The organism is Mariniflexile sp. HMF6888 (assembly GCF_044335535.1).
In the GTDB taxonomy this organism is placed as follows: domain Bacteria; phylum Bacteroidota; class Bacteroidia; order Flavobacteriales; family Flavobacteriaceae; genus Mariniflexile.
Genome location: NZ_JBIQVZ010000009.1, coordinates 1 through 115,343, shown reverse-complemented (window position 1 = coordinate 115,343; position 115,343 = coordinate 1). Strand labels below are relative to the sequence as shown.

93 protein-coding genes, 1 other RNA gene and 1 pseudogene (1 of these 95 running past the window's edge) are annotated in these 115,343 nt (G+C 33.0%); 38 read left to right on the top strand and 57 right to left on the bottom strand.

Translation table 11 applies throughout. The features are described from left to right. Positions 1-688, top strand: partial view of a class I SAM-dependent methyltransferase gene (locus ACGLWY_RS16225; RefSeq protein WP_396620718.1) — the 3' portion only. Its footprint begins 14 nt before the window's first position; only the last 688 of its 702 coding nucleotides appear in the window; the start codon falls outside the window, past its left edge; its stop codon occupies positions 686-688. 229 nt (positions 689-917) lie between these two features. On the opposite strand, the gene ACGLWY_RS16220 is transcribed toward ACGLWY_RS16225, so the two are convergent. The 4 genes from ACGLWY_RS16220 to ACGLWY_RS16205 all read right to left on the bottom strand — a co-directional run bounded on the left by ACGLWY_RS16220 (position 918) and on the right by ACGLWY_RS16205 (position 7,388). Further along, positions 918-1,499, bottom strand: coding sequence for a DUF1287 domain-containing protein (locus tag ACGLWY_RS16220; RefSeq protein WP_396620717.1), 582 nt, complete (start codon positions 1,497-1,499; stop codon positions 918-920). 57 nt (positions 1,500-1,556) lie between these two features. Next, positions 1,557-2,372: a hypothetical protein gene (locus ACGLWY_RS16215; protein ID WP_396620716.1), complete on the bottom strand. Its 816-nt coding sequence runs from the start codon at positions 2,370-2,372 to the stop codon at positions 1,557-1,559. Between the two features lie 86 nt (positions 2,373-2,458). After that, positions 2,459-4,186: a TonB-dependent receptor gene (locus ACGLWY_RS16210; RefSeq protein ID WP_396620715.1), complete on the bottom strand. Its 1,728-nt coding sequence runs from the start codon at positions 4,184-4,186 to the stop codon at positions 2,459-2,461. Positions 4,187-4,361: 175 nt separating this feature from the next. Beyond that, the gene (locus ACGLWY_RS16205) at positions 4,362-7,388 is read right to left on the bottom strand and encodes a tetratricopeptide repeat protein (RefSeq protein WP_396620714.1); all 3,027 of its coding nucleotides are present in this window, start codon (positions 7,386-7,388) and stop codon (positions 4,362-4,364) included. A gap of 386 nt (positions 7,389-7,774) precedes the next feature. Here ACGLWY_RS16205 and ACGLWY_RS16200 point away from each other — a divergent pair, with 386 nt between their 5' ends. Next, positions 7,775-8,458 (top strand): cell division ATP-binding protein FtsE, encoded by a 684-nt coding sequence (locus ACGLWY_RS16200; RefSeq protein WP_396620713.1) that lies wholly within the window; start codon positions 7,775-7,777, stop codon positions 8,456-8,458. A 4-nt stretch (positions 8,459-8,462) separates the two neighbouring features. Here the strand turns inward: ACGLWY_RS16200 and ACGLWY_RS16195 are convergent, their stop codons facing one another. Continuing rightward, the gene (locus ACGLWY_RS16195) at positions 8,463-9,554 is read right to left on the bottom strand and encodes a glycosyltransferase (protein WP_396620712.1); all 1,092 of its coding nucleotides are present in this window, start codon (positions 9,552-9,554) and stop codon (positions 8,463-8,465) included. Positions 9,555-9,947: 393 nt separating this feature from the next. Then, on the bottom strand, positions 9,948-11,039 hold the full coding sequence (locus ACGLWY_RS16190; RefSeq protein ID WP_396620711.1) for a glycosyltransferase: 1,092 nt from the start codon (positions 11,037-11,039) through the stop codon (positions 9,948-9,950). Positions 11,040-11,347: 308 nt separating this feature from the next. Between ACGLWY_RS16190 and ACGLWY_RS16185 the strand changes: the two genes are divergently transcribed. Then, positions 11,348-12,295 (top strand): glycosyltransferase family 2 protein, encoded by a 948-nt coding sequence (locus ACGLWY_RS16185; RefSeq protein ID WP_396620710.1) that lies wholly within the window; start codon positions 11,348-11,350, stop codon positions 12,293-12,295. On the opposite strand, the gene ACGLWY_RS16180 is transcribed toward ACGLWY_RS16185, so the two are convergent. The 9 genes from ACGLWY_RS16180 to typA all read right to left on the bottom strand — a co-directional run bounded on the left by ACGLWY_RS16180 (position 12,287) and on the right by typA (position 21,355). Continuing rightward, entirely contained in the window at positions 12,287-12,685 is a 399-nt protein-coding gene (locus ACGLWY_RS16180; protein WP_396620709.1) for a sugar 3,4-ketoisomerase, read from the bottom strand. The genes ACGLWY_RS16185 and ACGLWY_RS16180 overlap by 9 nt on opposite strands. Positions 12,686-12,706: 21 nt before the next feature. Then, positions 12,707-14,152, bottom strand: coding sequence for an oligosaccharide flippase family protein (locus ACGLWY_RS16175; RefSeq protein ID WP_396620708.1), 1,446 nt, complete (start codon positions 14,150-14,152; stop codon positions 12,707-12,709). Next, complete coding sequence (locus tag ACGLWY_RS16170) at positions 14,153-15,151, bottom strand: glycosyltransferase family 2 protein (RefSeq protein ID WP_396620707.1); 999 nt, start codon at positions 15,149-15,151, stop codon at positions 14,153-14,155. Beyond that, the gene (locus tag ACGLWY_RS16165) at positions 15,152-15,721 is read right to left on the bottom strand and encodes an acyltransferase (RefSeq protein ID WP_396620706.1); all 570 of its coding nucleotides are present in this window, start codon (positions 15,719-15,721) and stop codon (positions 15,152-15,154) included. Continuing rightward, complete coding sequence (locus ACGLWY_RS16160; RefSeq protein WP_396620705.1) at positions 15,718-16,821, bottom strand: DegT/DnrJ/EryC1/StrS family aminotransferase; 1,104 nt, start codon at positions 16,819-16,821, stop codon at positions 15,718-15,720. The genes ACGLWY_RS16165 and ACGLWY_RS16160 overlap by 4 nt, the downstream gene beginning before the upstream one ends. Beyond that, a complete protein-coding gene (locus ACGLWY_RS16155; RefSeq protein WP_396620704.1) occupies positions 16,818-17,807 on the bottom strand; it encodes a GNAT family N-acetyltransferase in 990 nt (329 codons plus the stop codon). Before ACGLWY_RS16155 ends, ACGLWY_RS16160 begins: the two co-directional genes overlap by 4 nt. 55 nt (positions 17,808-17,862) lie before the next feature. Beyond that, on the bottom strand, positions 17,863-19,164 hold the full coding sequence (locus ACGLWY_RS16150; protein ID WP_396620703.1) for an O-antigen translocase: 1,302 nt from the start codon (positions 19,162-19,164) through the stop codon (positions 17,863-17,865). A gap of 147 nt (positions 19,165-19,311) precedes the next feature. Next, positions 19,312-19,554 carry a uroporphyrinogen decarboxylase gene (locus ACGLWY_RS16145; protein WP_396620702.1) on the bottom strand — a complete coding sequence of 81 codons (243 nt, stop codon included), beginning with the start codon at positions 19,552-19,554 and terminating at the stop codon, positions 19,312-19,314. Position 19,555: 1 nt separating this feature from the next. After that, the gene (typA, locus tag ACGLWY_RS16140; RefSeq protein WP_396620701.1) at positions 19,556-21,355 is read right to left on the bottom strand and encodes a translational GTPase TypA; all 1,800 of its coding nucleotides are present in this window, start codon (positions 21,353-21,355) and stop codon (positions 19,556-19,558) included. A gap of 831 nt (positions 21,356-22,186) precedes the next feature. On the opposite strand from typA, the gene kdsA reads away from it, so the two are divergent. Next, the gene (gene kdsA / locus ACGLWY_RS16135; protein WP_396620700.1) at positions 22,187-23,005 is read left to right on the top strand and encodes a 3-deoxy-8-phosphooctulonate synthase; all 819 of its coding nucleotides are present in this window, start codon (positions 22,187-22,189) and stop codon (positions 23,003-23,005) included. Positions 23,006-23,158: 153 nt separating this feature from the next. On the opposite strand, the gene ACGLWY_RS16130 is transcribed toward kdsA, so the two are convergent. After that, entirely contained in the window at positions 23,159-23,536 is a 378-nt protein-coding gene (locus ACGLWY_RS16130; RefSeq protein WP_396620699.1) for a DUF1801 domain-containing protein, read from the bottom strand. 95 nt (positions 23,537-23,631) lie between these two features. Between ACGLWY_RS16130 and ACGLWY_RS16125 the strand changes: the two genes are divergently transcribed. From ACGLWY_RS16125 to ACGLWY_RS16100, 6 genes are all read left to right on the top strand, one after another. Further along, positions 23,632-24,240 (top strand): hypothetical protein, encoded by a 609-nt coding sequence (locus ACGLWY_RS16125; RefSeq protein ID WP_396620698.1) that lies wholly within the window; start codon positions 23,632-23,634, stop codon positions 24,238-24,240. 61 nt (positions 24,241-24,301) lie between these two features. Next, a complete protein-coding gene (locus ACGLWY_RS16120; RefSeq protein ID WP_396620697.1) occupies positions 24,302-24,595 on the top strand; it encodes a winged helix-turn-helix domain-containing protein in 294 nt (97 codons plus the stop codon). 78 nt (positions 24,596-24,673) lie between these two features. Then, positions 24,674-25,177 (top strand): Coq4 family protein, encoded by a 504-nt coding sequence (locus ACGLWY_RS16115; protein WP_396620696.1) that lies wholly within the window; start codon positions 24,674-24,676, stop codon positions 25,175-25,177. Next, a complete protein-coding gene (locus ACGLWY_RS16110) occupies positions 25,174-25,803 on the top strand; it encodes a vancomycin high temperature exclusion protein (protein ID WP_396620695.1) in 630 nt (209 codons plus the stop codon). The genes ACGLWY_RS16115 and ACGLWY_RS16110 overlap by 4 nt, the downstream gene beginning before the upstream one ends. Continuing rightward, positions 25,800-26,183 (top strand): DUF2809 domain-containing protein, encoded by a 384-nt coding sequence (locus ACGLWY_RS16105; RefSeq protein ID WP_396620694.1) that lies wholly within the window; start codon positions 25,800-25,802, stop codon positions 26,181-26,183. Before ACGLWY_RS16110 ends, ACGLWY_RS16105 begins: the two co-directional genes overlap by 4 nt. Further along, a complete protein-coding gene (locus tag ACGLWY_RS16100) occupies positions 26,171-26,839 on the top strand; it encodes a DUF1361 domain-containing protein (protein WP_396620693.1) in 669 nt (222 codons plus the stop codon). Before ACGLWY_RS16105 ends, ACGLWY_RS16100 begins: the two co-directional genes overlap by 13 nt. 284 nt (positions 26,840-27,123) lie before the next feature. On the opposite strand, the gene ACGLWY_RS16095 is transcribed toward ACGLWY_RS16100, so the two are convergent. The 3 genes from ACGLWY_RS16095 to ACGLWY_RS16085 form a co-directional block, all read right to left on the bottom strand. Next, positions 27,124-27,873, bottom strand: a complete 750-nt coding sequence (locus ACGLWY_RS16095) for a slipin family protein (protein ID WP_396620692.1) — start codon at positions 27,871-27,873, stop codon at positions 27,124-27,126. Positions 27,874-28,084: 211 nt separating this feature from the next. After that, positions 28,085-28,864: an SDR family NAD(P)-dependent oxidoreductase gene (locus tag ACGLWY_RS16090; RefSeq protein WP_396620691.1), complete on the bottom strand. Its 780-nt coding sequence runs from the start codon at positions 28,862-28,864 to the stop codon at positions 28,085-28,087. Positions 28,865-28,901: 37 nt separating this feature from the next. Continuing rightward, on the bottom strand, positions 28,902-30,107 hold the full coding sequence (locus ACGLWY_RS16085; RefSeq protein WP_396620744.1) for an NAD(P)-dependent oxidoreductase: 1,206 nt from the start codon (positions 30,105-30,107) through the stop codon (positions 28,902-28,904). Positions 30,108-30,400: 293 nt separating this feature from the next. Between ACGLWY_RS16085 and ssrA the strand changes: the two genes are divergently transcribed. Next, positions 30,401-30,795: a transfer-messenger RNA gene (ssrA, locus tag ACGLWY_RS16080) on the top strand. A 615-nt stretch (positions 30,796-31,410) separates the two neighbouring features. Here ssrA and ACGLWY_RS16075 read toward each other — a convergent pair. The 24 genes from ACGLWY_RS16075 to ACGLWY_RS15960 all read right to left on the bottom strand — a co-directional run bounded on the left by ACGLWY_RS16075 (position 31,411) and on the right by ACGLWY_RS15960 (position 80,643). Next, positions 31,411-35,454 (bottom strand): FG-GAP-like repeat-containing protein, encoded by a 4,044-nt coding sequence (locus tag ACGLWY_RS16075; protein ID WP_396620690.1) that lies wholly within the window; start codon positions 35,452-35,454, stop codon positions 31,411-31,413. Positions 35,455-35,534: 80 nt separating this feature from the next. Beyond that, complete coding sequence (locus ACGLWY_RS16070) at positions 35,535-36,788, bottom strand: cellulase family glycosylhydrolase (protein WP_396620689.1); 1,254 nt, start codon at positions 36,786-36,788, stop codon at positions 35,535-35,537. Positions 36,789-36,881: 93 nt separating this feature from the next. Then, positions 36,882-39,035, bottom strand: coding sequence for an endo-1,4-beta-xylanase (locus ACGLWY_RS16065; protein ID WP_396620688.1), 2,154 nt, complete (start codon positions 39,033-39,035; stop codon positions 36,882-36,884). 28 nt (positions 39,036-39,063) lie between these two features. Then, a complete protein-coding gene (locus ACGLWY_RS16060) occupies positions 39,064-40,095 on the bottom strand; it encodes a DUF5627 domain-containing protein (protein WP_396620687.1) in 1,032 nt (343 codons plus the stop codon). A 46-nt stretch (positions 40,096-40,141) separates the two neighbouring features. Continuing rightward, the gene (locus ACGLWY_RS16055) at positions 40,142-41,878 is read right to left on the bottom strand and encodes a RagB/SusD family nutrient uptake outer membrane protein (protein WP_396620686.1); all 1,737 of its coding nucleotides are present in this window, start codon (positions 41,876-41,878) and stop codon (positions 40,142-40,144) included. 30 nt (positions 41,879-41,908) lie between these two features. After that, on the bottom strand, positions 41,909-44,938 hold the full coding sequence (locus ACGLWY_RS16050) for a SusC/RagA family TonB-linked outer membrane protein (RefSeq protein ID WP_396620685.1): 3,030 nt from the start codon (positions 44,936-44,938) through the stop codon (positions 41,909-41,911). Between the two features lie 43 nt (positions 44,939-44,981). Then, complete coding sequence (locus tag ACGLWY_RS16045) at positions 44,982-46,871, bottom strand: RagB/SusD family nutrient uptake outer membrane protein (protein ID WP_396620684.1); 1,890 nt, start codon at positions 46,869-46,871, stop codon at positions 44,982-44,984. A gap of 12 nt (positions 46,872-46,883) precedes the next feature. Further along, positions 46,884-50,090, bottom strand: coding sequence for a SusC/RagA family TonB-linked outer membrane protein (locus tag ACGLWY_RS16040; protein WP_396620683.1), 3,207 nt, complete (start codon positions 50,088-50,090; stop codon positions 46,884-46,886). A gap of 1,354 nt (positions 50,091-51,444) precedes the next feature. Further along, a complete protein-coding gene (locus ACGLWY_RS16035; protein ID WP_396620682.1) occupies positions 51,445-55,566 on the bottom strand; it encodes a two-component regulator propeller domain-containing protein in 4,122 nt (1,373 codons plus the stop codon). A gap of 169 nt (positions 55,567-55,735) precedes the next feature. Then, positions 55,736-56,857: an endo-1,4-beta-xylanase gene (locus ACGLWY_RS16030; protein ID WP_396620681.1), complete on the bottom strand. Its 1,122-nt coding sequence runs from the start codon at positions 56,855-56,857 to the stop codon at positions 55,736-55,738. A 74-nt stretch (positions 56,858-56,931) separates the two neighbouring features. Next, on the bottom strand, positions 56,932-58,851 hold the full coding sequence (locus ACGLWY_RS16025) for an alpha/beta hydrolase-fold protein (RefSeq protein WP_396620680.1): 1,920 nt from the start codon (positions 58,849-58,851) through the stop codon (positions 56,932-56,934). A 10-nt stretch (positions 58,852-58,861) separates the two neighbouring features. Next, positions 58,862-59,278 carry a hypothetical protein gene (locus ACGLWY_RS16020; protein WP_396620679.1) on the bottom strand — a complete coding sequence of 139 codons (417 nt, stop codon included), beginning with the start codon at positions 59,276-59,278 and terminating at the stop codon, positions 58,862-58,864. A 58-nt stretch (positions 59,279-59,336) separates the two neighbouring features. Then, the gene (locus ACGLWY_RS16015) at positions 59,337-60,191 is read right to left on the bottom strand and encodes a sialate O-acetylesterase (protein ID WP_396620678.1); all 855 of its coding nucleotides are present in this window, start codon (positions 60,189-60,191) and stop codon (positions 59,337-59,339) included. A 42-nt stretch (positions 60,192-60,233) separates the two neighbouring features. Further along, entirely contained in the window at positions 60,234-61,787 is a 1,554-nt protein-coding gene (locus ACGLWY_RS16010) for a carboxylesterase/lipase family protein (protein ID WP_396620677.1), read from the bottom strand. 22 nt (positions 61,788-61,809) lie between these two features. Beyond that, complete coding sequence (locus ACGLWY_RS16005; protein WP_396620676.1) at positions 61,810-63,549, bottom strand: glycoside hydrolase family 43 protein; 1,740 nt, start codon at positions 63,547-63,549, stop codon at positions 61,810-61,812. Between the two features lie 31 nt (positions 63,550-63,580). Further along, on the bottom strand, positions 63,581-64,909 hold the full coding sequence (locus ACGLWY_RS16000) for a family 43 glycosylhydrolase (RefSeq protein WP_396620675.1): 1,329 nt from the start codon (positions 64,907-64,909) through the stop codon (positions 63,581-63,583). 64 nt (positions 64,910-64,973) lie between these two features. Then, entirely contained in the window at positions 64,974-67,577 is a 2,604-nt protein-coding gene (locus ACGLWY_RS15995; RefSeq protein WP_396620674.1) for a TIM-barrel domain-containing protein, read from the bottom strand. A gap of 103 nt (positions 67,578-67,680) precedes the next feature. Next, positions 67,681-69,036 (bottom strand): glycoside hydrolase family 43 protein, encoded by a 1,356-nt coding sequence (locus ACGLWY_RS15990; RefSeq protein ID WP_396620673.1) that lies wholly within the window; start codon positions 69,034-69,036, stop codon positions 67,681-67,683. A gap of 5 nt (positions 69,037-69,041) precedes the next feature. Further along, positions 69,042-70,976, bottom strand: coding sequence for a glycoside hydrolase family 97 catalytic domain-containing protein (locus tag ACGLWY_RS15985; protein ID WP_396620672.1), 1,935 nt, complete (start codon positions 70,974-70,976; stop codon positions 69,042-69,044). Positions 70,977-70,981: 5 nt separating this feature from the next. Next, entirely contained in the window at positions 70,982-73,609 is a 2,628-nt protein-coding gene (gene xyl3A, locus ACGLWY_RS15980) for a xylan 1,4-beta-xylosidase (protein ID WP_396620671.1), read from the bottom strand. Between the two features lie 26 nt (positions 73,610-73,635). Further along, positions 73,636-75,198 (bottom strand): glycoside hydrolase 43 family protein, encoded by a 1,563-nt coding sequence (locus ACGLWY_RS15975; protein WP_396620670.1) that lies wholly within the window; start codon positions 75,196-75,198, stop codon positions 73,636-73,638. Positions 75,199-75,214: 16 nt separating this feature from the next. After that, on the bottom strand, positions 75,215-77,527 hold the full coding sequence (locus tag ACGLWY_RS15970; protein ID WP_396620669.1) for a beta-L-arabinofuranosidase domain-containing protein: 2,313 nt from the start codon (positions 77,525-77,527) through the stop codon (positions 75,215-75,217). Between the two features lie 31 nt (positions 77,528-77,558). After that, positions 77,559-80,228: a glycosyl hydrolase family 95 catalytic domain-containing protein gene (locus ACGLWY_RS15965; RefSeq protein ID WP_396620668.1), complete on the bottom strand. Its 2,670-nt coding sequence runs from the start codon at positions 80,226-80,228 to the stop codon at positions 77,559-77,561. Positions 80,229-80,343: 115 nt separating this feature from the next. After that, positions 80,344-80,643, bottom strand: a complete 300-nt coding sequence (locus tag ACGLWY_RS15960; RefSeq protein WP_396620667.1) for a hypothetical protein — start codon at positions 80,641-80,643, stop codon at positions 80,344-80,346. Between the two features lie 184 nt (positions 80,644-80,827). On the opposite strand from ACGLWY_RS15960, the gene ACGLWY_RS15955 reads away from it, so the two are divergent. From ACGLWY_RS15955 to ACGLWY_RS15910, 10 genes are all read left to right on the top strand, one after another. Continuing rightward, positions 80,828-80,950 (top strand): hypothetical protein, encoded by a 123-nt coding sequence (locus ACGLWY_RS15955; protein ID WP_396620666.1) that lies wholly within the window; start codon positions 80,828-80,830, stop codon positions 80,948-80,950. A 542-nt stretch (positions 80,951-81,492) separates the two neighbouring features. Beyond that, complete coding sequence (locus tag ACGLWY_RS15950) at positions 81,493-82,335, top strand: helix-turn-helix domain-containing protein (RefSeq protein ID WP_396620665.1); 843 nt, start codon at positions 81,493-81,495, stop codon at positions 82,333-82,335. A 110-nt stretch (positions 82,336-82,445) separates the two neighbouring features. Beyond that, positions 82,446-82,931, top strand: a complete 486-nt coding sequence (locus ACGLWY_RS15945; protein WP_396620664.1) for a hypothetical protein — start codon at positions 82,446-82,448, stop codon at positions 82,929-82,931. Continuing rightward, a complete protein-coding gene (locus ACGLWY_RS15940) occupies positions 82,928-83,464 on the top strand; it encodes a peroxiredoxin-like family protein (protein ID WP_396620663.1) in 537 nt (178 codons plus the stop codon). Before ACGLWY_RS15945 ends, ACGLWY_RS15940 begins: the two co-directional genes overlap by 4 nt. Before the next feature lie 243 nt (positions 83,465-83,707). Further along, positions 83,708-84,031 carry an ArsR/SmtB family transcription factor gene (locus tag ACGLWY_RS15935; protein ID WP_396620662.1) on the top strand — a complete coding sequence of 108 codons (324 nt, stop codon included), beginning with the start codon at positions 83,708-83,710 and terminating at the stop codon, positions 84,029-84,031. Between the two features lie 16 nt (positions 84,032-84,047). Beyond that, on the top strand, positions 84,048-84,488 hold the full coding sequence (locus ACGLWY_RS15930; RefSeq protein ID WP_396620661.1) for an SRPBCC family protein: 441 nt from the start codon (positions 84,048-84,050) through the stop codon (positions 84,486-84,488). Continuing rightward, entirely contained in the window at positions 84,485-84,991 is a 507-nt protein-coding gene (locus tag ACGLWY_RS15925; RefSeq protein ID WP_396620660.1) for an SRPBCC domain-containing protein, read from the top strand. The genes ACGLWY_RS15930 and ACGLWY_RS15925 overlap by 4 nt, the downstream gene beginning before the upstream one ends. A gap of 304 nt (positions 84,992-85,295) precedes the next feature. Continuing rightward, positions 85,296-85,685, top strand: a complete 390-nt coding sequence (locus tag ACGLWY_RS15920; protein ID WP_396620659.1) for a DoxX family protein — start codon at positions 85,296-85,298, stop codon at positions 85,683-85,685. 83 nt (positions 85,686-85,768) lie between these two features. Beyond that, complete coding sequence (locus tag ACGLWY_RS15915; protein WP_396620658.1) at positions 85,769-86,218, top strand: SRPBCC domain-containing protein; 450 nt, start codon at positions 85,769-85,771, stop codon at positions 86,216-86,218. Between the two features lie 111 nt (positions 86,219-86,329). Then, on the top strand, positions 86,330-86,584 hold the full coding sequence (locus ACGLWY_RS15910; protein ID WP_396620657.1) for a hypothetical protein: 255 nt from the start codon (positions 86,330-86,332) through the stop codon (positions 86,582-86,584). A 257-nt stretch (positions 86,585-86,841) separates the two neighbouring features. Here ACGLWY_RS15910 and ACGLWY_RS15905 read toward each other — a convergent pair whose 3' ends face one another. Further along, the gene (locus ACGLWY_RS15905; protein ID WP_396620743.1) at positions 86,842-87,798 is read right to left on the bottom strand and encodes a helix-turn-helix transcriptional regulator; all 957 of its coding nucleotides are present in this window, start codon (positions 87,796-87,798) and stop codon (positions 86,842-86,844) included. A gap of 484 nt (positions 87,799-88,282) precedes the next feature. On the opposite strand from ACGLWY_RS15905, the gene ACGLWY_RS15900 reads away from it, so the two are divergent. From ACGLWY_RS15900 to ACGLWY_RS15890, 3 genes are all read left to right on the top strand, one after another. Next, a complete protein-coding gene (locus tag ACGLWY_RS15900; RefSeq protein ID WP_396620656.1) occupies positions 88,283-88,780 on the top strand; it encodes a DinB family protein in 498 nt (165 codons plus the stop codon). Positions 88,781-88,808: 28 nt separating this feature from the next. Further along, on the top strand, positions 88,809-89,027 hold the full coding sequence (locus ACGLWY_RS15895; protein ID WP_396620655.1) for a hypothetical protein: 219 nt from the start codon (positions 88,809-88,811) through the stop codon (positions 89,025-89,027). Positions 89,028-89,268: 241 nt separating this feature from the next. Further along, complete coding sequence (locus tag ACGLWY_RS15890; protein ID WP_396620654.1) at positions 89,269-89,583, top strand: hypothetical protein; 315 nt, start codon at positions 89,269-89,271, stop codon at positions 89,581-89,583. Positions 89,584-89,672: 89 nt separating this feature from the next. Here the strand turns inward: ACGLWY_RS15890 and ACGLWY_RS15885 are convergent, their stop codons facing one another. The 4 genes from ACGLWY_RS15885 to ACGLWY_RS15870 all read right to left on the bottom strand — a co-directional run bounded on the left by ACGLWY_RS15885 (position 89,673) and on the right by ACGLWY_RS15870 (position 91,733). Beyond that, a complete protein-coding gene (locus ACGLWY_RS15885) occupies positions 89,673-89,942 on the bottom strand; it encodes a hypothetical protein (RefSeq protein ID WP_396620653.1) in 270 nt (89 codons plus the stop codon). Positions 89,943-90,127: 185 nt separating this feature from the next. Next, positions 90,128-90,445 carry a rhodanese-like domain-containing protein gene (locus tag ACGLWY_RS15880; protein WP_396620652.1) on the bottom strand — a complete coding sequence of 106 codons (318 nt, stop codon included), beginning with the start codon at positions 90,443-90,445 and terminating at the stop codon, positions 90,128-90,130. A 124-nt stretch (positions 90,446-90,569) separates the two neighbouring features. Then, the gene (locus tag ACGLWY_RS15875) at positions 90,570-91,190 is read right to left on the bottom strand and encodes a thioredoxin family protein (protein WP_396620651.1); all 621 of its coding nucleotides are present in this window, start codon (positions 91,188-91,190) and stop codon (positions 90,570-90,572) included. Between the two features lie 6 nt (positions 91,191-91,196). After that, positions 91,197-91,733 (bottom strand): TlpA family protein disulfide reductase, encoded by a 537-nt coding sequence (locus ACGLWY_RS15870; protein ID WP_396620650.1) that lies wholly within the window; start codon positions 91,731-91,733, stop codon positions 91,197-91,199. A 416-nt stretch (positions 91,734-92,149) separates the two neighbouring features. Between ACGLWY_RS15870 and ACGLWY_RS15865 the strand changes: the two genes are divergently transcribed. From ACGLWY_RS15865 to ACGLWY_RS15825, 9 genes and pseudogenes are all read left to right on the top strand, one after another. After that, a complete protein-coding gene (locus tag ACGLWY_RS15865) occupies positions 92,150-93,553 on the top strand; it encodes an anthranilate synthase component I family protein (RefSeq protein WP_396620649.1) in 1,404 nt (467 codons plus the stop codon). A gap of 123 nt (positions 93,554-93,676) precedes the next feature. Beyond that, positions 93,677-94,267, top strand: coding sequence for an anthranilate synthase component II (locus tag ACGLWY_RS15860; RefSeq protein WP_396620648.1), 591 nt, complete (start codon positions 93,677-93,679; stop codon positions 94,265-94,267). Positions 94,268-94,410: 143 nt separating this feature from the next. Beyond that, the gene (gene trpD, locus ACGLWY_RS15855; protein WP_396620647.1) at positions 94,411-95,403 is read left to right on the top strand and encodes an anthranilate phosphoribosyltransferase; all 993 of its coding nucleotides are present in this window, start codon (positions 94,411-94,413) and stop codon (positions 95,401-95,403) included. Further along, on the top strand, positions 95,400-96,185 hold the full coding sequence (gene trpC, locus ACGLWY_RS15850) for an indole-3-glycerol phosphate synthase TrpC (protein ID WP_396620646.1): 786 nt from the start codon (positions 95,400-95,402) through the stop codon (positions 96,183-96,185). The genes trpD and trpC overlap by 4 nt, the downstream gene beginning before the upstream one ends. Next, entirely contained in the window at positions 96,182-96,868 is a 687-nt protein-coding gene (locus ACGLWY_RS15845) for a phosphoribosylanthranilate isomerase (protein ID WP_396620645.1), read from the top strand. The genes trpC and ACGLWY_RS15845 overlap by 4 nt, the downstream gene beginning before the upstream one ends. Before the next feature lie 90 nt (positions 96,869-96,958). Then, the gene (gene trpB / locus ACGLWY_RS15840) at positions 96,959-98,140 is read left to right on the top strand and encodes a tryptophan synthase subunit beta (RefSeq protein ID WP_396620644.1); all 1,182 of its coding nucleotides are present in this window, start codon (positions 96,959-96,961) and stop codon (positions 98,138-98,140) included. Positions 98,141-98,388: 248 nt separating this feature from the next. Next, positions 98,389-98,765: pseudogene (locus ACGLWY_RS15835) on the top strand (GxxExxY protein). A 247-nt stretch (positions 98,766-99,012) separates the two neighbouring features. Then, the gene (trpA, locus tag ACGLWY_RS15830) at positions 99,013-99,777 is read left to right on the top strand and encodes a tryptophan synthase subunit alpha (protein ID WP_396620643.1); all 765 of its coding nucleotides are present in this window, start codon (positions 99,013-99,015) and stop codon (positions 99,775-99,777) included. Further along, the gene (locus tag ACGLWY_RS15825; RefSeq protein ID WP_396620642.1) at positions 99,777-100,229 is read left to right on the top strand and encodes a tRNA (cytidine(34)-2'-O)-methyltransferase; all 453 of its coding nucleotides are present in this window, start codon (positions 99,777-99,779) and stop codon (positions 100,227-100,229) included. The genes trpA and ACGLWY_RS15825 overlap by 1 nt, the downstream gene beginning before the upstream one ends. A 163-nt stretch (positions 100,230-100,392) precedes the next feature. Here the strand turns inward: ACGLWY_RS15825 and ACGLWY_RS15820 are convergent, their stop codons facing one another. The 3 genes from ACGLWY_RS15820 to ACGLWY_RS15810 are packed head-to-tail and all read right to left on the bottom strand — an operon-like array spanning position 100,393 to position 102,135. Further along, entirely contained in the window at positions 100,393-100,635 is a 243-nt protein-coding gene (locus tag ACGLWY_RS15820; protein ID WP_396620641.1) for a VF530 family DNA-binding protein, read from the bottom strand. Next, positions 100,616-100,840: a DUF6500 family protein gene (locus tag ACGLWY_RS15815; RefSeq protein WP_396620640.1), complete on the bottom strand. Its 225-nt coding sequence runs from the start codon at positions 100,838-100,840 to the stop codon at positions 100,616-100,618. The genes ACGLWY_RS15820 and ACGLWY_RS15815 overlap by 20 nt, the downstream gene beginning before the upstream one ends. 5 nt (positions 100,841-100,845) lie before the next feature. Continuing rightward, the gene (locus tag ACGLWY_RS15810) at positions 100,846-102,135 is read right to left on the bottom strand and encodes a DEAD/DEAH box helicase (protein WP_396620639.1); all 1,290 of its coding nucleotides are present in this window, start codon (positions 102,133-102,135) and stop codon (positions 100,846-100,848) included. Between the two features lie 239 nt (positions 102,136-102,374). Between ACGLWY_RS15810 and ACGLWY_RS15805 the strand changes: the two genes are divergently transcribed. The 5 genes from ACGLWY_RS15805 to ACGLWY_RS15785 all read left to right on the top strand — a co-directional run bounded on the left by ACGLWY_RS15805 (position 102,375) and on the right by ACGLWY_RS15785 (position 108,300). Next, a complete protein-coding gene (locus ACGLWY_RS15805; protein WP_396620638.1) occupies positions 102,375-103,547 on the top strand; it encodes an LETM1-related biofilm-associated protein in 1,173 nt (390 codons plus the stop codon). Positions 103,548-103,782: 235 nt separating this feature from the next. Next, positions 103,783-104,781, top strand: coding sequence for a UDP-3-O-(3-hydroxymyristoyl)glucosamine N-acyltransferase (gene lpxD, locus ACGLWY_RS15800; protein WP_396620637.1), 999 nt, complete (start codon positions 103,783-103,785; stop codon positions 104,779-104,781). Between the two features lie 170 nt (positions 104,782-104,951). Beyond that, positions 104,952-106,475 (top strand): GNAT family N-acetyltransferase, encoded by a 1,524-nt coding sequence (locus tag ACGLWY_RS15795; protein WP_396620636.1) that lies wholly within the window; start codon positions 104,952-104,954, stop codon positions 106,473-106,475. A 27-nt stretch (positions 106,476-106,502) separates the two neighbouring features. Beyond that, entirely contained in the window at positions 106,503-107,432 is a 930-nt protein-coding gene (locus tag ACGLWY_RS15790) for a hypothetical protein (protein WP_396620635.1), read from the top strand. A 49-nt stretch (positions 107,433-107,481) separates the two neighbouring features. Beyond that, positions 107,482-108,300 carry a PhzF family phenazine biosynthesis protein gene (locus ACGLWY_RS15785; RefSeq protein ID WP_396620634.1) on the top strand — a complete coding sequence of 273 codons (819 nt, stop codon included), beginning with the start codon at positions 107,482-107,484 and terminating at the stop codon, positions 108,298-108,300. 129 nt (positions 108,301-108,429) lie between these two features. On the opposite strand, the gene ACGLWY_RS15780 is transcribed toward ACGLWY_RS15785, so the two are convergent. The 6 genes from ACGLWY_RS15780 to ACGLWY_RS15755 form a co-directional block, all read right to left on the bottom strand. Next, complete coding sequence (locus tag ACGLWY_RS15780; protein WP_396620633.1) at positions 108,430-109,185, bottom strand: LytR/AlgR family response regulator transcription factor; 756 nt, start codon at positions 109,183-109,185, stop codon at positions 108,430-108,432. Between the two features lie 249 nt (positions 109,186-109,434). Next, positions 109,435-109,743, bottom strand: coding sequence for a 2TM domain-containing protein (locus ACGLWY_RS15775; RefSeq protein WP_396620632.1), 309 nt, complete (start codon positions 109,741-109,743; stop codon positions 109,435-109,437). Further along, positions 109,743-111,080, bottom strand: coding sequence for a 2TM domain-containing protein (locus ACGLWY_RS15770; RefSeq protein WP_396620631.1), 1,338 nt, complete (start codon positions 111,078-111,080; stop codon positions 109,743-109,745). The genes ACGLWY_RS15775 and ACGLWY_RS15770 overlap by 1 nt, the downstream gene beginning before the upstream one ends. A gap of 23 nt (positions 111,081-111,103) precedes the next feature. Beyond that, positions 111,104-111,727 (bottom strand): hypothetical protein, encoded by a 624-nt coding sequence (locus tag ACGLWY_RS15765; protein ID WP_396620630.1) that lies wholly within the window; start codon positions 111,725-111,727, stop codon positions 111,104-111,106. Positions 111,728-111,913: 186 nt separating this feature from the next. Beyond that, positions 111,914-112,654, bottom strand: coding sequence for an energy transducer TonB (locus tag ACGLWY_RS15760; RefSeq protein ID WP_396620629.1), 741 nt, complete (start codon positions 112,652-112,654; stop codon positions 111,914-111,916). A gap of 219 nt (positions 112,655-112,873) precedes the next feature. Next, positions 112,874-115,027 carry a TonB-dependent receptor domain-containing protein gene (locus ACGLWY_RS15755; RefSeq protein WP_396620628.1) on the bottom strand — a complete coding sequence of 718 codons (2,154 nt, stop codon included), beginning with the start codon at positions 115,025-115,027 and terminating at the stop codon, positions 112,874-112,876. Positions 115,028-115,343 lie beyond the last annotated feature (316 nt).

Sequence of the window (115,343 nt, the reverse complement as noted above, 5' to 3'; positions counted from 1 at the left end):
CGGAAAAGCCTTGCTAGATTATCAAAACGGACGTTATACCGAAGACATCATCACGTCTACCAACATATCGGAGGAAGATGACTTACCCCTTCCCTATTTGTTTAGGGAATTTAAGGAGATGCCCAAACTGGAGCAAAAAGCATTGGCATTAGCAAAAGGCCACATTTTGGATGTGGGTTGTGGTGCGGGAAGCCATAGTTTGTATTTACAGGAAAAAGGGCTTCAAGTAAAGGCGATTGACATATCAAAAGGCGCTATTGAAGTTGCAAAACAGCGTGGGGTTTTACATGCTGAAGTAAAGAATATTTTAGATGAATCTGAAAAGTTTGATACCATATTACTTTTAATGAATGGTACAGGGATTTTTCAGGAATTGGTAGGCGTTTCAAAATACTTAACGCATTTAAAAAGCTTGTTAAATCCAAACGGACAGATTTTAATTGATTCATCCGACATCAAATACATGTACGAAGACGAAGATGGTGGTTTTTGGATGGATATGAATGCTAATTACTACGGCGAACTCGATTATTTTTTGAGTTATAAAGGCAAACAAGAAGCCCCCATGAAATGGCTGTATTTAGATTTTGAAAAACTGCAATTGGCCTGTGAAACTGTTGGGTTGACATGTGAGTTGATTCTAGAAGGGGAGCATTTTGATTATTTGGCTCGCTTAATTCCTGCGTAGGCAGGAATCTCATGTCATTAAGTTAAGCATGTTTATTCTAAATTGTCACATGGAGCCTTTTGGCCGAACTAAAGTCGAAATAGGTAACGAAAAAAGGACTTGACAGAGGTTTCGACTGCGCTCAACCTGACACACTTCTCTTAAACTTAATAACATTAGGCAGGAATCTCATGAATTAAAACATGAATTTCAAATTAAAAGATTCCTGCTTTCGCAGGAATAAAAAAAATTAATTTTTGAACCTATAATGACCAATAATTTTAAAATCGAACAAACAATCTTCTAAAACTTGTCCTGCACCAATATTATGGACAATCAAATAGCGCTTTCCATCATTTGATTTCTTATTCACGACGATTCCAATATGCGTTATGGCGCCACTTAAATTCCAACAAACCACATCTCCTGGAATATAGTCTTTAGCATTATTGGTTATTGGTTTACTAGCTCCTTGACGTTCAAAATAAGTCATTAAATTTGGAACCCGTCTATGGTCAATATTCTTGTCTGGCGTTTTTAACCCCCATATTTTTGGATACCATTTAAAATTGGCTTTCATGTCTTCATGGACTTCCTTCTGCAAATCCACACCCATTCTTCTATAGGCCCTTATTATGACATCTGTACAAACCCCTTTATTTGCAGGAACATCACCATTGGGGTATGGTATTGAGAAATAACTAGGATCGTAAGTCACTTTTTGCTTGGTTAATTCTAAAGCAGCTTGTGAAAGATTTAATTTTTGAATGGCTTTCTGCGAAACACAAAAATTAAAACAAAAGAATACAATAATTAAGAATAGTCTTCTCATTTAAATATGAATTTCAGTGGAAAATATTTCTGCTTTCGCAGGAATTATAAAAAAATATCACTTAATCCTTTCTATAATATACTTTCTCATTAACTTTTTATAATATTTTCTAAGTTCATCTTTAACATCTTCCTCTTTAATATCTTCTGAAATATTAATAGAATTCAAATACACTTCAGTTTTATTTTTTTTAAATGAAATTAGAGAGAACTTTAAATCTCGTACTGTATCTTTTTTATCTATAATTATTTCGTCTATTTTATAAAAGCCTATTTCTTTTAAATGATTATCTCCATAAGGATTGTTTTTAAAACTTGTATCGATATAAGCTTTAATATTGTTCTGCTCCAATTTCTTTAAAACCTCTTGTTGACTCATTTTTAAATTAACTTTATTTCTAAAAAATCGAAGATTACCATCTGTATATGTAAATCTATGCCAATATGGTGGTGAAGTCGCCATAAATACAACTATTGAAGGTAGTAATATAATTATGGGGCTTATAGAGATTTTGTCAAAATGAAGTTTATTGAGAATCAGTACTTTTTTTAAAGAATAATATGAAATGGGGAGTATTGATAATGCTATATAATCAGAATAATCAACTACTCTAGTTATTTCTATAAAAGAAATCGAATTATAGAAATCGATAAACGACTGTGATAAAGGCGACTTCCAAAATATAAAAAAGACTCCTGTGAAAATCACATTCCATTTAATCATTTTAGGAAATAAAAAAGTCAAGAAAAAAGGAAAAATCATCAACCCCACAAAATCAGAAAGCTTTCCTGTAATCCAATTTGAAAATTCCCATTTAAAGAAATGATCATTGACAAATAACAAAATTATTCCAATAATAAAAATGTAATTCAAAAGATAATATTTTCTTTTATTGAATTCCATAATCCATCAAAATAAGAAATCGCATTATTCTATAAGATCCCCACCTTCGTGAGGATTTAGAAATCAAATTTATAAGTAGCACCCGCTAAAAACTGAGCGCTTTGTACCGGAAAGTTTTGCCATTTATGATACCCTTCATTCGCCATATTATTCGCTTTTGCAAATATGGAAAGTTGGTCGTTTACATGGTACCCTACATGGGCATTGGCATCAAAATAACTATCTAATGGTATGGTCAATGGTGAGGCAGCCGTCGCCCCATCATTTAAAAATAATTGGTCTTTACGCTCGCCTACATAAAACAAATTAGCCCCAGCAAACCATTTTTCGCTTATTTGATAATCTAAAAACAAAGAGCCTTTAAAATCCGGTAAGTTCCATGCTTCGGCTTCATCATCGGTTGTATAACTAAATGTTTCTGCTTTTAAAGCCAATTTAAAGTTTCTGTTCACATCTACATTTATTTCTCCTGCAACTCCTAAAGTTTTCACATTGTCGTAAACAATACCGAATGAGTTGCCATACGAATAATCTTGGGTAGTTAAGGTGATTTCATTATTTCTAAATAAAGCCTTACTTCTATCGGCTAAATAATGTCCGCTAATGTTATAACTAACATTGCTGGTTACTTTTCCTTTTAAACCTACATATGCATTATACAGTTGGTCGGTTGGGGTGATAAACAACGTTGGCGATACAAACGGATTTTCGTTTGCAAAACCATAATACGAGTTTTGAATTAAATCACCTTGAATACCTCCGTAAGCAATCAGTACATCGTTTACCAATCTATACGTTCCCGTTACATTGGGATATAAATAAATTTTACTGTCATTTGCTTCATTGTCTCTCATGTAAAACAACGACACTCCTAAATTCAAGGTTAAATCGTCTTGCTTTAATTCGTATGTTGACGAAACACCTACTTGAATATTTCCGTAATTCAATTCATCAACGGTATTATAACCTCTATCAAAACTTCCGCCTAAATAATCAATCACCACATCGGTAGCTAGTTCAAAATCGTTGATAGGCACATCTACTTTTGTTTTAAATGTAAACCTGTTTTCTGCTGAACCTTGGTTATCACCAAAACGTCTGAACAGGAAACTTGCGGAATTGATATAGGTATCTTCAAAAGACACATCACCACCTAAATGGGCATTGAAAAAAGAATGGTCAACTTGAATATTATTGGTTTGCGACACAGCCAGTTGCGACTCTGGAACGCCATACCAATTATATCTTTGGTAGCCTACCCCACCTTCGACATTCCATGCCAAATCCCGTAAGCGTGATGCGTAGTTCACATTTGCTTTTGAATTTAAAAAATCATCATCATAAGACAACCCTTCGATGCCTCCTCCAGAAGAATGGTGGCTTACATAACCTCCCACGCTTTCGGTACGGCTGATGGCATGGTTTAAATACACTTCACCTAAAATGGTGGTGTAGGTACCAACGCCCAATGTCGCATAGTTATCATATAACTTGATAGGTTTTGCTTTATCTACAGTCGCCGCTTTACCCTTTGCTGGTGTAAACGTAGATGCTACCGGGAATGAAAATATATTGTATTTAATTTCCTTTTTTGCTTGGGTCGTTTCGTCATTTAACGATGGCACTTCCTTTACCTTAAAAGCATCCGATATGGTTGGTGTATATGGTTTTACAACATCAATAACCCCAGTATTAATTGTATCGGTGGTTTTCTTTTGTGAAAACACAAGAGTTACACTAAGTGTAAAAACGACTAATATGATTTTTTTTATGTGCTTACGCATACTTTTTTATTTACGATTTTTGATTAACGATTGACGATTTTTGATTTACGATTTTTGATTGACGATTCCCGTTTCACGTTTCACATCTCACGATTAACGATTAACGATTTTTGATTGACGATTGACGATTCCCGTTTCCCGTTTCACTATTCACATTTCACGACTCACCAACACCCTAATTACCTCCCGCTTGAATGGACGAGTTGGTCTTTGCTTCTTCTGCTTTAATTTTACTTAACTCTGCTTTTGCTTCCGTAACCACGTCATTAAACTCCGTGAAATTTTGAATCACACTTTCTAAAATATAAGTGGCTTGAAAGGCATCTTCTAAAGCATAAAAATTCTTTGCCATAAGCACCAATCCTTTGGCACTATAATATTTATAACCCGAAAAATCTTTTGCTAATTTTTGAACCGCTGTATTTGAAGCTTCATAATTGGCTTCTTTGTTTTTAAAGTATGCGTTATAGTACAACGCTTCGGCTGCTGTTTCGCCTGTTGCAACCGTTTCTACTTTTGCATAGGCTACTTTTGCTTTGGTTTCATTGCCTGTTTTTATGGCAGAACGGGCTATGATAACATTCGCATCGGCTTTAATTTTGTTATCAATTGTTGAATTAGCCAACACTTTTTCAGCATAAGCAACTGCTGTGTCGTAATTTTCCAATTGATAATTTGCTTTCATTAAGTTTGATTGTGCAAATACCACATTCTGTGGAAAGTTGGCTTCATCTTCCAAACGCTCCAATAACGGCATGGCTTTGTTCCAGCTTTTGCTTTCTAAATAAAATTGCGATAATCGAGACAATGCTTCTTCTGTAAACTCGCTTCTTGACGTATCAACCACATATCTATAATGAGGTGCTGCATTGTCCATCAATCCTTTTTTATAATACATTTGAGCGATGTAAAAATGCGCCTGTAATGCATGTAAACCGTTAGGGAATTGGTTTATATAACCGTTAAATTGCGTAATGGCTCTATCGGTGTTGTTTTCTAAATACTGCTTTTCGGCAGCTTCGTAAGTGGCGTTGTCTAAATCGGCATCGGTTACCTCCACATATTTTAAGGTTTTTACCCAACTGGCGTATTCATTAACACGGCCTAAATCAATATAAATTAATCGTGCTGTTGCTACCGCTTGTACCGCTTCCGGTGTTTCTGGGTAATCGCTTGCTACTTGTTTGAATTTACTTAATGCTTGATCGTTTTTACTACCATTATAGTATACCAAACCTTGACGCAATAAGGCTTTTGGCACAAACGAACTCATTTTGTATTCTGAATTCAGACGGTTGTAAACCTGTATCGCCTTATCGGTATCACCAGCTTTTACGTAGGTATTACCAAGTTCGTACATGGCATCATCGCGCAGTTTTGATTTTGGATATTCTGTAATAAACTGCTCTAATTCTTTTATTTTTTTAGACTCTTGCCCCACATAACCTACACTTATGGCTTTTTGAAAAAAGGCATAATCGGCATCGTTAGCACTTAATTTAATAGCATTTTCATAAGCATTGATGGCATTTTTATAGTCGCTTGACACAAAATAGGCATCGCCTAAACGAAGATACGCATCATTCAACCTGACATTATCTGTTCCTTTATTTGATGCTATAAATTGGTTGAAATACTGGGCGGTTTGTGAGTAGTTTTTCAGCTTAAAATAGGTGTAAGCTAAATTATAATCTATGTTTTTATATTCTGGTGTTGCTGTCGCAGTCGATTGTTGCTGAAATTGTTTAAAGCTGATTAAAGCTGTATCATAGTTGGCTAAATTATAATCGGTTTCTGCTTTCCAAAAAGTTGCTCTTGCTGTAAAACTAGCATCACGTGGTTCTTTTAAAGATGCTTCAAAAAGATGTTTGGCTTCTAAATAATTGCCTTCATTATACAATTCCAAACCTCTGTAAAATGCTACTTTTTGATACGCTACTTTATTCTCGAAGCTCTTTTTTCCTTCCAATAATTTAAGGGCTTCTTTGTAGTTTTTAGAGGTGATATACGAATCAATCAACAAGGTTTCAATTTCTTCTTTATAAGTTGTTTTAGGATATTTGTCTAAATAACCTGCTAAAACTTGTGGTGCCGATTGATATGGATTCCCTATGTCATAACTGATTTTTGCGTAGTTTAACCAAGCATCTTCCTGGATCTTTAAATCGAAATCCATTTCGGAAGCATTTTTAAATGCATTTAAGGCTTCCTGCTTTTTGTTTAATTTGATATAGCTTTCACCTAAATGGTAATAGGCGTTTTGGGCAATGGAATTGGTGCCTCCTATTATTTTATTGAATTCCGAAATGGCTTTTTCGTAATCGCCTTGTTTATAATGGGCATATCCTAATTGATAAAAATCGGTGTTACTCCATTTTCCGTTTTTGCCTTTGTAAGCTTCCAAATACGGAATGGCTTCGGCATATTGTTTTAAGTTAAAATAGCTTTCGCCAATAATTTTTGACAGTTCCGATACCTCATTTTTATCGCTACTCTTCAATTTATCTTTTGCCAGTTGAATGGCTTTTTCAAAATTCCCTAATTTAAAATTTAGGTCTGCTTGATAATATGATAACTTCTCTTTATACTGTTCTTGGTCGCTTACTTGTTCAAAATACTTATTGGCATTCTCGTAATCATCACCTTCATAAGCCATAAAACCAATGTAATATTTAGCTTGCGACCCGTATTCTTTAGAGTTTTCAACGCGTGTTAAATACTGCTTTGCTTCTTTATATTGTTTACTTGAAAATGCTGAATAGCCATTGTTGAAATAAAACTTTTCTTTTTCATTTCTTCCCAGTGCGTTTTCATCAACTTTATCATACCACTTTCTGGCATAGGCAAATTTTCCGTTGGTAAAATAATAATCGGCTACATCAACATAGGCGGTATTGCGCTTGGTACTTGTTGGGTAGTCCTTTACAAAATCCTCTACCAATTGATCTGCATTTTGCTGATTTAAACGTACGGCACAGTTGGCGATATAATAGGCACAATCGGACAACAAAACCGTTTCTTTAGTGTCCTTTTTCACACTTCCAAATAAGGATTGTGCTGCAAGATATTGTTGGTTATTATAAAGTGACAAAGCTTTTTGATACTCTACCAAATTGCTTGTATAAGTGGCAGATTGTTGCGCCCATATTTGAAAACTAAAACTTATGGCAACCAAAAGGGAAACACTGTTTTTTATAGTCATTAACGATTCGTTTTTTAATTTAAACCCAAAGATAATTCAATACAAATCTTATAACGCAACAATCGTGCTATAATTATAAACCGACTTATTAAAAGTTGAAAAAAATGAAAGGAGGAAGGCCAATGACCGAAGACCGAAGAAGGAGACATTGCAGTTTTCAGTTAGCAGTAATCAGTTTGCAGTGTTCAGTGTTCAGTCAGTGTAGTTGCAGTGGAATTTAATCCAAACACAGATGCTGAAGTAACAGATTTCTTTTTGAGCCATAACAACTCAGCAACTCTGCATCTTTAAATCTCTGTAACTTTGAAACTTTGAAACTTTTTACTTTTAACTTTCAACTTTCAACTTTTATATAATACTTTTACATCACAAAATATACTTTACATATGTCAAATCCTATTCTACAATTAAAAAATGTATCTATATATCAAGGTGATAGCTTGGTGCTTTCTAAGGTGAATGTTGAAATTAACAAAGGTGAATTCGTATATTTAATTGGAAAAACGGGTACCGGAAAAAGTAGTTTTATGAAAACACTTTACGGTGATTTACCTTTAACCGAAGGCGAAGGACATATTGTGGATTTTGATTTAAAAACGTTGAAAGAAAATGATATTCCTTACTTAAGACGTAAATTGGGCGTTGTTTTTCAAGATTTCAAATTACTATCGGACAGCACTATAAACGAAAATTTACTATTTGTTTTAAGAGCAACCGGTTGGAAGGACAAAAACGAAATGAATAAACGCGTAGAAGAAGTTTTAAGTAAAGTAGACATGAAAACCAAAGGCTTTAAATATCCGCACGAGCTTTCGGGTGGCGAGCAACAACGTGTCGCTATCGCCAGAGCCTTACTTAATAACCCCGAACTTATCCTTGCCGATGAACCTACCGGAAACCTAGACCCACAAACCAGCATAGAAGTTATGGAGGTTTTACAGGAAATCAATAAAAATGGCAATACTATTTTAATGGCGACCCACGATTATGCTTTGCTTTTAAAATATCCTAGTAAAACGCTCAAGTGTGAAGAAAGTCAGGTTTTTGAAGTGGTGCAGAGAAAGGGGTAAACGCTTAGTCACTTTCAATTAAGGATTGCCATTGTTTCCCAATGTTATCCATCGATAAATATTCTACCGATTTTTTACTGTTATTTTTACAATGTTTATATAACGATTGATTTTCTACAAACAGGTTAATTGCATCTGTTAATTTTTCTTTGTCTTGAGGCGTTACCAATAATCCATTTTCTCTGTTTTTAATTATCTCGTTTGGTCCTGTTGGACAATCATAAGAAATTACAGGAGTTCCGCATGCTAAAGCTTCTAAAACCACCAACGGAAATCCTTCAAACTTACTTGACAAAACAAAAAACAATGCCTGATTCATGTACTTATACGGGTTTTCCTGAAACCCAACAAAGTGTATTTTATCACAATGCAAAAGACCATTTTTAACATCATTAAGCGTTGATTCGTACTTACCTTTTCCTAAAATTAATAAATGGATATTTTTTTCTGGAAGAACAGAATTAGAATAGGCTTCCATTAAATGATCGAACTGTTTAATGTTATCATCCATTCTGCCAACTCCAATAATAAATTCAAAATCGTAAATTTCATCAGAGTTAATTTGGCTATCTATAAAATTAAAGTCTATTGGGTTTAAAATTACCTGAGTATTATTTAAACCTATTTTATTGGCCTTTTGCATAATGCCTTGTGATACACAAACATTTTTTTTTGAACTATTGTAAATACCCCTAAATAAGCACCATGGTTTTGGTATGTATTTAGACATTAAAGGTAAATGAAATGTATAAATCATTTTCTCGAATTTGGGAACAACAAGATATGAAAAAACATATTCGACTAGAAATCTTCGTCTTGACCTAAAGTCTATAATAAAATCGAAATCATGCTCTCTTAAATATTTTCTTAGTTTTATAAAGCCAATAAACTGTTGAAATACATTGAAAGATGAAGACTTTGATATGTTGAGGCTATAAAATTCACCTCCAACATTAAAATCTTTAATTGGATACGCTGCTATAAAGTGAACTTCAAAGTTTAGTTTTTCAAGCATTAAGGAAAGTAGCGTTGAAGCTTTTTCTGCACCTCCGTTTCCTGCTGAAGGCGTAATAATAGCAATTTTCTTGGATTTCATTATTCAAATATCACAAAAAGTATAGAAATATATAAAGTAATTTTGTTTTTAAACCAATTAAAATTAATCCGCTAATTCTAAGAGACTGTTTAAGTTTTATCCTTTGTCTCTTTTATGTGCCTTTTTCCACCATACTTCAGCTATTTTTCGGTCCATATATGGCCCAATGTCATTGAGTTAAGGGAAGGTGTCAGGTTGAGCGCAGTCGAAACCCTTTTCAATCCCTTTTCTGTTAAGCATTTCGACTTTAGTTTATCTTGAGCGAAGACGAAAGGCTCAATGTGACAATTTAGAATAATCATGCTTAACTTAATGACATTGAACTATGGCTATGAATCTCAAAACACTTTCGCCTGACAAAAAAATACCCTATAAACATTCATGAAACAAAGTTTAAACAGTCTCTAAAACACGAATCCAATCTTTGGCTATTATTTTTGTATCATATTTTTCAACACTTTTTAATGTATTATTTTTACAAAAATCGTATAGTTCTGGATTTGTTATAAATTTATTTATGGCTTTAGTGAGTGCTACAAAATTTTGGTCTTCTACTAACAATCCATTAAATTCATTTACAATGACTTCCCTAGGGCCCGTTCTACAATCAAACGATATAACCGGTGTGGCACAGGCCAAAGACTCTAATATCACATACGGAAATCCTTCAATTTTACTGCATAAAACCAAAAACTTGGCTTTACTCATATATTTATAAGGGTTTTCTTGAAATGACAAAAAATGTACATCATTGCTTAATCCTCTTTCCTGAACGCTGGTTTTAATACTATTTGTTAAATCACCATTTCCCATAACAAACAATTTAATATTGTTTTGCTTTAAATTAGTTTCAGAATAGATATCTATTAACCTATCTATTTGCTTAATGCCATCGTTCATTCTTCCAACTACCAAAACAAATTTACCTTTCTCGATAATAGCCTCACTTTTTAGCTTCATTATTTTATTTATATCTATGGCATTATAAATTAACGTTGTGTTATTTAACGATAACTTTTCTTTTAAAAGTTGCTGGATTTCATTGGAAACCACAACAATTTTTAATGCTCTTGAATATGTTTTTTTAAATAGAAAATATGGTTTAGGAATGTATATAGATAGCTTTGGCAGATGTATTGTGAAAATTTTGCTTTTTATATTTTTATATATGAACGTAAGTATTAACAATTCTCTTATAAAAAAATTTCTTGTTCTAAAGTCTATGACATAATCGTAATGGTTATTTTTTACATGATTCCTAAAGTTTATAAAAAAGTCGATTCTTGTTTTAAAGTTTTTTTTTAAACCTTGTTTGTTAAGAACAATACACGATCCATTAAAATCATAACTCACCTTATTGTCTAAAATAATAATAGAAACATCAAAATCATAGTTTTTAAGCATTAAAGACAAAACTGCGGCAGCACGCTCTGCGCCTCCTTCACTTAAACTTTTTGCTACTATCAGTATCTTCTTTTTATTCATATTAACATTCAATTGCTATATAAACATATGGTCGCCACAATAATTTTTATCAAAAATAAACGTTTATTTTTTTATCTTCTTTCTATTTATATTAAATTCCAATTTATGAACTCATTTAAAGTTTTTCAATTTGCTAAAAAACTGCTGATTTCAGCTCCGTTTTTGCCTTTTCTTCCTTCCGTAGCGCTGCTATGCAACTCAAAAAAGCCTTCAACAGAACTAAAATCCCCTAATTTTCGCTTAATTTCAAAAACTTTAAATGAGTTCTATTAAAAAAACAGACAGATCTTAACGCTCAAATTTTATTTATGATAGAATTATCGGTTCACCTCATTACTTATAACAACGAAAAACATATTAAAGAAACTTTAGAATCTATATTAAGACAGAAAGTAGATTTTAAATTTGAGATTGTTATTGGAGATGACTGTTCCAGTGACAATACATTAAACATTATTTACGCTTATAAAGAACAATATCCCGACCTATTTAATATATTAAAGAACAACACCCAATTAGGAATTTTAAAAAATTTTAAAGCAACCCTCGATAGATGCCAGGGAAAATACGTTTTTGATATTGCTGGAGACGATCTATTAAAAGGCACGAATGCTTTACAAACAATGGTTGATACTTTAAAAACAGATGACAGCCTCGGATTTGTTGATTCTGGTTTTGATTTGCTTTTTGAAGGAAAAAACAAAACTGAACCTTTCAACAACAAACACTTAATTAACGTCCCTAAGAATGATTATAAAAACAACCTGTTATTAGGGAAAGTAACCCCTATTGGAATATGCTTTAACAAAAACCATTTATATAAATATGTTGACTTTGACACCTATATCAGCATGGGAATAACTATTGAAGATTATCCTATTTTGGTAGATTTGGCTATGAGCACTAATTTTGAAATTATTGAAAAATCGTTACATGTTTACCGTGTTCATGAGTCTTCAATTTCACATCAAAAAAATTTTGAAAAACAAACATTTTTATTGAACCAAATGAAAATGTTATTTGAGTATTTTGAAAAAAAATACAATTACCACGAAGCACTATCAAGCATTTTTTACAATAATCATTATAAACAACTTTTGTATTACGCTGCCTATTTTGAAAAAAAAGAAACAGGAAAATTGGCTTTTAACAATGTTGAAACAAAAAACTTAAAAGATTACATTTACTATTTAGCAAGCCAAAATAACTTTTTCAAAAAACAAGCTCTATTGCTAAAGCATAAATTTTTAAAATGATTTAAATTCCTCAAAATCGCGTATATAATCTTCTTCCTTATAAACATCGGATGCTACAACTAAGCAAATGGCTCCTGATGAAAAATCTTCAAGTTCTCTCCATATCATACTAGATATAAGCAATCCTTGATTAGGTTTATTTAAGGTAATTTTTGTTTTGTTTCCAGTTATATCTTCCAATAAAACATTAAAACTACCGCTGACTGCAATTAAAAATTCTTGCTGCTCTTTATGCGCATGACCACCTCTGTACGTACCACTTGGCACATCGTATAAATAATACACACGTTTAAAGGCAAATGGCAGGATGCCTTTTTCTAACACCGATAAATTACCGCGAGCGTCTTTAATCTTTGGTATTTCTATAATTTTTATGCTATTTTTGTACAAATTTAGAACCTTTAGTAAAACTTAAAATTGAAGCTTATTTTTTAACCGAAATAAAGAATTAATTACGCTTGTCAAAGTAATCATTAAAATATAAATATTAAAATTTTCAAACTCATTTGTTAATGCTATTGTAACTGCTACAATAGCCAAGAGCATTGCAAATCCCATTGTTTTTAAAGTTGCCCTTCTGAATTTAAAATTATAATACTTTCGAACCACATAATAATTATAGAATCCTGAAACAACAAACATCAAAACCATTGCGAGGCCTAAGCCAACTAAATTGAAATAATAGAAAAAAAATACTGAAGCCACTAGGTTAACTCCATCACCCAAAACGTTCTGTTTAAAAAAAAGCAATTTATTACCTTTAACTAAAGGTATAAATCCAATGGGCCAAACTATTGCTTTAAAAATAATTGCGACCAATCCGATTTTTAAAATATTAAGCACGCTTAAAAATTCTGCCGAATACAGTAAAGTTACCAAAAAAGGAGCTATCAAGTACAAAATCAAAACTGCTGGAACCACCAGTAATAAGGCAAGTTCTGTTTGATCGTTAACTAGATTGTTAAAGTTCTCTATGTCATTTTCATAATTACACAATCTTGGGTAATAATCGTTTGACATAGCTGCAAAAACCAACCCTAAATAGCCAACCAGTATTGTGTTACTCACTTGATACACCCCCAAAATTTCATAGGAATAATATTCTTTTAAATACCATTTAATAATATAAAAACAAAGCTGTCCAAAAATAGCACAAACAGATAGCAATAACCCCAATTTTGCTATGGGCAATCCTTCGTCATAGACTAATTTTAATGTCATGTGATACGGTACTGTTTTTATATGTTTAGTAAAATAAAGGCTTAATAAAAAAGCTCCGAAACTCGAAATTATCATTACAGGAATAATGGCATTAATTCCATAAAGATAATATCCAACAACTGTTATTAAAGACGATATAATAGTCGAACAAATGTTATATTTAACAATTAAATTTATACTTTTTTTTGCTTGTAATACAGCTATTCTAATACTTGATAATGACGTGAATAAAAAATGCGTAGCAAGTAAAACAACCCATATATACGCTATATTATTTCCAAAAACTGTTTGATGAATTTGTCTTGAAAAAACTATAGCTACTGTCAAACCTAAAACACCCGTTGCAATTGCCCATTTATAAACAATTTTTATGAGTCGTTTAGATTTTAACCCATCTAATTGTTGGTCTGCAATAGCTATTTCACGCACACTACTGTCAGCTATGCCAAAATTTGTAAATCCTTGAATTACACCAATTACATTTTCCAGCAATCCAATAATTCCAATTCCAACTGGACCTAAAAAAAGCGCTGCTATTTTATTACTGAATAGTCTCATTAAAATTTTAATCAATTGGGCAATACCAAACAGCCCAGTGTTCTTAAATATTATTTTATGAAAACTATTTTGTCTCATTTATATATTGCAACCTATTTTTTGGTACTCTTCCTTAAATTTATCAACCCAATTTTGCCATTCGTTAATGTAACGATTGGTTTTGTTATATAGCTTTAAGATTTTTATTAGTTCATTTTTATCTAAATCAAGTTCAAGGTTATCACAAAACAATAAGTCGTTTTTTAACCAATGCTCATTAATTGTAAAATTGAAATTGAAAATTGAAAATTCTGAATATTTATATTTTAAAAACGCAGACGACATAAAGCCCGTTTTTAACACCTCTGTTTCTATCCTTCCAAAATTGGGTTTGTTTTCATTTCGATATTTTATGGCATTAGTTAATTGTTGCTTTTCATTTACCAAAGTTTTTGAGTTTTTCCAAATACTTAAATAATAATCCTTTTTAAAAATTGCTCCTGCCACAGAATAAATGGTATAATAACGCACCTCTTTGTTGCTTGAATACAAATTTAAAACTCCCAATAATTTTCGCCATAATCTATTATGCTTTGCATAAATGTATTTAAAAACCGTTGGGTTATTAAATTGAATAACTGGTTTATACAAAATAACATCACTCAAGGTTTTAACCGTGACATCTCCAATTACGTTCTTGTTTCCCACCCAAAATAATTTCAACAAAGCAATATTTTCTTTTTTACATATGGTAAGCAAATTTGCCACATCTATAGCTTTTGTAAACCACATATCATCTTCTAAAACAATAAAATAGTCTGATATATTTACAGCGCTTTTGTACCAAAGATTAGATGGAATAGTGTTAGGTAATTGATAATTTTGAGTTTCTATTAATTTTGATTTCAACTCATAATCATCGGATTTTAAGATAATTATTTTAGGATACTTAGATTGTATTCTATCCAAATAAATTTTAGGTGTGCCATCGTCTAATACGTAAATACTACCACTAAAGTTCTTTAAATGTACCGATATGCTGTAAAGGCAACGGTTTAAATAATATACTCTGTTAAACGATTTTATGAGTATATCCATTTATAATGTTTTAATTACTCTAGCAGGATTTCCTGCTACAACACTATTTTCCGCAACCGATTTCACAACAATACTCCCATTACCAATTACAACATTATTTCCTAGAGTTACGCCTTTTAAAATAGATACGTTATTTCCTATAAATACATTCTTACCAATTTTAACGGGTTTTGATGGTGGGTTTTTATCATTACGTTTGTACGGTTCTAAATGATGAAAGTCGCTGTCAAGAACAGAAAAATTGATTCCAATGGTACAATTATCTTGTATTTCAATACTAGTTAAGGCTACTATATTAAAATTATTATTTATTACTACATTATTACCTATTTGAATTTTAGAGGATTTTAATCTGGCTTCTAGATAACCATAGTGAGTGTAATAGTTTGCAGATTGCTCATAACCAAATTGGACATTATACCCTAAAATAATTTCCCCCTTACCTTTAAATAAAACTGGAGAAATCAATTTTGGAGAAGAACCCATTGGTTTTAAATCTGAAAGCCATTTATACTTAAATATTCTTGTTTTAATAAAAAGATAATATTTTATTTTTCTTAATAAAATCATTTATAACTGTTTAAAACCTTAATAACCATATTGACTTCTCTTTCTAAAATAACCGGATTTATAGGTATACTTAAAACTTCTGCATGTATCTTTTCTGTAATTGGAAAATAATAACCCTTAAACTCATTATACGCCAACTGTTTATATATTGGAATTGGGTAATGAATTAATGTTTCTATACCATTTTCAAATAAATACTTTTTAAGTTCGTCTCTTTTTTTACTTCTAATAACAAAAAGGTGAAAAACATGTTGTTGAAAACCTTCATATTTAGGCAAAACTATGTCCGAATTATTTATTTTTTTTAAATATAATTTTGCAATTTCTCTACGTACATCATTATCTGTGTCTAAATATTTTAATTTAATTCTTAAAAAAGCCGCTTGCAATTCATCTAATCTACAATTATAACCTTTAATATCATTCTCGTATGATGATTTTCTGCCATAATTTCTCAACTTATTAATAATATTAGCCAAAGCTTCATTATTGGTCGTAACTGCCCCAGCATCTCCCAGGGCTCCTAAATTTTTAGTTGGGTAAAAACTAAAGGCTGCCGCATGGGAAACATTTCCTGCTTTTCTTCCATCTTCATTAATAGCCCCATGAGCTTGGGCTGCATCTTCAATTAACAGTAAGTTGTGCGCTTTGCAAATTGCTTCCAATGCTTCAACATTATATAACCGTCCATATAAATGGACACCTAAAACAGCTTTTGTTTTAGAGGTAATTGCTTTTAAAACTCCCTTTGTATCTATATTAAAAGTTTCTATGTCTGGTTCAACTAAAACTGGTTTTAAACCTGCATTGCTTATTGCCAACACCGTTGCAATATAAGTATTGGCAGGAACAATGACTTCATCATCAATACCAAGAATACCTAATGTTTTATAGGCCTCAAATATTAAATGAAGTGCATCTAGTCCAGAACTTACTCCAATACAGAATTTGGTACCGCAATAATTAGCAAATTCTGTTTCAAAACAGCCAACTTGTTCTCCTAATATATAACTACCCGAATCTAAAAAATGATTAAACTCGTTTTTTAATTCTTCTCTAAAGCGATCATTTAACGCTTTTAAGTCTAAAAACTTAATCATATAAACACATTATTAAGTAATTGGTAATTATTTATAGGCACTCTATAAAAATTCTGGGTTAACATCCTAGCCCCAAAACCTTCTTTCCAAAACTGTAAACCTTCGTTTATGTGCAACCCATTATTTTCATTAGAAGTGCCAAAATCAAAATATTTTTTATCCTTAAACACCTCTGTAATTAGGTGGTAGTGTAAAAAATCTAGGCTTCCTAATGTATTCTTATCTGCATTACCAGATATGTACTGAGAGTGAACTACAAACCTTGATTCGAAAATGGTTGTACCCGCAACAATCTCATCTTGATTATAAACATTAAACTGCCTAATGTTATTTGGAAAATGTTTTTTTAATAAGGTTATTTCTTGTAAGGTATGCACAGGATTTGCTTTGTGTCTGTTTTGTAAATTTTTAACTAGAATATTATTCCAAAACAACTCAAAACCAGCTTCTTCCTTAACAATCAAGTTATGCTTTACGCCTCTTTTATAACCTTCTAACCTATTATTGGAAATTTTTAATTTGTTGTTCAAATCAATAACCGATAATGTGTCTTTTCTAATTAATTCCGCCTTAAGAATAAACATTAAGAACTCTATTTCTTCAGTAAACACCTTTGAATAAATAGATGGGATTTGTTTTAGAACAAGCGTTTCAAATCCATATCCCTTTAAATACTTAAGCAGCTGTGCAAATACAGCTATAACAGTATCAAACTTAACCATTTTTGGAAGGATCAATCCGCCATAAGTCAACCCTTGGTGGGAGTGTATTTCTTGTTCCAATTTATTTGCAGGCAAAACGGCCAATAGCTTATCCTCTTTGAAAACCAATAAAGAAAAATCTTCAAATCGGTCTTTATGATACTCCATAAAATCTCTATGAAAAAGAAATGTTCCGTTTTTTGAGTTCTCTATAAAACCATTCCACTCATTATAATAAGCACTAGTATATTTTACTATTTTAAAAGAAGTATGTTTTTCAGTCATAATTAATACCCAACAAACATTAATAACTCTAAATATACAGAATACTTAAACTATTTTAACTCTTCTCCACATCCACCCCAAAAAGCGAGCTACCAAATATGAGCAAAATAATGCCATAGTACATAATATAACTCACAAAATGAGCCATGACAGCACCTTGTACATTATCGTATAAGTCTATAAAATAAACACTGGTAGTATATAATATAATTACCAAAAAAGCTTCGGTTAAAATATAGTGCCAAAACATTTTCTTTGCTAAAAGCTGATAGGCTATTACCATAGATAGTACTTTAATAAAATCGCCTAATAATTGCCATAAAAACAAGTCTTCAACAGGTTTAAAATCCTCTGAAAAAATAAGCATTACTATATATGGTTTTAAAAAATATATAACAACCAATCCGATAGCTAAAACAGGTATAACCGTTTTATAAAAGCTAAATACTTCCTTTCTAAATTCCTTAATGTCATCAATTTCAGAAAATCTTGGTAAGATATACAACGCCATTAACGAGCTAACAAGCATTAAATAATATTTAGAGATTCTTGTCATGGCTTCCCAAAAACCAGCATCTTTATAACCTACATTTTCTATGATATAAGAACGAATTGCAATGGCAACCAAAGGCATTATAATGGCCGAAAAAAGAGCCATTAAGGAATACGCACTCATTTTCCTTAAGAAACTAAAACTAATACTATTAACTTTAATTAAAGGAACCAAACTACGCCTATTGGTAATACCTACCAATGTTATTAAAAATATTAACGACTCTGCAATGACTACTGATATTAATGCCCCATTAATCCTATTTTGATAGATTAAAAGTAATGCTACCGAAACACTTAATATTTGCCCAATAATATTAATAACGATAAGTATCTTATACTTTGAAAAGCCATTCATTATTGAAAATGAAAACATATTTAAAGCATAAAACGGCAGTACCATTGCAAAAACCTTAATTACAAAAGCGTAATCGTTGTAGTCAGGAAATATGATGTTATTTATAAACTGTGCATTAAAATAACAGAAAAATGACACTAAAATGGTGGACGTAAACCCCACATAAAATATGGTAGAAATCGTTTTACTTAGCTCTACAACATCATCCTTAAAATCTGAAATATACTTTACCGCACCATTATAAAAACCAAGAATGGCAATAGTTTGAAAAGAACTTACAAAATTACGCAGGTTTCCTATTAACGCTAATCCGGTTGGTCCAATAAAAATAGCAATAGCCTTTGAAGTTAATATACCTGCAATTATTCTGGTTACTACTGAAGCTGCCTGTAATGAAGTAACTTTAATTAGAACATTTTTATTTATATAATCGATTATTTTTTTCAATTATCCTAGGTTTTCTGTTTTCAACCAATTAATGCTTTGAAAAATAGCTAAATAATTTATTTTTTATGTTTTTTTTAAGAAACCAAATATACAAAATCATTTTACGTATCAATACAATTTAAATTTTAAAACGTAAGAATTTGTCTATTAAAAATGAAATCGTTGTTTTTTAAACAAGTAATAGGCATTTATGAAGAAAATAGCTGCATTTGTAATGATAATAGGTATTGATAATGGTTCTAACAAAACACCATAAAACACAAATAGTAAACATCCAAAGGAGTTTACTATTCGTAACTTATTAACCGATTTCATTAAGAATGAAATTAAGACGGTTGCCATGGCGGCATACCCTATCCATTCTGTATATGAAATTCCTAAGAATTCCATATTATATTGATTTATTTCGCTTTCTATCTACTTCTGTTAAATAAATTTTACGCAAACGTAAATGGTTGGGTGTTACCTCAACATATTCATCTTTTTGGATATACTCCAATGCTTCTTCTAACGAGAACTTAATGGCTGGAATAATTCTAGCTTTATCATCAGCACCCGAAGAACGTACGTTACTTAACTTTTTAGTTTTTGTTACGTTAACGGTCATATCGTCACCACGAGAGTTTTCGCCAATAACCTGTCCTTCATAAATATCTTCACCTGGATCCACAAAAAACTTACCTCTATCTTGAAGTTTGTCAATTGAATAAGGAATCGCTTGCCCCTTTTCCATAGACACCAAAGAACCGTTTTGGCGTTCAGGAATACCTCCTTTTAATGGTTGGTACTCTTTAAAACGGTGTGCCATAATAGCTTCGCCTGCAGTTGCCGTAAGCAATTGGTTTCTTAAACCTATAATACCTCTAGATGGAATCATAAATTGGCAAACCATACGGTCACCTTTTGCTTCCATACTTAACATTTCACCTTTACGCAATGTAACCATTTCAATGGCTTTACCAGAAACACTTTCAGGTAAATCAATCGTCATTTCTTCAACTGGCTCACATTTTACACCATCAATTTCTTTAATAATAACTTGTGGCTGACCAATTTGAAGCTCATAACCTTCACGGCGCATGGTTTCAATTAAAACCGATAAGTGTAATACACCACGGCCAAATACCAAAAATTTATCGGCACTATCTGTTTCGTTAACACGTAGTGCTAGGTTTTTTTCAAGCTCTTTAGTTAAACGGTCTTTAATGTGGCGTGAGGTTACAAACTTGCCGTCTTTACCAAAGAAAGGCGAATCGTTAATAGTAAACAACATACTCATGGTAGGTTCGTCAATCGCTATCGTTTTTAAGCCTTGTGGATTTTCAAAATCGGCAACAGTATCACCAATTTCAAAACCTTCTAAACCAACAAGAGCACAAATATCCCCTGTTTGAACTTCATCTACTTTTTTACGTCCTAAACCTTCAAAAATATGAACTTCTTTAATTTTTGTTTTAACAATGCTTCCGTTTCTTTTTACTAAAGAAATGTTTTGTCCTGTTTTTAATCCGCCACGAGTTAATCTACCAATAGCAATTCGACCTGTAAACGATGAGAAGTCTAAAGAAGTAATTAACATTTGTGTGGTACCTGCTTCAATTTTTGGCGCAGGAATATGCTCAATAACCATATCTAATAACGGCTCAATATTAGACGTTTGATTTCTCCAATCGTCACTCATCCAGTTATTCTTAGCCGAACCGTAAACTGTTGGGAAGTCTAGCTGCCATTCTTCAGCACCTAATTCAAACATTAAATCAAACACCTTTTCATGTACCTCTTCTGGTGTACAGTTTTCCTTATCGACTTTATTAATTACCACACAAGGTTTCAATCCTAAATCGATCGCTTTTTGTAACACAAAACGTGTCTGTGGCATAGGCCCTTCAAAAGCATCAACCAATAATAGCACACCATCTGCCATATTAAGTACACGTTCTACTTCGCCACCAAAATCGGCGTGACCAGGGGTATCAATAATATTAATTTTAGTGTCTTTGTATATTACCGAAACGTTTTTAGAAGTAATTGTAATACCTCGTTCGCGTTCTAAATCGTTATTATCAAGAATTAAATCACCTGTATTTTCGTTTTCACGGAATAATTGACAGTGATACATAATTTTATCAACCAACGTCGTTTTACCGTGGTCAACGTGCGCAATAATTGCAATGTTTTTAATATTAGCCATAATAGTGCCTTATTTTAAGCGTGCAAAGGTAATTATAATTAATGGATAAATTATACAATATTTTTATTTTGGGCATTACCCTTTGTGTTCAGAAACTTTTTTGATAAAAACAAATGTAAGGGTCTGTGAATAAATAAAGTGTACAAAATTGACGAAGGTATTTTGTTCTTTTTCAAAGCGTAAATGATGCAAATAGCCTTAGCTACTTAAAGCATTTACAACGATGAAAAAGGGATAAAGAACAAGTTAAAATGTATAGGTTGTTTATTCACAGACCCTCAGTTACTAAGACACAAAGGGTCGCGCTATCCATTATAGCTTTTTTGCGCATAAGCGCGCACAAAAAAGGCTGTCATTTCTATCGCTAATGCACTTATCAACTTTGGGCATTCCCTTCAATTTAAAAAAGTCATTATTTATATGGTTCATTAATCTTATCTTTACAGCATTAAAATATAAAACATGAAACGAGCATAGTCAAAATTAGGAATTAAGGATTAAGAATTAAGAATCAATGTCATTAAGTTAAGCGTGTTTACTCTAAATTGTCACATTGAGCATTATCGAAAATGAAAATATATTTTTATTTGAAGATAGAAGCGCAGCTTGCGAAATGCTTAACAAAAAAGAGCTTGATAAGGGTTTCGACTTCGCTCAACCTGACTCACTTCTCCTTAACTTAATGACATTGGATCAAGAATTAAGGATTAAGAATTAAGAGACAAGTTATGAACCCTGAACCCAGAACCCAGTCCATCAAACCAACAACCATCAACAAACCTTGAACCTTGAACCTTGAACCCAGAACCCAGAACCTTAAAAAACAAACACATGAATCTTCAAGATATTCCAAAAATAAAACACACCAATTCAAACAACTTTTTCTTGCTTTGTGGCCCTTGTGCCATAGAAGGCGAAGACATGGCATTACGAATTGCCGAAAAAGTAATGGAAATTACCAATATATTAGAAATTCCATATGTATTTAAAGGCAGTTTTAAAAAAGCCAATCGCAGCAGAGTAGATAGTTTTACAGGTATTGGTGACGAGAAAGCATTAACTATTTTAAGAAAAGTTTCCGAGACTTTTGATGTTCCAACAGTAACCGACATTCATGAAATTTCGGATGCCGAATTGGCTGCTCAATATGTAGATGTACTACAAATTCCTGCTTTTTTAGTACGCCAAACCGATTTACTTATTGCTGCTGCCAAAACAGGCAAAGTAATAAACCTTAAAAAAGGGCAATTTATGAGTCCGGAAGCCATGAAACACGCTGTACAGAAAGTGTACGATTCTGGAAATAAAAAAGCTTGGATAACCGACCGAGGCACCATGTTTGGTTACCAAGACATGATTGTAGATTTCCGTGGTATACCAACCATGCGCCAATATGCACCAACGGTTTTAGACGTTACACATTCGTTACAACAACCCAACCAAACCGTGGGCGTTACTGGTGGCAGACCAGATATGATTGAAACTATTGCCCGTGCTGGCATTGTAAATAATGTGGATGGTTTGTTTATTGAAACCCATTTCGACCCCGCAAATGCGAAAAGTGATGGTGCCAATATGCTACATTTAGATAATTTAGAAAAACTACTTACCAATTTAGTGGCTATTAGAAAAACCATAAACGCACTGTAGTTACTGGAAAAACTTAATGAAATCTGCTTTTTTAAATCCATGTTAGGGGTTACTATAAACACTTATTTTTACAAAGTTAGATTTAAAAGGTGGTTATATGAACATGCCAGATATTAGAATAACTAGCAATACTGTTGAAAGCCTTTTTAATATTTAGATAAACCAAGCCTTTTTACTTTTACTAAGTAAATTTGAAGCCTCGTGAAGCAATGCAACAAAATTGGCATGGTCTAAATCTTCTAACGTTTTTAGTTGGATAGAGCGCACTTGTTTGCGTTTATTATCATTTTTTAGAACAGGAAATTGTTTTTCTAACAAAATGCCTTGCACAAAAGCCACATCAACATAATTGGTTCCTTTTAAAATATTTAAATAAATCATGGGCTTTTTGTGGCAATTATAAAATGGAATTCTGTAACTGTAACGCTCCTCTGCTTCTGGCAATGTATTCAAAATAATGCTTCGCACATAAAGCATAATGGATTGATAAGGCTCTTTCTGATTTAAAAAATAGGTGTCTACTGGCTTCACTTTTAATTAATTTGTATTCTTTTTCAAACTTAACAAAATTTTACGATGCTATATTCAAAATTATTTATTTACTTTGTAATTCAAAGTACTTTAATATGGATTCTAAAGATTATTTAAAAGACATTAGCGAGATTAAGCATTTAATGAACAAATCGTCTCGCTTTATTTCATTAAGTGGCCTATCGGGAATAATGGCTGGTGTTTATGCTCTTATTGGAGCCGCCGTTGCCTATTATTTAGTGATGAATTTCAGCTATGGAACTTTAATGCTTGATGGGCAAATATTTAGATGGGTACTGTTGGATTTAGTTTTGGTTGCTTTGCTAAGCATTGTAACAGGTATTATCTTAACCACCAAAAAGGCTAAGAAAAACGGTTCTAAAGTTTGGGATGCTACTTCACGACGCTTGGTTATTAACTTTTTAATTCCGTTGGTTGTTGGTGGTTTGTACATTCTAATTATCTTAAATCAACAAAAATATGGACAAGTAGGTGCTTTAATGCTTATTTTTTATGGATTGGCCTTAATAAATGCTTCTAAATATAGCATTGGAGATATCCGCTATTTAGGTTTAACTGAAATCATCTTAGGATTAATTGCTGCCCTACTCCCTGGTTATGGTTTTTGGCTTTGGGTTTTGGGCTTTGGCATTATGCATATTGCTTATGGAACCTGGATGCATTTTAAGTATGATTCAAATTAGTAAACAGCAGCAGTTTTCAGTTTTATAAACGAATAAACGTGTCTACAAACAAACTTAACAATTGAGCATAATAAACAACATAAATAAAGTATTCGATCACAGAATTAGATTAGGCATCATGTCTATTTTAATGGTGAACGAATATGCCGATTTTAATATGCTTAAAGAACTTTTAGAAGTAACCGATGGTAATTTAGCTAGTCATACAAAAGCTTTGGAAGCTGCTGAATATATAAAAGTTGAAAAACAATTTATTGGCAGAAAACCAAACACGCGTTATAGCACAACCAAATTGGGCGAACTTGAATTTAAAAAACATATTGACGCACTCGAAAAATTAATTAACAAACAATAACTTTCCTGCCTTCACAGGAATAACAAAAAAACTTAAATTTTTTTAATCTTTTACTTTGAAATACAAAGTACTTTATATATGAAATTAAGAAAAAAAATTATAGAATGGCTATTTAATAAATCTCAGGAAATTTATACGAGTATGTTTAAGAAACATCAGCCTTGGGGTATTTACAGAGAAGAATTACTAACTTATCCAGATGACTCTTTTGGAAAGCATCTCGGTTTATTTTTAGATAAAAATAATTTTGAACTCATTTCAAAAGTAGAACGCCATGATGCCTATCATACTTTAACAGGATATGGGACTAAAGTTGAGGATGAAATTGCTTTACAGTGTTTATGCTTTGGTAACGGAAAAAGAAGTCTTTACTTATATGGAGCGGTTATACTGGGCATTATTATTTTACCAGATTATTTTAAGTTTTATTATAATTCATATTGCATCGGAAAAAATGCAAATGCCTTTCATCATTACGATTATAAAAAGCTTTTAAATGTTTCTATTTATACATTTAGAGAATCTATATTTTCAAACGATCAAATGAGTCTTCTAAATATTCAAACTAAAACCTTAAAATGAAATACATAAAAAAGATTATTTTTCTAATCCTATTTGTATTTATTGTCATTTTCGCTTTAAATTTTTGGTTGTCTTTTCAAACCAAAAATTCAATTTATAATGACGTGCTCCAAATCCCTAAAAATAAAGTCGGTCTGGTTTTGGGGACAAGTAAATATCTGTCTGATGGTCGTATAAATTTATACTATCAATATAGAGTTGAAGCTGCTGTTTCATTATATAATGCAAACAAAATAGATTTCATTTTAGTTAGTGGTGACAATGGCAAAAACGACTATGATGAACCAACAGATTTTAAAAACGACTTCATCAAACATGGAATACCTGAAGAAAAAATATTTCTAGACTATGCAGGTTTTAGAACATTAGATTCGGTTGTGAGGGCAAAAGAAATTTTTAATCTTACAGAATTTACCATTATTTCTCAAAAATTTCATAATGAGCGAGCAATTTATTTGGCCAAGCATTTTAATATAAAAGCCATTGGTTTCAATACTCAAGATATAAAAGGCAAATATGGTTTAAAAACTAACTTACGTGAATATCTCGCAAGAACAAAAGCTTGTTTAGACATTCTCTTTAACGTAGAACCAAAATTTCTTGGCGAAAAAATTGAAATAAGATGACATTAAAACTTAACAAAACCTATCTCACAGTAACCATAACGCTTCTTATAGTTGAAGTGTTGATTGCTACCTTTTTAAAAAGCGGCTTTATTCGTCACACCTTTGGCGATTATTTGGTAGTCATTTTAATGTACTGCTTTTTTAAAAGCTTTATTAAAGGCAAGCATTTTTATATTGCTATGGGTGTTTTAGCCTTCTCTTTTGCTATAGAGTTTTCACAACTGGTTAACATTCTTAAACCGCTCAGCCTACAAAACAGCCATTCAGCCAAACTCATACTAGGTAGCACCTTTCAGTTTTCAGATCTGGTGGCATATACCTTAGGAATCGTTACTGTTTTAATTGTTGAACTAAAACCAATCAAGTTATGTATACCATAAAACAATTCATATTCAACCAATTTAAGCTTTATTCAGTATTAGTCATATCATTAATATTTAGTGTGTTTTTGCTAATGATTAGAATAAAATTAAACCACTCATTCTTTTACTTGTTTTTAATATGGAATTTGTTTCTAGCCATCATTCCATTTGTTATTACAAGTTATTTAATCCTTCAACCAAACATTAAAAAAATGAAGCTCATACTTTGGTTTGGCATATGGTTATTATTTTTACCAAATGCATCATATATTATTACGGATTTAATGCATTTAAGATTTAACCCCGATTCTTATTTGTGGTTGGATATCCTGGTAGTAACATCATTTGCTTGCAATGGCTTATTATTATTTTATTTATCGGTGCTAGATATGAAAAACATTCTAAAAGCATACATAAAGAAACCTGTTAACGATATTCTATTCATTATACTTCTATTTCTATCAAGTTTTGGAGTCTATCTAGGCAGATTTTTACGTTATAATTCTTGGGAAATTCTAAGCAATCCTAAATATTTAATTTTAGATGTTTTTAATATAGTGTTACAGCCTATAATATATAGAGAAGCTTGGTTGTTTACTTTTTTATTTGGAATATTCTTGAATATTGGATTTTGGATGTTCAAACAACTCTATAAACCATCCTTTAGTACATAACAAAAATGAAGCGTCACATGGAGCTTGTTGAAGTCCAATACCTAACCTCTCTGCATATAGCTTCGACAGGTTCCTATGAGAAACTGTGTCCACAAAACCAATTCAAACCATACGTTGTAAGACTGAGCATCGTCGAAGTCCTTCTCCATCTCTTTTTTATTTATACAGCTCCGGCAAGTTCATACATATATCTGATTATATTTGGATTACTGTCATGTACTAAAACGTACCGTAAAAACCGTTGCTGGCCTAATATGTGTTTTCTTTAAATTTAAACGAGTTCATTAACTACTAGTTTCTTTTTTATGTTGTCTAGGCAATACTTCTTCCGGGAACGGGAACACTATGGTTGAGTTCTTTTCTGCTGCAATGTTAGATAACGTTTGATATAACCTTAATTTAATCGCTGATGGCGATTGATCTATCAGTTTACCAGCTTCCAGTAACTTGCCCGCTGCTTGCTCTTCCGCCAATGCCAAAATAATACGTGCACGTCTGGAACGTTCTGCTTCTGCTTGATTGGCCATCATACGTTTCATGTTTTCAGGCAATTGGATGTCTTTTATCTTGACATCAATAATATCAATGCCCCATTGCTTGGTTTCAACCTCAACAATTTTCTTGATGTTTTTGCCCATTTCTTCCCGTTTGGATAGAATGGTATCCAGTTCAACCTTACCACAAACATCACGCAAAGCTGCCTGTGATAATTGTGTAATGGCAAATTTGTACTCTTCAACTTCCAAGACCGCCATTTCAGGGTCAACAACCTTAAAAAACACCACACCATCAATACTACATGGCACGTTATCTTCGGTCATAACTTCCTGGGAAACCACATTAATTGTGATAACCCGAATATCCACTATCTGTATGGTCTCAACTATGGGAATAATCCATCTAAATCCAGGTTGTAAGGTTTTAATATATTTACCAAACCTAAATTTTAAAGCGCGTTTGTATTCAAAAATAATGCGTATACCCGATAATAGGAGTACCACAAGAACAACCGTAAACATTAAAGGAGGATTCATAATACATCTCTTTTTAGTTAATACTCAGTTAATTATCTTATAAGATAATTCTTTTTTAACAACTATAAAAAGAAATTCATCAAATAAATCAAGAAAATATATGCTTTAATTTAATCCCTTTAGAAATTATTACATTGGGGTCATTTAGTCTTTATTCTATTTTCTTTTAGTGAAGCTTAGAATCTTTAATCGGACACTAATGAAATTATTATTAGTCCCTGTTTTTTTCCTGCAAGTTCCTAACTATCCTTGTAGCCATGCTTCTAGAAACAAAGCGATGTATGGTTGAAAGAAATTTATTTAAGATACCTGGAATAGCAACCGTTTTTCCTTTTTGCATGGCGTTATAACCATAAAGCGCTACTTCCGATGCACATGCCATATTAAAACTAATCTTATTTTCTGAAGTATTTTTTGAAACTACTTTTTGAAACGATGTTTTAGTTGGTCCTGGACATAATGCTGTAACGGTTACACCCGTGCCTTTTAACTCGTTGGCAATAGCTTCAGAAAATGATAACAAATACGACTTAGAAGCGTAATAAATAGACATAAGTGGTCCCGGTTGAAAAGCCGCCAACGAAGACATATTAAGTATTTTTCCCGAACCACGTTTTAACATGCCCTCTAACACGAGCTTGGTTAAATGCGTTGTGGTTAAAATATGCACATGTAACATATCCAACTCGCGTTCCCACTCGGTATTGGCAAAAGTTCCAAACAAGCCAAACCCAGCATTATTGACCAAAACATCTACTGGTACATGATTGATTTCTTCCATTATTTCGGTAGCAACGTTAGGTTTGCTTAAATCTTTTAATAGTGTAGACACATTGCACGAAAACATGTTCTCTATGTCAGTTTTTGCAATTTGTAAGTTAGTATTATCTATATCTATTAAAATTAAGTTATAGCCATCATTGGCCAATAGCAAAGCCAATTCATAGCCCAACCCTGAAGCAGCTCCAGTTATTAATGCCGTTTTTGTCATAAATTCAAGTTCAATTAGGGGAATTTAGCATGCAAAGCTATTGCTTTTCATTTACATAATCTTGCAAATATTTAAAACGCTCGGTTAACCTGCCATTTTCAGTTATTTTAGCTCGCTGTAAAACACCATCGACATCATTATTAAAGAAAGCAGGGATAACATGCTGTAAAAATTGCTCCCCAAACCCTTCGCTGGCATCTTTAGGAAGCTCGCAAGGTAAATTATCTACCGACATAACAGCTATAGCATTTTCTGATTTAAAATCGGTTTCGGTTTCGGTTTGTGGGTCATAGCCATAAATAGGATCTAAAATGGTTGAGGCTCTTAAAGTAGTAGCAATAGGCCCATTAACATCACAACTAATATCGGCAACTACTTTAATATTAAAATGAGGAGATTTAACATCTTGTTTTGTATAAAAATGGGGCGCGTCATTTCCATAAAAATGCCCTGCAATATAATAATCAGTTACCTTGGCAAAACGCATAAAGTTAGACTCGTAATCTTGTGGATTATTAAAAAAATCAAACACATCTATTACTTTTCCGTCTTTACGTTTGTTATAATCCAGCACGTCAATTTTACAATATACAGCCTCACTAAACGAGTTATTCAAATAATCATGTACCGAAACTTTTTTAATGCGCATGGCATCCAACATGTGTTGTGCACCGTTTGATACTTTTCCACTTCCTGTTAATAGTATTTTAATGGCGGGTAGTTTTATTTTGTTTAATTCGGTGATTAAAGCTTCTTGATTAGGCAATGTTCCTGCTTTTGGTAAATTCCAAGAATCGAATTTTAATCCCCAAGCACGAAACCCATTATAAACACCAACAATACCTGCATAATAACCAAACCCTATTAAGCGAAATCCTTGGTTATTTACAATGGTTTCATAATCATAAAGTTCTATGTTTTTTTCTAAAATAGCCTGTAACAGTTTTCTATTGTAAGGCTGTTTTTTTATAGTATGGGAAAAGAAAAAATATTTTTTATTTGGAATAAGCGCTTCTATAGGCACTTCTTTTACACCTATCATCACATCACAATCGGACACATCATTTGTCACTTCAAATCCTGCTTTTTTATATGCCTCATCTGAAAAAAACCTAATATCAGACAATTCTACTTTAAAAGTAGCTTCAGGAAATTGAGTTTCGGCTTCGGCTAATTTTGCTGGTGAAAATACCACGCGACGATCTGGTGGGTTTTTACGCTCTTTGATGATAGCGAATTTTATATTCATTTGTTGATTGTTTACTGACAACTTGTGCTTTGGTATAAATTTTGCTCTAAAATAGTTGGATTTGCAAGGGTATACAAACTTTTTTGATAACTTTGCAGTCCGCGTTAAGGATTACTCATACATTCCTATTTAAACAAATAGGAATTTGTGAATACCTTTGGCATTTGAAGCGACATCCTTTTGCTTTTGCAAAAGATGTAGCGGGGAGCCTAGATCTTTTGGATAACGCCATAATTAAGAATATTATTTTTTCAATTTATAAGATTCCTGCCTTCGCAGGAATTAATGGGGTCGACTGGTTTTGACAGCGAGATTAATTGAATGGTAAGCACGTCGTGTAATGACTTTGAAACACGTAAAAGGCTAGGTCAAACTTTAAACGGCGAGAATAACTACGCTTTAGCTGCTTAATCTGAATTTTAGTAAGATTAGCCTAGGTACACAAGGTGTACAAGCTTTATGTCTCCGGAAAGCCTTGGTTAACGGCGTTCCTTTTTGAGGCATCGTAAATGTTAACATAGATTGGGTAGTGCTTTGATGCCCAGTTGAAACTAAAGAAGCTAAGTTACATGTAGGTTGTCTTTAACCAGCTTGTAATCGAAAACCCAAGAAAAGAATAAACGTGTAGAAAGCCTTTTGGTTACTTGTTTGGACGAGAGTTCGATTCTCTCCGACTCCACAGAAAGACAAACAAAGCTACTGAAAGACAGTGGCTTTGTTTTTTATAAACTTTTTAAAAGTTCAACTCTCCAAGATACCGATTCGAACACCTTAAGGGTTGTCGTTAAAAAGATGTTGGATGTGCAAACAAAATACATCTCAACTTTTTGTTTGTACAAACATTAGATAGAATTAAATTACAATGATTAATCTACACACAACATTTGTAATAAAAATCAACACAATCACATAGTTTATACAATTTAAAAATAACATAATTTACAATATATTTGTACAACGGCGATTATCACCGCAAATAGCTAATCTTATAAATTATGGCTGTAAATATAATACGAAGTATACACGAAAAATAAACGCAGTTCATCCAAAGGAAAATCTATTACGCTATATTTATGTGTTTCAAGAATTGTATCGTCTCCATCACTATAGGTGATACTGGCTCACATTTTTTCGCTTCTTGCTCTTTTTTAGATAATCTTTTAAAATCTATCGTAATAAAGTAACTTTTAGTCATCAAACTTTTAACTATTACCGAAGTATCAGTAATCAACCAAAAACATTCCGTCACGCCACACTTGCTAAATATTTTAAGCTATTAAGGTACCTGAGTGATAAGTTAATTATGACCAACCGCAATTTTAATGGATTGATTATTCAATCTTAGAATATAAATCCCATTCGATATATGTTTAACTAATTTGATTTTTGAAATTTTAGTAGCTTCATTAAATTCCAATTCAATACTCAAAAATCTTCCATTTATATCAAATAAAGAAATATTATCATTTTTAGAGGTATTAGTTATAAAAATCTCGTTAGAATTGTTAGAAACTGGATTAGGATATGCTACAGCTTTATTTAAATTATAATCATTAAATTTCTTATTACCATCAAAATATTTAGCACCATAAAAAAAAGCTTTTTTTCCTATTTCTTCACCTATTAACCTTCCCTGAATATCATCTATTGGAGGATGTATACCTCCCCAAATTCTTGATAGGCTACATTGATCTGAAGCATCTCTATATGTTGCCCATTGTAGTTTTACATCTACAGAAGGCCCTTTTTCAAATACTAAAAAATCATCTTTTTTAGCCAAAAACTCACCCATCCCACCAGGAAAATATTCACTCCCTGTTATCAATGTCATTACCTCAGCGGCGGCCCTAGAAAAAGTTGAATGTCCTGAAACAAATCCAGCAAATGGAGGTGTTACAAAAGTTGGCCGTTGATAAGGCCACCAATCTTGAGACAAAATCCAACCTACTCCTGCTGTATCTGTTTTTGGATCATTAACATAGCTATGTCCTTTCCATGATTTTATCTTTATTTTTCCTAAGTTTTCATTATTCTCTCCAACTAATGGGTCATCTAATTCTATTACTTCTACAAACCCTTCTTCTAAAGGAATTCCTAACTCATTATAATTTTGTCTTAACGTTTCAGTGCTCTGTCCCTTTTCAGCCATATACCTTATAGCTGTTATTGGTCTAACATAATCATACCATCCTTTTATACTCCATGCTGATATGGCTGAATCGTGCATTGCTCCACCAAGGATAAAATATGATTTGACATCCCATTCGAGGTTATCTAAAACATCGCCTTCTCCATTTAGCTTCTTTTCCAATAATTCATGATCACTAACATAATTTAATATTGTAAACCAATGACCTGGTGGCGTTTCTGAATCTGGACCATCTGCCCAAAACTCGGCTAAAACCCTAGTATAATCCCCTCGTGGCACTACTTGCTCTTGATATAAATCTTTTGTGTATGGATTTATTAAACGCCCAGTTCCAATATCACCTCCGTCAATTTCATCATAAAAATTTTTATAATCATCATAATTACGAGGGAATAGAGAACTAGAAATGTTACCTATAGATTTAGGTGAGATATCCCATAAAACACCATCTGCAGGATCTAAATGTGAAGACCACTTAGCTACAAGTGAAAAGCTCCATTTATATTGATCAAAATAAATACTAGGAGGTGGTATCGGGTCATAATATACATGATAGTTATGCCCTGAACGGGAATATGTTTTTTTATCTGATTCTTCTAATGAAAATGGATAAACATTACCCCACTCTGGCCCTAAAAAACCTGGGGTCACACCCTCTATTAAATTACCACTTTGATCTATAAATGTATTAAAACTTAATGGCTGCCATCTATCGGGATTTATATTAAGTAAACTTTCTGGTTGTGACAATTTTAATGGTTCATTTACTGGCTCGTAATACGTGTTTTTATATTGATTAGCTTCGTTAGAACCATCTTGTAAACCATAGCCAATAATTTGATTTGCTATATAATTGCCTAATGCTTTGGGATCGCCATTAGCATAATCTATGCCATCTATTGAAATATCATATCCCAATTCATCCATAAGTGAATCTAGAATAGATTGAGATAAAATTTGATTTGGAGATTGCCTGAAACGCTCACTAAGAAGTCTATATGCGGCATAACTTATAGTTTGATTTCTTGCCGCTTCTATACTTTCGGTTGTAGTAAACCCATTAAATTTACTTGAAAACCCATTAATATCATTACCTATTAAATATGTAGATGCGTTATCATCATAAATAGCCCAAGCATCGTACATAGCAATACTAGTATGAAATAAATTTCTAGAATGAACCGTTGGTCTTGCATAGTCTTTTCTTATTAATTCCAATAAAGCTTCATTCCATAACCGAGCAACTGAATGTTTTTCAATATCAACATCATTATCTAACAATGCAACAGATAATTCTACCAATCCACTATTACACAAATCGCTAGACTCTACTAAACTAATTTTACCCGTGCTGCCAGTGCCCCATTCTACATCTATCGAATTTATAGTTTTCTGTTCTATAATGGTACCTCCTTCTACTTTCCATACAAGGGAATTCCCTTCTTTTATTGGATAACTATATACTTCAACACTATTCTTATGAGCCTTTAAAGCGCCTATAATGTTATTTGCCTCTAAATAAATACATGTTTCGGTACTAACTACTGCAAATGGATTGTAATTGCAGGAATTAGGGTCTGTACAACCATATTGTTTTATACTAGGAGGGGTTTCATCAATAGAATAACCTTCATTCTCTTTTAGTTTTATAGTAGTATCAGATGGTAAATCTTTATAATTTTCAATAATTCCAGAAGGCCAAATAATTTCTATTTCTAAAACATTGGTATCTGAACTTAATCCAAAATGTAATGGTAATAAACTTTGTGATAAAAACCCTTTTCCTGAATTATATCTAAGAAAAGTGCCTTTTGTTGTTTTAACAGACACTTTAGCCCCTATAGCATCTCTATTTGATATGGTTCCTTCTAGTTTTACTTTTAACCAATGTAAATCCTCACTTGGCTTAACAAAATCTAAAAGTTGATTTTCATAAAAAAAAGACCCTGTATTATTATTGGTTACATAAATATCTAAATCCCCATCATTATCGTAATCGAAAGCGACTTGACTAACACTAATAACATTTGCCAATAAATTCGTTTTTACCGAACTGTTAACAAACTTATTATCTCCATCTGCAAACAAATTTTCAAAATATATGTTTTCTGTAGAAAAGGGACCTCCAAACTGGTATCCATTTAAAACAAATAAATCCTCATCAGTATCTAAATCGAAATCTGAAAAATTAACGCCCCATGCCCAGCCTGTATTATTAACATTTAATTCGGTTGATCGATTAGTAAAAGTATTATTTTTATTATTCTCTAAAAGGGCATTTTCTGTTATTGCCGTAATATAAAAATCAAAGAAACCATCATTATTATAGTCTCCAATGGCAATTCCCATATCATCTTTAGAATGGTCTAAACCATAGGCATTTGCTTGCTCTACAAATCCATTTCCATTATTATTAATAAATAAATCGTTGGGTTCTGTGCCATAATCATTTGCTACATATAAATCCATCCAACCATCATTATTGAAATCAAAAGGCATACTTTGATACGAAGATTTTCTTACAACACCTTCGAATATATCACTCACGTTTGTAAACGTGGAATCACCATTATTTCTATATAGTTGATTTCCTTTACAAGAAGATCCAGAATTAGATATATTCCAATCGGATATATAAATATCTAGGAAGCCATCATTATTATAGTCAAACCAAGTGGCATCTGTATTAACACAGCCATTATTTTTTTCAAAACCTGCAATATCAGTTTTTTCCACAAAAGTTCCATTGGACTCATTATGAAATAATTGGATTTTATTTGAGTGTGTAAAAAATAAATCTGGATAACCATCATTGTCATAATCACCCCAAAAAGCACCAAATTTAAAACCTGCTAATGCAACAGATGATATTGCGCTCTCTCCAATTGGAAATAAATTAACTAACCCTGAAAATTCTGTTACATCAGTGAATGTTCCATCGTTATTATTTTTAAACAATCGACTGTAACTTGTCTCATCATCTTTTGAATCTTGACTTTTTGCTACAACAAATAAATCTAAATCCCCATCATTATCATAATCCGCCACAGATACCCCATTATTTTTACTTACAGATTCAAGCCCAGCAAAACTCTCTATACGTTTAAATGTTTGAGCTTTTAATTTTTGAAAAGACAAAAATGAGAATAACCCAGCAATAATGAACTTTAGTAATATGTTTTTGGTTTTCATTATTTTAACAGTTAATCATTTGAGGAAACTTAAATAAGATAATATTGCTAGTTTAAAAGAACTTGCTTCTATAGAAAATATTAGTTTTCACAAATTATAAAATCCTTAGCGTATTCTTTAAACCATTTATGCACAGGGAAAGCACATGCATCAGGATCACTACCATAAGCTATTCCTCCATCTAATGCCCCTTCATCTATTAAATTCTCAGGAGCTAATAAATTCCATGATACATTGCCAGATTCATCTACTAGCGCTTTAAAATTGGCTCCAAAACCCCAGCCGCCTGCAACACCAGTAATTCCCCCTTTGCCCCAAACACCATATTGTTCTGGTCCCCAATCAATTTCAGTAATTGCAATAGGAGCTATATTGGCAACTGGTTTTATATTTTCATTCCAATTTAATCTAAAAGTTTCAGGATTATTATTGTCTTGTCCCCAATACCCTGGATAGATATGAACGGCATATCCTATATTTTCTCCTTCAATAGGATTGTTAGGATATCCTTTATAATGCGATTGGTATCCTGAACCTGGTATCCATATTATATTACTCGCTCCATTATTTCTAATTATATTTACAATAGGCTGAAAAAATAGTTTTAAAGCATCAAAATGTGGTTGAGTATTACTACCAAAATCTCCATTTGTACTTTTTATTGTTATAGGTTCATTAGCTAATTCAAACATGACGTTATCTGCATTTTTTAAACCTGAATGAGTTGATAAATAATCCCAAATAGAAACCAAATAATCATAATAACCATCTCCTACTTCCAAATCTCTAGGACATACACCTGGTGGTCTAAGAACCACATACATACCACGAGATTTGGCATGTGCAATTAAAGGTATGATTACATTATCTATAGCTAATTTAAAACGTTCAAAATTAAACTGGGAAATATCATGTTCTCCATCTGTTGAGGCACCAACATTATTGGTCCAATACGGGTCTATATGTAGTCTTACATAATTTAAATACCATCCTTCATCCGTATTGGTCAATTTATCCATAACCCCCTTATTATAATCCAAGCATCCATTGATATCATAATTATTCCATCTCCAATCCCCTACTGCTCCGCCATTAAACCAAGGGCTAGGTGTTATAGCTACTCCATGTAACAATACATTATTCCCACAGGGATCATTCAGAAATCTTCCATTAACATGCAATTCTGGTGTTGCTATAGGACGATCGATTATTTCATTTTCTTCTATTTCTTCTTGTTCTTGTTTTTCTGGCTGTGTAATCTTAACCACTTCATTGTCATTTTTTGAGCAACTTAATACAACACATAATAATAAAAATAAGTACAATTTATTCATAACAAAAAATTTCTTTAAACAAAATATGCCATACATTTAAATAACATACAGCATATCTCAAACATTAACTAAACTAAAATTTAACTCTTATTATTATAACCCACTCAAACCTTCTGCAAAACTAGCATAAGCAGGCTTTCTTAAATAATCTATAGTCCACAACCCTTGCTTTTCACCAGGCAACCAATTTGTATTTTCTGGACTATCCGTTACACCCCAAACGGTAATACCGTAACGCTGATTTACTGGTATGTATTTTTCATACATATCAACCACATATTTATACATATCAGCCTGTTGTTGTAAAATTTCTTCTGATGGATCATCAACTAAAACCCGAACATCTAACTCAGATACTTTAATTAATTTACCTGTCTCTGCTAATAACTGGAACATTGTAGCTATGTTTTCTTTGTTAGAGTTGATACTTATGTGCATTTGACTTCCTATCCCGTCAACAGTCTGTCCTTGAGATTCTATATACTCTACATATTGAATAAGTCCTTTACATTTATCGAGATTATATTCCAAATTATAATCATTAATAAATAATTTATCATCAGCATTACCATATTCTCTAGCTAACCTAAAGGCTTCTACTCCATAATCTTTTCCTAAATAATCTTGCCAGTAGAATTCGTCTGACGATAATGTTTTCCCTTCTCCTGTTTTTAACTCATATGGATTTCCGTCGTCCATTGGCTCATTTACAACATCCCAAGCTTTAACATATGTTGAACAATTTGATACCATTTGTGAAATCCAACTCTCTAAAGCTTCAGCTATTATTGTTTTCTTAACCTCTGGTAATTTTTCTACAAATATTGGTTCGCTGGTTGAGCCTCCTGCTTTTCTTAAAACCACATTATCTATATAAACGGTACCTACTGTATCACCATAGCTTATAACCAAATGATTTCGTCCAGCTACTGATGGAGTTACAGCTAGTTCTACCTTACTCCATTCATTTGATAAATAAACGGTTCCAAAACCATCTGCTCCATCTTGCCATGATGTACTTTGCATTTCTGGCCTAATATTACCGTTAGCATCGGTAGATTTTACATAAAAACTTAAAATATATTCTTCTCCTGCTTCCAATTCAGAAATTGCTAAACTTGATTGAACAATCCAAAAACCATCAACCGATGATGGGTTAGTTACTGCCAATGCATAACCCGTTCCTCCAAATCCTTCTCCATCACTGGTAATTTCTCTGGTTGAATTATTACCCCAGCCTCCCCAGCCATCTATATGACCTTCTTCAAAATCTCCATTTGCTATTAAATTACTAACAGCAACTTCTCCTTCTGTATCATAAATATGGAAATTATTTACATCTACATAATAATTAACATCAGATTGATAACCTAACTGTAAGTGAGCTTTAAAAGCGTTGGATTGAAAATCACTTATTTGGAATCTAACTTCTTTCCAAGAAATATCTGTTTGAAAAGTTTCACTTTCCATACCACTTCCTGTCCAATCTAAAATTGGCTCATTATCTAATAAACCTTCAAAGGACATACGTCCTTCACCTGGTTTATCTGATTTTATATAAAAAACGACTTCATAAGTATGTCCTTCAACTACCTGTATATCGGGTGTTACTAACTCTAAATCATTTGGATTAGTTGAACCAACATTAGAGACTAATTTAATAGCCTGGGTGTTAGCAGATAAGCCCATTCCATCTTCAATAGAAATTCCTGCCCCGTTATTAGCTATACCCCAACCTTGAAAATCTCCATTATTTAAACCTGTTAAGTCTAAAGAATTTGCTACTGAAGGAGGTGTAACAACTAATGGTCCTATAATTCTATTAAGGTATCCAGCATTTTGATTAGCATGCCAACACAATGTGTGTCCATAAACCGATATATTAGCTTCATTTGAAGCCATTAAAAAATCATTTACATTTTCAAGGTCTAAAGTACCATCAGATTTTACAATGGCTCCATGCTTCATTCCGTATCCTAATGTTATTTCATCAAAATTTCTATTGACCAATCTGTAAATTACATTTCTACTAACATAATCTGATAATGAAATTCCTGCTCCTAATTTAAAACCAGGATTAGATTCCTTATCTACATAAGTTTTCAAATCAGAATAATCATCAATAACTTCTTGTAAAGCTATGCTTTCTGGCTTTTCTACTTCAAATCCTGGTCTATCTCTATCTGCACAAGAAACAAACATTGTAAAAATTGAAGCACAAGCCCATATTTTATATAGTTTCATCATTTTGTCTTTATTAAGTTTAGTCTAAAAATTATTGAATTACAGGAGAAAATGTCTCTGCGGTAACCCCTCTATTTCTCAACACCAAAGTATCTTTAGTAATGACTCGCATTTCCTCCATGTTAATTTCATAATCTAAGTATAATGCATCTCTATCTTTACTACCCCAGCTATTTTTTTCTCCATTTTTAATAAATTTCCCATTTCCTATAGCTGTAAAATCATTAGAATCAGAAGACACTGTGCAGTTTCCATCATTATCAAAACTTAAAATTAAATCGCAATTAATATTATTACCATTTTCATCTTTGAAAACAACTTGCATTCCAGATTTACTTAAAGATTGTGTATTTACATTAAAAACCTCATCATATTCAACATATTCTTCATGTCTGGTAATAACATCATCTAATAAAGTATTTCCATTATTCCCAGTAATGACATCTTGGCCTCTTCTCAAATAAATTCCATGCCACGTATTTACATATTTCACAGCATAAAAGATAAAATCCTTAGGTTGAATACTCCAATCACTACTTATTCCTCTTCTTGGATTTGCCACCAATGCTTCTCCAGATAAAATAGTATCTGCATTAATTACATTTTCCATACGTATAGGAATTACATAATTTCTTTTTGTTGCTAATGGATCTTCAAAAAAAGCATCGGTAAATTGTACCTCTACTCCTCCCATAATTTCTCCTTTAGATATAATCATTTTATCTGAGGCTAAATTATAATAAGAACTTGGTAATGGCACCATTGGCTCCTTACCAGCTTCAAAAAGCAAATCTGATACTAAGGAATTATCTACAGAAAAATCTATAGTTATATCCTTATTATTTTCATAAACACCACCTAGAGTTGCTAATATTTTTGACTTATGTTCATTATCTAATGATGTATCAAAAACATCTTCTCCTAGTGTTAAGGTTCTAACAGGATATTGATAAGCGAAATAAACTGATTGATATTCATAATCATCAAACTCCCAATCTTGATTCTCACAAGATGTTAGAGATACAAGTGTGATTATAAACATTATAAATACTGTATTTTTCATATTTTTATTTTTATTTATTGCTATTCTAATTAAAGTCTTTAACAAATTACCATCCTTTGTTTTGCTCTAAGGCATCAAATTTTAAAATTTCACTGTATGGAATAGGTCCGTAATTCATATAACCATCAAAAAGCCTACTTTCTACATTAATTGTGTTGTAATTACCTTCTTCTATTTTTACACCCTTAGCTGTTTCATTTAAATCATCCTTCCATCGTCTTAAATCCCAAAAACGGAATCCTTCAAAACACAATTCTAAGCGACGTTCATTTTTAATTAATTCTCGCATTAAAGCTTTATCATTCTTAACAGATTCTAAATACATGTCAGGTTGTGCAATACCAGCTCTTTTACGTATTACTGATACAACATCGTACGATGAAAAACCTATATTAGCAGTTCCTAGTGGTCCCCAAGCTTCGTTTGCTGCTTCTGCATAAATAAGATATAATTCTGTATACCTCATTCTTGGTTTATAATGCCTTTGTGAGGTTGTTGAAGTAGGATTTAAATTCACATCCTGTCTTAGAAGTTTCTTTAAATAATATCCTGTACGTGTTGAGGTTTCTACCTTATTCAATGCATCGTTTGTTGTTCCATCGTTATTAGTATTAATTACAGTACTATTAACCCCTGCAACATCTCCATTAACTAAAATATAGGTTTTTAAACGCGGATCTCTATTAGCATAAGGATTCGAAGAATCGTAATTACTTGCTGGATTCGATATTGGGTAGCCGTTAGCCATAGGAAAAGCATCAACCAAATTCTGCGTTGGATTTATACGACCTCTTCCATATAATGTAGGAGGAAAATTATCTGCCTCTAAATTATTACTATCTCCAATATCTGTACGCCAAATAATTTCGGCCGGATTAACTCCTGTTCCTAAATTATTCATTTCATCAACATTAGTATACCAAGTATGTCCATTATTGGCTAAACCAGTAACTCCTCCATTAAGATTTAACAATGTTCCTGAATAGCTAGCAGCATCTTCCCAAGTTGTAGAATTAGCATTACTATAAGCTGGACTAGCTGCTAGTAAAGCTGCTTGTGCCCTAACTACCATAGCGATTCTTGCTGTCATTCTTTGTCTAGCATAGAATCCAAAAACTCTATTATAATCATCTAAATTATCATAGCCTGCTGGTATTGAAGACGCATCTTCAAAATCAAGTGGCAGTAAATTTTCTGCCATAGAAACATCACTGTATAACTGCTGCATACATTGTTCAAATGTATTTCGTGGTATATTAAAATTTGAATTAGCATCTTCTGGTTCTAGTAAAATTGGAACACCTAATAAGCTTCCACTATCTACCACTCCAGAATGTGCTTGCAACATGTAATATGTAAAAAGTGCTCTTAGCCCATAAGCTTCGCCTTTTAGCCTTTGTCTAAATAATTCACTAACATCTTCATCTTTAGCCCATCTAACTTTATCTGCTTCTGATAGAAAAATATTTAAATATTGAATGGCTGCTTTTGCATTTCTCCATTGATCTAAAGGATTTAAATTAGAAGTCCACTGTCCTGTTGCTATTTTTAAATACCCATTATTATCATCGTTTGTTACGGCATCATCTGTAGCTACATCATTAAACGACCATCCGTTATTAGGAAGTCTTGTGTAACCATTAAGAAGAATTCCTTGAGCAAATTCAGCTTCCTCATACATTTCTTCTAACCCTCTATTATTTTCTATAGCTGGCTCAAAAAGATCATCACAGCTAGTAAAAATAATTATAGCCGATAAAAAAATTAATAGTTTTTTGTTCATATCATTTAATTTATACTTAATGATTTTATTTTAAAATAAAGCTTTAATACCTAAGTTATAAAACCTTGTTTGTGGAGATCCTCCAACATTCATTTCCATAATATCTCTATAACGTGAAATTGTTAATAAATTAGCTCCACTTATATATAATCCAACTTTACTCACAAATGAATTTTGGAACATCTTTTTTGGAAAATCGTATGAAATTTGAACTTTTGAAAGATCTATTCTATCTGAACTATACATCCAAAAATCTGATGATCGATAATTATTATCACTATTAAAAGTTGTCAGTCTAGGATAAGAAGCTATGTCTTTTGTTTCCTCAGTCCAACTATTACGTACCTCAATAGAATATTTATCATCTCCATCAATCCAGAAATATGAATTATTTTTCATTGAATACGCTCCTAATTGTCCTGTTGCCAAAGCAAAGAAGGTTAAGTTTTTCCACTTAGCTGTTAAGTTAACACCAAAAGTAAATGGAGCTCCACTCCAACCGGCTTTACCTAAAAACACTTCGTCTTGAGTATTAACTAGGCCGTCTCCATTTTGATCCTTATATTTAATATCACCTGGTTTTACTTGTCCAAAAGTATGGGTTGGAGAGTCTGCTATGTCTGCCTCATCAACAAAAAAGCCTTGGTTTTGTAATCCCCAAATTCCATCTAAAGGTTTGCCTTCTCTGTATTGATACTCATCTTCATACATCTCTGCTCTTTTTGATGCTTTTGTATCATAATACATTCCTGTTAATCCTAATGCAAAATCAACCTCTCCAAACTTTTTATTAAACCTTAAATCGAAGTCAAAACCTATTCTTTTGTCGTCATTATAATTCACATTGGGTATAAATGATGAATTTGGCCATCCTGTTGTAAAGTAATTTGGATATAAAATAGAAGCTTGAATTACATTCCCGCTAAGTTTACTTGTAAAAAACGAACTATTTAAAGTTATTAACTTATCGAAAAAAGACGCTTCTATACCAAAATTCAATTCTTCTTTTTTAACAAAAGTCAAATCTAAATTTTCACCTCTTCTAGAATCTGTAGTACGGTTAAGCGCCCCATCTCTCCAACTGTACCAAGCTCCATCTGTTTGAGTATATATACTTTCATACAAATAGTAATCGTTAATATCTAGGTCTGAGTGTAAAATACCGGCAGAAAAGGTAAGTTTTAAATTATCTACCGCTTTACTGTTTTTCATGAAATTCTCTTCACTTGGCCTCCATCCAAAAGCTACTGATGGTGAAGTTGCATTGCGTTCTCCTTTAGCAAATTTTGCAGAATGTACAATAGCCTCCTTAAAATCTGCATAAAATTTATCGGCATAATTATATCCAAACTGTAAACCTAGATTAGCATTACTAACTCTATGATATACTTCTGAATATGATTGTTGATATCCATTAGCTAAAAGAGTGGCATTAATTTTATTTTTTTCATCAAACTTTTTAGCATAATCAAATTGTCCAGAAAAACTAATAGTTTGATTATATGCACTATTGCTTATATTCTGCACACCTGATTTAGAATCCTCTCCATATTTAGTTAACCCTGTAATTTGGTCAAATCCAGCATAAGTATTCCATTGAGCTTCGTAAACGGCATAGTTATTATTGTAAGACTGATTATATGAAGTCTCATAATCTACTCCAAACATACTTTTAAAACTTAACCCTTCTAACACCCCTGAAAGGTTTGCATTAATTCCAGTATTAAATTGAAATTGACGGTTAGTATATGTATTATAGCCCCCAGCATAAATAGCCGCAAATGGATTTGTTTGATCTAATTGTGTTCCTCCTAATAAGTATTTACCATTTATAATATAATTACTGTTGTTAATCAAGGTTTGTGATGCTATATCACCTTCTTCAATTAAATCTAAAGGGATTAATGGAGTGAACCTGTAAGGTCTCAAAGTAGAAGCATTACTCCAATAGTTTGTATTTACCCCTCTTCCATTATAATAAATAGCATTAGCTCCTATATTTGCCGATAAAACATCCTTAATAATATCAAAATCAATATTACCTCTTACATTAAATCGTTCTGTTTTATTATTAGTAGCTTCTCCAAAATCTAATAAATCGCCTGAAGTTGAAAAATTCACGGTTGTATAATACCTAGCTACATCACTACCTCCAGTAATTTCCATATTAGCATCATATCTAGAATAAAAATCACTTACATAATCTTTTGAATAATAATCTACATCGGCATATCTATATGGACTTTCCCCAGATGCATAATTATATATAGTTTCATAAGAATATAAATCTTCTAAACCATCATTTTGTCTAGCTTGATTGTAGAAATTCATATATTCTGCCGACCCTAAATATTTAGGAAAACGTTTAGGAGTTAATATTCCTGCATCAACTCTTACTTTTATTTCTTGCTTTTTATTTTCCCCTTTTTTAGTAGTAATATAAATTACACCTTTTGCTGCACGACTTCCGTATAATGTAACTGCCGAAACACCTTTAAGAAAAGTTACTTGGTCTATTTCGGTAGGTAAAACGGTATTAGCATTACGCGGTACTCCATCAACTAATACTAAAGCTCCGCCAGAGCCCCAAATATTCCCATTATATCCTCCCACAAAGGCTTGCAAGCCTTCTAAACTATAAGTGGTATAATTTTTTTCCATTATTTCTTGAAGGTTTACAAATGAAACACCTCCAATTAAATCATTTTCTTTTACCTTTTGAAAAGCTACTTGAACCTGACTTTGAACATCAACAGAATTTAAATTTATTTGATTTAATTCTGAACTAACTTTAACTACTTTTTGTTGGTAGCCAATAGCACTTACTACTAAATCAGTATTTTTTGGTGCTGTTATAAAGAACTTACCATCTGAATCGGTTGTTGTAGAAATGTTTCTATCATTTTCAATAACAAGCAATGCTTCTTGAAGAGGTTTCCCCATAGCTCCTATTACGACACCTTCAATATCTATCAAATTATTTTCTTGTGCAGTTAACAGTAACGGACAGAAAGTAATAAGTACAAAACATAGAACTATTTTTAGTTGTATATATTTCATTATTTTCTATTTTGTATTATATTATTTAACATTATCAAATTGACTACCAACCAGGATTCTGAGGAAATTCTAGGTACATATTAACATCTACATTTTTTAAAGGCAACCAATAGTGCTTATCGCTAAAATTTCGTTCTAGAATAATTTCTTCTTGAATGTTTGCTACTCTATTTAATGTTGGATCTTCAGTATTAAATTCCCCAACACGATCAAACTCAATAGATTTTTTAAGAGTATATGGGCTCTTTGTTAATAGTAACCAACGACGTAAATCATTAAAGCGATGACGCTCAAATGCTAATTCAACAGCTCGTTCTCTTCTTAACTCGTCCATAAATACATCTATAGACCCCAGAAACTTATTAGCAACATGACCTACTCCGGCTCTATCTCTTACTACATTTATGGCATCTACAGCTGTTCTACTATAACTTATTGCCTTACCCGTAGGTGAATTACTAGCTTGTGCAGCAGCTTCCGCATACATTATATATACATCTGCTAAACGCATCCATGGAAGGTGTATATTTAGGTTTGCCCCCCAATCGTAACCTAAATCATACTTATTAGCTGTAATTGGAATAAACTTATATAGTAAATATCCTGTTCTGCTTCCTGTACTAATATTTCGATAACTACCTCCTGTATAAAGATTAGCATAACGATCTTGAGAGACCGTGCTTGGCATAGAGCCTTGAACGCATTTCACACCATCATAAACGATATCATTATAAAATCTTGGATCTCTACCTTTCCAAGGATAAGCTGGGTCATAGCCAGATTCTGGGTCTGCCATAGTTATATCCTTAATAGGCAATCCATTTTCCATCCCATAATAATCTACATAGTTGGCTGTTGGTAAAAATTTCACATCGCCATCTGCTATTACAGGTGCAGGTTGAAATTGTTTACTGGTTCCCCAATTTGAACCATTAGCTCCCCAATATGGACCTCTAAAAATAGCTTCTGTTCCTCCTGGCATTTGCCAGTTTGAACCTGTAGTAAAGAAATTGTTGCTATATTCTGAAAAAGGCAACAATGCATATTGAGATTCTGGGCTTTCTGCTATGGTTAATAATTCTCCAAAAGCTTCTGCCGATTTTTTACAATAATTAGAATTATAGCTTTCGCTTCCAGTAGATTCCTTATTCATTAAAGGACTACCTGCCCATAAATAATTTTTACCTAAGTAACCTAAGGCCATTATTTTATTAATACGTAACGCATTCTTACCCAATGTTCTCTTTCCTGCTGTTGTTTTATCCCAGTTTATAGGTAATAAATCTGCTGCTAGTCTTAAATCTTGACCTATTTTATCGGCACATTCATGATAACTAAGTCTAGGTAATCTCAAAGGCTCATCACTAGGTAACACAGTATCTATGTATGGTAATCCACCAAAATACTGTATAAACTGAAAATGAAACCAAGCTCTAAAGAATAGTAGTTGACCTTTTATTAAGTCTCTCTCCTCCTGTGTAGCTTCAGTTAAGTTATCAAGATTCTCAAGTCCGATGTTTGCTTTACGAATACCATACCATCCGTTTTTCCATAAATCTTTACTGAAGCGATCGTTAGAGGTATTTGCATTTGAAGCATTCATCCATCCAGCTCCCCAACCATCGTGTTCGTCTTGCCAGCCCCAGAAATCTCCATTATCTATCTTAACACCAAAATGGAAATCACGTGCTGTAGATTGTATCTCATCTTCTCCCCAGTTCCAAGAATTTGTCCAATATCGATTAGTAAAATCAGGGATACATTGATATAACTCTTCTGTAAATCCTTGAAAATTTGTAAAGTTTTTAAAAGCTTCATCAGCTGAAATATTAGTGTCTGGATCTTTATCAAGGTAATCTTCACATGATGTTGAAGTAATAAACAGACATACAACCAGACTGTACTTTAATATAGTTTTGATATATATTTTCATAATAATAAGCATTTAAAATGTTATGTTAACACCTAAGTTAAATCGACGAGCTGTTGGATATGCCCCTTGGGAGGCCCAACCTGTACCTGCAAAGTTAGCTTCCCTGTCATCTGGCATATCTGTCCATAAAAACAGGTTGTTACCGTTTAAATAAAATTTAAGATCATTAACTCCCAATGATTTAACCCAACTTGAACTAGATTTAAAAGTATAGGCTATTTCTGCATTTTTCAATCTAACATAAGATCCATCATAGAAAAAACGATCTGCACTGGTGTAAGATCCATTGGGTGTAGACAACCATCTAGGAACAGGAACTGCTCCATTTATATTGTTTTTGGACCAATAACTATCTACTTCGTAAACCACGTGATTTTGAGAAGACAAACTATTAAGAACAACCTGACGAGATACATTATTTACACCATAAAACTGAACAAACGCACTAAAACCTTTCCAGTTAAATCCTATAGTAGTGTTAAATGTGTTTTGAGGTCTACCCGAATAGCCATAAGGAATATTATCATAGGTGTCTAAAATTCCGTCACCATTAAAATCTAAAACAGTATAATTACCTGGAAGTTTTTGATTATCGTTTGTATTGTGCATTGTAGTCGCATACAATTCATCCCAAGTATTATAATATCCATTAGATACATATGTATAAGCCTGACCTATTTGTTTACCTTCTTGCTTTTGATAATCTGGCAATAATCCTGGATCATCAGCAAAAAGAACTTTATTTTTAGCATGGGTTATATTAAAATTAGACCAAAGATTTAATCCATTAGCAAACGTATGGTTTAATTTTATTTCAAACTCAAATCCTTGATTTCTAACTCTACCAAGATTAGCCACTGGCGCCTGAGTACCATAATAACTTGGAATAGCTCTTCTATCTCCTGATATCAAAATATCACTACGATCCTCTTTAAAATAATCGAAAGTACCAGTTATAAATCTTTTAAATAATTCAAAATCTACACCTACATTTGTCTTTTTTACTTTTTCCCAATGAACCTCTGGATTTCCAACAGCAGTTTCTCTATACCAAGAATATGGACTTGATTCAGCAGTTTCTCCTGTGGTTCCCATAGTTGAATTACCTCCATAGCCCCATTGTGTTAAATATAAAAATCTACCAAATATATTATCATCTCCAATTTCTCCATACGAACCACGTAGTTTAAGCATATCAATAAATGAAAGGGATTCCATAAACTTTTCTTTTGACATTACCCAACCTAAACCTCCTGAAGAGAAAAACGCAAAACGATTATCTGCACTAAATTTTTCAGAACCATTATATGCACCATTATATTCCAACAAATATTTATCAGCATAGCCATAAGTTGTTCTAAAAACCCAATCTTCTCTATAATTAGGAATTTGACTTCCTGTTGCAAATTCATTGCGATTTACATTTCCCATAGCTGTAATGTTATGTTTATCTATCTTTAGATTATAATCTAATTGTAATTGATAAAATAACCTTCTGTACGAAGCCCAATCTTGAACATTACCTCCTGTTGTAGACCATTTAACACCTTCTTGAAAATCAAATCTATTGTTTGAATCGAAAGCTTGCTTATAAGTGGGTAATCCTGTCACGGGATCTATCCATTTCTGTTGAATATCATTATATAAATCATTTACACCTCTGTCTCCTTCAGAAAACGTATTATCTAAAGCTAGAACCCCTTTAAAGTTAAGTCCGTCCACCAACATTTCTAAACTTTGATCTAGAGTAAAATCTGTAGTAAGTTTAGTAGTTGTTCTATACTGAATACCACTAATAGCTAAATTTCTAACTGAATTTGAAGCTTTTCCTTCATTTGGAGCATAGTACCCCCAAGCACCATCAGAATACCTTGGTAAAAAAACATCTGCTGCCGTTGAATAAGCAGCGTCCCACATCGTATATTCCGAACCACTTGCACCCCATGGATTTTTTCTAACACCATGAGATCCCGATAAATTAACTCTTAATTTAGTTGTAGGCGTTATAACAAAATCTAGGTTAGACCTTACATTTAATCTATTAAAACCGTAACCTGGATCATAGCCTCTGCCATTATCATAATCTTTGAACAAATCCCCTTCGCGAAGAAAGTCAACAGCTGCAAAATATTTTACAGCTTCAGTTCCTCCGCTTACATTTAGACTAGCATTATAAGACATGGTATAATCTTTAAACAAAATATCTGCCCAATCTACATTAGGATACCTTTCAGCTTCTTCTAAGTTTGCTGGATTTCTATATTTATTTATAATGTCAAAAGGAAGGTAATCATTCCAACTTTCTGGACTTAGAGATAATTCATTTTCAATTGCATCATTCTTAACTAACAATGCGTCAAATGCATCATATTTCCCGGGTAATTTTGAAGGAACTTTTATAGTACTATTTACTCTTGCTCTAATAGTTGCTCTACCTATCTTTCCGCGTTTTGTAGTAATCAATATTACGCCATTAGCTCCCCTTACACCATATACAGACGTTGCTGAAGCATCTTTTAAAACCGTTACAGATTCAACCTCGCTAATAGCGACACTATTCATAGATCTTTCTACTCCATCCACTAAAATTAATGGAGAAGATCCATTCCAAGTGCTTTGTCCACGAATAAAAATTTGAGGATCTTCTTCTCCCGGCATACCAGTACTGGCAGTTGTAATAACCCCAGGCGTATTTCCTGTTAATGCAGCTCCTATACTAGAAACTCCTCCGGCTTGCTCTAATGTTTCTCCTTTAACCTGAGCAATAGCAGCTACTACACTAACTTTTTTCTGTTTTCCATACCCAACAACTACAACTTCATCAAGTGAAGTTTCATCTGGGCTCATAACAACATTAATTTCTGTTAGACCCGCTACACTTCTCTCTATTGTTTTATATCCTATATAACTAAAGATTAAAACAGCATCTGAACTGGGTAATTGTATTGAATATTCTCCATCAAAATCAGTTACAGTACCAATTTTCGGATATCCCTTAACTAATATATTTACTCCAGGAAGTAACATATTATCATCTAGAGAAGTAATCGTTCCTTTTACTATTATTTGTTGATTTGGTTGTTTATTGGTGGTAGACAAATTGGGTGAAAATCCAGTCGTTTCACTTCCAAACGCAATTCCCGAAAACAAAAGTTGAAACAAAACTCCCAATACCACAAACTTGTATTTTCGTGGAATTTTAAATAATTGTATTTTCATATTATTATTTTGATATTTTTATTTATTACAAGCTTTAGAACTCAAGTATGATTCAAAGACTTTTATAGAATACTTTGTCATACTTTATAGCTTTGATTATAAAATCTTATATACAGTTTTACCAGATTATTTAAGATTAAGAGCATCTTAACATTTAATCCATTTTCTTATACAATTTGAAATAACATTGGTATATAAATTCTTGCTTAAATACAACCCTGTGATTCAAATAGGATAAAAATAAAATTCATATCACCCGGATTGGTGAAAAACATCTTTAGAAAATAGTTTTTTTCTCATAAGCTTTTGGTTTAGTTGGTTTCGTACTTTACGTATAGTACTTGGTTATTATTTAGTTTTAATTTTAAATGCTATTATGATTTATAAATATTTAAACAACCGGTTGCTTAATTAAATCATAATACAGCAAATATGAAGACATCTTGTTATTAAAACTTTAAATAATTGATCATTTTCTTTAAACTTTTGGACATTCAAGGCAATTAAACAATATATTACATTGTTTATAGGACTTAATTAATTACAATCAACCCTGTTGATGGATTTATCGATAGAGTATCAATTTTTTGTAGTATTATGTATTAATTACATACTACAAAATTGAATATCGAATAAGAAAAAATCTTATTTTTGATATTTAAGTCTGTTTTTAATTGCAAAGTTTTATATGTTGTGATATAAAAACCTTGAATTAATGAATAAAAAAATCTCAGATTAAATTTTAACCTGAGATTTTAAAACTTGCACAGTTTATAAGATACTGACAACTAACAATTCCTCTATTATTAGTTCAAAAATTGTGACTATGAAATTTATCAAAAATTATTATAAACAAACTCGATGTAATGAAATCTGATATCCAGGTATTTAAATAGTTGATAAATAAAAACGATATCGTTACAAAATCCTTGATTCAGGTTGATAAACATCCCTATACTTTTTAATTGTTTAACCGTGTAATCGTTGAATCGTGTATCACAAACTTCATCGATACATCAAGCTCTAAACTTTTAACTTAACTCTGAACTCTGAACTTTGTCCTTCTAACATCTAACTTCGTTAAAATTTATACTCAGGTTATAAAGAATTGAATTTATATCATCATTTTCTCTGTAAAAAGCAATATATAATAGAAATTTAAAGTATTCTTAACTTCTTTTATCATTTATATTGTAAAACTACAATCCATAAAAAATGCAATCTTGGGAATAAAGACTAGATTAGATTTAACCTCCGAAAGCTTTATTATAGCAGACATAAAAAGGTTGATAAGCAGATTGTGAGTATATCAAAATTCTTGTAGTTAAAGTTTGTTTACAAAGAAAAATGAGTATTATATTTTTTTTGATAAATATTCAGATGGTGCTTTTCCATATATATCTTTAAAACAGGTGGTAAAATAGGAAGCGGAATTAAAACCTGTTAAAAAAGCAACTTCTGCAAGTGTATATTTTTGCGTATCCATTAATTTTAATGATTGTTTAACTCTAACCATCTTAATGAAATTCACAACTGTTTTACCTGTAAGTGCTTTTATTTTCCGATAGACCTGCACACGACTCAAGTTAAAACTATCTGCAATTGAATTTACTGAAAGTTGAGAGTTTTGCATATTATCTATAATATAATCTATTGTCTTTTGTAGAAACGCTTGATCTATTTTATTTTGTGCTACTTTGTTTGGTAGTAAATGTACATCTTGGCTAAACTGCGTATACAGTTTTTGACGTGACTCAATAATTTGATTCACCTGTGCCTTTAAAAAACGAATACTAAAAGGCTTAGTTATATATACATCTGCTCCTTTCTCTATTCCTTTAATTTTGTCTTCTACTGTCGTTCTTGCTGTTAGAAGAATAAAAGGAATATGGCTAGTTTTAAGGTTTGTTTTTATTTCATGGCAAAACTCTGTTCCTGTTTTAATTGGCATTAATATATCACTAATAATTAGGTCTGGAATCATATTCATTGCTACTTCTAACCCTTCTTGCCCATCTTTAGCTTCTAAAATATTAAACTGCTGACAAAATTCTAACACCATGTATTTTCTCAATTCATCATTATCTTCTACTATGAGTATTACTTGTTTATCACTAGCATCCCCTTCCTCCCAATCATCATCAATTTTAATTTCTTTATTATTTAACACTGGTAAATCTATAAACCCAGGTGTTTCAAAAATATTATCTTCTGAATATACTTGCCGATCGATAGGTATTAAAATTGTAAATATGGTTTCATCGTTAGGTTTGCTTTCTACTTTAATGCTTCCTTTATGTAATTCAACAAGTCCTTTTGTTAGTGAAAGTCCAATACCTGTTCCTGGATTAGTTATCATCAATGCTGATTTTGCTTGATAAAATTTATCAAAAATAAAAGGTAATTCTTTTTTAGAAATTCCTAGACCATTGTCTATAATGATAAGTTCTAAATAGCGTACTATATCTCGTTTATCTTCATATTCAAGTGATTTAGTATTTATCATGACATTAATCTTACCATTATCGGTAGTAAACTTAAAGGCATTAGAGAGAATGTTAACTACTATTTTTTCAAGTTTATCACAATCAAACCATCCATTAAGTGGGTCGATCATGGCATGAACCTTAAAGTGAATACTTTTTTTTAAAGCTAAGTCATTAAAAATATTGGCAATTCCTGTAATAAATGTTACCAATTCCCCATGTCTTATTTGCAACTTTAATTTGCCGCCCTCTAATTTATTAAAGTCCATAAGTTCATCAACTAAACGCATCATTTTATTAGAACTTACTTGAATAGTATCTATTCTTTCTTTCACATTTTCTGGTAAATCATCCATTGCGCTTAAATTTTCTAAAGGCATTGAAATAAGGCTTAATGGTGTACGGAATTCATGAGAAATATTAGTAAAAAACTGAGTTTTTGACTTATTTAGTTTATGCTCGCGTTCGCGTGACAATCGTTCCATTAACAACTGATTTTTTATTTTAATACGCTCTAAACGTATTCTAATTAGAAAAAAAACGAACGTAGATAAAAGTATAATGTATATAAGAATTGCCCACCATGTCTTCCATAGTAATGGCAGGATAGTAATCTCTAATAGTTTTGGTGCGTCATCCCATACTTCTCCTCGATAAAACACTTTAACTAAAAACTTATAATTTCCTGGATCAATATTTGTGTACGTTGCACTATTTTTGGAACCAATGCAATTCCAATTTTCATCAAATCCTTCCAGCATATAACAATATTCGTAACCAGACGATTGCTCATAATTAACTCCTACAAAATCGATCGTAAAAGATCTCTGATTATACTTTAGTTTTATATTAGAGGTAAGACTAATATGTTTTTTTAATGGGGAATTAGGTTTATCTATACCTACTGATTGATTGTTAATTTTTAAATCTGTTAAATATATTAACGGTTTTATAAAGTTGTTTTGTATGCTATCGGGGTAGAATGCATTAAATCCTTTATTACTACCAAAAAATAATTTTCCTGTACTACTGATTAGACTTGAATTATTTGAGAAATTATTTGAGACTAACCCATCAGATGTATTGTAATTTGTTATTGTATTGGTATGACTATTAAACTTATATAACCCAGTGTTTCCACTAGTCCATATATTACCAATGGAGTCCAATAATATTGTTCTAATAGTGTTATTTGTTAGGCCTTTAATTTTTTTAAAGGTCACAAAACCTTGATTATTTTTCTGTTTTATACTTAAACCATTATCTGCTGTTCCAATCCATAAATTATTGTTTCTATCTTCATAAATACTTTGTATGCTATTACTATTAAGCTTACCTTTTTCTGTATCTCGAATATAAAATTGAAACTTAAACACCCCTTCTTCATTACTTTCAATTTCATATAAACCATACAAAGTTCCTACCCATAATTTACCATTAAAATCCTCTATAATAGAACTAATATAGGATGTTTTTAAAATACTATTAATTTGATCTTCCTCATAAAGAAGTGAAAAATCTCTCTGATTTTGTTCTAAATAGAAAAGGCCACTACCACTAGTCCCGGACCATATCGTTCCACTTTTATCTTCATACAAAGAGGACACTTTGTTATCGCCAAAACCATTGGACTCCAATGGGTAATTTTTAAAAGTATTTGTATCAAACTCTATTTTAATTACACCGTCTCCTTCTGTACCTACCCAAAGATTACCGTAACGATCAAATATTAGTGCTGTAATGTATTTTGTAGATAATCGATTATTGATATCATCACACCTCTTTAGATTGTTTGTTTTGTAGTCTAATTTAATAAGTCCAATACCATCACAAGCGATCCATATGTTTTTACTTTGATCTTCTGCAAACGCTCTTATTTCCTTTCCTTTCAGTTCACTTTGTTTATAATCTCCCCAATTATAAGAATCAAATTTTCCAATATTATTATCTACTAAGTATACTCCTTTGTTAAACGTTCCAATCCAAATTAATCCAGTATCATCAATATAGATTGATCTAATAGAAGATGTTGGTAGGTTTTTAGGATTCTGATCTACTTTGCTAAAATAAGTAAACTTATTTTTTTTTGTATCTATATAATTTACCCCTGAATTTATTCCTCCTACCCACAAATTATCTTTATCATCATTACATAACGTATAAATATTACTACACTCTTTTCTGTTAAGGGAATCTCTAAAAATAATTCGCTCTATAGTATACTGTTTATCAAATGATATTTTAATCAGTTCATTTTTTAACGTTGAAAACCATATATTTCCAGCCTTATCTTTAATCAATTGGGAAACTTCTTCAATAGGCAAATTTCCCTTTTCAAATGTTAATGTAGCTGGAGTTAAATTATCTGTGTTAAAAACTTGTACTCCTCCTTTTGTTCCACACCACATTAAACCATCTGCATATAAGAAGCTAACAATATAATCGGTTGTATTTAAACTACTGTGCGTATCTATACCACTTATATAATCATATTCATATGTAGTTGTGTTATAGATATTTATACCACCTCCATGTGTACCAACCCAAAGATTATCTTCTTTATCAAATGCCAACGCTGTAACAAAAACATTATTGAGAATGCCTTTATTACCTGGAATATCCTTTATATTTATAAAATTATCTTTTTCTCTATTGTAATAACAAAGCCCTTCTGCAGTACCTATCCATAACTTTTGTTGTGAGTCTTCAATAATTACATTTATAACATTACTAATGATACTATTTTTGTCTTCTGGGTTATAGACATAGTGGTATGAATTAACACCATCGTAGCGTATTAAGCCATCCTCTGTTCCAAACCACATATATCCTTTATTATCTTTAAAAAAACATTTAGTTGATGTATTTGATAATACTTCAGGCTCTACCGGTACAAATGTCGTGTATTGATATTGTGCATATGATTCAAAAAACACAGATACCATCACTAGTATTAATATACACAGCTTTCTTTCTAAAATTGAAATCATAAAGTTAATTTTTTAACTTGTCATAATTATATTCTATTACAAACTCGAAGTTTCTATATTATCGAAACAGTAAATCAATATTTACTTATTGGTTTAAGTTATATATCGAAGAATAATAAATAGTTACCCTCTTTTATCTTATAGATAATTATAGTAAGATACTACTTTTTTAATTGTTTTTTGGTAATTCCAAAAGACTATAAAATGCTTTTTTAGGTTTTAACTCTCTATCAAAAAGTAACGGATAATTTGTTCTTCCTTTTATTGGAAAATTATTAAGCCATGTTTGCTTATCACTTATACCCCAAAATGTAACTCGACTAATTTTGTCTTGATGCTTTAAAAACAACTTAAAAATATCATTATAACGATCCGCTAGTTTTGTTTGAATAGAATCTGGTAATGTTTTTGGATACGGATTCATTAATTTATTATTTTCAAATCTTTGACTAATTTCAGCTCCTACGAGACCCCAAGGGTTTGGCAAAACACTAATATCTAATTCTGTAATAGCTATTTTTACGCCCAAAGCTGCGTAATCTAAAATACTTTGTTCAATAACTTCAATTGAAGGTGTATCAATATGCCAATGTCCCTGCATTCCTACACCATCAATTTTAACTCCCTGCTCTTTAATATGTTTAATCATAGAAATCGCACCTTGTCTTTTCTTTAAATCTGTCATATTATAATCGTTATAATATAAATCTAAATTTGGGTCAGCTTCAGATGCCCATTTAAAAGCTAATGTTAAATACTCTTTTCCCATAGTATTTAAAAACACAGATTTTCTTAGAGTTCCATCTTCATTCAAAGCTTCATTAACTACATCCCATGAATGAATTCTACCTTTATATTTCTCTATAATAGTTTTTATGTGACTCTCCATAGCAACAGCCATTTCTAAACTATCTTTTTTTAATTTAAACCATGGTGCTAATTGACTATGCCAAATTAAAGTATGTCCATGAATAAACATATTGTTCTTTTCTCCAAATGCAACATATTTGTCTGACAAATCAAAATTAAAAGTATCCTCTTTAGGATGTAAAAACATTGACTTCATGATGTTTTCTGCCGTAATACTATTAAATTCTTTTGATATTAAAGACGATTCTAACGAATTATTATCTTCAATTTGTCTTTGATTAATAGCTGTTCCAATATAAAATTTATCTTTATAAGATTTTTTTAAAGAAAGCTCTTTTGTATTAATTGAATTATAATTTTTACAACTTATTAATACTGCTAATGACATTACTATTAGTAATGATTGTTTTATAATTTTCATTCTTGTATTTATTAATTTATATTAAAATCTTACCTAGTAAATAAAGCTATTCTCTATTTAATAAAAAGACATTCTTATTTAAATAAAAGCTGTGCGAATTCAAACAAATCATGTCTCCATACAGGCCAAGCATGACCTCCGGGATATTCACTATATTTATAATGAATATCCATATCATCAAATTTTTTCATCATAATTTCACAATTATCATGGGCAATATCTTCATTACCACCCATAGAAATCCAAAATTCCTTTAAGTTTGAATTGATATCAGACACATTGTTTTCCATAAATTCATATTGAGGATCGGATAATTCGGTATTATTTGCCCACCAACCTGAACTAAATACACCCAAATAAGCAAACATATTGGTGTTTTTAATTCCAGCATAAAGCGTTTGTAAACCTCCCATAGAAAGACCTGCTAACGCTCTGTTTTTAGCATCTGTTTTTACTTTATAATTGCTTTCAATAAATGGAATGGCACCTCTTTTTAGTTCATTTTCAAAGGCTTTTAAAGAGTTCTCTCCAAATCCCGCCATGCCGCTGCCAACATTTCCATCTAACATAGCAATTACCATAGGCACAGCTTTTCCTTTAGCAATTAAATTGTCTAAAATAATATTGGTTTTGCCTTGTGTTGCCCATCCTCGTTGATCTTCGCCACCACCATGTAATAAATATAAAACAGGATACTTTTCAGTAAAATTATCATATCCTGGTGGGGTGTAAACGTACATTTCTCTCCAAGAATTCGTTCCTCTTGAAAAATATTTTTTAATGCGAATGTCTCCGCTAGGAACATTTTTAAGAGCATAAAAGTCGCCATCTTTATGAGGTATTTCAATACCGCTAGCCATACGGCTCATACCGTAAAAAGTTTCGCTAGCTGGGTCCGCTACCGCAACGCCATCAATAACTAAAGAATAGTAATTGAAACCAGGGTTAACAACATCGGTAGTTACATTCCAGAAACCTTCAATATCTTTAACCATATCATACCTTTTACCTAAATCTATCTGAACTTTTTGGGCATCTGGTGCTTTTACTTTAAAAACGACTCTATTATCAGGTAAAACTTGAGGATATTCAGCATTACGGATATTGGTTTCTGGTTTAGTTCCTAAAACGGTGTATTTAGTAAATGAAGTTTGATCTACTGGTTTGAATAAAAATTGGGAAAACATATAAAGTCCATTTTTCCAAACTTTAAAATCGTGTACTCCAGGCTCTATATAATAAATGTGAGGTACATTGTTTTGGAATAAATAATCATGAGTTCTCTTACTGAATGATATAAGACCATCGCTATCTCCACAAGAAATCCATAATACTTTCAGTTTTTTCTTAGTCTCTTCTGGATTTGGTACCAATTCTTGAGGTTGCTTGGTGTTTGGTGCAGATGAAAATCCTCCCACATAAGAAAACATATCTAAATTACCCAAGCCAAAATTTAATGATTGACCACCACCCATTGATAAACCTGCAATGGCACGATGTTCTCTATCGGTAAGAACTGGATATTTTTTCTCAATAAAAGGAATCAAATCATCTAACAAGTCTCTTTCAAAAGTGGCAAATGCTTTTACTTTATCAGGTGCCATGATGTTGCCTTTATTACTATCCTCTTTCATAGCCCTGCCGTTTGGCATCACCACAATCATAGGTTCTATTTTCCCCTCAGCATATAAATTATCTAATATAATTTGTGGTGTTCCTCCTTTTAGCCATTCATTTTCATCACCACCAATACCATGTAAAAGGTATAAAACAGGATATTTTTTGTTTTTGGTGTATCCTGGAGGAGTATAAACTAATGCATTTCTAGTTGTTCCTACAGTTGTAGATTTATATTTAATGTAACTTAGTTTGCCTTTAGGAATACTAGGATTTACGACATCAAATCCTTTTGGCGCTTCTTTTTCAATACTTTGTGCCAATAGCGAGGTGCTAACAACAATCAAGATAATAACTGATAAGATAATTTTTTTCATTTTTATTAATTTATTTAAATAATCGACTCGTAAATTCTTTAAGATCTCGTCTCCAAGTTAACCACTCGTGAACTGTTTGTGGAGAATCATAATACACATAATTAATGCCTTGTTTGGCTAATGGTTTTGCGTTGTTAATACCTTCACCTTGATAAACCACCACATTATAGCTTCCTTCAGGAATAATAATAACAGCCGCTCCTGAAGCTTTATCAGCATTTGGTTTAAAATATTCAAGTGTAGGAACGGTTATATTCCTGTACATACCCTCACCAGATTCTTTAATATTTGATGTTTTTGAGTTAGGAATTTCAGAAGTATATAAATTGATAATTTCCTGAGATCTAATAGGTGCAGATATCAGTAAAAATGTAAATACAAAGCCAACTGTTTTTTTTCTACTTAAAATGTTAGATAATTTTTGCATGGTGAGTCTTAATATCGTTAAGTTGGTTTTGAGTTGGTAGTTTTTAAGTATCTTACTTTTAGTCTGATTTAATGTTATGATAACCCAATAAAGACAACATTTTTATGGCATATCTTTTACCAAGCATTCTATAGCCTTCAGCATTAAAATGCAAGTTATCTGAACCATCAGGACATCCTTTTGAAGAAATAACATAAGAATTTGGAATTGTTTTAGGTAGATTCGCAATAATTTTGTTCATACTGGCACAAACACCACCTTGATCTTCATTAACAACTTCACCAGCTAATAAAGGAATATCATTTGGATTGAGATTTAAATCTTTCATTAAATTGTCATAAACTATTTTTACTTTTTTAGTCCAAAGTGTATCGTTGGTGTTTGATTCTCCTTGATGTAAAAGAATGCCTTTTATAATACCTTCTTTTTGGGCTAACTTTGCCATTTCTACAAGTCGTCCATAGGGATTACCATCGTATTCCTTCACCATGTTTTTCATCCAATCAGGAACATTAGTCAGGTATTCTTTATATTTATCTTTATCGAATAGTTCAATTTTGCAACCACCAACAGCTACATTGATAACTCCTACTTTAACATTTTCTGGAAGGTTTTGCACCATAATTCTTCCAAAATAGTCGGTTGGAGTTAGTCCTGTTTCGCAACGGCATAGTGGAGGAACTGCAGTGTACCATCTTCCTTTTTCACGATCTAGATTTGGACAATCAACGGCTTCTAAAACCATAAAACGGTCGTTTACATTCACAGTGTCTTGTGGTTGAATACGAGCATTACCTTCCATGTTTGATTGTCCGAAACTTAAATAAATATGGAAGTTTGAATCTTGGGAATATGTTGTCTTTGCAGCTAAGATTATAATTGTAAATACTGCTAGGTTAATAATTCTTTTCACAATGAATAATATTTAATTTAATAGTGTATTAATAATTGGTTATTATTTTGCCCAAGATTCTCCTTCTAGGGTGCGTCTCCATGCGAAATATGAATCTAAAACCTCAAGTGATTTTGCACTTGGAACAGGACCAGTATAAGCTGTTTTGTTGAAATACATTACCTCAGGATTTGAATTGCTAAATACTGGCCAATTTGGAACATCTTTACCATTTGGATCTCCATATTTGGCGAAATTTGTCCAATAAGTACTCATCAAGTCTGAAATTTCTAAATCTGTTTTGGTGATTTGAGGATTCGAAGCATCTAAATTCTTAAAAACATAAGATACTTCTTGGCCGTGCGGTGAACCAAAACCATATCTTGGTGAATCTTCTGGATAGTCTGGATGTTGGTCAAAATAATAATAAAAAACTTTTGATTTTCCTGCTTTAGCCTGAAGTTTAGCCCAAGCCCACGTTTGCCAACCAAAGGCTGCATCTCGAGATAAATCACGAGCCGTTTTTGGTACCGAAGTAGAGTCAACCGGATATACTTTTAAAAGACTATCTGCATAAGGACCAAAGCGCATTTCAACATTACTAATAAATTCTTTTGGGTCTTGTGTTCTAGTAAAGCTAGCTCCTTCATCTGAATTATAACCTACAAGAATAGGTGTGTCATTATAAATTCCCGCTTCGTATAATTTATATTGATCGTCAAGGATAACGTGTCCATCAATAATAGGCCAGCCTCGACCTCCTGGTAGTTTTTCGGCTTCAATGGCTCGTAATTCTGCAATAGAAGAAACGCCAGCACTTTCCATATAAGCTAATCCTTCATTTTCAGCAACTTTAAGTGTTTTCATATTTTCACCAGGATAGGTTGTTGGTCTTGGAGGTCCAAATGATCCACCACTTTCAGATATAGCGCCATTGAAAAGACCTTTAGCTAGTGGAGACGCACTTAACATACTTACGGCAATACCTCCAGCAGATTCTCCAAAAATTGTCACTTTATTAGGGTCGCCACCAAAAGCAGCAATATTATCTTTTACCCATTGCAAACCTGCAATCATATCAAGCAAACCATAGTTTCCTGAAGTATTTTCTGGATTTTCAGCACTTAACTCTGGATGAGCCATAAAACCTAGTTGACCAACGCGGTAAGCAATACTAACTAAAATCACACCTTTTTTAGCTAAGTTTTTACCATTATAAGTTGTTTCAGAAGTTGCCCCAGCACCGAAGCCACCACCATAAATCCATACTAAAACAGGGGTTTTATCATTCGTGGTTTTAGCTGGTGTCCAAATATTAAGGTATAAACAATCTTCACTTTTTCCTGATGGAGGCGTTCCTCCTTGCATTGGGCCAGGAGCAAATTCATTTGTTTTTAATATACCTTCCCACTTTTTTGCAGGTTGAGGTGCACGCCATCTTAAGTCACCAGCCGGTGGTTGTGCAAATGGAATTCCTTTGAAAACTATCAAGCCATCTTCAACAGCACCTTCAACAATTCCTTGCTGAACTTGAACTTGTGTAGTTAAGGTTTTGGAATTATTACAGCCAATACTAATTAAAGATAATATCAATACTATAAAAAATACGTTCTTCATGGTCTGTTTGTTAATCTATTTTCTATTCAGGCATGGCATCATTTGCTGAGGTAGCATATAGTCCTAATAAAGCACCGGTAAAACCTCCAGCGACATCAGTTGAAAGAATATCACCTGAAACAGTGCTTCCAACATTTACAAAATCGGTTCCATTTGTTGAATAACTAAATTCATATTTATCTCCATCAGCTTTTACTTGAAGTTTAATAGGGTTTTTAACATCAATTTTAGTACTTGCTAAAATTTCAGAAATGATTTCTCCTTTTCTTCTTGGCCATGAATTTTTTTGTAACACTAAATAAGTATCTTTATCTTTTTTGGTTACACCAATTACATAGTTTGAACCTTCATTTTGTAATGCTACAATACCTGCTAAATCTCTACTTGATTTTGGTTTAAACTCTAAAGTTGTAACAAATAAAAAGCTATTATGCTGTTGTCTGTAAAATAACGTGGAAGTTGGTTTTACTTCTTTAATATTAGTGTCAAACGGATTAATTTGCAATCCTTTTTTTGTTGTAGAAATGAATGCTTCACGTGGACCTCTTAAACCTATCCAACGGTAGTCTAATTTATCAGCATTAAAGTTTTCTGTAAAAGTGAAATTACCATTAGGTAAAAAACCATCTTGACCTGTTTTGTTAACAGCACCTTCAGGCATTTTTAATTTTGACTCCAGAGGAATTAATCCGTTTTCAAAAACAGGAAATTCTCCAGACCAATCAACTGGTAAAATAAAAGTTTCACGACCTGTGTTTACTCTGTTTTCTTCGTTTGGGCGAACCGCTAAGAATACACCATAATATTTATCGTTTGGTCCTTTAACTAAATCGGCATGTCCAGCCCAATCTACTTTGTTTTTTCTGTCTTTACCAAAATATCTTTGAGTAAGAATAGGATTGCTTGGCGCAGGAATAAAAGGCCCCTTGGGGCTGTCACCTTTAAAAATAACCTCACTATGCCATCCACCAGTACCACCTTCGGCACACATTAAATAGTAACTACCATCTTTTTTGTAAAGGTGAGGTGCTTCAATCCAAATTGGTCTTTTTGAAAGGTCGACACCACCATCAACAATAATCTTGTCAGTTCCATGAATTATTTTATCAGTATTTACGTCATATTCCCAAACTTTAATAACACGATGACCATTATAGAGTTCTTTTCCTTTATCAGGCGCATCATTGTGTACAATATAACCTTTACCATTATCATCAAAGAAAATAGATGGATCTATACCGCCAAAATCGAGTTTAATTGGGCTACCCCATCCTTTCATTGGGTCTTTTGTTTTTACGATGATATTTCCTAGTCCTCCTGAAAATGCTGTTACAATCATATAAAAGGTATCATTATGCGGGTTATAAGTAATGCCAGGAGCATAAACACCTTGGCTAATGCCAGTATCGTGAGGATTGAATTCTGAAACATTATTTAAAACACCACCTAAGTCAGTCCAGTTTACTAAATCTTTTGAATGAAAAATAGGTACACCAGGAAACATAGCAAATGAAGAACAAACCATGTAATAATCATCGCCCTTTCTAGTAATAGCAGGATCTGGATAACAGCCTTGCAAAATAGGATTATAAAACTCGCCTGCATTTAAAGGATTATCTATATAAACCTTATCAGTTCCTTCGTAAACAGCATTTGAAAATATGGCTGGGTTTTTTGATGTCTTTTTCGTTTGGCTATTTATCCCTGTAAAGGATAATAACCCCATAATTGAAGATAAAAATATTAGTTGCGTCTTTTTCATTATTTATTATTTGTTATTAATTGTTTTCGTTTTATTCAAATTTAATCCAGTCCAGTTCAGTTTCATTATCGCCTTTCGAGATAATAAATAGGTTTTGATTATCAGGTTTAAATGTTGTTAATGATGCTTTTACTTCTTTCCAATCATCAGTTTTAGGGATATTTACTTTTGCAATAACAGTCCCATTTAATGAATTGCTTCGTATTTCTAATGTGCCACCATTATTCGATTTAGATTTTATTATTAGAGATTTTAAGCGTTTTTTGCCGAAGTCCACACTATTATATTGTACCCATCCATTGGATTGATTAAATACTGTTTTCCAACCTTTAAAAGTATCTAATGTATCTATGAAAGCAATTGAAGTTCCTTTTTCACTTACATTACTATACCTATCTATTTGGATTTCTTTGGTAGCACTTGTAATACCAATGCCTCTTAAAGTTGGTATTACTTTTTGAATAGTACCATCAGCATTAAAGTTTAAGCTATCTGCTCTAACCGATCTTGCTTTGTCAAAATTTGGAGAATAATCATTATGATGATAAAAAAGATACCATTGGTTTTTAAATTCAATAATCGATTGATGATTAGTCCAACATCCAGATGGAGATTCATCCATAACGACACCTGAAACTTTAAAAGGACCTAGCGGATTGTCTGAAATAGCATATTCTAGACGTTCTATTTTATTTTCAACATGCGGATATGTTAAATAGTAAATGCCCTTTCTTTCAAAAAGATAGGGACCTTCTTTCAATCCTTTTGTTGGAAGTTCACCTAAAGTTATAACTTCAGAATCCAATTCAAGCATATTATCTTTCAGTTTAGCCGCAAAAATATTTCCTTGAGACCAATATAAATAAGCCTGTCTATCTTTATCAATAAACACGTTAGGGTCGATCCCTCTTACACCTTCAATAGGTAAGAATTCCGTAGTATAAGGGCCTTCAGGGTTATCGGCAATAGCAACACCAATGGTAAAGCCTTGTGCTTTTGTTATTGAATCTTTAACTATTGATGGAAAATAAAAATAGTACTTATCATTTTTTTCAATACAGTCTGGAGCCCACATACTATAACTGTCTGGTTTCACCCAAGGCACTTTGTTTTGTTGAACAATAGGACCATGGTCTGTCCAATCTGTTAAGTTTATAGAAGAAAACACATGATAATCTTCCATACAAAACCAGCCTACACGACCTTTACCTTCGGTTGCTAAGATATCGTGGGAAGGAAACAGATATACTTTATCTCCAAAAACTCTAGCAGAAGGATCGGCTGAAAATTGATCTCTAATGATTGGGTTTTGACCATAAGTATTGCTAACCACTAAAACTAGTAATAGACTTTTAATCATTATTTGATTTATATTTCTCATTAAAAACATACTGAAAGTGTCATAAAAAATACATGTTGGTTTATTATATTTTAATTCTTTTTCCTGTATATACTATTGATTTACCACTAGTAGGTGTAGTCATTCCTATGCCTTCAGTTTCATTTACAATAACAATATTGAAAGTACGTTCTGTAAGTGCATTTTTAAAATCACCTTTTATTTCTTCAATAGTTAACGTTTTGTTTTTCTCATCCCAACTAAAAGGTATGATAGTATAATGCCCTTTTTCATAATTATAGGTACCACCTTCATCTTCATATAAATTGAATGTTCCATTAGCTCCGGTATAAACACGTATTTCTAAAACCTCATTAGAACTTTCATCTGAATGCTGAATAATTTCCCCCATAGGAATAATAGAGCCTTCTTTAACATACAATGGAATTTTGTCGAAGGGTGCATCTGTATCCACGGTTTGTCCTCCTTTGAAATACTTCCCGGTCCAAAAATTATACCAGTTGGTTGTGTTTGGAAGATACACATACCCACTATTAACCTTTGCTTTAGTTATTGGTGCCACTAAAAATGACTTTCCAAACATGTATTCATAAGATTGCTTTACAGCTAAATCATCACTGTTAAAATCCATTACTAAGGGGCGCATCATCGTAGATCCATTTTCGGTAACTTGCCAAGCTTCAGAATAAATATAAGGTAGCAGTCGGTAACGAAGGTTTAATATTTTTCGCATATTATCTTCAACTATTTTTCCATACTTCCATGGTTCGGTTTCTGTCTGATATCCATGCATTCGAAAAATAGGATTAAAGGCTCCCCACTGAAACCAGCGGGTCAGTAAATCATGAAATTTTTCGTCGGTATACTGTGAATTCCCTGGTCTAAAAAAGCCTCCAATATCTGTTGTCCAGTATGGAAATCCTGTTATTGTAAAGTTTAATCCTGCTACGATTTGGCGCTTGTAATCATCCCAAGTTCCTCCAATATCACCAGACCAATTTATAATTCCATACCGTTGCTGTCCAGGAAATGCCGAACGTGTAAGTATGCAAACACGTTTGTTATTAGTAGCTTCACGTTGCCCTTCATAAACGGCTTTACTCACCATAAGTGGATATGCCAAACGATAAAAATCGCCTAAACCAGCATGAGTTATTTCTCCTTTTAAAGCATCGTTTTCTGGCTCAACGGCATCCATCCACCAAGAATCAACACCGTTGTCAAACATATTTGTTTTTAAGGTATTCCAGTAATCGTTTCTTGTTTGTGGGTTAAAATAATCTAACCATTTTGTGTTTTTAATGAAGCTATTTTTTGCCACATATTCTTTTCCTATTTCAGAATTTTTATCTGGGTTTGACCAAATGGATATACTGAAATGAGCATTTAAATCGTGAAGTTCTTTTATAAAACCAGACGGATTTGGGTAATTAGTTTCATCAAACTGAGGCACACCCCAGCCTCTATTTCCCCAATATTGCCAATCTTGTACTATAACATCCATTGGAAGCTCTCTACTGCGAAATTCTTTTACCGTTTCTATTAGATGCTTGCTAGACGTATAGCGTTCTCTACATTGCCAAAAGCCATAAGCCCATTTTGGAAGCATTGGTACATTACCAGATAGATTTCTGTATGATGCAATAACGCTATCTGCCGATGGACCACTAAACACTACATAATCGAGCATTTTTGTAACCGGAGATCTAAATGTTGTGATGTTATTATTTAATCTCCATGATAATTTTGGGGAATTGTCTGATTTACATATTACTTGTACATCGTGTTCACCGCTACTAAGTTTAACCGTTTTACTTGTTGTAGGCGGTAACCAAAGATTAGTTTGATCTATAAAGGGAGCACCATCAATCGTGACAAAATGTATATTTGCCATACCACCTAAATCTAAAAACAAATTATATTCGCCATCTTCTGGGACAGAAAATTTACCAAAGTATAATGCCTGGTTTCTGGCTATTTTTTGAGTACCAGATGTTGTTGTAACTTCTACAACTTCATCTTGTCTATTTCTTTGCTCATCTTTATTTAAGGCAATAACATTTTCTGAAGGATTAAAATCTGTTACTCCATACTGATGCCATAATAACCCATAGCCTTCACTTGAGTATATAAATGGAATAGCTATTTGTGTATTTACTTGTGTTAATCGACGACTTATATTTTTTAAATTATAATTTCCGTCTTGAAATTGCCCTAATCCAAAAATAGCTTCGCTGCTAGGAGATATGAAACTTTGTTCTGCAAGGTAACAAGGTTCTCCTGAAACAGTATCTGCAATTAACTTACGAGAGCCTATTTGTTCCGAAAGAAATATTTTCCCTTTTGCATTCGTATAAACTAATTTCCCTGTTTTCTTTTCAAAAATTGCATTTATATTTTTTAGTTTAATTTCTATAGTCAATGAGGTTTCTAAAACCTTGAATTTTGGTGTTTTAACCCTTGAGGTAAGTATTAGTTCTGTTAAACTATCTAATGCATCTTTAGAAAACTTTATTCTTATGGCATCGTCTGAAACTGGATATATACCAAGTGTTCCTTTATCGATGTCGATAAATATGCCATCTTTTGTTTGCGTATAGCTTTTTGTTGATCCTTTTTGATGAAATGCTAATAAACAACAAAAGCTTACCATATAAATTATTTTCATTCTTAGTGGTGTAATTTTATTTAGTTTAATTAATTGTTTTTTTTTATTTATTTAAAGCAACTTTTTTTGAACACAATCGGTTGTTTTTTTATATAAAAAAATATCACATTGAAAACATCCAATAATCAAAAAACAATATTTGACTTGATGCTTTGCCTTTAAACACAAAATATAAATCGTGAACTCCTGTGACTCTTTTAATATCAATTGTCCGCAACTCCCATCTGTCATTACCACCAGTCATTGGTACATTTACGGTTCCAAGCAATTCTCCTTCCTTACTGTCCAATCTTATCTCCATAGACACATTACCATTATGAGTTGTACCAATTCGTGCAGTAAATTTTGAAGCCCCTTCTTTACGGAAATCTACCTCTTTTACCTTGGTATAAGCATTATTGTATTTTGCAGTAATAAAATTACCAACCACATCATTTTTCATTGACTTTACGCCTTCAGACCAAGCCATTGTTTCTGCTTCTGTTTTAGCATAAGGATTTAGCTGACTTAAACTCTGTTTAATGCCTTCGGTCATATCCATCTGTACAATAGAACCATCTTTATTAAATTTAAGTTCTTCTACACATACTGAACGGGTAAAACCTCCTCCTCCTGGTAAAGCTCCATTGTGATAGAAAAAATAACTTTTGTCCTTAAAATCAATGACACCAGGATGATTTGTAAAAGATCCTCCTTGTGTAGGCATCACAACACCTTGATATTTCCAAGGACCTGTTATACTTTTACTGGTTGAATACCCAATATGTTCGGATATTGGCCCTGCAGCAAAAAATAAATAATAAAGATTATTTCGTTTATACAACCAAGGTCCCTCTTCATAAGTCGTAGGTCTTTGATTATTCACTATTCCTTCCCGTTTACCAAATGCTTCTATTGTATTAGGTATTTGTTTAATTTCGTCATCAAAGGAAATCATATCCTCATTTAATTTTACATAATAGCAAACAGGGTTACCCCAAAATAAATAGGCCTGACCATCATCATCAATAAAAACGGTTGGATCTATATCTGCATTACTATTAGAAATTAAAGGTTTTCCTAAAGGATCTATAAATGGTCCATACGGACTATTTGCAACCGCTACTCCTATAGCTCCTTTTCCTTCTCTAGTCGTATTGGGTACATACATGTAAAATGTACCGTTTCTTTCTATACATTGAGGAGCCCAAGCGTTCATTTTTGCCCAACTAAAATCTTTATAGGACAATGCAGCTCCATGATCTGTCCAATTAACCATATCTTCTGTAGTATATAATCGCCAATCGTTCATAGTGAACCAAGTTGATTCATCTTCATCATGACTAGTATAAAGAAACACTTTACCATCATATCCCATCGGAGCTGGATCTGCGGTATAATTAGTTTGTATAATAGGGTTTTGTGCTCCTATAATCGTATAATTTAAAAAAATTATAAGGATGACAATTGCTTTTTTCATTTCTACTATTTAGTTAATACAAATCCTCCATTAGGTTGTATTGTTATTGAAATTTCTCCTTTTTTAGAGATTTTTACTTCATCCATAAATGTGTTTCTACTTTTGTCATCGTTATAAATAGTTGCTTTAACATCTGCAAGCATAGGAAGTTTTAATTTTATTTTTTTTGCAGTTTCCTCGGCATTTACTCCAGCTATATACCATTTTTGGTCAAGTCTGCGAGCCACTACACTATATTTACCAGGGTAACCATCAATAAAAACGGTTTCATCCCAAGTTGTTGGTACATTCCTCATAAAATCTAGTTCAAATGTTGGTACATCTTCAAGATTATTAGGTGTTAATCCAAACATTTGAACTGGATTTTGAAAAAGCACACTCGTTGCTAACTGAAAAGCATCAGTTGTTAAGCGTTTTTGACCTTTTTCATTGCCTTTATTCAGAAATTTATTAAGCAAAACACCTCCAAACTCCATACTTGCAACTGAATTACGAATAAAAGGATGTAACGATGCATAAAAAGATTCTTTGTTGCGGGCATCTTGAGTAAAAATGAGCATCTCTGAAGCTATTACAGCTTCACTACCTACAAAATTTGGATACATGCGCTCCCAACCACGAGGCAGTGTTGCGCCGTGGAAAATAATCATCAAGCCATAATCATTAGCGTCTGAAAGAATATCTTCATATAAACGCATGGTTTCTTGTTTGTCACCTCCAAAAAAGTCGACTTTTAAACCTTTTACACCAGCTTCTTTAAGCCATTTCATTTCTTTTTTTCTAGCTATAGATGTATTCATTTTATTAATTGGCGTCTGGAAAGCATCATTTGAGCTACCGTTTGAATTATACCAAAGAAGCACATCAACACCTTTAGATTTTGCATATTGAATAAGTTCTTTCATTCTATCATAACCTATATTCTTATCCCACCAAGCATCAATTAAAATATATTCAAAATTCATCGCTGCCGCTAAGTCTATATATTTTACTTGGTCTTCGTAATTCATACTGTTATCTTGCCAAACAATCCAACTCCAACTTCCTCGTCCATATTTATAGTCTTGAGAGGCCTCATAAAGCGGTTCTACGACACTATAAGGAATGGTAGTCTCTACAATAGGTTTTAATGTTTTACCAACAGTAATGGTGCGCCATGGCGTGATTCCGGGAAGACCAATTTGAGCACCAGTACTACCAAAACCATTGTTATTGTTTATATTAGGAAATTCTACACTGTAAATGCCATCATTATATTTACTTAAGTGAGAGGCACAATATAGACTTGACACGCCTGTTTCTGATACTAATACCCAGCCGTTGTCTCCTACATGAAATAATCCTGGAAACACATAGCCATCTTCAGATGTATTTGTTTCCATGTCAGAATCGGAAGTATAACCACTTTCATAACTAGGAGCTGTACGAGCAAAACCAGTCATAGATTTCATCATGGATGAAAGAAATGTTGTTGTATTTGATGGAAACTTAAAACCTGTAATCTCTTTTTCTACTATACAAGCCATGGTTTCACCCCAAACTGGGAGTTCGTATCTAAAAGCAATGTCATTATTACTTACTTGGAATACTACTGATATTTGTTTTTTATCAGCATTTTCAATTGTAAATTTTAAACTGTTGGCTTCATAATTTATAGAAGATTTTTTAATTTTTTCTTGCTCATAACTTTTATTAATGGTTCCTGTAGTAGATTCTACAAAGCTCATGTTTTTGCTAAAATCACCTTCATTGGTAATTAAACCTAAAGGTGAATTTTCAAGCATTAATTTATCATTATAAGTTACCGAATATATTGGTTTGCCAGTTTCAAGAGAGACATTTAATTTTAGCTTTCCATCAGGACTTAGTACTTGAGCTTTTTGAGAAAAAGCTAACATGCTTGAAAATAAAAATAAAATGGCTGTAAATGTTGATTTCATAGGTTCTAGTTTTGCTGAATTATAACTTTAGTCATTTTTAAATCTTTAGAATCAGAGCTATTTCCGTAATACACTTCATATTCACCGGGAGTAACATGCATTCCCATAGTCTCCCAATCATAAAAATCAAATGAAGATGCAGGCAAATTAATCGTTACAGTATGTGTTTTACCAGCTTTAACATCAACGCGTTTAAAACCTCTTAATGTCTTTAATGGCCCATCTGGATCATTTAATTTGTGCACGTATACTTGAACGATTTCTGTACCGTCACGTTTGCTAGTATTTGTTATGGGAATGTTTAATTGAATGGATTCATCAGATTTTATAGTGGTTTTATTAAAACTTGCAGAACCAATGTCGAATTTTGAATAACTCAATCCGAATCCGAATGGAAATAAAGCATCATCCATATAACGATAGGTACGTCCTTTCATAGAGTAGTCTTCAAAATCGCCTAAATCATCGGAATTTTCATAAAAAGTAACCGGAAGTTTTCCAGCTGGATTATAATCTCCAAAAAGGACATCGGCAACTGCTTGTCCTCCAGACTCACCACCATACCAAGCTTGAAGAATGGCATCACAACTTTTTGATTCTTCAGCTAAAGCAATAGCAGAGCCTGAACAGTTTACAAAAATAACTTTTTTACCCGCTTCTTTTAATGCCTTCAAACACTTTTTTTGAACAGATGGAAGGTCTATGTTTGTTCGGTCGCCACCTTTAAAACCAGGATATGATACGGGCATTTCTTCACCTTCAAGTAAGGTTGAAAGTCCACCAACAAATACAACGGTGTCAATGCCTTCCAAATTTTTAATTAATCCACTAAAGTCAATATCATACTCTTTTCCAAAATCAAATTCTAGATTCGCTTGCCAGTTGTTGGACTGTGCAAAAAGAATTTCAATTTTATAGGTTTTCCCTGCTTCTACATTAAATGGAATTCTTGTAGGTATAGTACGCCAGTTAGTGTATTTACTTATGGATTCTCCATTAACCAATAATTCAAATGCTCCAGTAGCACCTGTTTTAAAAACCAATTCATCACTTTTTGTTGCCACAAACTCACCTTCATATTTTCCAGAAAATCCTTCAAGCTTTACACCTGTAGCAAATTCATGCTGACCAGCGGTAGTCAATTTTAAAGGATTTATTATTTGAGCAGTTGCTACAATATCACCAGTTCTGTCTGGTGTGTTCCAATAGGTTGCTTTAAATCCTTTTTTTCCATCGAAAGCAATTTCAGAAAAATAAGTAGTGGTTACTTTGTCTTCTACCAAATCACAGGCTTTATCATAAAAAATGTTGCTTTCTGAAACTTTTGATTTTATGCCATTAAGAATGGTAATGGTTTGATTGGGTGTTCCATTATAATTTCCCCACAACATAGGTTCATTATCTGCATTAGGACCAATAATAGCAATTTTGTTTATTGATTTATTTAAAGGAAGGACATTGTTTTTATTTTGAAGAAGTGTCATAGACTTTCTGGCCATTTCAAGAGCCAATTCTTGATGTTCCTTGCTGTTTAAAACAGATGCTGGAATTTGAGCCCAAGGCACTATAGCATCATCATCCATTTCACCTAAATCAAAACGACCAATTAAAACACGAGCCAAACTTTTGTTAACATCAGCTTCTTTTATCAAATCCATCTTAACCGCTTCGGGCAAGGTTTTATAAGGATAATTTTCCCAAACACATTCTACATCTGTTCCCGCCAAAACAGCTTTTGATGCTGCGTGTGTAGCATCTGAAGACACGTTATGTGAAGTAAAAAAATCAGTTACGGCTCCACAATCGGATACCACCATATATTTATAGCCCCATTCATCTCGAAGAATCCGTTGCAATAATCTTGTATTGCCACAGCAAGGCTCATCATCAAGTCTTTGATATGCACACATCACCTGACGAACATCGGCATCTTGTACTAAAGATTTAAAAGCAGGTAAATAGGTCTCATACAATTCACGAGGATTAACGTCATTTAAATTAAGTTCATGTCGGCTCCATTCCGGACCTGAGTGTACGGCATAATGTTTAGCACAAGCTAAAAGTTTACGATATTTGGAATCTTCTGGACCCTGTAACCCTTTAACAACCGAAACTCCCATGAGCGATGTTAGATATGGATCTTCTCCATAGGTTTCTTGGCCACGACCCCAACGTGGATCGCGAAAAATATTGACGTTAGGCGTCCATACAGAAAGACTTAAAAAACGTTTGTTTTCATTTCCAGATTGAATCCATTGGTTATATTTTGCTCGTGCTTCATCAGATACTGCATCGAAAATATGGTATACCAGTTCATTATCAAAGGAAGCTGCCATACCTATAGGTTCTGGAAAAACAGTTACATTGTCGTTATTGGCATAACCGTGTAAAGCTTCACTCCACCAGTTGAATTTTTTAATCCCTAATCGTGGAATGGCATCAGACTGATCACACATTAATGTAGCTTTTTCTTCAAGTGTTAAACGAGAAATCAAATCTTTTGCACGTTCTTCAGAACTTAAATTAGAATTCTGAAAAGGTAATTTTTGAGCGTTTATACTTGTTACACATAATATACTTATTATTAAAAAGTATACATTAGTTATTTTTAGACTACAAAAAATATGATTCATTAATTATCTATTTTAAATGAGTTTTTTTATTCTGATATTTTATCAGAAATATTAAAATAATCGAAATCTACAAAGCCACCTATTTGCTTTGTAGCATAGTTAAATAATCCAAATCTATATCCCATAAAATGAGGTAATGTATAGGGTAACTTAATTGCCTCGCCTATAGATTCCCATGTTTTACCATCAAGACTGTAATAAAACCTTCCTGTGTCTTTTTGATTTCTAAAATCACACTCAGCTTTAAGATAAACTTGATTTTGTTTTAATGGAATACTTTTAAGTTCTTTTTCACTACCAGTAGCAGCACTAACCATAATGATTTTTTTTACGCTATTTTCCATCTTAACCGCAATAAAACCATACTGTTTTTGTAGTAAACACAAACCTGAAACATCTCCATCTTTCATGTTACTTACATCTAATAAAGTTGCTCCTTTACTTTCTGGTCCTATAGTACGCTGGGTAAGTGTATTTTTTGCTTGAACAAATAAGGTATCTATTCTTCCTGTTTTTAGCCTTAAAAATCCTTTTCTTTCTCTTACAGACCATAACGAATTATTTGGATTATGGTTCCATTGCCATACCAATGGTAAATCTCTTTCGTTTTTTTTACGCTCAAAACTGTCTGAGTTTACAATACATGGAATCAGTCCTTTACTCTTCGGTAAATCAAGAGTTTCAGGAACTTTACCATGTTCTCCTAAAACAGGCCAATCGTTAACCCATTCTACAGGTACTAAATAAGGTATTCTTCCTACGCCACCATTGTCTTTAAATAAGTATGAAAACCACTTACCTTCTGGTGTATCAATAAGTCCACCTTGAGCTACGCCTAAATCTTGTAAACCGACTTTACCTTCCCAAGGGCCATTTATATGATCTGCACGATGAATAATCACAGTTCGCATTCCTCCTCTAGGCCAAGTAATGTTAAACAGATAGTATTTTCCGCTTACTTTAAAGAGTTGGGATCCTTCTGCACCTAGCATGATATTATTTCCCGCAGGTGCACTGGCATTTTCAATTAGGACTTTTTCTGTTCCTTCTTTTACACCCGAAAGATCATCTTTTAACTCTGCAATATTAAGTTTTCCAGCAGCCCAAATTATATAAATTTTACCATCGTCATCAAAAAACATGGAGTGATCGTGGTAAGAAGGCTTAAATTCTATTTTTTTCCAAGCTCCCTTTTCAAGATTTTCAGTAATAAAAATATGGGTCTTTCCTGTTGTTGCCGAAAAAGTACTCAGATAAAATTTCCCATTATGATAACGTAAGCAACTAGCCCATGAGCCTCTACCATACATGCTTTTCCCATTTTCCAAATCAAGCTCGTCATTATGTCCAAGTACATCATAGGCATAATTTATAAGTTCCCAATTCACTAAGTCTTTAGATTTCATGATTGGCAATCCCGGACTCATGTGCATGGTTGTGCTACTCATGTAATACGTGTCTCCAACACGAACCATAGAAGCATCTGGTACATCTGCATATATTATTGGGTTTTCAGCTTTGTTATTTTGTGCACCTAAATGGAAAATGAAAACTAAATTGGCTAATAATAGGAATGCTATTTTTTTCATTGCAGTTTAATTGGTATTAATCTTTTAAAATTCTTAATTCGTAAAATCGAGGCGTTGGTCTGTCGTTGGTTGAAGTAATTTTTACGTTTACAATCTCCATATCACTCAATTTTATTCTAATGGTTTTATTTTCTGTAGAAATTATTTCAGCAGGTTTTTCATTAATAGAAATTTCAACATTATCTAATTTTAATTCATCTAATACTGAAATATCTAAAAACTTACCTTGCAGGTTTTTGTTTGAAAGTTGGTAAGCCATAAAACCACGAGTGCTTCTCCAAAATTTATCATCATTATATCCAGAGTTACTTTTTTCACCCTTATAAAAATGTCCGACTTCAGGTTGTTGTTCACCACAACTTATTTTATCAACAGTTTTGGCTTCAAGAGCCGCAGCATCTATTTCTTGTTGTTTAAGTATAGCTTGTTTTTCTTTGTACTCCTCGTTGCTGTATGTATGGAAATACATTTGGTAACGCGCATCGTGCACTTCAAAAAATGGTTGAAGTTCTAAAGAATCTAGACTGAAATGAAGTTTTCCGATTTTTTTTGGTTTAGAAAGGTAGCTGTCTTTATTGCCAACTAAGGCATAAGCTTCATCTAACGGAAAATATCTTCCGTGAGTAGCATGTCCCATACGACTATCGTCTGCAAATAAACCGTCCAAATCTTCTGTTGAAGTTTTGGCAGCTAATACAATAGGACCATCGACATAAGCAACCCAATTTGAGCCGTCTGGTAAATTTTCTAAATGTGTTGAGGTTTTAAACCTAATAGAAATTTTGTCTCCAGATTTCCATGTCCTTTTAATGGTAATATAGCTAGAAGGCTTTTTTTGTATGTTTTGAACCTTATCATTTACTAAAATTTCAAAATTTTCTGCCCATTTAGGCTGACGAATATTTAAAGTGAATGTTTGTTTCTTTTTAAGATTTAAAACTATTTCTGATTGATTTTCATAAGGAAACTTCGTGTTTTGGGTTAACGTAATACCTTTTTCTTCCCAATTTAAAGTAGATGGAATAAAAAGATTCACAAATACATCGTTATTGGTATGGCTATAAATTAATTCGCCATACTTAGTATGGTTTTCTAGACCAGAACCAACACAACACCACATACTTGTTTCTGGTTGTGAATATACTCTGTAATGATTGGGTCGTATGGGTGTAAAGTACACAAAACCACCCTTTTCAGGATGTTGACTTGACAGAATATGATTGTAAAGCGTTCTTTCATAAAAATCTATATAGCTAACATCATTATGGTCAAAAAACAACGCTTTGCTTAAACGAACCATATTATAAGAATTGCAGGTTTCTGGTCCTTGGTTGGATTTTATCATACTGCTAAAATCGTCAACAGGGTTAAAGTGCTCTGCTACACTATTGCCACCAAAAGCGACACTTCGTGTTTGAGAAACATCTCTCCAAAAAAACTTGACAGCTTCAGATAATTCCTCATTATTGGTTAAAGAAGCTACTTTTTCATAACCAAGAACTTTAGGTATTTGGGTATTGGCATGTAACCCTGTTAACTTGTCTTCTTGGTGTAGTAATGGTTCTAAAAAAGTTTTGTGGGTTAACTTTTTAGCAGTTACTAAGTATTTTTCATCTTTTGTTATTATATATAAATCAGCAAAAGATTCATTTATACCGCCATGTTCGGTTCTTAAAATGTTTTGTATTTGCTCGTCGGAAAGTGGTTCGATCAAACCAATAAACCAATCACCTAAATTTATGACAATAGATTTTGCTTTTTCACTGCCAGTAAAATGATAAGCATCAATTAAACCTGCAAATAATTTATGGATATTATAAAGAGGTACCCAAGTATTATTTAAACCAAAACCGCTGCCATCAATATCACCTTTATGAATGCGTTCCCAAAATATTTTGCCTTGAGGAATACCTCCAACATAGCCATTCCCATTTTTATTTTGGCAACGCTCCAATTCAGAAAGCATATAATCTAAACGTGTTTTAAGTTCTTGATTGTCTGTTGAAGCATATAACATGGCTAAAGCCGATAAATAATGACCAGCAATATGTCCATCCAAGCCTATGCTTTCCCAGTTTCCATAGCGGTCTTCTTTTGTTGGAAATCCGGCATCAATTAAATAGGGGGCTAAAAGCCTATCGGGTTCCAAATCAAGAATGTATTTTAAATCAACATCTTGTGCGTTTTTAAAAGGACCATCTGTAAGTCTTACTTCTTGCAATTTAAAAGGCTGCATTTGAGCAAAAACAGAACACGATGTAAGTAAAAACAGTAAGTAGTTCAGTTTTCTGGTTGGTGATAAAATATATTTAAAATATTGAAAGCTCATTTGATTTTAGTATTTGTTTAATTTGTGTTTTTTATTTCATAACAAAAATGTATGATTTACCTTTTTTAGTAGGCATGTCATAAAGAAATGTTGGTTTTAATTGCAATGGTTGAATATTTGATGTTTCAGATATAATAGGTTGTCTAATTTTACTAACCACAAAAAAATCATTTGGATTTTCTCCAGAAGTATTTTTAAGTTTTTTTCCAGATTTTGTTTTTATTTCATTAGGTGTTCTTAAACGTAGATTTCCTCCTAAAGTTGATGTGATTTTAACGGAAACCAGCTCACCATTTTCCCAAATCATCTCGTCAATTGTAAAACCACCTCGTGTTTTTAAACCACTAATCATACCATTTTTAAAATTGTCTGGTAAAGCTGGTATTAAATGTACGGCTCCATCTGAACTTTGCATTAACATTTCTGTAATGCCAGATGTACAACCAAAATTACCATCAATTTGAAAAGGAGGATGTGCGTCAAAAAGATTGTTGTAAGTTCCGCCACCGCCACGAACAGTGCCAAGTGGCATTAATTGACTTTCAATTAATTTGTAGGCGTGATTACCATCTTGCATTTTTGCCCACCAATTTACTTTCCATCCCATACTCCAGCCAGTAGACACATCGCCTCTTTGTAAAAGTGTATTTTTAGCTGCTGCAAAAAGTTTCGGATTGCTATATGGTGAAATTTGGTTTGATGGATACAATCCATACAAATGTGAGATATGGCGGTGATTGTCATCCGGGCTATCAACATCATCTAACCATTCTTGTAATTGGTTGTGTTTTCCAATATGCATGGGAGATAATTTTTCTTTCAAACCCTCTAGTTTTTCGATTAAATCGTTGTCCTTTCCAAGTGCTTTCGCTGCTTGAATGGTTACACTAAAAACATCGAAAACAAGTTGATTGTCCATAGTAGATCCTGCAGTTATTGAGGCACCTTGGTGTTCTTTTGGTGCGTTTTCTGGTGAATTTCCAGGAGCAACCACAAGCCATTTGTATTTAGGATGTTCTACTAAAAAATCAGCATAAAAATCAGCAGCACCTTTAATAGCAGGATACACTGACTCAAGATAGTTTTTATCTCCAGTATATAAATAATGTTCCCATAAATGTTGGCTTAACCAACCACCTCCACCATTCCAAATACCCCAGAACGAGCCATCAACAGGCCCCGTGATTCTCCAAATATCTGTATTGTGATGCGCTAGCCAACCATTGGCTCCATACATCACTTTGGCTGTTTCCTTTCCTGTTTCAGAAAGTTCCATGACCATCTTCAAAAGCGGTTCATGCATTTCTGAAAGATTGGTTTTTTCAGCTGGCCAATAGTTCATTTCAGTATTGATATTGATAGTATATTTACTATCCCAAGCAGGCCTCATATTTCCATTCCAAATACCTTGAAGATTTGCTGGTTGACCTCCGGGTTGAGATGAAGAAATTAAAAGATATCTCCCAAATTGGTAATATAAAGTTACAAATGAAGGGTCTTCTGTATTTCTAAAATTATTAAGCCGCTCATTCGTTGGTAATTTAGAAGCTTCTGTAGAACCTAAATCAAGTTTAACACGGTTGAAATATTTTTGATACGCTTCAATATGTGCCGCTTTCAAGGCTTCAAAATTCTTGTTAAAAGCTTTATCCAAATAATCTTTGGCACGCTGATTTTCATCACCACTGATATCATTATAATTATTGAAATTAGAAGCAATGGAAACAAATATTAAAACAGAATTGGCATTTTCAATAGCAATAGAATCACTAGTATGGATTATGTTGCCGTCATCAGTTTTTATTCTAGCAAGCGCATTAAATTCAACTTTACCCTCTACACCTTCATGATCGCTGGTAGTACCCCAAAGTGATAACTCCTTGTTGCCATTAACTTTAAATTCCTTTTTCTCATATTGAGAAGTTAATGAAGCGTTAAAAGATAAACTATTGGGTTTGTCAGCCGAAAGGCGAATAACCATCACTCTATCAGGGAAAGATGTGAAAGCCTCTCTGATATAGGTTACGCCATCAACGGTATAAGTAGTTTTGACAATAGCATCTTCTATATCTAATTCACGATAATAATCAGAATAATCTTCATGACCAGCAAAGGTTAGTTCTAGGTTACCAACTGGTTGGAACATTTGTCCATGCGATTTTTTTGTTATTATTTGGGCATTAGCCATATCTTCTGCTGCTTTATACTCACCTTCAAAAATGAGCTTTCTAACTTCAGGTAGGGCTTTTAAAGCATTTGGGTTGTCATTACGATTGGGGCTTCCACTCCAAACGGTATGTTCGTTAAGCTGGAATATTTCTTTTTTTACATTGCCATAAACCATAGCTGCTTGGAAGCCATTACCAATTGGTAAAGCATTTTCCCAAACTTCACCAGAAGGTGCATTATACCATAATTTTAATTTTCTTGTTGATTTTTTTAAAGGAAGAGTACTATTGTTTTTCTGAAAAAATATCATAGACTTTCTTGCCGTTTCAAGAGCCAATTGCTGATGCTTTTGATTTTTAAAAACAGAAGTCGGAATTTGAGCCCATGGCAGAATAGCCTTGGCCCTATCTTCAGAACTTAATTTTAGATTTTGAAAAAGTAATATTTGAGCATTTAAACTCGTTACACATAAAACACTTATTATTAGAAAGTATAAATGGTTTATTTTTAATTTAACAAGAATATAATTCATCTATCATCTATATTTAATTAGGCATCTCTATTCAGAAATTTTATTTGAAATATCAAAATAATCGAAATCTATATCTAAAAAATGAGATAATGTATATGGCTACTAATAGAACCTCCTAGATATCCCATATTTTACCATCAAACCTTATGTTTTCCAAGTTACCGTATCGGTCTTTTTTTATAGGTAAATCAATATCTATTAAATAAGTAGCCAAAAGTCTATCTGGTTCCAAATTAAGAATATATTTTAAATTAACGTCTTGTAAATCTTCAAAAGAACCATATCTAATAATAAAATCTTGTAATTTAAAAGTTTGCATTTGTACCAAAGCACTTCTAGAAATAAGTGAAGAAAAATAAACTCTATTGCATTTAGCTATAAATGAAAATGATTTATTAAAATGTTGAAAGTTCATTTATTTATTTTTAATTTAATATTCTTTTTCATGTGTGATATATGAATAATCAACATAACCGGTTGTATCATTTTTAGGTAAAAAAACAAATATGCCGATATATTGTAATTTGCACTTTCAATAATTGAACATTCTCTTTAAATTTATAAACATTTCATATGGTGCGCTATTAAACGCACTTGAAATGAATGAACCTCTCTCTAATAAACAAGCACATGAAATGTATTCTTCATTATTAAATGACTCACGAATTGTAAATTCATTGCATCGAAAAAAAGATGGAGACCATGGTGTTGGAAATGACTAATAATAATTCAATAAACCGATTAGATTCCGTCAAAAGAAAACATATCCTCAATAATTTTAATCATTTTGTCAAAAAATTACTTTTGTAATACCTTTGAAGAAAAGAAATGATATATGAAAAATTACAGAGTACAAAGCATTAATGAATGATGAGAAATATGGTTTATCCCAAATAGAGTATGACGATGATAGGGGGCAAAGATTTGAGTTGATAAAAAAACAGGAAAACTCTACAATATACCCAAGTGAAGAAATTGCAAATCTGGCAATAGACACACACAAAAGAACCCGTTAAAATCAATTAGTGCAATCATATAATCTCATAAAAGTATAAATTAATAAGTGTAAAAACGTTTTACAATAACTAAATAACTAGAACACCATGTATGAAAAATTGTTAGTTTTAACTAGCACAAAGTTGGTTGCTTGTTTGCTGGCTTCCGATTTTCCTTCGAACACGGGCACAGTGAACTGGCGAAGCAAAATCCTCGCCCAAAAACACGTTACCAGACAAATTCTACAGTAAATAATACGACTAATCGAATGATAAAAAACAGACAACATATTGACCTAAATGGTAGAACGATTATAGAAAAGTTACAAGTTCTTCCTCCTTTACGTCAAAATCCTGTTTTTCAAGATGAAGCTTGTTTCCTGTATTTTAAAGAAGGAGGCTCTCATATAGCAACACCAACTGAAAAAATCATAACCAAAGAGAATGAAAGTGTTTTGTTAAAATGCGGAACCTATTTTGCAGATCTTTTTCAAAATAATACGTCGGGTCTTTGTGATGTATGTGTTATTCATTTTTTTCCTGATATTCTCGAAAAAATATTTCAGGAAGAGATTCCTTTTTTTGTTAAACAAAAGAATTCGAGTAATTATGCATACAGACTTTCCCAAAAAAATGTCATTGATCACTTTATAGAAAGTCTTAATTTTTATTTCGACAATCCTGAGATGGCAAAAGAAGAAATACTCTATCTTAAGGTTAAAGAACTTATTTTACTCTTACTCCATACAGATGTAGCTGAAACCATATTAGAGCTGTATAGTTATTTATTTACCCCACAAAAAGCGAATATTTCAGAAGTCGTTGAGTCTCATCTTTATTCCAATCTCAGCCTTGACCAGATGGCTTTTTTAGCCGGTCAAAGTCTTTCTACCTTCAAAAGAGGGTTTAAAAAGCATTTTGATGATACTCCTGCCAATTACATTCGCAATAAACGGATGAAAAAAGCCGCCAATCTGTTGATTCATTCTTCTCTTACCGTAAGCGAGATTAGCTTTCAAATTGGCTATGAAGACAGTTCGTATTTCTCAAGACTTTTCCATCAGAAATTTAATATGCTGCCTTCTGATTACAGAAAATCAAATCAAAAATAACCATTCGTAAACACTGAACCATAAGTCCTATATTCTGGACTTATTATCACAGTTCTAAGGAATTCACATTCGATAGTTTTGTTCAAGTTATTAATCATAAACAAAATAACATGGATTCTTTAATCGTATTGGGCATACAATGTACGTTCAGCCTATTGGTGTTTTTTCTAATTATAAAATGGTATGTGATTCCCAAAATAACGAAAGAAACCAAGTTTGATATTTTAGCTCTTCTGCTTCTTATTAACGTCTTTCGTTACTTACCGCTTTCTTTATTCATGCCGGGCCAGGTCTCGGCGAACTTCCCTCCCTATCTAAAAGAAATAGTAGCTCATGGAGATTTTCTCTCCGGGATATTAGCTTTGGTCGCGCTGCTTTTACTCAAATCCAAAAAGAAGTCTGCTATTAAATTCATCTGGCTTTTTTCTGTTGTGAGTATCATTGATATGGTTGTGGTACTGACTTTGGCCATGAGCGAAAAAGTATATCAATTGCCACTTGGAGTCAACTATTTTACAGTCTCGGTTTATGTACCCATGTTGATGGTGATACAAGTAGTGATATTTAAAATTCTAACACATAAAATGTACAAATGAAAAGAACTATCAAGGTAGAAGATACCGCTCCAGAAATTTATACAACAGATTTATGGGGAAAGAAAATTAGCGTCCCTGCAAATGACAAGTGGATATACTTATCGTTTCATCGTTTTGCCACATGCCCGTTTTGTAATTTGCGAACCAATGAATTGATACAACATTATGAACGCTTCGAGAAACACAATATAGAAGTTATAGCTATTTGGCCTTCTGATAAAGACCGTCTCCTCCGTTATGCAGCAAATGAAAAAACACCTTTCCCAATGCTCTCAGACAAAAATAAAAGCATATACAAAGCATACGGCGTTACAGAATCTTCATTTATCGGTGCTGTCAGACTGTTGCTTCATCCTCAATTAATATTCAATGCCATAAAAAACAAGTCTCAAAAAATTGAGATTGATGCCGATCCGAAACTTATGCCTGCAAGCTTTCTCATAAATCCTGATGGTATCGTACAGATGGCTTACTACGGTAAACACTTTAGTGACCATCCTAAAATTGAATCCATACTTCAATCCATAAAATAATAATTCTGAAAATGGGAAAATACCATCTTCAGAAAAAAACTAACTATTCCTGATGGTGAAAAGTTGTCTTTTACATTGATGGTTTAGAAAATGTGAATATGCATTTGCCCTGAGATTTAATACTCCGGTTCATGATTTATGAACACATAAAACCTTGTTTATTTTTAAAATAATCTAAATTTTATTTGCATAACTAATCGGTTATATATAATTTTATAACCAAACAGTTATATATAGTAGATTATGAGAAGAGATGTATTTCAAGCCATTGCAGACCCTACGAGAAGAGAAATCATTGGACTTCTAGCAAACAACCCAATGAACCTAACAAGTGTAACGGAAAATTTTAACATGAGTCAACCTGCTATTTCAAAACACATGAAAATATTAATAGAATGTGGTTTAATTAGTGTGGAAAAGCAAGGAAGGGAGCGGTATTGCGAAGCTAAACTGGATTCTTTAAATGAAGTTGAGGAATGGCTAGCACCTTTCAGAAAAATGTGGGAACAACGTTTTGACCAATTAGACCAACTCTTAATAAAAATGCAATCAAAAAACGAAAAGTAATCAACAGTAATTAAAAATGGAAGTAGAAGGCAGACAACTGAAAATGGCTCGCATATTTAAAGCGCCTATTGAATTGGTTTGGGAAACTTGGACAAAACCAGAACACCTTGTAAAATGGTGGGGACCCAATGGTTTTACCACTACCATTCACAAAATGGATTTTCAAGAAGGGGGAGAATGGAAATTAACCATGCACGGACCAGATGGCACAAACTATCCAAACAAAAGTATATACAAGGAAATTATTCCTTTAAAAAAAATTGAATTTGAACATTTCAATCCTCATTTTATTACTACGGTTCTTTTTACAGCCAAAGGCCAAGACACCCAAATAGATTGGAGTATGCTTTTCGATACACCTGAAATGCTTGAAACGGTAATAAAAGCACATAAAGCTGATGAAGGATTAAAACAAAACTTAGAAAAATTGTCTAATTATCTAAAAAGTAAAAAATGAAAAACCTAACAAATTTCACCAAAGACTTAGAAAACAAAAAGCTTCATGTAACCCGTACATTCAATGCGCCTTTAGAATTGGTTTGGAGCACTTGGACTGAACCTGAATTACTAGAACAATGGTGGGCACCAAAGCCTTATATAGCCGTTATACAATTTATGGATTTTAAAGAAGGTGGGCATTGTTTATATTATATGCTTAGCCCTGAAGGTGACAAACATTGGTGTCGTGCAGATTATTTAAAAATTTCAAAGCACCGCTATTTCACTGTTCAAGATGCCTTTTGTAACGAAGAAGGCGTGACTAATACCGAACATCCAAGTATGCATTGGAACAATCAGTTTGAATCTAAAGAAAATACCACCCATGTGAAAATAGAAATATCATTTGATAAAGTTGAAGATATTCAGAAAATTATCGACATGGGCTTCAAAGAAGGGTTCACAGCGGCTCTTGAAAATTTAGATGACTACTTAAAGCAACAATTAAAGGAACTCATTTAAAGTTTTTGAAATTAAGCGAAAATTAGGGGATTTTAGTTCTGTTGAAGGCTTTTTTGAGTTAGGGCCGAGCGTAAAGAAAAGGTTTAGTAAACCTTTTTAGAGAAGGAGCCAGCTTGTCGCGTTGGAAAAGCTACGGAAGGAAGAAAAGACAGGACAGAGCGTTAAGAAACAGTCCAGTGGACTGTTTTAGTGAAATCAAAGATTCGGCGTAGCCAATGGGCCGGGAGACGCATGGACAAAAAAGGACAATTTTTTAGCAAATTGAAAAACTTTAAATGAGTTCAATAACCAAAATCAATAAAAAATGGAAACAACAAAAAAAACATCAAAAGTACAATTATGGACTTCTTACATTCTACAAGGTCTTGTAGTTCTTATGTTTTTAATGGGAGCTATTATGAATCTATTACAAACTGAAGAAGCTATAACAGGTGCAACAGCTATGGGATATCCAAAAGAATCTGTCTTTTATTTAGGCATCGTATTACTTATAGGTACTTTATTATATGCTTTTCCGAAAACAGTCATCTTCGGTGCCATTATTTTAACGGGGTGGTTAGGTGGTGCGGTAGCAACCCATGTTATCCATAAAGACCCCATGTTTAATATCATTTTTCCAGTAATTTTTGGAATTGTTTTATGGTTAAGTATTTTGCTACGAAACAAGAACCTAAAAGCACTTTTGTCAAATTAAGATTCAATAAGCTGAAATACTAAGTCTATGTCTATTAGTTGAAAAAACATCAAGAAGAAATGAACAATTAAGAAGCATTAATTATGGAAGAAAAAATAGTTGAAATTGAAAAGATTTTTAATGCACCCATACAACTTGTATGGAAAGCCATAACCGAAAAGGATTTAATGAAACAATGGTACTTCGAATTGAATGATTTTAAAGCTGAAGATGGTTTTGAATTTCAGTTTTATGGTCAAGGTTTAAAAGGCGAACAATATCTTCATATCTGTAAAATTTTAGAAGTTGAACCTTTAAAAAAATTAAAGCATAGCTGGACTTACCACGGACATGAAGGCTATTCTACAGTAACATTTGAACTTTTTGACGAAGGCGCAAACAAAACAAAATTAAGGTTAACACATACAGGATTAGATACTTTCCCTGCAAACAATCCAGATTTTGCAAGAGAGAATTTCATAAATGGCTGGACCTATTTAATACATACAGCTTTGAAAGATTTTTTAGAGAAAGAAGGATACAGACGCAACTAAATCCAATTTTTAGCATCGTATTAATGAACTCATCTTGACTTTTTGTTTTTAACCGAAAATCAAGATGAGTTCAATATTTCCATAGATAAGTTAATCAAAACTATTTCTAAAATGGTAGAAGTATTTAAAACCAATATCACTAAACAAAAGAAAGCAGAACAAATAATCGAGAAACTACAGCAAAAATTTTCCGGTTATAAAATCAATTTCGACCTTGAAGATTGTGATAATATTTTACGAGTTGAAAACACTACAGGCCAAATTGATTATGAGGTTCTTGTTCAAATAATTAGTGATGATGGCTTTTATATAGAACCTCTAAAAGATGAACTTTCAATGACAACTCAAAATAAATCTGAAATTTGAGTTTGGATCTTAAAAACGTGAGTTTGATATAATGCAATCTGATATTCAAGTGCTTAAATAGTTAAACCAAAATCAAAAATCAAAATCAAAAATCATTATAAAACCTTAGTTCAAGTTGATAAACATACCCTGTAACTTTTAACTGTGTATCAGTGTAATTATTGAATTGTGTATCATAAACTTCTTCGGTACGAACTCTGAACTCTGAACTCTGAACTCCGAACTCCGAACTTTGAACACGTTAAAAACATCTTCGCCTATAAACTAGATTCTGCCTTTTTCAGTATGTCCTTAATACGATGCTTTAAAGTTTCGGGTTCTATAATTTTAGCATAATCACAAAACATAAGATACCATCTAGGGAATCCGTTTTCCAAATCGGTCGTCATAAAAGTCATTTCAACATAATGACCTTTTACTGTTTCAGAAACAAAGCCATAGTGTTTTCTTCCACTGTTTATATAACGTGCTACACTTTTATCGACTAAAATTATAACTTTTGTTTTTTGAACTGCTTCATTCTTTTGTCGATGCTCATCTATCGTTCCGTGTTCCATCGTAAATGGAAGCTGGGTTCTATTTATCAACAACATTCTATCGGTTCTAAATTGCCTGTAATCATTTCTAATATGGCAATACCCTAATACATACCAAAATCCGTTTTCATGGAACAAGCCTACGGGTTCTATATACCTTTCTGAAGGTGTTTCACTGTTTAAGGCATGGTACTTTAAAAATACTTGCTTCTTTTCAGCAACACTCTCAAAAAGAATCTCTAATGCGTTCGGTAAATTTTTATTGAAGAGTTCCTGGGAAGGATCAACCATTATTTGCGATTCCAATGCTGAAATCCAATCTTTTTCGCGTCCTCGTAACACCGATTTCACTTTGTACATGGCCGATTCATGATGACTTCCTAAAGATTTATCAACAAACTTTTGCATGAACTTTTCTGCCGCAACAAAACTTCCTGCCTCTTCACGTGTAAACATAACAGGAGGCAATCTATACCCTTCCATGATGGAATACCCAACCCCAGCTTCGCTTACTATAGGTACACCAGAGGCTTCCAGCGTTCTTACATCTCTATAAATAGTGCGTAAGCTTACCTGAAATCGGTCTGCTAGTTCCTGGGCTTTAACAATGCGTTTAGACTGTAATTGCACAAGAATAGCTACAATACGGTCAAAACGTTTTACAGAATCTAAACTCATAATGGCATAACATATTTCCCAAAGATAGGACTTCAAATGAAAGTATAAACCAAAATGAGGCTTCATTTTATCCATAGCAATTCAGCATTAATATCATAATCACAATGAACTCATCTTGACTTTTTGTTTTTAACCGAAAATGAGATAAAATTTGTACAGATGAGGCACTTTTTGAAAGGCATAGCAGAGCTAAGCATAAAAAAAGAAACGAAATATGGACGAATTTTAGCCATTTTTTAGGAAATAGAAAAAGTCAAGATGAGTTCAATACAAAGTAACGTACAGATTATGACAACCCTGTGTCAACAATAAATCTGTTTTTTAGAAAATTGCTTTATTCCTTAAAACATTTTTTAAATTATAACCAACTTATTAATAGCAGTTTAAAAATAAAATTGAAAATTATTTTTCACTACTGACAAAAGGCTGTCACACCCCCTCTTTAATTTTGGTTTAGAAATAAAAATCATTAAAAAAAACACTTATGGAAACCACATTAAACAAAAACACAGAATGGCACGATGTCATCACACCAACAGATTTAATAAACCACTGGCAAGGCCACAGAGCTTTAACTCGCAGGGTTATTGAAGCTTTTCCTGAAGAAGCCTTTTTTAAACATACTATTGGTGGGATGCGTCCTTTTTCCGAAATGGTTATGGAACTGCTTGGGATTGCTGGACCTGGGATTAAAGAAATTGCAACAGGAATATCATCGCCTTTTAATGAACACTTTGAGCATGGCAATAAAAAAGCAAAGATACTTGAATTATGGGACGAGGCAACAAACGACATTAACACCTATTGGGTTCAAATTAAACGGGAACAATTTCAAAAGAACATTAAAATATTTGGTCAATATGAAGGCACAGTTTATTCTTCGATATTCTATTTTATTGACAATGAAATTCATCATCGCGGACAAGCCTATGTCTATTTACGCTCTCTAGGTATTGAACCACCAGCATTTTATGAACGTTAATTAACTAAAAAACAATAAATATAAATAGATGAAAACCGTTTTAGTATTTAAAACTTCTATTTCTAAAAAAAGCCATATTAAAACAGTACAACCTTTTTTAAATAATTTGATTAGCAAAAATGGTTATTGGAATTTTGATTTGGAGGATTGCGACAACATCCTCCGAGTCGAAACCCAAACAATTAAAAGTGATTCTATCTGTAGCATTCTAATGAATCAAGGCTTTTTATGTGAAGAGTTATATTAACCTGGGTTCGACATAAATTATAACGAAGTTGAAAATTCAAAATTTAGAGTTTGATGCATCGATGAAGTTTGTGATACACAATTCAACGATTACACGGTTAAACTATTAAAAGTTACAGGGTATGTTTATCAACCAGAACTAAGGTTTTGTAATGATACCGTTTTTTTTAACTATTTAAATACCTGGATGTCAAGCTATATTACAACTCACGTTATATTAAACTCATTTAAAAATATTAAAGATGATTATAGTAAAAGTAACATATACCGTAAAACCTGATTTTGTCAATAAAAACAAGGAAAATACTCAGTTGTTTATGGAAGATTTTCAAAAATTGAATACCAACGATTTTCGGTACACTATTTATTCATGTGAAGACGGTAAAACCTTTGTTCATCTTTCCCATTATAAAAATGAAGGTATTCAAAAACAATTGTTAGAAGTCCCTTCATTCCTATCCTTTCAAAAACAAAGAGATGAGAGCAAATTAGAACTTGCCCCTACTATTGAAACAATGTGCTTGGTTAGCACTTCTATGGGTATTTTTGATAAATAATTAATGTCCTTATAACTATCAAAATATTGAAAACAAAAAATCCATGCAAATTACTATCTGCATGGATTTTTTTATATATAAAATTTAGTTTAGCCCACTTTTTGCTTTTCTTTCATTTTTTCCAAAAGCACTAACTCACGATGAATTTCTTCTTTTCGTTCGTTAAACTTTTTAACTTTTTCATCAATAATCTCTTGCTTTCTTTTGCTTTCCAAACGCCTTAATTCTTCCTTTTCAAGATCTTTTTTCTTTTTCTTTCTCTCTCTTATTTTTTCTAAAGAAACGGAATAATAAGCATAGCCATACATACTCATAAATAACAATGCTAAAATTCCCAGTATAACGTAACCGTTTTGCATAATAAACTTGGATTAATTTAATAATTGGTCCTTAAGTTAAAGTATTAACTCCTAACTTCTTACAAAATTAGGAAAAAGAACTTGCAGCTTAAAATAAAAAAGGCAAAGTGCTCAAAAATAAGCTCAAAGAGCAAATCATAGATTAAAACGGTTAAAAATCACAAAACCAAACGTCTATTGTTTGTTTAGTCTATAGATACCAAGTCACCTTCCCATTCCAAAATACCTCCTTCTAGATTATAGGCATTTTCAAAACCTAACTGATCCATAATGGCACAGGCTTGACCACTTCTATTTCCCGAACGGCAGTACACATAATAATTTTTGTCCTTATCTAAGGCTTCAATTTCATCTATAAAATCCTGACCTTTATGTATATCTATATGAATAGCATTTGGTATAATACCATCGGCTACTTCGGCATCGGTTCTTACATCCAATACGACTGCATTTTTGTCATTCTTTAATTGTGATGCCCATTCTTCTTGCGATAAATCTTCCATTGTTATTTAATCTATTTGTATGATACAAATTTAATACTTCTAAAATTTATAGACGAAAAAAAATCCAAAGTATTACACTTTAGATTTCTTTAACCATTTTTTAAACATCCATTTAATAAAAATGCTATACTTTAATAGTACAACCTATTGCTTTCGTTTCGGTTTGCTCAACCTCTTTTCCTTGTAATAAGGCTTCAACTGCTTTTTCAACATACTTCGTCGATACAGCCGATGCATCTTTATAATTATCATCAATAGCTCCTATATACTTAACAACATTGCCTTTTTCTGTTTTTTGCAGTACAAACATATGTGGTGTTTTGGTAGCCCCAAACTTTGGAAATACTTTTTGTTCTTCATCAATTAGATAAGGAAATGTAAATCCTTTTTCGCTGGCTCTTTGCTTCATAGCTTCTAAATTGTCACCTTGTTTTATAGATACATTATTGGGCATAATCGAAATGACGGGATAGCCTTTTGGTGCATACTTTTTATCTAAAGCTATAATCCTGTCTTCATAAGCCACTGCATACGGACAGGTGTTACAGGTAAATATTACTATAAATCCTTTTGCTTTTTTATAATCTGACAAGGATACCATTTTTCCATCAATATTTTTAAGTGAAAAATCTTCGGCTACATCGCCTATTTTGTAACCTTCACCAAAAGTTGTTTTATGAATTGTAAATGCACTAATGCACAGCACAATAACAGCTGCGGAAATTAATTTGATCGTCTTGTTCATTATTTTCTATTTTAAAAATTGTTTGACTTCTGTTTCTAATGCTTCGAAGGTAAAAGATTGCTCAAAAAACTTACGCTCATTATTTTTATAAATTATGGTAGCTGGTATAGAACCAGACCATGTTTCATCTACTTTAGGTATCCAAGTATTCATATCTACATCATCCAAAGCTATTACTTTCGATTTTAGTTTTTTGTTCTTTATAAAAGGTTTCAGCTTCGAATCATATAAATGTGGAAAATCCAAACTCACCAACAACACTTCAACATTTTTATTAGCATATTCTGCATGTAATTTTTCGAAATATGGCAACTCTTTTACACAAGGCGCGCACCAAGTTGCCCAAAAATTTATAACGTGAATCTTATCGTCCTTTTTATTAAGAAACTTTTCAAAACCATTAAAATCGTATACTTCTAAATCTAAATCAGCTTCACTTTGCTTTTCAACAGTGCTATTATTACTAGCAGTATCTGTTTTTTTCTCTTTATTATTACAGCTTACAAAAACAAGTAGTGTGATAAGTAGTGCTTTAAATTTCATGTTTTTTTAGTTACAAAGTTTCAAAGTTTTGGAATTTTAGATTCTTACCTCTCTTTTCTCTTTTCTTGTTTAATAAAATATCATTTTAGATATAAAAATAATTAATACTTCAAGGTTATTAGACCGTTTAACATTATTTTATGCAAAAATTAACTTGAAATATTGTGTAATTATATTTTCATTTCTATATTTGAACTCGTTAAAACAAAAAAACAAAAAAAATTGAAATCAATTTTAAATAATACTTGGTGGTGGTCCTTTCTAAACTTACGTTTCGTGAAGTAAAACCCTAGTATATTTAAAACTTAAAAAATATTCAAAAGGCTTGTCGTTCACGACAAGCCTTTTTTGTAAAGTATAAAATAGAGTAATAAAAAAAGATTTCCGCCTTTGCGGAAATGACAAAGACATTTTAAATGGACAAATTTAATTTATACACGCACTACAAAAAAATTCTTGCAGATACGATTACGCCTGTTAGTATTTATTTGAAAATAAGAGACAAATACCCAAACAGTATATTGCTTGAAAGTAGCGATTATCATGCGAACGACAACAGTTTTTCATATATCTGTTTTAATCCCATTGCTACTATTAAAGTTGAAAACGAAACTATTTTTCAAACGTTTCCTGATGGAAGTCAAACTTCAAATCCAATAACCGAAAGCTCTGATGTTTCTGAAGAAATTAACCAATTCACGAAACGCTTTAAAGTAAATTCTGAAGAAGAATTCAAATTTATAAATAACGGTATTTTTGGATATATTGCCTATGATGCGGTACGGTATTTTGAGGATATAGAAATTTCAAAAAAAGAAAATTCAATAGCAATACCCGACGTTAATTATGCTGTTTATCAAAATATTATAGCTATAAATCACCATAAAAATGAAGCATACATTTTTGCACATTGTTTTAATTCCGAACCTAACATTGAAGAAATAGATCATTTAATCAAAGTAAAAAACTTTGCGTCTTACAACTTTTCTTCAAATGGAAACATTACTTCTAATTTAACAGACGACGAATACAAACACCATGTAGAATTAGCAAAAAAACATTGTGGTCGTGGTGATGTATTCCAACTGGTGCTTTCAAAAAGTTTTTCTCAAGAATTTAAAGGTGATGAGTTCAATGTGTACCGTGCTTTAAGAAGTATCAATCCGTCACCGTATTTATTCTACTTCGATTACGGAAACTTTAAAATTTTTGGAAGCTCGCCAGAAGCGCAATTAATTGTTAGCGATGGAAAAGCTGAAATTCATCCTATAGCAGGCACTTTTAAACGTACTGGAAACGATATACAAGATGCCGAATTAGCAAAAAAACTAGTTGAAGATGCTAAAGAAAATGCTGAACATGTTATGTTAGTAGATTTGGCTAGAAACGATTTAAGCCGACATGGAAGCCATGTTACTGTCGATACCTATCGTGAGGTTCAGTTTTTCTCACATGTTATCCATTTGGTTAGTAAAGTCACCGGGCAAAAACATAAAGAAACGGCAACGATGCAAGTAGTTGCCGACACCTTTCCTGCTGGTACCTTAAGTGGCGCGCCAAAACACAGAGCCATGCAACTTATTGAAGAATACGAAAAAACAAGCCGCTCTTTTTATGGTGGTGCCATTGGATTTATGGATTTTGAAGGTAACTTTAACCATGCCATCATGATTCGTACCTTTTTAAGTAAAAATCATAAACTGCATTGGCAAGCCGGTGCTGGAATTGTATCAAAATCAAGTCCAGAAAACGAATTACAGGAAGTGTATAACAAATTAGGAGCCCTAACAAAAGCTATTGAATTAGCAGAAACTATATAAATTCCTGCGTGGCAGGAATCTTTTAAAATAAAAAATATACGTCAAGAAATACATTCGTGTATTTATGGCTAAAAAATTAAATTAATTAAAAAACAGCTTCCTGCTTTCGCAGGAATAAAAAAGATGACAAACGTATTAGTTATAGATAATTACGACAGTTTCACTTACAATCTGGTGCATTATTTAGAAGATTTAAACTGCCATGTTACCGTTGTTAGAAACGATAAATTAACTTTGGATGATGTAGAACCTTTTGATAAAATTGTATTATCACCAGGTCCAGGGATTCCAGATGAGGCTGGGTTATTAAAACCCATTATTGAACGCTTTGCGCCAACAAAAAGCATCTTAGGAGTTTGTTTGGGACAACAAGCCATTGCTGAAGTTTTTGGAGGTTCACTCATAAACCTAGAAGATGTTTATCATGGCGTTGCAACAAAAGTGACCATTACTGTTGACGATGAATCCTTATTTAAAGGCATGGACAAAGAGATTGAAGTTGGCCGTTATCACTCATGGGTGGTAAGTCCAGATTTACCGGATAGCTTGGAAGCAACATCTTTTGATGCCAACGGACAAGTGATGTCGTTACGCCATAAAGTGTACGATGTTAAAGGGGTGCAATACCATCCCGAATCGGTTTTAACACCTAACGGGAAACAGATTTTAAAGAATTGGCTGAATATAGACTTGAGACTGAAGACCGAAGACTGAAGACCGAAGACTGAAGACCGAACACTGAAGACCGAACACTGAACACTGAAGACTGAACACTGAAGACTGAACACTGAACACTGAAGACTGAACACTGAACACTGAACACTGAAGACTATAGTCTATTATCTATTATCTATTAAATGAAAAACATATTAAACAGACTTATAAACCACGAAAGCATTTCCAGTGATGAAGCGAAACAGGTTTTGGTAAAAATCTCTAAAGGCGATTATAATCAAAGTCAAATTGCAGCATTTCTAACCGTTTTTATGATGCGAAGTATCACGCTTGAAGAATTGCGGGGCTTTCGTGATGCCCTTTTAGAATTATGCATCCCTATTGATTTAAAGGATTTTAACGCCATTGATTTATGTGGAACTGGTGGCGATGGAAAAGATACATTTAACATTTCAACCTTAGCATCATTTGTAACTGCAGGAGCAGGAGTTAATGTGGCAAAACATGGTAATTACGGCGTATCTTCGGCTTGTGGTTCATCAAATGTTATGGAATATTTAGGTATAAAATTTTCAAATGATGAAGATTTCTTAAAACGCTCGATAGATAAAGCTGGTATTTGTGTGTTGCACGCACCACTCTTCCACCCTGCCATGAAAAATGTCGCACCTATTCGTCGTGAATTGGGCGTAAAAACATTTTTCAATATGTTAGGCCCTATGGTAAATCCATCGTTTCCTAAAAACCAAATGGTGGGCGTTTTCAACTTGGAATTACTTCGTCTTTATGGCTATTTATATCAAAATACTGATAAAAACTATTCCATAGTTCATGCATTAGATGGTTATGATGAAATTTCATTAACAGGACCAACTAAAGTCATTTCAAACCATGCCGAAACTATGTTTTCCCCAGAAGATTTAGGGCTTTCAGAAATAACGCAAGAATCCATTTTTGGAGGAAATACGGTTGAAGCTTCTGCCAAAATTTTCATGGACGTTATACAAGGAAAAGGAACAGAACAACAAAACAATGTAGTTTGTGCCAATGCTGGTTTAGCGATAGCAACCACCAATCAAATGGACCACAAACAAGGATTTGATTTGGCAAAAGAATCTTTATTAAGTGGAAAAGGATTAAAAGCATTACAAACCATTCAAGAGTTAAGTAAATGAACATTCTAGATAAAATTATAGCCGATAAACGCATGGAAGTCGATTTGCGAAAATCGTTAATTCCAATAAAACAATTGGAACAGTCGGTGTTGTTTGAAAGGGAAACCATATCATTAGCAAATAGATTACGCAATAGCCAAACAGGAATTATTGCAGAACATAAACGCAGATCGCCATCAAAATCAGTTATCAATCAAAATTTAAATGTGTTTGATGTTGCAAAAGGTTATGAAAATGCAGGTGTTTGTGGTATGTCTGTTTTAACCGATGGCAAATATTTTGGAGGTTCTCTAGACGATTTGCTAACAGCAAGAGCCAGTTGTAATTTACCACTTTTACGCAAAGAATTTATTATAGATGAATATCAACTATTGGAAGCCAGAGCTTATGGCGCAGATGTTATTTTACTTATTGCTGCTATTTTAACAAAAGAGGACATTAAACAATTTTCAGAATTTGCTAAAAGTCTAAACTTGGATGTCCTATTAGAAGTTCATAATGAAGAAGAATTACATAAATCCATCATGCCAAGTTTGGATATGTTAGGCGTAAATAACCGAAATTTAAAAACCTTCGACGTAAGTTTAGAAACAAGTAAAAAGCTAAGTGAGCTCATTCCAAACGATTTTGTAAAAGTATCGGAAAGTGGTATTAGTAATATTGAAGCCATTAAAGAATTACAGCCTTATGGATATAAAGGGTTTTTAATTGGTGAAAACTTTATGAAAACCGATAATGCGGGTGAGAGTGCAAAACAATTTATTAAAAAATTAGAAAAATGAAATTAAAGGTTTGCGGCATGAAATATCAAGACAATATAGAACAAGTTGCAGCTTTGCAACCAGACTATCTTGGGTTTATATTTTATGATAAATCTGCAAGATACTTTGATTCTGAAAACATATCCGAATTACCAAAATCAATAAAGAAAGTAGGTGTTTTTGTTGATGAGGACATCGCCATTGTTATGGAGAAAATAAACACCCATAATTTACAAGCCGTACAACTTCATGGTAAAGAAACACCTGAATATTGTGACGCTTTAAAAAAACGTCATGCTGAACTTGTTTCAGCATCACATCATGAGAATCTGAAACAAGTTCAGATTGATGGGAAACTAGAAATAATCAAAGTATTTTCAATAAAAGAAACATTCGATTTTGGGATTTTAAAAGCATACGAAGCCTTTTGCGATTATTTCCTGTTTGACACCAAAGGAAAATTACCCGGAGGTAATGGTTACACTTTCGATTGGAATGTTTTAAACAACTATCCTTCAACCAAACCATTTTTTTTAAGTGGTGGTATCGGATTAAATGAAGTAGAAAAAATTAAGGAATTTAAACAACATACAGCTTCAAAATATTGTTTTGCTATTGATGTAAATAGCAAATTTGAATTGGAGCCAGGATTAAAGAATATTAAAAAGTTAAACGAATTTAGAAATAAACTGATTTTTAAATGATGAAACATCCATACCAAAAATACCATTAAAACACGGAGGTATGATTATGGATGTAACATCTGACCATTGAAAAACAATAAATATAATCAGATGAATTATAATGTAAACGAAAAAGGTTATTATGGTGAATTTGGAGGTGCATATATACCTGAAATGCTCTATCCTAATGTAGAAGAGTTACGCCAAAATTATTTAAAAATAATGGCAGAACCAGATTTTAAAAAAGAGTTCAATCAGCTTTTAAAAGATTATGTAGGGCGTCCTTCCCCACTCTATTTTGCAAAACGTCTTTCAGAAAAATACCATACCAAAATTTATTTAAAGCGTGAAGATTTAAACCATACAGGTGCTCACAAAATCAACAACACCATTGGGCAAATTTTAATGGCAAAGCGTTTAGGCAAACACCGTATTATTGCCGAAACTGGAGCAGGTCAGCATGGTGTGGCAACCGCAACAGTTTGTGCTTTAATGGGACTGGAATGTATTGTTTATATGGGTGAAATCGATATTGCACGACAAGCACCCAATGTGGCCCGTATGAAAATGTTAGGTGCCACCGTAGTTCCTGCATTATCAGGAAGTCGTACTTTAAAAGACGCTACCAATGAAGCCATTCGCGATTGGATTAACAATCCTGTAGATACGCATTACATCATTGGTTCTGCCATTGGTCCACATCCCTATCCAGATATGGTAACGCGTTTTCAATCGGTGATTTCAGAAGAAATCAAATGGCAATTAAAAGAACACGAGAACCGTGAAAATCCCGATTACGTTGTCGCTTGTATTGGTGGTGGCAGCAATGCCGCTGGTACTTATTACCACTTTTTACATGAAAAAAATGTGAACATTATCGCGGTTGAAGCTGCTGGTTTAGGTGTCGATTCTGGCGAAAGTGCTGCCACTTCTGTATTGGGCAAAGAAGGCATCATTCATGGTTGTAAAACCCTTTTAATGCAAACCAAAGATGGGCAAATCACTGAGCCCTATTCTATTTCGGCAGGATTGGATTATCCTGGTGTTGGCCCCATGCATTCCCATTTGGCTAAAACGGGCCGTGCCGAATTCATGTCTATTACCGATGATGAAGCTATGAAAGCAGGTTTAGAATTATGCAAGTTAGAAGGCATCATTCCAGCCATTGAGAGCTCGCATGCCTTAGCTATTTTTGAACAGAAAAAATTCAAACCAAACGATGTTGTGGTAGTCAGTTTATCTGGTCGTGGTGATAAAGATTTAGATACTTATATTAAATATTTCAAACTATAAGTTTATTTTTCTCATTCCCTCGAAGGAGGGAATCCTTTATTAAAATATAAATGTTTATTATGTATACATTAACCAATAAGAACCCTTACAGTTTTATATTAACAATTCAGTAAAAAAGAATGGCAATTAGAATAATGGCAACTAATCAATAATAAATATTAACCACAAAGAACACAAAGAAAAATCGCAAAGTTCGCAAAAGTTTACTTTGAATTCTTTGCGAAACCATAGTCGTTAAAAAAAGTAGTATGACAGAAAACGAAATAGCTAATAAGCTAATAGGTTTGGCCATTGAAGTTCATAAAGCATTAGGCCCTGGGTTACTTGAGAGCGCCTATAAAGAATGTTTAATGTACAAAATCATTCAATCAGGGATGTTTGCGAAAAGGAAAAGCCCATGCCTTTAGTTTTTGAAGAAGTCAAATTAGATTGTGGTTACAGAATAGATATATTGGTAGAGCATAAACTGGTTATTGAAATAAAAAGTGTAGAAGCATTAAATGATGTTCATTTGGCACAAACACTAACATATATGAAGCTTGGTGGCTTCAAACTTGGATTGTTGATCAACTTTAATGTTGCATTGTTGAAAAACGGAATAAGAAGAGTAATAAATAACCTATAAGTTCCCTTCGGTTTTGCTCAGGGCATACTTTGTGGCACTTTGCGGAAACCTTAGCGCACTTTGCGGTAAAAAAAACAGTCTGATTAGTAACAAAAAATGGAATCGTGAATGGAAAATCAATTTAATAAACAGCCTGAATCCAGATTGGAAAGACCTTTCAGAATACATTTAGAAATACAATTAATTATATTTAGAAATAATATTATAAGATTTCCTCATTCGAGGGAATGAAAAAGAATCACTTACAATGAATAGAATAAATCAAAAATTACAAGAAAGCAAAAAGTTACTTTCCATATACTTTACAGCAGGTTTTCCTTCTTTAAATGATACCGCAACCATCATTCAAAACCTAGAAAAAAGTGGTGTTGATATGATTGAAATCGGGTTGCCTTTTAGCGACCCATTAGCTGATGGCCCCACCATTCAAGCGAGTTCAACGCAAGCATTAAAGAATGGCATGACCACGGAAGTACTTTTCAATCAAATAAAAGATATTAGAAAGTCGGTATCCATTCCATTAGTCATTATGGGATATTTTAATCCGATGCTTCAATATGGTATAGAGGCATTCTGTAAAAAATGCCAAGAAATAGGTATCGATGGTTTAATTATTCCCGATTTACCAGTAGATGTTTACAACGAGCAATACAAAGCGACATTTGAAAAATACGGGTTAATTAATGTGTTTTTAATAACACCACAAACAAGTATGGAACGTATCCATTTTATTGACTCTATTTCTAATGGGTTCATTTATATGGTAAGTAGTGCCAGCGTTACAGGCTCACAATCTGGTTTTGGCGACGAAAACACTACTTATTTTAAACGTATTGCTGATATGAATCTTAAAAACCCTCAAATTATTGGGTTTGGTATTTCTGACAATAAAACATTTACACAAGCCACAGAACATGCCAAAGGCGCTATTATTGGCAGTGCATTTATAAAGTTTTTAACCAACAATTCCATTAGCGATATTAATAAATTTGTAAAAGACATTAAGAACTAATGCCCTTAAATATTGTTTTAATCGAACCCGAAATACCCAACAATACAGGCAATATTGGTAGGTTGGCCTTGGCTTCTGGATCTTGTTTACATCTTGTAAAACCTTTTGGGTTTCAAATTGACGATACTAAGTTAAAACGTGCCGGTTTGGATTATTGGAAACATGTCACCATCATTTATTACGATAGTGTTGATGATTTTTTCAACATCAACAAAGACCAAAACATGGTATTTCTTTCTAGCCATGGTCATAAAAATCACTGGGACATCCCTTTTGAAGATAATATGTTCTTAATTTTTGGAAAAGAATCGGTAGGACTGCCAAAATCAATTATCGAAAAACATTCTGAAAGTCTTTATAAAATACCCTTATACAGCAGTCATGTAAGAAGTTTAAATTTAGCCAATGCGGTTGGTATAGTTGTGTATGAAGGGCTAAAACAATTGAGCTAAACGTATTTTAACCTGATTTCGAAATAAGCAATTAGCTCAAATTCATATTAAAATATGCTTCGACAGGTTCCTTTAGATTTGTTTTTATAAATTTAAGAAAGAGAAAGGAAATAAAGTAAAGCTTAATTAGTTATTTATCAAACATATAAAAAGGTTCAAGCTATTAACTTGAACCTTTTTTGTTTTCATTCTGTTTCAGCATATTTAAATACATCGCTTCCACTTTAGCTCTTGCCCAAGGTGTTCGTCTTAAAAACTTTAAGCTCGACTTAACCGTAGGGTTGCTTGTAAAACAATTGATTTTAACAGTGTGCCCCATATATTCCCAACCATAATGTGCCACCAAATCATTAATAATTTGTTCTAACTTTATGCCGTGTAATGGGTTATTTGGTTGTAATTCCATTTACTAAGTCTCTAATTTTTACGGCCTTTTCAAAATGGTCTAACTGGTGTTCTTTAATCCACCAAGTGGCAGCTTCCATTAACAAGTCTGGATTGCTGTTTTTATTCTCAAAAAACGCATAAAAGGACACGCCAACTTGTTCGCCTTTAGCGGTTATTTTTTCATTACAAACTTTAATGATTTTAGCTTTTAAACTTGCTGTCATTACCTTTAATTTCGTCTGTCGTTTCTACGTCTGTCGTTATTACGTTTAGGGCGTCGGCTACTATCGTTTTTTTGAGTATTCGAATTAGCAGACCTCTCATTGTTTCTACTTCGGTTTCCACCACCACGTTGTTGGCGTTTTTCGGGTTCGGTAGAAGCATTCGGGTCAGGTTCAAAACCTGCCACTATTTCAACAGGAATCTTAATTCCAACCAACTTTTCAATATCACGTAAAAAGGTAGTTTCATCGGCGCTCACTAACGAAAGCGCTTCACCACTAGCTCCTGCTCTACCCGTTCTTCCAATTCTGTGTACATAATCTTCAGAAATATTAGGTAATTCAAAATTAATAACGTGTGGCAATAATGGAATATCCAAACCACGGGCCGCAATATCGGTCGCTACCAAAACACTCACACTTCCGCTTTTAAAACCACCCAGTGCTTTGGTACGTGCGCCCTGACTTTTATTACCATGTATAGCGGCAGCTTTTATACCTGCTTTTGCCATTTTTTCACATAGCTTATTGGCGCCATGTTTGGTTCGTGTAAAAACCAACACTTGTTTCCAATTGCCATCTGAGATTAATTTAATAATCAAATCGGTTTTTAAACCTTTAGCTACGCGATATACTTTTTGTGAAATGGCATCAACCGTCGTGTTTTCGGGTGTTGCTTCTACCTGTATGGGATTGTTTAAAATACCATGTGCCAGTTTTTTAATATCGGACGAAAAGGTTGCCGAAAACATTAAGTTTTGGCGTTTCTCAGGCATGAGTTTAATAATGCGTTCTATATCGCGTAAAAACCCCATATCGAGCATGCGATCAGCTTCATCCAAAACCAAAATCTCAACACGTTTTAAAGATATATGGTTCTGATTTATTAAATCCAATAATCGTCCTGGTGTTGCCACCAACACATCAATACCTTGACGCATCGTTGTTACTTGTGGATTTTGATTGACGCCTCCAAAAATAACAGCACTTCGCAGTTCTAAAAACTCACTGTATTCTTTGACGTTTGCATATACTTGTGCTGCCAATTCGCGCGTTGGCGTTAAAATCAATGCACGAATGGGTCTGTATTTTTCTTTTGGATTTTCTGATAAAATGTGTAAAAGCGGTAATGTAAAACCTGCTGTTTTACCCGTACCCGTTTGTGCACTTGCCAATACATCTTTACCTTGTAAAATAGGTGGAATGGCTTTTTGTTGAATGGGACTTGGGGTTGTGTATCCTTTTTTGCTAATAGCTTTTAGCAAGGCTTGGGATAAGCCTAATGAGTTAAATTGCATATAATTTGTTTAGTAGCCCTAAATTGGACATTTTAAGATGACAATCTATGAACTAAACATCACCTCTTTTTTTATTAAGCGGCAAAGGTACGGTTAATTTATTGTTATATGCTATTTATTTAACCCATACACATAGCCACGGAAAACTTAAAGATCTATTCTGTTAAAATTTTGTTAACGAAAATATTTGCTAATAATATGCTTAAAGCATTACTTTTGCATCAATAAATCATTGAGCTATGAATCCATCAGCTAAAGGCTGGATAAAAAAATTGCTTAAAGAAGTAGCTAAAAACAATTCTTTTTTGAATGTTGAAAGTGAAACCTTTTATTACGCTTTAAGAGATTGTGGTTTTATTTATGGAAGTAATTTTGATGTTGTTTGCAACGTTATTTCAAAAAAAGATCTCACAGACGAAGAACTTTCTAAAACCAATTTGTGCTTAGCTTTAATTTATACCCACAAAAATTCTGGTTCTGAAATACCTTTTATAGAAAGTGTCATTAATTTTTACACGGAGATAAACGAACTTAAAACCTCGTTCTTTTTAGGGTTTCTTGGTGAAAAAAAATCTAATGAGCAATTAGAAAAAATAATACATAAGCGTATTCAGATTGATGATAACTTCATTACCAAAAACTTTAATTACTTTATTATTAATGCACTTATATATGTTGATATATTAGCGTATGAAACGTTTTTAAAAAGTGAATCCATATCTATTGAATATATTAAAAACCTAGAGTCTTCTATTGAAGCCATTTCTTTAGGGGCTTTAAAATCAAAAGCATCAAAAAATAAATATGACAACAGTTTAATTAAATTGTTCGAATCGTCTTTACGCTATCATAACAACACACCTATAACATATCCTGAAGCCATAAAAAACATAAAAACCAATCTTGAAAAATATTATATCTTAGATTTGGAGTGTATGGCTACTTGGAGCGACAAAACCATTGACCAGAAAGAACAACTGTTTTTACTTCAATTAAGTACCGATTTACAGGTTGATACGCAACACATAAAGCAATCCATGAAAACGGTAAATACCTTTTACCATGTACATAGAGACCAAATTGCCTTGTTAAGTTCCAATAATATGGCACAGAGTTTCTACAACAACTCCAGTAAAATGGTAAAAAAATTAATTACAAGAAATAGTAAACGCCTGTATCAAGAATTAAAAGACAGCAAAGAACTTATGGTGCTACTTACACAATCTACCCAACGCGATTTAACCCCTCTTGAGCAGAAAAAAGTACAGGAACAACTATTAGACATTTTTAAATCCATCCCTAGTCTTGCCATCTTTTTGTTGCCTGGTGGTGCACTTTTATTGCCTTTGGTTGTTAAATTCATCCCCAAACTGTTACCTTCTGCCTTTGATGAAAACAGAATTGAGGAATAATAATTTATAGAAGTGGTTTAAACTTTTTCGATTGAAGCGAAAATCAGTCATTTTTTGTCCAATCGAAGCCTTTTTTGAGTTGCATAGTATCTCTACGGAAAGAAAAAAAGATGTAGAGTGGGCAAAATAGGGCGATTTTTTAGCCAATTAGAAAAAGTTTAAACCACTTCATTATCTCAATTTTTTCATTAAATTTACCAATACTTCGTATTAACCTAAAAATCCAACTTAAACTTTGAAGAAATCGTACTCCATTGAGGAAATTAACAGCTTTTTAAACGGCGAGTTAATTGGAAACACCACACAAACCATTGAAGGTCCGGAACAATTACAAAACGCAAAAAGCAATCATATCTCCTTTATAGGAAGTACAAAATATATAAAATATTGGGCAGACTCTAAAGCTTGTGCTGCTGTAATAAACGATAATTTAAAATTAGAACCAGGGGATAATAGAGCCTTAATAAAAGTGAAAAATGCCGATTTAGCCATGGCTAAAATATTAGAGCTCTTCAACCCTTCACCACCAGAATTCGCTGTGGATATCCACCCTACAGCGGTCATACACGACTCGGCAAAAATTGGGGAGGGTTGTAAAATTGGTGCAAACTGTTATGTTGGTAAAGATGTAGAATTAGGCAATGGCGTTGTTTTATATCCTAATGTGTGCGTGTTTGATGAAACCATTATAGGAGACCATACGGTTGTTTGGTCTGGAACCGTTATTCGCGAGCGCTGTATTATTGGTAGCCATTGTATTTTCCATACCAATGTAAGTATTGGTGCCGATGGTTTTGGATACAGACCTAGTGAGGATGGACGAGGCCTCGTTAAAATACCTCAAATAGGTAATGTTATCATTGGGCATTATGTGGAAATTGGCGCCAATTCATGTGTAGATCGCGCCAAGTTTAGCTCCACCATTATTGGCGATGGCTGTAAAATTGATAATTTAGTGCAAATAGCCCACAACAGTATTATGGGACGCTCTTGCATTATGGCAGGCCATAGTGGACTTGCAGGTTCCGTGACCTTGGGCGATGGTGTTATCATTGGCGGTAGTGCTTCTATTAAAGACCATACCACTATTCATTCTGGAGCTACCGTTGGCGCAGGTTCTGGGGTTGTTGGGGATGTTGCTGCTGGAAAAACCGTTTTAGGATATCCTGCTCAAGATGCCCGAGACATGCTAAAACAGTGGGTCGCTTTAAGGCAGTTTATGAAAAAACAATAATTTAATACATAAGTAAGTTGAAAGTTTAAACGTTGTAAAGTAAAAAGGAAACATATTGTAAATAGTAGTTTAAAATCAATCTGTTGCGTCACTTTGCCTAATTTTAAAACACGACATTATTCAATGGTTGTTACTTATACGCCATAAACCACAAAGCTTTTTAAATAATTATGATGCAAAATATTGAAAATATAGAATTACAGTATTTAACTTTAGAAGACTATCAAGAGCTAAAGGAAGTCATGATTGAGGCTTACGCCAATATGCCTGGGTCGTATTGGAGAAAATATCACATAAAATCTTTAATTGAAAAATTTCCGGAAGGACAAGTGGTCATCAAAGTAAACAATCAACTTGTTGGATGTGCGCTATCTATTATTTTGGATTATGATAAATTTGATGATCACCATACATACGAACAAATAACCGGTAACTTCACCTTTGATACCCATAATAGTGAAGGCGACGTACTATATGGCATTGATGTGTTTATAAAATCGGAATATCGCGGTTTGCGCTTGGGCAGACGCTTGTATGACTACCGTAAAGAACTTACCGAAAAACTAAACTTACGAGGCATTGCTTTTGGGGGTAGGATTCCCAACTACCACAAGTACGCCGAACAAATGAGCCCGAAAGAATATATAGAGAGGGTAAGAAGAAAGGAAATTCACGACCCTGTACTAAACTTTCAAATATCCAACGATTTTCACCCTTCAAAAATACTAAAAGGCTATTTAGAAGGCGACAAAGCTTCCAACGAGTTTGCTGTACTTTTGGAATGGGACAATATTTATTACGAAAAGAAAACGACTAAAGCTATAACCAAGAAAAAGGTAGTGCGCCTTGGCTTAATACAATGGCAAATGCGCTTGTATAAAAGCATGGAAGACCTCATGCAGCAAGCCGAATATTTTGTTGATGCGGTGTCGGCATATCGGTCTGATTTTGCGCTGTTCCCAGAGTTTTTTAATGCCCCTTTAATGGCCGACCATAACCACATGCCCGAAAGCCAAGCCATTAGAGAGTTAGCAGCATTCACACCCGTTATTGTTCAAAAATTTTCGGAACTAGCTATTTCATACAATATCAATATCATTACAGGCAGTATGCCCGAGTTACGAGGTGACTTGCTATACAATGTAGGCTACCTGTGTAAAAGGGATGGAAGTACCGAACGTTATGAAAAACTGCACATAACCCCAGATGAGTCCAAAGTTTGGGGCATGCAAGGCGGTAGTGAATTAAGAACTTACGATACCGACTGTGGTAAAATAGGCATTCTTATTTGTTATGACTCCGAATTTCCTGAGTTAAGCCGTATTTTAGCCGATGAAGGCATGGACATTTTGTTTATACCGTTTTTAACCGATACCCAAAATGGCTATTCCAGAGTTCGCCATTGCGCTCAAGCCCGTGCTATTGAAAACGAATGCTATGTGGCTATAGCTGGTAGCGTTGGTAATTTACCTAAAGTGCATAATATGGATATTCAATTTGCACAATCTATGGTATTCACGCCCTGCGATTTTGCTTTTCCTGCAAACGGTATCAAAGCCGAAGCAACCACCAATACCGAAATGATTTTAATTGCCGATGTGGATATTGATATGCTTCGCGAACTGAACCAATTTGGTAGCGTTAGAAACTTACGGGATAGAAGAAAAGACCTTTTTGAGTTGCGTAAGAAATAGATTTATTTCTTTCCTAAAACATAATTCATGATACCATTTAAATTCATAATAGCATTGATTTTAATTCCAAATTTATTGCTAGCCCAAAATGAAGCTGATGTTGCTCAATTTAATAGAGCACTAAATCAATTTCTTAATGTACGGGATTTTTGTATTTCACAAAATGGCGACGAAGCCTTTTTTACTATACAAAGTCCTGGACAGGAAATCTCCCAAATAGCTTACATTAAAAAGGAAAACAATAAATGGCTAGAGCCCGAACTTCTTCCTTTTTGTGACAACTACATGTATTTGGAACCCTTTCTGTCGGTTGATGGAAAACGACTCTTTTTTGTTTCCGACAGGCCTCTAGACGATTCTAATGCCAATAAAAAAGATTTTGACATTTGGTATGTTGATAGAAATAGTACGGATAATGATTGGTCTAAGCCCAAGAATTTAGGGAAACCCGTTAACTCTAACTTAGATGAATTTTATCCTTCTGTTAGTGAAAATAACAACTTGTATTTTACAATGGTGTCTCCCAATGGATTAGGGAAAGATGACATTTATTTTTGCAAATGGGAAGCTGGCAACTATTTAGCTCCTGTTTTATTAGACGAAAATATAAACAGTAGTGGTTATGAATTTAATGCTTTTATTTCAAAGAAAGAGGATTTTATAATATTCACAAAGTATAATGAGAAAGACGGCTTAGGAAGTGGCGATCTGTACCTATCAAAAAAAGATATTACCGGAACATGGAAAAAGGCAGTAAACCTAGGCGCGCCCATTAATACCAGGTATATGGAATACTGTCCCTTCTATGATGATAAAAACCAAATATTATATTTCACAAGTAAAAGGAATAACATGAAGCCAAAAACTTTTAATAAAATATCTGAGTTAAAAAAGCATATTGAGCAAAGTGATAATGGCTTAAGTAAAATTTACATGATTTTATTAAAAATAGAATAGAACGGGTTAAACCAATTAATTGTAATAACTAGTTAACACCAATCTAAAAATGACAAAGAGAATAGAAACATACATAGTTGACTCTTTTACAGACAAACCCTTTAAAGGAAATCCAGCAGGTGTTTGTGTTTTAAATCAAGAATTATCGAGTACACAAATGCAATCTATCGCAAAAGAATTGGGGCTTTCCGAAACTGCTTTCATAATTCCAAATGGTGAACTGAATGAATATGCGATAAGATATTTTTCTCCAAAAATGGAAATTCCTCTTTGTGGACACGCAACATTAGCTGCGTCTAAAGTTCTTTTTGAAATTAATTCTGAAATAGTCTCAATTCATTTTAAGAATATTCAGAATTTAAATTTAATGATTAGAAAAAATGGAGAAAAAATTGAAATGGAATTCCCTGTCTATGATACAGTTCCTCAAGTCGCGCCTAAAGAGTTACTGAATGCTCTAGGAATAGAAAAAATAATTAATAGTGAATTTAACAAGGAAACAAATATCCTACTTCTGGAAATCGAGAGTAGTGAATTATTAAATAATTTGTCTCCGGATTTTGAACACCTAAAACGTTCACATAATAAAATAAACGGCGTGTTAATTACGGCAATCTCGAAAAAAAAAGACTTTGACTTTGAATCAAGATACTTTTGGCCTTGGAGTGGAACGAATGAAGACCCAGTAACTGGAGGAACACATACTTTCTTGACAAAGTATTGGAGTACACGCTTGAAAAAAAGGAAAATGAATTCTTATCAATGTTCTGAAAGAACTGGATTTATGGAAGTAGAACTGATTGCCAATAATAAATTAATAATAAAAAGTCAAGCTCAGATTGTTTTAAAAGGAGAATTGAGGATATAAAAACGGGCATACACAATGTATAAAAAAATAGCCGAGCAAGTTGTAAACACAAGGGCTGTAGCCGCTTCTAAATTGTTATGATTAGAAAAGTTTGAAGCCCGCAATCGGCTACTATTTGTATACCATTCGTTACTCCAACCATTCCCTAAAATCTTTAACACGTTCGCGGGCAACAATAACCTCACCGTCGTTATATGAGTTTAACTTTATTTGCAAGCGCGAATTGGTATAGCTTACCATATCTTTTATAGCATTAATATTTACAAAGAATTTGCGGTTGATGCGGAAAAAGGTTTGTGGCTCCAGTTCGTTTTCCAATAATTCCAAAGTAGTATCCAAAAGGTAATTTCTGCCATCGGAAGTGTATAAATACGTGCCTTTATTTTCGCTGTAAAAGCATTCTATCTCTTTAATATTAATCAGTTTTAAATGTTGTCCCACTTTTACTGAAAAGCGTTTTTTGTATTCGCGGTCTATGGGGTTTATGAGGAGTTTTTTGATGTCGTTAAAATCTAAAGTAACGGCTTGTTTTTGGGGCAAGCGTTCTTGGTATTTTTTTACGGCTTTTGCCAAATCGTCGTCGTCGATGGGTTTTAGTAAATAGTCAATACTGTTAAGTTTGAAGGCTTGCAGCGCATAGGCATCATAAGCTGTGGTAAAAATAACGGCGGATTTAATTTCTACTGCTTCAAAGATTTCGAACGAGAGTCCGTCACTTAATTGAATATCCAGAAATATAAGATCGGGGTGCGGGTTGTTTTGAAACCAATGGATAGCTTCTTCTACGGAATGCAACATGGTTTTGGTTTCCATGTCTAAAGCACTAAGCATGCGTTGCAAACGTCTTGCTGATGGTTTTTCGTCTTCTATGATGATGGTGTTCATTGCTTTATGGTTCTGGGTTCAAGGTTTTGGGTTCAAGGTTTGTGGTTTGGGGTGGTTTTTGGTTGATGGTTTTTGGTTGTTGGTCGTTGTGCGTTAGGGATTGCAGCAAGCTACCGTGTAGCGTGGAAAGCCCGACCGCCTGTCCTGAGCGAAGTCGAAGGGTGTGGTAACGCTCTAATACTATTTTCTCGCAAAGCCGCAAAGTCGCTAAGCAGCAAAGTTGCAAAGCCGTTAAGCTAAAAATTAACTTTACTTCCAAGGTTTTTTGTCTTTTTCCATGAGTTCTTTTATTTTTTTCTCTTCCCAGTCTTTTCCCAAGATGAAGTTTGGCGTAAAAACCGATAGGCCATGAGCTAGTAAACCGATACCCCAAAAGAATAAGGTGGTGAAATTATGCCATTGGAAATAGCTTTCGCCAGCGTTTAAATTTTGAATGTTGATAACAACTATCATCGTATTGATTACCACATATACCACGGCATGTGTGTAAAAGCTTTTTATACGTTTTACGCGTTTTACAGCACACTGGTAACGGTCTTTTTCTATATAATTATCCATTATTTCCAGGTTTTATTGTTTGATGATTCTTCTTTTTCCAGTATTTCTTGAATTTTGCGCTCTTCCCATGATTTTCCGTATCCGAACACTCCGAAGGCATGAAATATTAAGCCCATACTCCAGCTCGACATGGGAAACCAAAACCATTGAAACTCCCATGAAGTACGGTAGTTTATAAATATTAAAAACGGGATGACTATACAATAAGACAGTAAATTAGAATAAAAGCCCTTAATTTCTTTGACGCGCTTTTTGGCTTTATAGTAAGCGTCTTGTTCGTTATAATTATGATTGGTTTCCATGTTATGAATTTGTTTTGTAAGCATTGGTATGGCGACCGCAAACCTATTTGCTTCTTTATTAATGTTTATTTTTTTTGTAGTTAGCAGATCGTAACGCTGCATAATGTTGTTTAAACCCACGCCACTGCTCTTTTTTACTATTTGTTTGGGTTGTAAGTTATTTTCGACCACCAAGCTATCTGCATCTTCATAAATTTTTATATGTAATGGGTTGCTTGATGTTACGGTATTGTGTTTTACGGCGTTTTCCAAAAGCAGTTGCAATGATAGTGGCACAACTTTACTTTCTGGATTGTTCGCCTTTTCGGGGATATCGAAAATAATACTGTCTTCAAAACGCATTTTTAATAGCAACATATAGGTTTTGGCGAATTCCAATTCTTCATCTACCAATACCAATTCTTTGTTTTTTTGTTCCAAAACATAGCGATATACTTTGGATAGTGAGGTGGTAAACTTTTGGGCGTTTTCTGGGTTCTCTTCAATTAAACTAGTCAATACATTTAAACTGTTGAAAAGAAAATGTGGATCTAACTGATTTTTTAACGCATCGAATTTCGCACTTGCCGTATCTGCAATGACTTTTTGTTCCTTTATTTTGCTTTGTTGATACTTATTATAAAAGTACACAAAGTGAAAAATAATAACGATGGTTAAGGTTATCCATAACCCAAACTGGTAATACTGGATTTTTTCGTTAGTTATAAAATCTTGAAACGACCTACCATTAAACACTACCGCCGTAAATGCCCTGAGAAGAAACAAACCCATTAAAGTTAATACCGTAGAGCCTACAATCCCTATTGTGATACGTTTTATCTTATCACTCTTTTTCCATTGGAGGCGTTCCATATAATCGAAAAAGTACATGTTACCAAACCCAAGAACAAAACTATATAGTTGATACAGTGAAAAGTTTACTAAAAATTCGTCAACACTTTTAAAACTAAGGCCACCAGACAAGGCATTCCCTACCCCAAAAACAGCACAACCTATTGCAAAACTTAAAATGATTGATTTTCTTAGTTTTCTCATGACTTTGTTTTAAACGACCTACGTTACTCTTTACAAGATCGCCATAACATTTCTGCGCGTTCTTTTCCCCAATTTGGGCTAAATGGTGTTTCAGGTTTAAAGTTAACAAAAAGTTCTAATGCATGTTCTAAATCCTTACAGAATGGTTTGGTATCTTGTCCAAAATACTTAGCGCCACCTATATGCCATTCGGCTTTACAGTAAACAACTCGTGGGTTTTCTGGTGCTATCATTTCTGCTTTGGTATACAACTCTACAACTTTACCAGATAAGGTCATACCATAAGTGGCACCATCAAAAGCTACCCAAGCGGTATGCAATAAGGCTTGAAGTACTAAAATTTCAGGATTATCTTTTGAAATTGCCGTAGCATCGTTAATTAAATTTTGTGCCTTTTTAAGTTGATCCGATAGTTTTTCTTCGTTTTTTTCACCAAAACTTCTAACAATATTAATTTGAGCCGCATAGTACAGAGGCAACCAATTATCTGGTTCTGCTTTTGCGATGCGTTCAAATAAATTAGAGGCTTCGGTTGGGTTATTACTGCCCCAAAGTTCAAAGGCTTTTTGCATGCCCTGTTCGTAATTAGTTTGAGCATTCGTTACTACCGATACTAAAAATGTTGCGATGATGATTAAATGTTTCATTTGGTTTTTGTTTTAAATTATGAAACAAATATCCATCTCTTTTGGAGGTTCTAAAAAAACGACTTACTCAATTGTATTTTTTTTAGGATGGATTGTATTGAACTCATCTTGATAAGTCATAAAAAAAATCAAGAAATATAATATCTCTTGATTTTTCAACAAATAACTATTAACTAAATTCAAATACTATCGTTCATGATACTTAAAGTAAATAGGCACAGCGTAAGCGACTCTAACAGGTTTTCCTCTTTGTTTGCCAGGTTGCATTTTAGGTAATAACCCAATAATACGCTCAGCCTCTCTTTCTAAAATTTTATCCGGACCTCTTGAGCGTATTCCAGTGGTAACACCTTTAGAATCGATGGTAAATACAACCGACACACGTCCTTGAATACCAAGTTGTAACGCCGTTTCCGGATAATTGAAATTCTTAATTACATGTTCTTGCACTTTTCGTTGAAAGCAATCTTTAGTCTCACTTTTTGATAAGCCTTCGCAACCGGGAAACACAGGCACATCTTCAATTACAGCAAACGCTACCTCTACATCTTCTTCAACATACGCCACTTTAACATCACTAACACCAACAACACCCTTATCAGTATTTGAAATGGCTTCATTTTGGTTCGTTTCACTACTCTCCATAACTGTTTCTTCAATTTCAACAACATCATCAACTATTTGAATACTTTCGCTATATGCTATGGGTGGCGGTGGCGGTGGTGGTGTATTTATATTTATTACGGGTATTTCTTCTTCCCGCTCAGCTTCCATAGTTAAAACATCCATCTCGACCTCACTTTTCTCATAAGTTTTATACTCTAAAGCTTGCCAAGAAAAAAACAACATTAAGTTTAAACCAATAGCAAAATACAAGCTACTGTTTCTACCAATTTCTAATTCTGGGTTCTTCTTTGAAGGTAACATGACAAATTCTTTTGTTACCATAAAATTATTAGAAACTAAAACATCCTACTATGATATTTATCATATTAATTCGTTTTTAAAAAATTGATTTCGTGAGAAAAAACTACCGACTCATCAGCAGTCGACACAGTCAACAAAAACCGATCATACCTTTAATTTTCAGCGAATTAACTAAATATGACTTTTGTTGCTACGCACTCCCAACTCCCAAAAGATATGTTACAAATTATCCAACTGATTACTCTCCTTATCCTCACTAATGGTCCAAAAGAAGCCCACAAAAAAGAATTGGTCGGCTGCGGGTTGTAATGAACGACGGTTAAAATTCCCATTCATATCAGGCGTACTAGCATATTGGTAACCATTAATATTTTTAAAACCCAGCACATTGTTTACCGAAGCGTATAGTATTTTTTGCGGACTTATTAAATACGCCCAATTCACGCTTAAACTATTATATGCTTTTGTTTTTTCGTTTAAAAAACCAATTTTATTTGGATTTGTATAAGTTCTGCCCGATGCAAAGGCATAACTAAACCCTACTTGACTGCGCCAATCATTAATCCAGTATTTCCCAACTACCGACACATTCTGGGTATTCACAAAGTTTGGTTGTGCTTGTGTTGGGTAGTTTTTATAATCCCGTTCGGTATCCAACAGCGAATAACTCACCCAATAATCCACATTTTTAATGCTTTTGCTATCTCGCCAAAAGAAATCGATACCCTTTGCATATCCCGACCCGTTGTTGCTGTAATTGCTGTTAAAGTCGGCAAAGTCCGTGTCATACTTTACCAAGTCGCTATAGTCTTTATAGTAAGCTTCAGCCCTAAAAAGCTTTCTATCGCCATTGTATTGATAGTTCGCTATAAAGTGCGAAGCATTTTGTGCTTTTAAATCTTGGTTGTATATTAAAATGTTGCTCGATGGGTTTTGATAAAAATTCCCATAAGCTAAAGACAACTGACTTTTACCTGATGTTTTATAGGCCAAAGACGCCCTTGGTGCGATGGTAGCCTCTTCAAACAATTGGCTATATTCGGCACGCACCCCGGTTTTAAATGCTAAATTTTTAGAAATAAAGATATCGGCCTCTGCAAAAGCTGCGGCAATATTACTATCGTACCCATATTTAGCATCATTTATAGAGGCGTCGTTGTAGGTTTCTTTAAAATTGGTAACGTAGTATTCTACACCAAAATATAGCTTAAAACGGTTGCTTATTCTGTTGTTGAATTTTAATTTGGCATGCATCGAGTTTTCATTGTCTTCAACAGCACTTTCAATAATATTTAAACGGTTGCTGCTATGGGTATAACTTATTCCTGTAAAAACCGACCAAGTAGCATTCAATTCCCCTTCATAAGAACTGTTCAAATAAATATTTTTATTGTTCAATTTAAAATGAACACTTTCCGGATAGTTAATATCTTCTTGTGTTAATTCAAAATCAGTAGTATCAAAAGCGCCGTATAATTTAAACAAACCTTTATTCATTTTTTTTCTGAATACGGTTTCACCCGAAACAGTTTCATAAGGTTTAATCCAATTATTTCTATTAGGAAAAATAGCGTTATAAGGTGCTAAATTAATATAAGACACATTAAAACTCAACGAACTTTCGCGCCACTTTTGAGTGTTTCCAATTGCGCCACCAACACTCATTATACCTATATCGGTTTTCTCTTGGTCGGGTTCGTCAATGGTATTTAATAGCAAGACACTCGATAGTGCTTGACCAAACTCTGCCGAATAACCTCCCGTAGAAAAAGTAATCCCATCAAACAAAAAGGGCGAATAGCGTCCACGTGTCGGTGCATTATTTGTAGTTGGCGTGTAAGGTGTAAACACACGAATACCGTCAATAAAAATCCGGGTTTCATCGGCATCACCACCGCGTACAAACAATCTGCCATCTTCGGCAACGGTAGTGGTCCCTGGTAAAGTTTGCAAAGCACCTACAAAATCGCCCAAAGCACTGGCTGTTGTAACAACATCCAATGGTTTTAAAACATTCACTTTACTGTTATCGCCTGCCGAAAATGTTCCCGCAGATAGTACTACCGCATCCAACGTATTGACATCTTCTCGAAGTCTTACATGCAAATTTTTCATATAAGTTACATCGCCTACCATAGTAAAAGTCTCAAAGGACAAATATGATACCACCAATGTTTGTGTTCCTGTTTCACTGGTTACAAACGAAAAGCTTCCGTTTTCATCGGTCGTACTACCATCGTAAGTACCTTGCAAATAAACATTAGCCCCTGGTATAGGCATACCTTTTACATCGGTAACTTTTCCGTTAATGGTAGTTAGTGCTGTTGAGAAGTTCGAAATGACCAAACAAAAAATGATGGTTAGTTGTTTCATTATAAAATTGATTCGTTCGTTTTTGATGATGAAGCAAAATTGAACCTTATCCACCAATTGAAAAACTAATACTAACCGAATTGTAAAAATCCAAGGATGAATTGAATATTTGTAAAAAAACATTCAACGAACTCGTCTTGACTTTTTTGATTAAAGCGAAAAGATAGAGACGTTTATTTTTGTGATTTGGTTGCTTTTTTACTGTCCAAAATCATGTGTTTTTTAATTTTTTTTAAGGAAGAAAAACAACAACAAAAAGTACTTTTCATAATTTTTTTATCTCATTTTTGGCAATGAAATTTTCTTGATTTTGAAA

What these genes read in the sequence shown, in the direction of transcription:
- ACGLWY_RS16220 (WP_396620717.1), bottom strand. Translation starts at nt 1,499, where the DNA reads ATGAGAAGACTATTCTTAATTATTGTATTCTTTTGTTTTAATTTTTGT.
- ACGLWY_RS16210 (WP_396620715.1), bottom strand. Translation starts at nt 4,186, where the DNA reads ATGCGTAAGCACATAAAAAAAATCATATTAGTCGTTTTTACACTTAGT.
- ACGLWY_RS16205 (WP_396620714.1), bottom strand. Translation starts at nt 7,388, where the DNA reads ATGACTATAAAAAACAGTGTTTCCCTTTTGGTTGCCATAAGTTTTAGT.
- ACGLWY_RS16200 (WP_396620713.1), top strand. Translation starts at nt 7,775, where the DNA reads ATGTCAAATCCTATTCTACAATTAAAAAATGTATCTATATATCAAGGT.
- ACGLWY_RS16195 (WP_396620712.1), bottom strand. Translation starts at nt 9,554, where the DNA reads ATGAAATCCAAGAAAATTGCTATTATTACGCCTTCAGCAGGAAACGGA.
- ACGLWY_RS16190 (WP_396620711.1), bottom strand. Translation starts at nt 11,039, where the DNA reads ATGAATAAAAAGAAGATACTGATAGTAGCAAAAAGTTTAAGTGAAGGA.
- ACGLWY_RS16185 (WP_396620710.1), top strand. Translation starts at nt 11,348, where the DNA reads ATGATAGAATTATCGGTTCACCTCATTACTTATAACAACGAAAAACAT.
- ACGLWY_RS16175 (WP_396620708.1), bottom strand. Translation starts at nt 14,152, where the DNA reads ATGAGACAAAATAGTTTTCATAAAATAATATTTAAGAACACTGGGCTG.
- ACGLWY_RS16170 (WP_396620707.1), bottom strand. Translation starts at nt 15,151, where the DNA reads ATGGATATACTCATAAAATCGTTTAACAGAGTATATTATTTAAACCGT.
- ACGLWY_RS16165 (WP_396620706.1), bottom strand. Translation starts at nt 15,721, where the DNA reads ATGATTTTATTAAGAAAAATAAAATATTATCTTTTTATTAAAACAAGA.
- ACGLWY_RS16160 (WP_396620705.1), bottom strand. Translation starts at nt 16,821, where the DNA reads ATGATTAAGTTTTTAGACTTAAAAGCGTTAAATGATCGCTTTAGAGAA.
- ACGLWY_RS16155 (WP_396620704.1), bottom strand. Translation starts at nt 17,807, where the DNA reads ATGACTGAAAAACATACTTCTTTTAAAATAGTAAAATATACTAGTGCT.
- ACGLWY_RS16145 (WP_396620702.1), bottom strand. Translation starts at nt 19,554, where the DNA reads ATGGAATTCTTAGGAATTTCATATACAGAATGGATAGGGTATGCCGCC.
- typA (WP_396620701.1), bottom strand. Translation starts at nt 21,355, where the DNA reads ATGGCTAATATTAAAAACATTGCAATTATTGCGCACGTTGACCACGGT.
- kdsA (WP_396620700.1), top strand. Translation starts at nt 22,187, where the DNA reads ATGAATCTTCAAGATATTCCAAAAATAAAACACACCAATTCAAACAAC.
- ACGLWY_RS16125 (WP_396620698.1), top strand. Translation starts at nt 23,632, where the DNA reads ATGGATTCTAAAGATTATTTAAAAGACATTAGCGAGATTAAGCATTTA.
- ACGLWY_RS16115 (WP_396620696.1), top strand. Translation starts at nt 24,674, where the DNA reads ATGAAATTAAGAAAAAAAATTATAGAATGGCTATTTAATAAATCTCAG.
- ACGLWY_RS16110 (WP_396620695.1), top strand. Translation starts at nt 25,174, where the DNA reads ATGAAATACATAAAAAAGATTATTTTTCTAATCCTATTTGTATTTATT.
- ACGLWY_RS16105 (WP_396620694.1), top strand. Translation starts at nt 25,800, where the DNA reads ATGACATTAAAACTTAACAAAACCTATCTCACAGTAACCATAACGCTT.
- ACGLWY_RS16100 (WP_396620693.1), top strand. Translation starts at nt 26,171, where the DNA reads ATGTATACCATAAAACAATTCATATTCAACCAATTTAAGCTTTATTCA.
- ACGLWY_RS16095 (WP_396620692.1), bottom strand. Translation starts at nt 27,873, where the DNA reads ATGAATCCTCCTTTAATGTTTACGGTTGTTCTTGTGGTACTCCTATTA.
- ACGLWY_RS16090 (WP_396620691.1), bottom strand. Translation starts at nt 28,864, where the DNA reads ATGACAAAAACGGCATTAATAACTGGAGCTGCTTCAGGGTTGGGCTAT.
- ACGLWY_RS16075 (WP_396620690.1), bottom strand. Translation starts at nt 35,454, where the DNA reads ATGAAAACCAAAAACATATTACTAAAGTTCATTATTGCTGGGTTATTC.
- ACGLWY_RS16070 (WP_396620689.1), bottom strand. Translation starts at nt 36,788, where the DNA reads ATGAATAAATTGTACTTATTTTTATTATTATGTGTTGTATTAAGTTGC.
- ACGLWY_RS16065 (WP_396620688.1), bottom strand. Translation starts at nt 39,035, where the DNA reads ATGATGAAACTATATAAAATATGGGCTTGTGCTTCAATTTTTACAATG.
- ACGLWY_RS16060 (WP_396620687.1), bottom strand. Translation starts at nt 40,095, where the DNA reads ATGAAAAATACAGTATTTATAATGTTTATAATCACACTTGTATCTCTA.
- ACGLWY_RS16055 (WP_396620686.1), bottom strand. Translation starts at nt 41,878, where the DNA reads ATGAACAAAAAACTATTAATTTTTTTATCGGCTATAATTATTTTTACT.
- ACGLWY_RS16050 (WP_396620685.1), bottom strand. Translation starts at nt 44,938, where the DNA reads ATGAAATATATACAACTAAAAATAGTTCTATGTTTTGTACTTATTACT.
- ACGLWY_RS16045 (WP_396620684.1), bottom strand. Translation starts at nt 46,871, where the DNA reads ATGAAAATATATATCAAAACTATATTAAAGTACAGTCTGGTTGTATGT.
- ACGLWY_RS16040 (WP_396620683.1), bottom strand. Translation starts at nt 50,090, where the DNA reads ATGAAAATACAATTATTTAAAATTCCACGAAAATACAAGTTTGTGGTA.
- ACGLWY_RS16035 (WP_396620682.1), bottom strand. Translation starts at nt 55,566, where the DNA reads ATGATTTCAATTTTAGAAAGAAAGCTGTGTATATTAATACTAGTGATG.
- ACGLWY_RS16030 (WP_396620681.1), bottom strand. Translation starts at nt 56,857, where the DNA reads ATGAAAATTATAAAACAATCATTACTAATAGTAATGTCATTAGCAGTA.
- ACGLWY_RS16025 (WP_396620680.1), bottom strand. Translation starts at nt 58,851, where the DNA reads ATGAAAAAAATTATCTTATCAGTTATTATCTTGATTGTTGTTAGCACC.
- ACGLWY_RS16020 (WP_396620679.1), bottom strand. Translation starts at nt 59,278, where the DNA reads ATGCAAAAATTATCTAACATTTTAAGTAGAAAAAAAACAGTTGGCTTT.
- ACGLWY_RS16010 (WP_396620677.1), bottom strand. Translation starts at nt 61,787, where the DNA reads ATGAAGAACGTATTTTTTATAGTATTGATATTATCTTTAATTAGTATT.
- ACGLWY_RS16005 (WP_396620676.1), bottom strand. Translation starts at nt 63,549, where the DNA reads ATGAAAAAGACGCAACTAATATTTTTATCTTCAATTATGGGGTTATTA.
- ACGLWY_RS16000 (WP_396620675.1), bottom strand. Translation starts at nt 64,909, where the DNA reads ATGATTAAAAGTCTATTACTAGTTTTAGTGGTTAGCAATACTTATGGT.
- ACGLWY_RS15995 (WP_396620674.1), bottom strand. Translation starts at nt 67,577, where the DNA reads ATGAAAATAATTTATATGGTAAGCTTTTGTTGTTTATTAGCATTTCAT.
- ACGLWY_RS15990 (WP_396620673.1), bottom strand. Translation starts at nt 69,036, where the DNA reads ATGAAAAAAGCAATTGTCATCCTTATAATTTTTTTAAATTATACGATT.
- ACGLWY_RS15985 (WP_396620672.1), bottom strand. Translation starts at nt 70,976, where the DNA reads ATGAAATCAACATTTACAGCCATTTTATTTTTATTTTCAAGCATGTTA.
- xyl3A (WP_396620671.1), bottom strand. Translation starts at nt 73,609, where the DNA reads ATGAATCATATTTTTTGTAGTCTAAAAATAACTAATGTATACTTTTTA.
- ACGLWY_RS15975 (WP_396620670.1), bottom strand. Translation starts at nt 75,198, where the DNA reads ATGAAAAAAATAGCATTCCTATTATTAGCCAATTTAGTTTTCATTTTC.
- ACGLWY_RS15970 (WP_396620669.1), bottom strand. Translation starts at nt 77,527, where the DNA reads ATGAGCTTTCAATATTTTAAATATATTTTATCACCAACCAGAAAACTG.
- ACGLWY_RS15965 (WP_396620668.1), bottom strand. Translation starts at nt 80,228, where the DNA reads ATGAATTATATTCTTGTTAAATTAAAAATAAACCATTTATACTTTCTA.
- ACGLWY_RS15960 (WP_396620667.1), bottom strand. Translation starts at nt 80,643, where the DNA reads ATGAACTTTCAACATTTTAATAAATCATTTTCATTTATAGCTAAATGC.
- ACGLWY_RS15955 (WP_396620666.1), top strand. Translation starts at nt 80,828, where the DNA reads ATGAATGAACCTCTCTCTAATAAACAAGCACATGAAATGTATTCTTCA.
- ACGLWY_RS15950 (WP_396620665.1), top strand. Translation starts at nt 81,493, where the DNA reads ATGATAAAAAACAGACAACATATTGACCTAAATGGTAGAACGATTATA.
- ACGLWY_RS15945 (WP_396620664.1), top strand. Translation starts at nt 82,446, where the DNA reads ATGGATTCTTTAATCGTATTGGGCATACAATGTACGTTCAGCCTATTG.
- ACGLWY_RS15940 (WP_396620663.1), top strand. Translation starts at nt 82,928, where the DNA reads ATGAAAAGAACTATCAAGGTAGAAGATACCGCTCCAGAAATTTATACA.
- ACGLWY_RS15935 (WP_396620662.1), top strand. Translation starts at nt 83,708, where the DNA reads ATGAGAAGAGATGTATTTCAAGCCATTGCAGACCCTACGAGAAGAGAA.
- ACGLWY_RS15930 (WP_396620661.1), top strand. Translation starts at nt 84,048, where the DNA reads ATGGAAGTAGAAGGCAGACAACTGAAAATGGCTCGCATATTTAAAGCG.
- ACGLWY_RS15925 (WP_396620660.1), top strand. Translation starts at nt 84,485, where the DNA reads ATGAAAAACCTAACAAATTTCACCAAAGACTTAGAAAACAAAAAGCTT.
- ACGLWY_RS15920 (WP_396620659.1), top strand. Translation starts at nt 85,296, where the DNA reads ATGGAAACAACAAAAAAAACATCAAAAGTACAATTATGGACTTCTTAC.
- ACGLWY_RS15915 (WP_396620658.1), top strand. Translation starts at nt 85,769, where the DNA reads ATGGAAGAAAAAATAGTTGAAATTGAAAAGATTTTTAATGCACCCATA.
- ACGLWY_RS15910 (WP_396620657.1), top strand. Translation starts at nt 86,330, where the DNA reads ATGGTAGAAGTATTTAAAACCAATATCACTAAACAAAAGAAAGCAGAA.
- ACGLWY_RS15905 (WP_396620743.1), bottom strand. Translation starts at nt 87,798, where the DNA reads ATGAGTTTAGATTCTGTAAAACGTTTTGACCGTATTGTAGCTATTCTT.
- ACGLWY_RS15900 (WP_396620656.1), top strand. Translation starts at nt 88,283, where the DNA reads ATGGAAACCACATTAAACAAAAACACAGAATGGCACGATGTCATCACA.
- ACGLWY_RS15895 (WP_396620655.1), top strand. Translation starts at nt 88,809, where the DNA reads ATGAAAACCGTTTTAGTATTTAAAACTTCTATTTCTAAAAAAAGCCAT.
- ACGLWY_RS15890 (WP_396620654.1), top strand. Translation starts at nt 89,269, where the DNA reads ATGATTATAGTAAAAGTAACATATACCGTAAAACCTGATTTTGTCAAT.
- ACGLWY_RS15885 (WP_396620653.1), bottom strand. Translation starts at nt 89,942, where the DNA reads ATGCAAAACGGTTACGTTATACTGGGAATTTTAGCATTGTTATTTATG.
- ACGLWY_RS15880 (WP_396620652.1), bottom strand. Translation starts at nt 90,445, where the DNA reads ATGGAAGATTTATCGCAAGAAGAATGGGCATCACAATTAAAGAATGAC.
- ACGLWY_RS15875 (WP_396620651.1), bottom strand. Translation starts at nt 91,190, where the DNA reads ATGAACAAGACGATCAAATTAATTTCCGCAGCTGTTATTGTGCTGTGC.
- ACGLWY_RS15870 (WP_396620650.1), bottom strand. Translation starts at nt 91,733, where the DNA reads ATGAAATTTAAAGCACTACTTATCACACTACTTGTTTTTGTAAGCTGT.
- ACGLWY_RS15865 (WP_396620649.1), top strand. Translation starts at nt 92,150, where the DNA reads ATGGACAAATTTAATTTATACACGCACTACAAAAAAATTCTTGCAGAT.
- ACGLWY_RS15860 (WP_396620648.1), top strand. Translation starts at nt 93,677, where the DNA reads ATGACAAACGTATTAGTTATAGATAATTACGACAGTTTCACTTACAAT.
- trpD (WP_396620647.1), top strand. Translation starts at nt 94,411, where the DNA reads ATGAAAAACATATTAAACAGACTTATAAACCACGAAAGCATTTCCAGT.
- trpC (WP_396620646.1), top strand. Translation starts at nt 95,400, where the DNA reads ATGAACATTCTAGATAAAATTATAGCCGATAAACGCATGGAAGTCGAT.
- ACGLWY_RS15845 (WP_396620645.1), top strand. Translation starts at nt 96,182, where the DNA reads ATGAAATTAAAGGTTTGCGGCATGAAATATCAAGACAATATAGAACAA.
- trpB (WP_396620644.1), top strand. Translation starts at nt 96,959, where the DNA reads ATGAATTATAATGTAAACGAAAAAGGTTATTATGGTGAATTTGGAGGT.
- trpA (WP_396620643.1), top strand. Translation starts at nt 99,013, where the DNA reads ATGAATAGAATAAATCAAAAATTACAAGAAAGCAAAAAGTTACTTTCC.
- ACGLWY_RS15825 (WP_396620642.1), top strand. Translation starts at nt 99,777, where the DNA reads ATGCCCTTAAATATTGTTTTAATCGAACCCGAAATACCCAACAATACA.
- ACGLWY_RS15820 (WP_396620641.1), bottom strand. Translation starts at nt 100,635, where the DNA reads ATGGAATTACAACCAAATAACCCATTACACGGCATAAAGTTAGAACAA.
- ACGLWY_RS15815 (WP_396620640.1), bottom strand. Translation starts at nt 100,840, where the DNA reads ATGACAGCAAGTTTAAAAGCTAAAATCATTAAAGTTTGTAATGAAAAA.
- ACGLWY_RS15810 (WP_396620639.1), bottom strand. Translation starts at nt 102,135, where the DNA reads ATGCAATTTAACTCATTAGGCTTATCCCAAGCCTTGCTAAAAGCTATT.
- ACGLWY_RS15805 (WP_396620638.1), top strand. Translation starts at nt 102,375, where the DNA reads ATGAATCCATCAGCTAAAGGCTGGATAAAAAAATTGCTTAAAGAAGTA.
- ACGLWY_RS15795 (WP_396620636.1), top strand. Translation starts at nt 104,952, where the DNA reads ATGATGCAAAATATTGAAAATATAGAATTACAGTATTTAACTTTAGAA.
- ACGLWY_RS15790 (WP_396620635.1), top strand. Translation starts at nt 106,503, where the DNA reads ATGATACCATTTAAATTCATAATAGCATTGATTTTAATTCCAAATTTA.
- ACGLWY_RS15785 (WP_396620634.1), top strand. Translation starts at nt 107,482, where the DNA reads ATGACAAAGAGAATAGAAACATACATAGTTGACTCTTTTACAGACAAA.
- ACGLWY_RS15780 (WP_396620633.1), bottom strand. Translation starts at nt 109,185, where the DNA reads ATGAACACCATCATCATAGAAGACGAAAAACCATCAGCAAGACGTTTG.
- ACGLWY_RS15775 (WP_396620632.1), bottom strand. Translation starts at nt 109,743, where the DNA reads ATGGATAATTATATAGAAAAAGACCGTTACCAGTGTGCTGTAAAACGC.
- ACGLWY_RS15770 (WP_396620631.1), bottom strand. Translation starts at nt 111,080, where the DNA reads ATGAGAAAACTAAGAAAATCAATCATTTTAAGTTTTGCAATAGGTTGT.
- ACGLWY_RS15765 (WP_396620630.1), bottom strand. Translation starts at nt 111,727, where the DNA reads ATGAAACATTTAATCATCATCGCAACATTTTTAGTATCGGTAGTAACG.
- ACGLWY_RS15760 (WP_396620629.1), bottom strand. Translation starts at nt 112,654, where the DNA reads ATGTTACCTTCAAAGAAGAACCCAGAATTAGAAATTGGTAGAAACAGT.
- ACGLWY_RS15755 (WP_396620628.1), bottom strand. Translation starts at nt 115,027, where the DNA reads ATGAAACAACTAACCATCATTTTTTGTTTGGTCATTTCGAACTTCTCA.